The following is a 97,736-nucleotide window of genomic DNA, read 5'->3' on the forward strand; positions in this document are numbered from 1 at the left end:
GAAATGCACAAGGCTCCCGGCAGTCGACCGGGAGCCTTGGGACTATGCTGCGCATCCGCCGACGGCGGATTGGCCGTGTTTATCAGAGCTTGTAACGGATCTGGTCGGTCCAGAAGCGTTCCAGGCGCAGCAGGGCATTGTTCATCCGCTCGAAGTCGTCGGCCGCGATTCCGCCGATCTGCTCGACGGTGCGGACGTGCTTGTCATAGACGCCCTTCACGAGATTGTGCACTTCCGCGCCCTTCTCGGTCAGGCTGATGCGCACCGAACGGCGGTCAATCCGCGAGCGGGCGTGGTGGAGATAGCCGAGCTCGACCAGCTTCTTGACGTTGTAGGAAACGTTCGAGCCGAGATAGTAGCCGCGCGTCCGCAGTTCGCTGGCGCTGAGCTCGGCATCGCCGATGTTGTAGAGCAGCAGGGCCTGGACACTGTTGACGTCGTCGCGGCCGCGCCGCTCGAACTCGTCCTTGATGACGTCTAGCAGACGGCGATGCAGCCGCTCCACGAGAGTGAGGGACTCGAGGTAGAGAGGCTTCACCTTCAGGTCGGCCTCTTCAGACCTTTCGACAACCGAAGTCTTGACGCTCGCTTGCATTGTATATCCCGCCTGTTGGATATCGGTCAGGATTGTTCTCCCGATCCGCTTCTGAGAAACACCATAGGCGGCACGGATGAAAACGAGTTTAAATATCAGGATGAATCGGAGATTTACCCCTTTGGGTGAATCCAAAATGAAGCCAGAAACGCTTAAGCTAAAGCGTTTGTTACCATGACTCGCCGCAATCGAACGGCTTGGCTGGTCAGGAGCTTTCGTTCTCGGCTGCCCATGTCGCCAGGAAATAGGCCAGGATCGCCCCGATGCAACTGCCGACGAACCAGGGCGTCATCGGCAGCAGGCCCGGAAAGAAGAAGCCGAGCAGCAGGTGGCTGATCGCAGCCAGGAGCCAGAGCACGCCGCCCCAGGTCGAGGTCAGCCAGAGCCCGACGGCGGCGACGAGGTCGATCACCGCGAAATAGACCACGATCGCCTGGAAGCTCAGGAGGCGTGCCTCGAAGGGCGGCTGGCTCAGCCCGCCGATCCCGAAGATCACAGCCCACGCGAGCAGGCCCTTGGCTAGCCAGAGCACCGACAGGATGCGCAGCAGCCAGACCAGCGTGGTACGCCAGCGCGTCGAGGCCGGCTCGCCGCTTGCCCCGTCATCGACCCGCGCCCCGCGCAGGACGTCGCCCTCGCCGATCAGACCCAAGCTCAGGCCTCCAGCGCCAGTTCGCCAGCGCCGAGCGGCGCGAAATAGGCAGCGATCGCGGCCGGATCGAGCGCATCGATCGAGGCCGGGCGCCATTGCGGCGCCTGGTCCTTGTCGACGACGACGGCGCGCACGCCCTCGTAGAAGTCATGGCCCTCGATGACCCGCGAGACGATGCGGAACTCGGTGCGCATGGCCTCGGCAAAATCCATTCTTGCGCCGCGCTTCATCTGCTCGAAGGCGATCGCGACGCTCGTCGGCGATTTCGTGGCGAGCGTCCGGCGGACCTTGTCCGCGAAGCCGCTGCCGGCCGAAGCGGCCGCATCGAGGCGCGCGAGCAGTTCGGGCAGGCTGCCGGCGCCGAAGCATTCCGCGATCGTCGCGCGTGCCGCGGAAAGCTTGGGCGCGCCGGGATCATGGCTGAAGCCGGCCAGAATCTCGTCCAACGCCTCGCGCCGCGTCAGCGCATCGGCGAGCTCCGGCATCCGGGCGCTCGGCACGGCATGGGTAGCGAGGCCGATCGAGAGCGCATCGGCGGTGCCGACGCGGTCCCCCGTGAGGGCAAGATAGGTCCCGGCTGCATCGGGCAGGCGCGGCAGCGCATAGGTCGCGCCGACATCCGGGAAGAAGCCGATCGAGACTTCCGGCATGGCGAAGAGGAAGCGGTCACCAGCGATTCGGTAACCGCCATGCAGCGAGATGCCGACGCCGCCGCCCATGACGATGCCGTCGATCAGCGCGACATAGGGCTTGGGGTAATTCCTGATGCGGGCGTTGAGGACGTATTCCTCGCGCCAGAAGGCGAGCATCTCGTCATGGCGGCCGGCCTTGCCGAGATCGTGCAGGGCGCGGATGTCGCCGCCGGCGCAGAAGGCTTTCTCGCTGGTGCTCATCACGACGACGCGCTCGACGCGGGGATCATGCTCCCAGGCGTCCAGCGCGCGGGCGAGTTCGCGCACCATGCCGAGGCTCAGAGCGTTCAGCGCCTTCGGACGGTCGAGCAGCACGACGCCCGCCGCCCCGCGCAGCTCGCAAATGATCTCGGCGTCTTGCGACATGCAGTCTTTCGTCCCGATCGATCCGATGCGGCCGGTTCTGGGCTGCGGCGGCAGCGCTTGTCAACGCGCGGCCCCGCACGGCGCGGGTCGGCATTGCGACCATGCGCCCTATATTGGAACCGTTCCGATGTGGTAAGAGAGCCGGCAATAAGATGCAGCGGGCGCAGCGCATGGGCGCCTCCCGCAGGCATGGCGTATTTCGCTTGGGGCTAGAAATCCTATGGAATCTCGGGTCGTGCGGCCATTCCCCACCCCGCTGGCGCGCCAGGGCGATGCGCCTGCCACGTCGCTGGGGCTGACCCGGCGCATGCGCCGCAACCGCAAGGCGGACTGGTCGCGCCGCCTGGTGCGCGAGACGCACCTCTCCACTGACGACCTGATCTGGCCGCTCTTCCTGATGGATTCGAGCGAGGCGCGCACGCCCGTCGCCTGGATGCCCGGCGTCGACAGGCTCAACATCGACGAGGCGGTGCGCCAGAGCGTCCACGCCGCCTCGCTCGGCATTCCGGCGATCGCGCCCTTCCCCTTCGTCGAGAAGTCGCTGCGCGACGCGACCGGCTCCGAGGCGCTGAACGCGCGCAACCTGATGTGCCGCGCAGTGCGGGCGATCAAGGCCGAGGTGCCGCAGATCGGCATCATCTGCGACGCAGCGCTCGACCCCTACACCTCCCACGGCCATGACGGCGTGCTCGACGGCGAGCGCGTCCTGAACGACGCCAGCGTCGCGATCCTGGTGCAGCAGGCGCTCTCGCTCGCCGATGCCGGCGCCGACGTGATCGCTCCCTCCGACATGATGGACGGGCGCATCGGCGCGATCCGCGTGGCGCTCGACGCCTCGGGCCATGAGGACGTACAGATCATGGCCTATGCGGCCAAATACGCCTCGGCCTTCTACGGACCGTTCCGCGACGCGATCGGGACCAATGCCACGCTCGTCGGCGACAAGCGCACTTACCAGATGGACCCGGCCAATACGGACGAGGCCATCGCCGAGGTCGCGCTCGATCTCGACGAGGGCGCCGACATGGTGATGATCAAGCCCGGCCTACCCTATCTCGACGTGGTGGCGCGGGTGAAGGACCATTTCCGCGTCCCGACCTTCGCCTATCAGGTGTCGGGCGAGTACGCGATGATCATGGCGGCGGCCGGCAATGGCTGGCTCGACGGCGACAAGGCGATGATGGAAAGCCTGATCGCCTTCAAGCGCGCCGGGGCCGACGGCGTATTGACCTATTTCGCGCCTAAGGTGGCGGAGAAACTGAAGGCCGGCGCGTAAGTAAGCCAAGAGTGTCATCCCGCACGCGCTGCGGCACGTGAGTGCTGCGGCGCAGATGCGGGATCGGTTTCAGGATAAGGCGCGTTCTGGTCACGCCATCCCGTGTCTGCGGCGCACCGCTTCGCGCTGCACCGCGCACGGGATGACACTGCGGCACCAGGAACATCTACGGTATCGACATGACGACGGATGAAAGCCAGGGCTTCCTGGCCATGCTGAAGACCCACTTGCGGACAGCGATGCGCGACCGAAAGACCGCCGAGGTGACGACTCTGCGCGGGCTGATCTCCGCGGTCGACAATGCGCAGGCCGTTCCCGTCGGCGACAAGCACGACACATATGTCTTCCATGCCTTTGGCGACAGTGCCGTCGAGGTTCCGCGCCGGGCGCTGAGCCGTGACGATCTGCGTGTGCTCGTCGAAGCAGAAATCCGGAATCGCAACGAGGCGGCGGAGGACTATCGGCGCCTGGGCCGGGACGACAAGGCTCAGGAGCTAACGGACGAAGCCCAGATTCTGAGCCGCCATCTCGACGCACAGAGTTCGAGCTAACCGATCCGCATGGAGCTGCGGCGCATCGCTTCGCGCTGTACCGCGCACGGGATGACACCGTGGACCGGGCCACGCTACCGTCGCGCGGCATGCGCCCTCTCCTCCTGTCGATTCTGCTAGGCCTCGTGCTCGCCTCCTGCGGCGAGCGCTTCGATACGGACCAGCAACGCCTTTGCCGGCAGGCGATTCCGGCCGTCAACGCGCCGGGCAGCACGATCGCGATCGAACGCATCGGCGAGGGCCCGCGCCCTGCCATGCTGCGCATCGTCTATGTCGCCGGCAGCGAGGGCGGTCCGGCCCGGCGGCGCACGATCGACTGCCTCTTCGCCGGTGAAGGCCAGGGCATGCAGCGCGGCGCGCTGATCGGCATCGCCAATGACGGCCAGCCGATGAGCGATGCCAGCTTCTACCTGCTGCGGCGCTTCTATCTCGAGGATCGGGCCGAGCCGCCGCCCGATCCCGGCGCGCTGAGCACCGGCTCGGTGCCGCAGCTGCCGCACGGGCTGGCCTATGGGCTGCAGCAGGGCCTGAGCGCCCTGCCCTCGGCGGCGATCTACGCCCTGCTCGCCTGCGCCTATGCCCTGATATACGGGCTCACCGGCCGCATCATCCTGAGCTTCGGGGAGTTCGCCGCGCTGGGCGCGCTCTCCGCCGTCATCGGCGCGGCGCTCCTCGTCTCCTTCTCCGCCTCGACGCCGGCGACTGGTCTGGTTTGCGCTTTTGCCGTCGCGATCCTGGTCTGCGCGCTGCACGGTTTCGCGATGGGCCGCTTCGTGCTGCGCCCGCTCGCGCGTGCGCCGGGCCAGCAGGTGCTGATCGCGACGATCGGGCTCGCCATCGCACTGTCGGAGTACCTGCGGTTGTCGCAGGGGCCGGAACTGCGCTGGCTGCCGCCCGTCCTCAACGAGCCCTGGGCCGTGGCGCGTGCGGGGGACTTCATCGTGGCCGTCACGCCGCTGGCGCTCGCGGTCGCCGCGGCCGGCTTCGCCGCCACGACGGGCCTCCTGCTGCTGATCGGGCGCAGCGCCTATGGCAGGGCCTGGCGGGCCGTCGCGGACGATGCCCGCACCGCCGCGCTCTTCGGCATCGATGCCCGCGCCGTGCATGACAAGGCGCTGATCCTGGCCTGCGCCGCCAGCGGCATGGCGGGAGTGATCGTCACGGCCGTCTATGGCGGCATGGGCTTCGCCGGCGGCTTCGCGCTGGGGCTGAAGGCACTGGTCGGCGCGATCCTCGGCGGCATCGGCTCGCCGGCAGGCGCCGCGCTCGGCGGGCTTTGCATCGCGCTGTTCGAAGTGCTGTGGTCGTCGCTGATGCCGCTGGACCAGCGCGACATCGCCGTCTACGCCCTGCTTGCCCTGGTGCTGATCCTGCGGCCCGGCGGCTTCTTCGGCGACGGGACACTGGCACCGCGACATGTCTGACAGAGCACGAACGGAAAGCCTGGCCATGAGCGAGCCCTTCGCGATCACGCCCGAGGACATCGACGAGGCCGCGCGGCGGATCGACGGGCATGTGCTGCGCACGCCACTCGTTCCGGCGCCGCGCCTCTCCGAACTCACCGGCGCGACGGTCGTGGTGAAGCACGAGAACATGCAGGCGACCGCCTCCTTCAAGGAGCGGGGGGCGGTCAACAAGCTGCTGACGTTGGACGAGGACGAGCGCGAGCGTGGCGTCATCGCGATGTCGGCCGGCAACCACGCCCAGGCCGTCGCCTATCACGCTAGGCGCTTCGGTATCCCTGCGACCATCGTGATGCCGGAAACGACGCCGCTGGTGAAGGTCGAGAACACGCGCGCCCATGGCGCCCGCGTCGTCCTGCATGGCGAGACGCTCTACGAATCGGCGCAGAAGGCGCGAGAACTCGCGGATGCGGAGCAGCTCGTGCTGGTCCACCCCTATGACGATCCGGCGATCATGGCCGGCCAGGGCACGATCGCGCGCGAGATGCTGGAGGACGCGCCCGATCTCGACGTGCTGCTCGTGCCGCTGGGCGGCGGCGGGCTGATGGCCGGCAATGCGGTGGCGGCGAAGGCGCTGAAGCCGGGCATCGAGCTGATCGGCGTCGAGGCCGAACTCTACCCCTCCTTCTTCAACGCCATCAACGCCGACGATCTCCCCGTCGGCGGGCCGACCGTGGCCGAGGGCATCGCCGTCAAGACGGTCGGCGTGCAGACGCTGCCGATCGTCTCGAGCCTGGTCTCCGACATCGTGCTGGTCGGCGAGGACCTGATCGAGCGCGCCGTCAACGCCTATGCCTGCCTGCAGCACACACTGGCGGAGGGCGCTGGCGCCGCCGGCCTCGCCGCGATGCTGAAGGAGCCCGGGCGCTATGCCGGGCGCAAGGTCGGGCTGGTGCTCTGCGGCGGCAACATCGACACGCGCCTGCTCGCCGCGATCATGGTGCGCGAGCTCGAGCGGGAGGACCGTATCGTCGCCTTCCGCCTGACCTCGAGCGACCGGCCGGGGCTGCTCGGCAAGGTCGCGAGCCTGCTCGGCGAACAGGGCGCCAACATCCTCGAGGTCAGCCATGGCCGGCTCTTCCTCGACGTTCCGGCCAAGGGCGTGACGCTCGACGTCACGGTCGAGACCCGTGGCAGCGCCCATTCCGCCGCGATCGAGGCCGCGCTGCGCGAAAACGGCTTCGCCCCGCATCGCGTCTTGCCGCGTGGCCTTGCGGAACCGGGGCGCTGACCTGACATAAACGGACGGCGCATTCCGCGCCCGGAGACCAGACTGACAGATGACCGATACGCGCTCCAACCGGCCTCCCATCGTCGCAATGGGTGACCGCCCCATCCAGGACGTCAGCGGCGTGCTGGGCTCGCGGATCTTCGCCTGGATCGGCGACATCATCGTGCTCGCCATCCTCGGCACGCTGGTCTGGTTCGCGCTCGCCCTGCTCGGCATCATCACCTTCGGCGCGACCTGGCTGCTGATCCCGATCGCGACGGTCGCGACCGCGCTCGGCTATGCGGCGATCACGATAGGCGGGCCGCGCCAGGCGACCTGGGGCATGCGCATGGCCGGCCTCAGGGTCGAGACCGTGAATGGCGGCCGCCCCGACGGCCTGGCGGCGGCCGTGCATGCGCTGCTGTTCTACGTCGCCGCCGGCACGGTCGGCCTCTGGCTGCTCGACATCCTCTGCGGCATCGTCCGCAGCGACCGTCGCCTCGGCCACGACATCCTCACCGGGCTCGTGGTGGTGCGCGCCTGAAGGCGGCCGCCTCGGCCATTGCCTTCTTCCCTTGGCGATTTCCGGCTCGCCAAGGGCCGCGCGCCGCGCCGCGCCAGTTGCCTAGCAGATCGCTTTCTGGCTTTCTCTTCGCGAGCGATGCGAGACGGACGAAGGCCATGGCAGCCGAGCCGGATCAACCCGAGAGGATCGACTCGACATTCCGCAGCGGGTCGCTGACGGCGGTCGGCATCATTCTCGGCTTCTCGCTGACCTTCCTCAGTCGCTGGGCCGCCAATCCGAATGAATGGAGCCGCATCGACATCGTCCCGCTGGCCCTGCTGGGCACCGGCATCGGCATACAGCTCAAGGCGTTCTCCAACCTCATGAGCCGGCATTCGTTGCTCGCAAGCCATTACGACCGCACGCGACGGCTCTTCATGATCGGCCTCGTCGTGCTGACGCTCGGCATCGCGGCGGCGCTTGTGAACGATGTCCTCGGCCTCAGCCGGCAGAACATGTTCGGCTGAACTCCGTCGCGCCTATGCCTCTTTCGACCCGGCGCAAGCCGGCGCTCGGTGCTTGTTGCCAGAACGGCGAATGATACACTGTCCCGCCAAGCCCTGTCCGGAGCGAGCCTGACGTGACGCGCCCGTTGCGGGATGCCCCGCAATTCTATCTGACGTCCCCGACCGCGTGCCCCTACCTGCCCGGGCGCGAGGAACGCAAGGTCTTCACCCATCTCGTCGGCGCCAGAGCGCGCGACCTGAACGACGTACTCAGCCAGGGCGGCTTCCGGCGCTCGCAGAGCATCGCCTATCGGCCGGCCTGCGAGACCTGCCGGGCCTGCATCTCGGTCCGCGTCGTCGTCGACGATTTCCGGCCGTCGCGCGGCTTCAGGAAGGTGCTGTCGCACAACAGCGACCTGATCGGCGAGACGCTGCCGCCGCGGCCGCGATCCGAGCACTATTCGCTGTTCCGCTCCTATCTCGACGAACGCCACCCCGATGGCGGCATGGCGACGATGTCGGCGCTGGATTTCGCGATGATGATCGAGGACAGCCATGTCGAGACCTCGCTGATCGAGTACCGCCGGCGCGGGCCCGACAGCGCCTTCACCGGCCGCGGCCAGGGCGACCTCTTCGCCATGGCGCTGACCGACACGCTCAGTGACGGTCTTTCGATGGTCTATTCGGTGTTCGATCCGGCGCTGGAGGCGCGCTCGCTCGGCACCTTCATGGTGCTCGACCATATCGAGCGGGCGCGGAAGCTGCGCCTGCCTTACGTCTATCTCGGCTACTGGGTCGAGGGCTCGCCCAAGATGGCCTACAAGGAGCGCTTCCTGCCGCAGGAGCGCCTGCTCTCCCACGGCTGGGAGCGCGTCGGCTAGACCGCACACGGCGATCAATCGAGCCCGAATCCCCGCGCCGTCATTCGGGGCGCAACCCCGGATCCGGCCTCTGGCCGGCCCAAGGACGGGCTCCGTGGAGACCCGGAACCAATCGGAGGCCATTGAGCTCTATGATGGATTCCGGACCGGTGCGCCGGCGCGGCTTGTCCGGAATGAGGACGAGGGTGATGGCAGGCAATCGGGGAGACTTGAGAAGCGCTCGATCCATTTGCGGCCAGTTCCCCGGGATCAGGGCGGGCGCTTTCAAACGGACTCCAAGCGACTGTTAACGCTGCCGGACCGGCGACCTCCGGTCCGTAACCGGCAACAGGTTTTGTTCATACCAATCCGTGAGAATGATTGCATGGCGGCAATGCCGTCCACATTGATCACGGCTTCGCGCAAGCCCGGCCAATGACGAGAGAGGCTTGAGAGGGGCGTCATGCTGCACTCATTGTTCAAACTCGCCGCGGAAACGTCCTCGGACGCAAGGCGGCGGCTGCTCCATGCCGTCACGGATCTGTTCTTCTACGATCCGGAGCCCACCGGTATGTCGAAGCATCATTACGGCGAGATCGCGCTGCGTGCGCTCCCACATCTCGATGCCGAGGCGCGCCAGGGTTATGCCGACGAGGTCGCGGCCGAGCCGAACCTGCCGCGCAGCGTCGCCAACGCGCTGGCCGGCGACGCCGAGAGCACGGTCGCGCGCCTGGTGTTGCGGCTGTCGCCCGTCCTCACCGATCGCGACCTCGCCGCGATCGCGCTGAACCAGTCGCAGGACCATCTCTCCGCCATCGCCGAACGCGTCCGGATTTCGGAGAGCGTCACCGACATCCTGGTCGAGCGCGGCGACAACGGCGTGCTCAAGACCGTCGGCGGCAACGAGGGCGCCGAGTTCTCCGAGGAGGGCTTCGACCTCCTGCTGCAGCGCGGCCGCAAGGACACCGCGATTCCGCGGACCGTCGCCATCCGTTCCGATCTCAGCGAGGGCCGCGCCGAGCGCGTCATGCGCATGCTGGCCGAACTCGGTGCGGATGACGACCTCGAATTGCGGCCGGCCAACGAGGCGGCCTCCATCGCGCGGCTGGCCCGCAAGCAGCGGCTCGAGGTGAACCGCCTTGCAAAGGACATCAAGGAGAAGACCCGGGCGATCGACGACGTCCTGATCATGCTCGCCGAAGAGGATCGCGCCTACCATCTCGCCCAGATCATCGCGAAGGCCTCGAATATCGGCACCGAGCAGGCGCTGCGGGCGCTGCTGCGGCGCGATGTCAGCGGCATCGCCCTGGCCTGCCGCGCGCTGGACGTCGGCTTCCCGGCCTTCGCCGCGATCCTCGGCCTGCGCGCACGGCGCCTGATGTTCGCCGACAAGGATATCGAGGAGAATCTGCGCCACTATGCGCAGATCGACATGACGGCGGCCGAGCGCGGCATGCGCTTCATCCGCATGAAGGCCAAGGTCGCCTGAAGCGGGCGGCTGCGCCCAGACACCACAACGCCATGCGCCTGACGATCGGTTTCGGAGAGCATCCGCACCATCAAGGCCCGGGCAAGCCCCATCCCCTACCGCTGTGCCCAACCGCCTGGAACGCCTGATGTTCAGCTCTTTGACCCGGATGCCTGCGGATATGTCGTCGGATTCGCGCCGGCAGCTTCTCAACGCCGTCACCGACCTGTTCCTGCTCGACGAAGCGCCGAGCGATGCGTCGCAGGCGCATTACGGCGATATCGCGCTGCGTTCCCTGCCCAATCTCGAGGCAGCCGACCGCAAGGACTATGCCGACCGGGTCGCGACCACGCCGGCGCTGCCGCGCGAAGTCGCCGTCAGCCTGGCCTCGGACGCCGACTCCGATGTCGCACGGCTCGTTCTTAAGCTCTCGCCGGTGCTCACCGACACCGATCTCGCAGCCATCGCGGTCAGCCAGTCGCAACGCCATCTCGCGGCCATCGCGGAGCGCGCGCGGCTGTCCGAGATCGTCACGGATATTCTGGTCGAGCGCGGCGATCGCGAGGTCCTGCACACTGTCAGCGCCAATGACGGCGCCACCCTGTCCGAAAAGGGCTTCGACCGGCTGATCGAGCGGGGCGGAAACGACAGTGGCATCGGCCTCGCGCTCTCGGCACGCGCCGATCTGACACCGGCCCGGGCGGAGCGCGTGATGCGCATCGTCGAGCAGCTCAGCGACGAGGGCGGGCTCTGGTCCAAGGCCGGCAGCGAGGCCGTGACGCTGGCCCGGCAGGCGCGCCATCAGCGGCTGGAGGTCAAGCTGCTCCTGGCGGAGCTCGCCGCCGGGACACGGGAGCTGGACGAGATCGTCACGATGCTTGCCGAAGAGGACCGCGCCTTCCATCTGGCGCAGGTCATCGCGCAGGCGGCCGATCTCGGCACGGACCAGGCGCTGCGGGTGCTGATGCAGCGCGACGCCAGCGGCATCGCCGTGGCCTGCCGGGCGCTCGGCATCGGCAGCGCTGCCTTCGAGGCCGTGCTGACGCTGCGCGCCAGGCGCATGCTCTTCGCCAAGGAGGCCACCAAGGACGATCTGCGCAACTACGCGGCGCTCGACCCGGCCATGGCAGAGCGCACGATGCGCTTCCTTAAGGTCAAGTCCAGGCTCGCCTGAGGACCCGACCCGCCACAAATCCGCGACATTCGCTCGCCCTGATGCTAGGCTGGCGGCGACGGCGGCACGTGCTTGATCGGCACGCGCCCGCGATGAGGATGGCTATCGACGTGAGATTCCCGCTTCTTTCCGGTGCTCTCTGCGCGGCTACTCTGTATGCCGGCGACGCGCGCGCCCAGGCCTTCCTGCCCTTCACCGGCTTCGGGACACTGCCTTCCTTCGCCTGGGCCGAGCCGACGCTTTCGCCCGGCGGGGTCAAGTGGGAAGGCTCCTATGCCCGGATCTCCACGGGCTTCCAGGTATCCAGCTCCAGGAACATGCGTACCAGCGCCGGCCCGACCTTCGGGCTGGAGGCCGGGACGATGCGCCAGGAGGGCAACTTCGTCTATGGCGTCGTCGGCGCGCTCGAATATGCGCCCGGCATGGGCGGCTACGGCACGCCGGGCTTCGGTCAGATGGCCTATACGCGCGACTTCGCCGGCGCCTTCCAGATCAAGGCCGGCGTGCTCGTGACGCCGGACGTGCTGGTCTATGGCAAGGTCGGCATGGTCGCGGCCAACGAAACCTGGCGCTTCGGTGCCTCGCCCTGGTCGCGCCCGTTCTCGCGCAGCGACATCCGTGTCCGCCCAGAAGCGCGGGCGGGCGTCGAATGGGCGGTGACCAACAATCTGACGCTCGGGATGGAAGTCGGCTTCGCCGGCGAGCCGATCCGCTGAGAGCCTGATTCAAGCGGCTGCGGAACTGATTCCGCAACCGCGTATAAACTTCTGATAAACCAAGATATTTCCTGGAAGAGCTCCGCGCCCTACCCGCCGAACCTGTTGTTCTTCGGGAAGCCCTTGGGCGGCAGGCGGCCGGCTTCGCCGCGATGGCCGAGCCACTCCATCAGTTCGCCCTGGGCGACCGTCCAGGTGCGGCCGGAGGTATCGAGCCAGGTCAGGCCGTCGGCGAGCTTGAAGGTCTTGGCGTCGGAGACGCTGCCGTCCTTGTAGCGCTGCAGGCGCACGCCCTTGCCGCGGCCCATCTCGGCCACTTCCGAGATCGGGAAGCAATTGAGCTTGCGGTTCTGGCCGATGATCGCGACGTGGTCGCCCTCGGCCGGCGCCGCCAGCAAGGCCTCGACCGGGGCCGTCACGTTCAGCACCTGGCGGCCCTTGCGGGTGTTGGCGACAACATCGTCGCTCGGTGCGACGAAGCCGCGCCCGTCGCTCGTCACCATCAGCAGCTTGCTGCCGGGCTTGTAGGCGAAGGCCGAGACGATCTCGGAGGTCTCCTCCAGCTCGATCATCAGCCGGATCGGATCGCCGAAGCCGCGGCCGCCCGGGAGCTTCGAAGCCTCCAGCGTGAAGACCTTGCCGTTCGAGGCCAGCACCAGGACCTTGGCGGTGGTCTCGGTGAAGAACGCCGTCTTCAGCGAGTCGTCGCCCTTGAAGGTCAGCGAGGACTGGTCCTGGACATGGCCCTTGAGCGCCCTGATCCAGCCCTTCTTCGAAATGACCACCGTGACCGGCTCGCGCTCGACCATCGCCTGCGTCAGGTCGATATCGGTGGTGTCGGGCATGTCGGCGAAGCCGGTGCGACGCTTGCCGATCGCGGTATCGGGGCCGAAGAGCTTCTTCACCTCGCGGATGTCGTGCTGGATCAGCTTCCACTGCACCGGTTCGGACGCCAGCAGTTCCTCGATCTGGCCCTTTTCCGTGGTCAGCTCGTCGAGCTCGGTCTTGAGCTGCATCTCCTCGAGCTTGCGCAGCGCGCGCAGGCGGGTGTCGAGGATGGCGTTGGCCTGGATCTCGCTCAGCTCGAAGACGCGCATCAGCTCGATCTTCGGCTCGTCCTCCTCGCGGATGATCTTGATGACGCGATCGAGGTAGAGATAGACGATCAGCAGGCCGCGCAGGATCTCGAGCCGCTTCTCGATCTGGCCGAGCCGGAAGCGCGAGCGGCGCAGAAGCACCTCGCGGCGATGATCGAGCCAGGCGCGAAGCGCCTCGTTCAGGCCGAGCACGCGCGGCACGAGGCCGCCGGTCAGCACGTTCATGTTCATCGAGATGCGCGATTCCAGCTCGGTCAGCCGGAACAGCGACTCCATCATCAGCGCCGGGTCGACGTTGCGGGCGCGCGGCTCGATGACGATGCGGATGTCCTCGGCCGACTCGTCGCGGATGTCGGCGACCAGCGGCAACTTCTTCTCGTTGAGGAGTTCGGCGATCTTCTCGATCAGCCGCCCCTTCTGGACCATGTAGGGGATTTCGGTGACGACGACCTGCCAGGTGCCGCGCCCGAGATCCTCCGCGGCCCAGCGCGCGCGGGTGCGGAAGGCGCCGCGGCCGGTGCGGTAGGTCTCGGCCATCGAGGCCCGGCTCTCGACGATAATGCCGCCGGTCGGGAAATCCGGGCCCTGGACGAAGGTCATCAGCTGCTCGGAGGGCGTCTCCGGGTGCTGGATCAGGTAGAGCGCCGCGTCGCAGAGTTCGGCCGCGTTGTGCGGGGGGATCGAGGTCGCCATGCCGACCGCGATGCCCTGCGAGCCGTTGGCGAGCAGGTTCGGGAAGGCGGCCGGGAGCACGATCGGCTCCTCGTCCTCGCCATTATAGGTCTCGCGGAAATCGACCGCGTCCTCGTCGATGCCGTCGAGCAAGAGGCGCGCGACCTCGGTCATGCGCGCTTCGGTGTAGCGGTAGGCGGCCGCGTTATCGCCGTCGATATTGCCGAAATTGCCCTGCCCGTCGACGAGCGGATAGCGTTGGGCGAAATCCTGCGCGAGCCGCACCAGCGCGTCGTAGACCGACTGGTCGCCATGCGGGTGGAACTTGCCGATGACGTCGCCGACGATGCGGGCGCATTTCTTGTGAACCTGGCCCGGATCGAGCCTGAGCAGCCGCATCGCATGGAGGATGCGGCGGTGGACGGGCTTCAGCCCGTCGCGCGCATCCGGCAGGGCGCGATGCATGATGGTGGACAGCGCATAGGCGAGGTAGCGCTCCTCGAGCGCCGACTTCAGGTCGATGCGCTCGGATTCGTCCTCCGGCGGCGGATCGACCGGCTTTCCCATGGCTCGCTCACCTCTGCTGCGATTGCTGCCGCGCCTCTATCGCACGCCGCGAATCGCCGGGCTAGACCAACGCCCGTAATGTACCGATCTATCCCCTTGTTTGGGCATCGGATTCGCCTGAAAACTGCATACCACTTTCCGGCTCCGTGCACCGGAAGATGGCGGGCGAGGTTCAGGCGCGCGATCGCCCGGCGCGCGGTCGGGAGGGAGAGCGGCATGACGGGCCATGACCACAGCACCGATCACGGCGTCTGCGCCCTGACCGGAAAGCCCCTGCCCCGGCGCGAGCTGGTGCACCTCGATGCTCTGCGCCCGGCGCTGGCGGACGCGATCCGGCAGGACCATCCCGAGCTTCCGCCGCACGCCCTCGTCGCGCTCGACCAGATCGCCCAGTACCGCCTGCGCTATGTCAACGCGCTGCTCCAGAGCGAGCGCGGCGAGCTCGGCGCGCTCGACCGCGAGGTGGCGGAGAGCCTCGCCCGCTCGGAGCTGATCACCAGCAACACCGACGACGAGATGGACCGGGAGCGAACCTTCGGACAGCGGCTCGCCGACCATGTTGCGACCTTCGGCGGCAGCTGGGCCTTCCTGATCTCCTTCGGCCTGATCATCGTCGTCTGGATGACGATCAACCAGATCGGCGCTACCGGCTTCGACCCCTACCCCTTCATCCTGCTGAACCTCGCCCTCTCCTGCCTCGCCGCCGTCCAGGCGCCGGTGATCATGATGAGCCAGCAGCGGCAGGAGGCGAAGGACCGAGCCCGCTCCCGCAACGACTATCAGGTGAACCTCAAGGCGGAGCTCGAGATCCGGCACCTGCACGAGAAGATGGACCACCTCGTCAACCGGCAATGGCAGCGGCTGGCCGAAATCCAGGAGGTTCAGATCGAGCTGTTGCAGGAGCTGCGCAGCGCTCAGGCCTCTTCCGACGGCGTCGCGCGGGCCGCCAACTCGACCAGCCGGGCCCGCTCCGAGGGTTCGGACAGTCCGCGCGGCTCGAAGACGTGACGGCGCAGGAAATGGCCGGTCAGCGCGAAGCCGGCGAGGAGATCGGCCGCGGTCGGCCGGCGCGCGCCCTGCCCCTCGCTCAGGAAGGGCGGCAGCGCCAATAGCCGGTCGCGCCAGGGCTCGGCCGCCTTACGGCCCACCGCCTTGCCGGATTTCGGCGAGACATGGGTCAGTTCGTCGGGCGAGCCGGTGACCGCGCAGCGGGTGAGATCGAGCCCGAAGCCGAGCTCGCCCAGCATCGCGACCTCGAAGCGTATCACCAGTGCCGGCGCCAGCGCAGGCTCGTCGATATGCTCGATCAGCACGGCAAACGCCTCATGCAGGCCGGGATGCGGGTCGCGCTCCGGCAGCAGCCGCAGCAGGGCCGAAACGGTTGCCAAGCCGTAGAGCGCGAAGGGCGAGGCGATCAGCCGCGCGGCATGGGAGGCGAGCAGTTCGATGCGAAACGCGCCCAGATGCTCTTCCAACCGGGCGTTCCAGTGCACGGCGACCAGATTCCCCGGCTGCAGCACCGGCTGGCTCCGCAACGAGCGACCACCGCGAACGAGACCGAGGTGGCGCCCATGCGCGCGCGTCATCACCTCCAGCACCACGGCGCTCTCGCCCTGAGGCCGGGCGCCGATAACAAAACCCTCGTCGCGCCATTCCATCGCTCGGGCTTATCGCGTCGCAGGGCGCGGTTCCAGCGCCACGCCGCTTCGGGCTAAGGTAACCGCATGCCTGTGCCTGCCTTCGTCAGAATCACCATCGCCGCCGCGTCGCTCACGCTGGCCGCATGCTCGGAGGCCGGCACCCAGAACATCCAGTCCGACCTGACGATCTTCGTCGGCGGCGACATGCTGGCGAAGGGCGGCGTGGTCTTCATCCACCCGCTTCCGGTTTCCGAGGAACGCTGGCGGGAGATCAGGGAGGCTGAGAACCGGACTTTGCAGCCGCCTGAAGGACTGGCGCCGATCGCTGATGACGGCAAGCGGCTGACCACCACGATCACCGGCCAGGCCGTCCACGTCCAGTTTCTCTATCCCCGGGGCGAGCGCCGCTACATGTTCCGGTTCCGCCCGGTGCCCGAGGCGGGCGACGCCGCGGCGGTCGGCACCCGTCTCCTCACCGTCGGCGGCATCGATTCCGCTACTGGCCTGGGACCGGCGATGGCGTTCGGGTTCGTCGGCCTGCACGACGTCGGCGACCAGACGATCCAGGTGGCGCGGGGCGACACCGACCACTTCATCGCGCGAGCCCTCGTCGGCGCGGTCGGGGGATATGGCCAGCCGCTGGAGAAGCCAAGCTGCGAGATGGGCAGCGCCGTGGCGGTCTGCGGCTATGACGAAGCGCAATGGGCGCGCATCGCGCAGCGCTGGGAGGAAGAGCACCGCAAGGGCGAGTGGGAGCGACGACGCTTCAAGGCGCTCGATGCCTGCTATCGCGGCGCCGAGCGACAGGGCCGCACCGGCGGACATTGCCATCTGCAGGGCTCCGACGGCGAGGAACCGATCGTCTACGAGTATCGCGACAAGGCCGGCTGAGCGGCCTACCCCACCACCCGCTCCACCCGGCTTATCACCCGCTTCTCGCGCAATTCGCTGATGATCGCGCTGAGATGCTTCAGGTCCCAGACCGTCAGGTCGATGGTCATGTTGGTGAAGTCGGGATTGGGGCGGTGCATCGCGACCGCGTCGATGTTGCCGTCATGCTCGGCGATCGTCGTGGTGATCTGGGCCAGCGAGCCGGGCTCGTTGATCGAGTGGAGCGAAATGCGCGCCGGGAAGCGCTGCGGCGTCCTGACATCGAGGTCCCAGCGCACGTCGAGCCAGCGCTCCGGCTCGTTGTCGAAGGCGGCGAGCGCGGAGGACTGGATCGGATAGATCGTCACGCCCTCGCCCGGCGTCAGGATGCCGACGATACGGTCCCCCGGCACCGCGCCGCCATTGGGGGCAAAGCGCACCGGCAGGTCGCCGCCGAGGCCGCGGATCGGGATCGCGTCGGTACCCGGATCCTCGCCCGGCAGCTTGAACTTGAGGTTCTCGCCCTGGCGCAGCTCGAACCAGCCCTTGCCTTCGCCAGCCGGGGCGGGACCGGATCTCTGCTCCTGCGCAGCGCGCTTCTCGGGTTCGAGATCGGGATAGACCGCCTTGACGACGTCGCCCGAATACATCTCGCCGCGGCCGACCGCAGCCAGCACGTCGTCGACGGTGGTACGGGCCAGCCGCTTCAGCGCCGCCTTCAGCTTCTCGTCCGAGAAGGGGCGCTCGGCGCGGCTGAAGGCGCGCTCGAGGATCTGGCGACCAAGCCCGGAATATTGGCGGCGGACGGCGGCGCGCGTCGCACGCCGGATCGCGGCGCGGGCCTTGCCGGTGACGACGAGCGATTCCCAGGCGGCCGGCGGCGTCTGCCCCTCGGCGCGGGTGATCTCGACCTCGTCGCCATTGGTGAGTTCGGTCAGCAGCGGCGCGATTCGGCCGTTGATCTTGGCGCCGACGGCGCTGTTGCCGACATTGGTGTGGATCGCATAGGCGAAGTCGATCGGCGTCGCGCCGCGCGGCAGGGCGATGAGCCGGCCCTTCGGCGTGAAGCAGAAGACCTGATCGTGGAAGAGTTCGAGCTTGGTGTGCTCGAGGAATTCCTCCGGGCTGTCGCCTTCGGCCAGCAGGTCGACGGTGCGGCGCAGCCACTGATAGGCCCGGCTTTCATCAGCGTATTGCGCAAGCTCGGTGGTGCGGCCGTCCTTGTAATGGGCGTGGGCGGCGATGCCGAATTCGGCAATGCGGTCCATGGTGTCGGTGCGGATCTGCAGCTCGACGCGGCTGTGGCCCGGCCCGACCACGGTCGTATGGATCGAGCGGTAGTCGTTCTGCTTCGGCGTCGAGATGTAGTCCTTGTAGCGGCCGGGAACCATCGGCCAGGTCATGTGGACGATGCCGAGCACGCGGTAGCAATCCTCCGGCGTGTCGAGGATGACGCGGAAGCCGAAGATGTCGGAGAGCTGCTCGAACGAGATGGATTTGCGCTCCATCTTCTTCCAGATCGAATAAGGCCGCTTGCGGCGACCGAAGACCTCGGCATGGATGCCGCTCGCGGCGAGCTTGTCCTTCAAATCCTTTTCGATCGCGCCAATGACGGAGCCTTCGCGCTCGGTGACCTCTTCCAGCCGTTTGGTGACGGTGGCGTGCGCCTCAGGCTTGATGTGGCGGAAGGCGAGTTCTTCCAGTTCCTCGCGCAGTTCCTGCATGCCCATGCGGCCGGCGAGCGGCGCATAGATCTCCGCCGTCTCCTCGGCGATGCGCAGGCGCTTCTCGGGCGCCATGAAATGCAGCGTGCGCATGTTGTGCAGGCGGTCGGCCAGCTTCACCAGCAGCACGCGGACATCGTCGACGATGGCGAGCAGGAGCTTGCGGAAGTTTTCGCCCTGCGCCGCCTTCTTGGAGACGAGGTCGAGCTTCTTGATCTTGGTGAGACCGTCGACCAGGCGCCGGATATCCGGCCCGAACAGGTTCTCGATCTCCTCGAGCGTCGCCTCGGTGTCCTCGACGGTATCGTGCAGGACGGCTGCCACGATCGTGGCGTCGTCGAGCTTGAGGTCGGTCAGGAGGGCCGCGACTTCGAGCGGATGGGCGAAGAACAGGTCGCCGGAGGCGCGCTTCTGCGTGCCATGGGCGCGCATGGCATAGACATAGGCCCGGTTGAGCAGGTCCTCGTCGGTATTCGGATTATAGCTGCGAACCCGGTCGACGAGTTCGTATTGCCGCATCATACCCATGCGGGCCCCTGTCACGCCTTAGATCACGTCGCATTCGGACGGCTTTCGTCCGAATGCGGAAAACATGATCGATTCTAAGAGTTTAAAGCATTGCTTCTGCGAAAAACCGGTTCCCACTTTTTCGCGCAATGCTCTTGGTTAAATCGAAAGCCCGCCGCATCGCCCTGCGAAAGGCCGAAAACCGCCCTTTCGCGCAACGCTCCATCCCGAGCGCTTTCAATATTGGCGCGGCACGAAGCGGCAGCAAGGCGAATTTACGCGGAGCGGGCATGAAAAAGCCCGGCTGTGCCGGGCTTTAACAGAACTGGTGAAGAGAGCGTGGAGGCTCAGTCCTCGTCGTCGGCGCTCTCGGTCGGCGGCACGAGGCCGTCGAGGCCGCGCAGCAGATCCTCTTCGCTCATGCGGTCGAACTGGACCTCCGAATCGGGGGTCGAAGCGCTCTGGCCGGGGGCAGCGAGCAGCGGCACGGTCTCGGCCTCCGGCTCGTCGACCTCGACATGCTTCTGCAGCGAGTGGATCAGGTCTTCCTTGAGATCCTCGGGCTTGAGCTTCTCGTCGGCGATCTCGCGCAGCGCGACGACGGGGTTCTTGTCGTTGTCGCGGGCGACGAGGATGGACGAGCCCGACTGGATCATCCGCGCGCGATGGCTGGCAAGCAGAACCAGCTCAAAGCGGTTGTCGACCTTGTCGATGCAGTCCTCAACGGTGACGCGAGCCATGGGGCGGCTCCTTCTGATCTCGGCGATGCAGGGAAGATGTTGAATGCGGGCCATACAGCGAATGCGGGCGTGATGCAAGAATTAGCGTGCAGCTTCGGAGGCGCTGCGAATGGAGTCGATGACCCCGAATCGTCATCGCGGCCGTAGCGAAGTGGAGAGCCGGAATCCATTCCGGAACGGTCGGGCATGGATCCCGGGCCTCCCTTCGGTCGCCCGGGATGACCCGCGTCAGGAAACCACCCGCCTTTACCTTGGCTTCAAAAGCTCTTCGTCGTCGCCTATCACGTCACCCGCGCATGCGGCGGACCATGTCTTCGAGGCCGGGCTCGCGGCGCCCTTCGACGCCGACCGCGACGTCCATCGCCGGCAGCTCGTGCGGGGCGAGCTCGGCGAAGCGCATGCGCATCGTCGTCGCGACGCCCTGGCCGAACGCGATCGCCTCGCGATTGCCGACCGAGGACAGGAATTTCAGCGTGCTGGCCGAGGCGTCGGAGATCGCCGCCCGGATGATCTGCTGGTCGACGTCGTTGGCGAGCCGCATGGCGAAGATCGTCGAGCATTGCGACAGGATCGTCGGGTCGAGCTCGCCCGGGCGCTGCGTCACCACGCCGAGATAGGCGCCGTATTTGCGGCCCTCCTTGGCGATGCGGGCGATGGCCTGGCGGGTCGGCAGGAAGCCGAGCGTCCGGTCGGCCGGCACGTAGCGATGCGCCTCCTCGCAGAGCAGCAGGATCTCGTAGGTGCCCTGACTCGACATGGCGAGATCGAAGGCGAGCCGCGCCAATACGGAAGCGACCGCATCGACCACCTCCGACGGCAGCCCGCCGAGCTGGAAGACCGTGATCGGCCGGCCGTGATGCGGGATGCGGAAGATCTGCGCCAGCACCGGCGTCATCGTCTCCATCATGTTGGCGCGGGCGAACATGAACTGGTAGCGCGGATCGTCGTGCAGCGTCTCGATGCGCACCTTGAGCGAACGCAGCGCGGCGCGGGGCCAGCGCAGCTCGTGCAGGCCGACCAGCTCGTCGATGATGGCGAGCACGTCCTTGATCCGGTAGGGCGTCGGCATGTCGGTGGCGCCGCCGCTTTCCGCCCGGCGGCCGATGCTCATGTCGAGCGGGCGCTTCAGCAGGCTGGAGCCGAGTTCGCGCATCGGGTTCTGCTGACCGCCGGCGCGGTAACGCTCGCGAGCGGCCGCGACGACCTCGCGCAGGATGTCGCCCTCCTCCTCGAAGGCCGCCCGCCCACGGAAGACGACCTCGGCGAACTCCTCCAGCCGGAACATCCAGAACGGCAGGTCGAGCCCTTCCGAATCGATCGACAAGGCGCGGTCGGGAAAGGCCGAGGCATATTCGTTATGCGGATCGAGGATCAGCACACGCAGCCGCGGGCGGGCGACGATGGCCCGGCGCAGCAGCAGCGAGACCGCGCTCGACTTGCCGACGCCGGTGGTGCCGAGCAGGGCGAAATGGCGCGCCAGCATGTCGTCGATGCAGATCGTCGCCGGAATGGCGGCATCCTGCGACAGGGTGCCGATGGCGACGCCCTTGCGGTCGCCGAGGTCATGCACGAGGGCGAGATCACCCGCCCGGATGCGGTGTGCGATGGTGCCGATCGGCGGATAGGTCGAGATGCCGCTCTGGAAATGGCTGCGCCCGCCCTCGCCCTCGGTCACCTCGCCGAGCAGCTCGACATCGATATGGATGACGTTGTCGGCTGCCTCGTTCCAGATCCGATCGGCGGCGTTGATCTCGTAGACCAGCCCGACGATGCGGGTGCGGCCGAGATTGATCGAGATCATCCGGCCGACGGTCCAGGAGTCGGGGCCGAGCCGGCCGGCGCCGGCGACCGCGCTCGCGATCGTCGCGCGCGACCCGTCGCAGGCGATGACCCGCCCCAGCGAGCGTTCCGGATCCTGGCTGCGGTCGCGCCGCTCGGGCACCGCCTCGCCCGCCGCCGTCCCTGCGTTCACAGCAAGCTGCACCACTGCGCCCCGCTTCTCGTTTCTGGCTTCGCGGCAAGAAGACTAGGGCGGAGCCGGTTACGATTGCCTTATGCGCGCGGCCATCACGAATCGTGACCTCGCCCATGACAATCCGTGCCTTGAGCCGATGCGGGATTTTCGTCTATCCACGGGATGGGTTCGGGGAGAATTGATCCATGGCTGGCCGGCTGCGACTGGGTGTGAACATCGACCATGTCGCGACGGTGCGGAACGCCCGCGGCGGCTCCCTGCCCTGCCCGGTGCGGGCCGCCCATCTCGCCATCGCGGCCGGTGCCGACGGCATCACGGCACATCTGCGCGAAGACCGCCGCCATATCCGCGACGGCGACGTGGAGCGCCTCGCGACCGAACTGACGAAGCCGCTGAATTTCGAGATGGCCTCGACCGAGGAGATGCTGATGCTGGCCGAGCGGCTGAAGCCGCATGCGGCCTGCCTCGTGCCCGAGAAGCGCGAGGAGCGCACCACCGAGGGCGGACTCGACGTGGTCGGCCAGGAAGCGGCGCTGGCGCCGGTGATCGCGCGGCTCGCAACGGCTGGCTGCCGGGTCTCGTTGTTCATCGAGGCCGACGCCGCGCCGATCCGGATGGCGGCGAAGCTTGGCGCGCCGGTAGTGGAACTGCACACCGGCACGTGGTGCGAGGCCTTCCTCGCCGGGGAGCATGACAAGGCGCAGGCCGAGTTCAGGCGTCTCGCCGAGGGCGCAGCGCTTGGCGTCTCGCTGGGGCTCGAGGTCCATGCCGGCCACGGGCTCGACTACGACACCGCCCGATTGCTCGCGGCCGTACCGGAATTCGTCGAGTTCAATATCGGCCATTTCCTGGTCGGCGAGGCGATCTTCATCGGCCTCGACGCGACCATCGCGCGAATGCGGCAGGCGATGGACGAGGGCCGCGCGGGCGCTTAGATCAGAGGCATGATCCTCGGCATCGGCTCCGACCTCTGCGACATCGACCGCATCGCGAACTCGCTGGAGCGGTTCGGCGAGCGCTTCACCCACCGCGTCTTCACCGAAGGCGAACGCATCAAATCCGACCGACGCGCGACGCGGGCGGCTTCCTATGCGCGGCGTTTCGCGGCGAAGGAGGCCTGCTCCAAGGCGCTCGGCACGGGGCTTCGCGCCGGCGTGTTCTGGCGCGACATGGAGGTGGTCAACCTGCCGAGCGGCCGCCCGACCATGCGGCTGACGGGCGGCGCGGCCGAGCGGCTGAAGGAAATGACGCCGCCGGGCTTCGAGGCCGTGGTGCATGTCTCGATGACCGACGACCCGCCGATGGCGCAGGCCTTCGTCGTGATCGAGGCGCGGGCGGTCTCCTGATCGGTGGAGACCTTGTGCCCGGCAGGTTGGCCGGAAATTCCCTCAGCCCTCATCCTGAGGAGCAGCGGAGGCTGCGTCTCGAAGGATGGGTCCAGGAGGCTCCGGAGACGGCTGGAGCATCCTTCGAGACAGCCCCCTTCGGGCTTCCTCAGGATGAGGGCTCAAGACGAGTTGAAAGCTGCATAAAGGGGCATATGGCATGGCGCATTCCCTCCCACCTCAGGAAGCCGCGATCCGCGCCGGCTTTTTGAGCCAGGCCTCGTCCTGCCGCCTGCTCGGCTCGCCCTTCACGGCGCTGTTCTGCGAGACGATGTCTGAACGCCTCGACCGTGGTTCCGCCTTCGGCCGGCGCGTGCTGGACTGGTCCGGCGATCAGCGCGCCGATGCGCTGCCCCTGCGCTGCGCCGGAGCCTTCAACGCGCTGGCGCGGTCCGGGCGCGTCCCGGCGCTGACGGCCGTCTATCCGCCCGTCGAGCCCTCGGCTGACGCACTCTGGAGCGGCGTGCTGGCCGCGCTCGCCGCCGATGACGCCTTCCTGACCGCCTATCTCGACAGCGCGCCGCAGACCAACGAGGTCAAGCGTTGCTCGGCGCTGCTCGGCGGCGCGCTAATGGTCGCGCGCGAAACCGGACTGGCGCTCGACCTTCTCGAGATCGGAGCCAGCGCCGGACTCAATCTCGGCTTCGACGGCTACGCCTATGAGCTCGGGGGCAGCGTCTGGGGCGCTCCGAACGCCCCGGTCACAATTCGCAGCGCGTGGCGCGGCCCGCTGCCGCCGCTCGATGCGCCGCTATCGATCGCGGCGCGCCGGGCCTGCGACCTCAACCCGCTCGACCCCGGCAACCCCGAGCATCGCGGGCGCGTGATGTCCTATATCTGGCCGGACCAAAGCGACCGCATCGCCACGACGGAAGCGGCCTTCGACGCATCAGCCGCGAAACCCTGGCGGGTGGAGCAGGCCGATGCCGCGGACTGGGTCGAGGCCCGGCTCAGCCAGCAGCAGCCGAAGGGCAGCGCGCGGCTGCTGATGCACACGATCATGTGGCAATACCTGCCGCAGCCGGTCCAGCGTCGCATCAGCGAGGCCATGGCACAGGCCGGCGCGGCGGCCACGCGCGAGGCACCGCTCGCCTGGCTCCGAATGGAGGCGGACGGCCAGTCCGGCAGCGCCGCCCTCACCCTGACGCTCTGGCCGGATGGCGGCGAGCGCGAAGTCGCGCGCGCCGATTTTCACGGCCGCTGGGTCGAATGGCGCTGACGCCCAGACGTCTCACTCGGCCGGTGCGGTCCCGACGATGGAGCCGCGCGGCTCCTCGCTGAGCCAGCGATAGACGATGCCGCCGAGCGCGCCGCCGATCACGGGCGCGATCCAGAACAGCCAGAGCTGGTTCAGTGCCCAGCCGCCGACGAAGAGCGCCGGCCCCGTGCTGCGCGCCGGATTGACCGAGGTGTTGGTCACCGGAATGCTGACGAGGTGGATCAGGCAGAGACCCAGCCCGATCGCCAGCGGAGCGAAGCCGGCCGGCGCCTTGCCGTGGGTCGCGCCCATGATGATGAAGAGGAACATCATCGTCATCACGACTTCGGTAAGGAAGCCGGCGAAGAGGCTGTACTTGCCGGGCGAGTGATCGCCATAGCCGTTCGAGGCGAAGCCCTTGGCAAGGTCGAAGCCGGGCGCGCCACTGGCGATGAGATAGAGCACGCCGGCCGCTACGACCGCACCGATGACCTGCGCCACGATGTAGGGCAGGATCTGCGAGGACGGAAAACGTCCACCCGCCGCCAGGCCGACGGTCACGGCCGGGTTGAGATGGCAGCCCGAGATATGGCCGATGGCATAGGCCATCGTCACGACCGTGAGACCGAAGGCGAGCGAGACGCCGAGCAGGCCGATTCCGACATCCGGGAAACCGGCTGCAATGACCGCGCTGCCGCAGCCCGCGAAGGTCAGCCAGAAGGTGCCGACCGCCTCCGCTACGTATTTCTTGCCATTCATGATCGTCCCCCTGGTTACCAAGGGTCAATCGTGCGCCTCGACCGGGGCGTGGTCAATTGCCGCAACTTGCCGGTGATCCGGCCGCTACGCGTCCGGGGGCGCAGGGGCGCTCGCACCACGTTGTATGCCCGGCAACATTCCGCTAGACCGCGCGCTGGACCATTGTCCCAGGAGCGCCCGCGTGGCCAACGACGTCGAGACCAACAACAAGGCCAGCAAGGACGAGGGGGGGATCGTCGAGACGATCAAGGTCGTCGTCCAGGCGCTGCTGATCGCGCTGGTGATCCGCACCCTGCTGTTCCAGCCCTTCAATATCCCCTCGGGCTCGCTGATCCCGACGCTGCTGATCGGCGACTACCTCTTCGTCTCGAAGTACACCTACGGCTATTCGAAGCACTCGATCCCGTTCAGCCCGCCGCTGTTCTCCGGCCGCGTCTGGGCGGCCGAGCCGAAGCGCGGCGATATCGCCGTGTTCAAGCTGCCGACCGACAACTCGACCGACTACATCAAGCGCGTCATTGGCCTGCCGGGCGAGCGCATCCAGATGATCGACGGCGTCCTGCACATCAACAACCAGCCGGTGAAGCGCGAGCGCATCGCCGATTTCGTCACCACCGACAGCTGGGGCCGCAGCGCCCCCGCCATCCGCTACCGCGAGACGCTGCCCAACGGCACCTCGCACGAGATCATCGAGCGCGAGGGCGACACCGGCAGCTTCGACAACACCCCGGTCTTCACCGTGCCGGCCGGCCATTTCTTCATGATGGGCGACAACCGCGACAACTCGCTGGATTCGCGCGACCGCAGCGTCGGCTTCGTGCCGTTCGAGAATTTCGTCGGCCGGGCCGAGATCATCTTCTTCTCGATCGAGGACGGCGCCTCGGCCTGGAAGATCTGGGAATGGCCCTGGACGGTTCGCTGGAACCGTCTTTTCAGCGCGATCAAGTGAGCAAGATCTGCAAGTGAGCAAGATCCGCAAGTGAGCAAGGCTGGCGACAACGGGCGCAAGGCGCCGGAGACCTCCCGCCTGCAAGCGACGCTGGGGCATGTCTTCACCGACCAGAGCCTGCTCGCGACCGCCCTCACCCATATGAGCGCCGAGGGGTCGCGGCTGCAGAGCTACCAGCGGCTGGAATTCCTCGGCGACCGCGTGCTGGGCCTGAGCGTCGCCGACATGCTGTTCGAGCGCTATCCCCAGGCCGAGGAAGGCGACCTCTCGCGGCGCCTGGCCGATCTCGTGCGCAAGGAGACCTGCGCGGAGGTGGCGATCGCCTGGAATCTCGGCTCCTTCATGCGGCTCGGCGAAGGCGAGATCCTCGGCGGCGCGCGCAAGAACAAGGCGATCCTGGCCGATGCCTGCGAGGCGATCATCGGTGCAGTGTTCATCGACGGCGGCTATCCGGCCGCCCGCGCCCTGATCGAGCGCGCCTTCGGCGAGCGCATGCTGAAGCCGGTCCGGCCGCTGCGCGACGCCAAGACAGCCCTGCAGGAATGGGCCCAGGGCCAGGGCTACCAGACACCGACCTATAGCGAGCGCGGCCGCTCGGGACCGGACCATGCGCCGGTCTTCCGGGTCGCCGCACGCATCAACGGCCTCGCCGACGCCGAGGCGCAGGGCACCTCGAAGCGGCTGGCCGAACAGGCCGCGGCCGAAGCCTTCCTGCGGCGCGAAGGCCTGTGGAGCGAAACGATGGAGGGCGACCATGGCTGAGGCCGAGAAGGGCGCGGATGCGCTCGCGCCCACGCGCTGCGGCTTCGTCGCGCTGATCGGCGCGCCCAATGCCGGCAAGTCGACGCTGCTCAACCAGCTCGTCGGCGCCAAGGTGTCGATCGTCTCGCGCAAGGTCCAGACCACGCGCACCCAGGTGCGCGGCATCGCGCTGTCGGGCGCGGCGCAGGTGATCTTCGTCGACACGCCCGGCATCTTCGCGCCGAAGCGCCGGCTCGACCGCGCCATGGTGACGAGCGCCTGGGGCGGCGCCACAGATGCCGACCTGATCGGCGTGCTGATCGATGTCGAGCGCTTCGACAACGAGGAGAACGCCCGCCTGCTCGAGAAGCTCTCCGAGCTGAAGCAGCCGAAGTTCCTGATCCTCAACAAGATCGACACGGTCGCGAAGGAGAAGCTGCTCGATATCACCACCAAGGTGAACGCGCAGGGGAATTTCGAGCAGACCTTCATGATCGCGGCGCTGACCGGCTACGGCGTCAAGGACATCATGACCTGGCTGGAAACCCGCCTGCCACTGGGTCCCTGGCTCTACCCGGAAGACCAGATCTCGGACGCGCCGCTGCGCTTCCTGGCAGCCGAAATCACGCGCGAAAAAATCTTCGAGCGGCTCCATGACGAGCTGCCCTATCGCTCGACCGTCGAGACCGAGAGCTGGCAGCAGCGGCCGGACGGTTCGGTCCGGATCGAGCAGACGATCTATGTGGAGCGCGAAGGCCAGCGCAAGATCGTGCTCGGCGAAGGCGGGCAGACGATCAAGGCGATCGGGCAGAAGGCCCGTGTCGAGATCGCGGACGCCGCCGAGGCGAAGGTGCACCTCTTCCTTTTCGTGAAGGTGCGCGAGAACTGGAGCGACGATCCGGAGCGCTATCGCGAGATGGGGCTGGAGTTCCCCAAGGGCTGAAGCGCGCGACCGGGAGGTTCGAGACGATGCGGACCGAGAAAGACAAGATGCTGGCCGGCGAGCTCTATCGCGCCGACAGCCCGGAGCTCATCGCCGATAATCGCCGCATCGGCATCTGGATGGAACGCTACAACGCGACGACCGCTGCGCCGGAGCAGCGGCTGCCGCTGATGCGCGAGATCTTCCGCCAGGTCGGTCGGGACGTGAACATCCGCCCGCCCTTCCATTGCGACTACGGCTACAACATCAGCCTCGGCGACGGCGTCTTCCTGAATTTCAACTGCGTCATCCTCGATGTGGTGCAGGTGACGATCGGCGACTTCACGCAGATCGGCCCGGGTGTCCAGATCCTGACCGCCGACCATCCGCGCGACCCGGCCGAGCGGGCGCAGATGCTGGAGTTCGGGCGGCCCGTCACGATCGGCCGCAATGTCTGGATCGGCGGCGGAGCGATGATCCTGCCGGGCGTCACCATCGGGGACGATGCGATCATCGGTGCCGGCAGCGTGGTCACGCGCGATGTCCCGGCCGGAAGGACCGCCGTCGGAAACCCGGCCCGCCTGCGCGGCTGACCGCCGGACGGCTCGCGCCTGTTGAGCAATCCGCCTTGCCGTCCCCAAGGCCTTGCCAGAGCCGCCGATTGGCAGCAAACACGCCCGCGGTTCCGTGACAATTGCGAGGCGCGCCCATGACAGACAACGAGGTCCTTTCCGAATTCCGCGATGCTGGCGCGCTGCTCGAAGGGCATTTCATCCTGTCCTCGGGCCGGCGCAGCGCCGTCTTCCTGCAGAAGATGTTCGTCTTCCAGGACCCGGTGCGGACGGAGCGGCTGTGCAAGGCCCTCGCCGCCAAGATCGAAGCCCGCTTCGGCAAGATCGACTATGTCGTCTCGCCGGCGGTCGGCGGCATCGTGCCGGGCTACGAGACGGCCCGCCATCTCGGCGCCAAGGCGGTCTTCGTCGAGCGCGAGGGCGGCAGCTTCAAGCTGCGCCGCGGCTTCACGCTGCCCGCCGGCGCGCGCTGCGTCATCGTCGAGGACATCATCACGACGGGGCTTTCGCTGCGCGAATGCCGTGATTCCGTGAAGGCTGAGCCCGGCACCATCCTCGGCGCGGCCTGCCTGATCGATCGTTCCGCCGGCCGGGCCGAACTCGGCATGGAGCTCGTCAGCCTGATGCAGTACGACGTGCCGGATTATGCGGCCGACGACCTGCCACCCGAGCTCGCAGCCATTCCCGCGATCAAGCCGGGAAGCCGCGGCCTGAGCGCCTGACGGCCGAGACGGCCCCGCGTCATTCCGGAGCTTCGCGTCGGCGACGAGCCCGGAATGACGGCACCGTAGAGCGAGCGGGCCTCCGCTCGCGAAGAATTGTGAGCGCAAAGCCGGATCCGGCCATGCTTCGCCCGCGTTATCTGATCATTCTATCGATTCAAGGCGTTTTATTTTCGGAGTATTTGCCATGGCGGCCGACCCGCGCATCGCGCTTTTCATTGACGGCGCCAATCTTTATGCGACCTCCAAGCAGCTCGGCTTCGACATGGACTACCGCCGGCTGCTGCGCGAGTTCCAGGGGCACGGCAACCTGATCCGGGCCTTCTATTTCACCACTTTGGTCGAGAGCGAGGAATACTCCTCGATCCGCCCGCTGGTCGACTGGCTCGACTACAACGGCTACCGCGTCATCACCAAGGCCGCGAAGGAATTCACCGACGCGACCGGACGCCGGCGGGTGAAGGGCAACATGGACATCGAGCTCGCGATCGAGATGCTCGAGCTCGCCCCCCATCTCGACCAGATCTACCTGTTCTCCGGCGATGGCGATTTCCGGCCGCTGGTCGAGGCCGTGCAACGCAAGGGCGTCAAGGTCTGCGTCGTCTCGACGATCTCGACCAACCCGCCGATGGTCTCCGACGAACTGCGCCGCCAATGCGACGAGTTCGTCGATCTCGCCCAGCTGATGCAGAAGATCGGGCGCGACCCCGCCGAGCGGCAGGCCCGCGGCCCGGGAGCTCCGGGGACGCCGGGCAATCCCGCACTGGAACGGCGCTACGGCATCCGCCAGGGCGACGAGACGGTCGAAGGCTGAGGCAGCCGATCAGGCCGGGACATAGGTCAGCCTGACGACGCCCTCGCCGACAGGATCGCTCGCGACATGGCGGAGCGGCGGCCGCGGGCCGGCGAAGAAGGGCGTTCCGCGCCCGAGAACGACGGGGTGGAAGTACAGCCGGTACTCGTCGATCAGGCCGAGCTCGGCCAGAGATTGCGCCAGCCGCGGCCCTGCGATGGCGATTTCCCCCTCGAGTTCTGCCCTCAATCCACGCACCACGCCCTCGACATCATCCGCGACGAGCGTGGCGTTGTGGCCGACCGCGTCCAGCGAGCGCGAGACGACCCATTTCGGCTGGCGGCGCCATGCCAGCGCGAACTCGCGCCGCTCGGCATCCCAGGCGGGATCGTCCTCGTCCCAGTAGCGCATGAGCTCATAGATGTGCCGGCCGTAGATGCTGCCGGCGAGGCCGCGCACATGCTCGATCCAGTGTCGAAAGAGCGCGGGGCCCGGCGCAAACTCCATATGATCGACATAACCGTCGAGCGACAGATTCATTCCGAAGACGAGCTTTGCCAAACCGCCGAGCCTCCATCCCTGCCACTCGCCTCAGATTAGACTCTGCAATGGCTGCACGGAAGCGAGGGCAGGCAGGGTCGCCAATGACGTTCCTTCCGCACCGAAAGCCCCGTCCGGCCTGAGGCCGCGGGGTTTTCCGGCCTTGAGCGTATCCGAGGGGATGCGCGGGGCGAGATGGCGTCGCAGTCGACGGCTGCGTGCCGATGTCGATGTCGATGTCTGTGTCGAAGCAGCGTCAAAGGCCGCCGCCCCGCCCCGCACGCAGGTCTTTGATGCCGCCAGATCGCCTTCTGGTTATCCGCGCCCCGGGTCGCGCAGCCTGACTCACCTGCGCGATGGCGATCTGCGCCTCCGCCATCCTCGCGCCCGCAACGGCCGAGGACGACGAAACCCGCAAACCCCGCCCGGCCGCACGATGCCTCGCGACAGCCCCCTTGGTCGGGCGGAGCGAGGGGAGAATAGGCAGGGGTTAGGAGGGCGGGGATAAGTTTTCGACGGAACCGCGACGCCTCTTCCCTTCTCCCGGATGGGAGAAGGTGGCGCGGAGCGCCGGATGAGGGCCTGCCGTTGCGATAGAGGGCTCAACGGCTCCGTCGCGCTTCGATCGCCGGCGGCGGTCCCTCACCCCTGCCCCTCTCCCATCCGGGAGAGGGGTTTCCCGCGCCTTTTGCCCAAAACGCTGCGCGCTCCCACCTTTTCCCGCGGGAGCAGTAGGGAAAAGCTGTCGCGCCTCAGGCTCCGCCCGACTTCATGATGCGGGCCTTGTCGCGGTTCCAGTCGCGGTTCTTCTCAGTCTCGCGCTTGTCGTGGAGCTTCTTGCCGCGTCCGAGGCCGAGCTCGACCTTGGCCCGGCCCTTCTCGTTGAAGTAGACCTTCAGCGGGATCACCGTGTAGCCGTCGCGCTGGATCGCCCCCATCAGCTTGTTGATCTGGCGGCGATGCAGCAGCAGCTTCCGCGGACGCTTGACGTTGTGATTGAAGCGATTGGCCTCGAGATATTCCGGGATATGCGCGTTGAACAGGAAGAGTTCGTCGCCCATCGGGCCGGCATAGCTCTCCCCGATCGTCGCCTTGCCGCCGCGCAGAGACTTGATCTCGGTGCCCTGCAGCGCGATGCCGGCCTCGAGCGTCTCGGTGATCTCGTAATTGTAGCGCGCCTTGCGGTTGTCGGCGGCGAGCTTGTAGCGGTCGGGATCGGGCTTTTTCATGGTTTCCGGCTGCGCCGGGGCGCAATGGTCAGTGAGGCGCGACCTGAGGTCCCGATTCCGGATCGGTTCTCAAGCCGCTGATTGAATTTCGCTTTTCGGCGAATCCCGGCGCCCTTTCGGCCGCCGGGTCCCGCCTGCGCCTTTACTATCTAGGCATTCAGCAGGCCGGCGAAAACCATCGCCTCGCGAATGACCTTGCCGGTGGCGGGGGTGACCGGCAGCAGCGGCAGGCGCACCTCCTCCTCGATGCGGCCAAGCAGGCCGAGGCCATGCTTGGCGCCGGCGAGGCCGGGCTCCTTGAACACCGCGTCGTGCAGGGGCACGAGCCGGTCCTGGACCTTCAGCGCACCCGCATAGTCACCCTTCTGCACCGCCGTCATCAGCTCCGCGCAAAGCTGCGGAGCGACATTAGCGACGACCGAGATGCAGCCATGGCCGCCCGCCGCCATATAGGCCAGCGCGGTCATGTCCTCGCCCGAAAGCTGGATAAAATCCGGCCCCATGGCGTGGCGCTGCTGCGAGACGCGGGCGAGATTGGCGGTCGCGTCCTTGACCCCGGCGATGTTCTTCAGCTCGTAGAGCCGCGCCATGGTCTCGACCGACATGTCGACGACCGAACGCGGTGGGATGTTGTAGATGATGATGGGCAAGCCGACCGCATCGTTCACCGCCTTGAAGTGCTGGTACATGCCCTCCTGGGTCGGCTTGTTGTAATAGGGCGTCACCACCAGCAGGGCGTCGGCACCTGCCTTCTCGGCATGGATCGCGAGATCGATCGCCTCATTGGTGCTGTTCGAGCCGGCGCCGGCGATGACCGGCACCCTGCCCTTCGCCTGCGCGACGACGATCTCGACCACGCGCTTGTGCTCGTCATGGGAGAGCGTCGGGCTCTCGCCGGTGGTGCCGACCGGAACCAGGCCCTTCGAGCCGCTCTCGATCTGCCAGTCGACCAGGGCGCGCAGCGCGTCCTCGTCGATTTTGCCAGCTTTGAACGGCGTCACCAGAGCGGGGAGCGAACCGGAGAAGGCTGGATGCTTGGTCATGAGAGTGCGGTCCTGACGCGAAAAGGCCATTTTCGGGGTGTCACACATAAACCGTCCCCATCCGCAGGCAAAGCCGGCAGCCGATTTAAATGCATCGGCTCGTAGTTAAGCCTTCTTAAACCGGCCTTGGCGAGCATCGCAGGCTGACATCAGACCGTGGAGACCAACGCCATGGCCATGCCCGCAGCCTGCCTCCGGCTGATCCGTCTCGCCGTGCCGCTGCTGCTCGCCGCCCTGCCCGCGCGCTCGGCCGAGGAAGTCCTGGGCCCCGTGCAGCAGGCCAGCGTCGCAACGCCGACCGTCGCGCCCAGTGCGGCCAAGACCACCCCTGAAACGCCCGCCCCTGAGACGCCCACGCCCGAGGCGCCGGCCCCCGAGGGGCCTGCTCCCGCGACGCTTGCTCCCGAGACGCTTGCTCCCGAGACGCCTGCCTCTGCAACCACGGCGCCAGAGATCACCGCGTCGATAACCTCCCCTCCTCCCGCTCCTCCCGCCCCCATCAATCCGCTGGAAGATGCCGTCCGGCTCGAGCGCATCAAGGCGGCGATCGGCGCCTATCGGCGCGGCGCGCTCGCGGAGGGGGACGCGATCGCGGCGGAAAGCGACGATCCTGCCGCCAAGGCGCTGCTGGAATGGGCCGCGCTGCGCACCGGGGCCGGCCCGATCCCGTTCGCGCGGTTAGAGGCCTTCCTGCGCAACCATCCCGACTATCCGGCGACGGGAATCGTCCGGCGCCGCGCCGAGGCGCGACTGATCGCCGAGAAGAAGGCACCGGCCGCGGTCCGCGCCTTTTTCCAGAGCGAGGCCCCGGTCACCCCGGCCGGGCGGATTGCGCTCGCGCTCGCTCTCAAGGCGGGCGGTAAGGCGCAGGAGGCCGCAACCCTGATCCGCCAGAGCTGGCGGCAGGACAATTTCAGCCCGGCGCTCGAGAAGCTCGCCCTCGACGCTTTCGGCGATGCCCTGACGCGTACCGACCATCGCCTGCGTACCGAGCGCCTGATCTTCGCCGAAAGCGCGACAGCGGCGCTGCGTAACGCCGCCCGCGTCTCGGCCGATTACGTCGTGCTCGCCAAGGCCCGGCTCGCCAGCGCCAAGTCGCGCCAGCCAATCGCGGCCAAGCTGATCACCGCCGTGCCGGTCTCGCTGCGTAGCGACCACTCCTATTCCTTCCTGCTGGCGCAGCAGGCCAGGCGCGCCGGCAATCCGGAGGAAGCCGCCAAGACGCTGGCCGACGTGCCGCGCGACCCCGGATTGCTCGGCGACGGCGACGAATGGTGGACCGAGCGGCGGGTGATCGTCCGCCAGCTCCTCGACGACGGCGATGCCGCCACCGCCTATCAGGTCGCCGCCGGCCATGGCGCCGAGGACGCGGCGGCGCGCATCGACGCCGAATGGCATGCCGGCTTCATCGCGCTGCGCTTCCGCGACCAGCCCGGCCTCGCACTGGAGCATTTCCGCGAGGCCGCCAGCATCGCCGAGACGCCGATCTCGGTCACGCGCGGCGCCTATTGGGAGGGCCGCGCCTGGGAGGCCATCGGCCGGGCCGACAAGGCCAGGGCAGCCTTCGAGCGGGCGGCCGAGCACCCGATCGCCTATTACGGCCAGCTGGCGCGGGCGCGGCTCGGCCTGCCGGACCTGCCGCTGCGGCGGGCGGAACCGGCCTCGCTGATGCATCTGCCGGGCTATCAGGGCGTGCACGCGCTCTACCGGATCGGCGAGCGCGAGCTCGGGGCGCAGCTGCTGCTCGACCTCAGCCAGCGCCTGGAGAGCACCGAGGCGCTTGAGGCGCTCGCCGCCATCGGCCAGCGCGAGGACGATACGCGCACCCTTCTGGCGCTCGGCAAGATGTCCCTGCAGCGCGGTTTCCCGCTCGACATGGCGGCCTTCCCGACCAGCGGCGTGCCGGACTTCCCCGTGCTGGGAGACCCGATGGAGCGCGCCATCGTCCACGCCATCGCCCGGCAGGAGAGCGCCTTCAACCCGACCGCTGTCTCGCATGCCGGGGCGCGCGGGCTGATGCAGATGATGCCTGCGACCGCCCGCGAGACGGCGCGGCGCGCCAACCTGCCCTTCGACTGGCCGCGGCTGGGGCAGGATGCGCTCTATTCCGCCCAGATGGGCGCAGCCCATCTCAACGACCTGCTGAAGGACTGGCGCGGCTCCTACATCCTGACCTTCGCCGCCTACAATGCCGGCTCCGGCAACGTGAAGAAGTGGATCGACGCCTATGGTGATCCGCGCAAGCCCGAGGTCGACGCGGTCGACTGGATCGAGCGCATCCCCTTCTACGAGACGCGCAACTATGTGCAGCGGGTGATGGAGAACCTGCAGGTCTACCGTCACCGGCTGAACCAACGCACCGCCTATCTGATCGACCACGACTTGAAGCGCGGCGGCCGGCAGGATTAGATCGTTCCGAACTCGCCCGCCTCGCGGAGCCTTCGTCCTCGGCGAGCCGGCCGGAGGCTCGCTCAGCCCTCATCCTGAGGAGCCATTCCGCTGGAATGGCGTCTCGAAAGATGCTCCAGGACGCTCAGGTGACATCTGGAGCATCCTTCGAGACGCCGCCTTCGGCGGCTCCCCAGGATGAGGGCTCGAATTTCATGCCGGTCTCTCGAGGGCTATGGATTTGACGACGCATTCGGACACCGGCTTCAGCCCGCTCTTCATCAGCGCCCGCGACGGGTTGAAGCTGCATGCGCGCGATTACGGCCCCCTCGCCGCCACGGCGCTGCCGGTGGTCTGCTTGCCGGGCTTCGCCCGCACGGCGGCCGATTTCCATGAACTCGCGCTCGCGCTCGCCAAAGACGAGGCGAAGCCCCGGCGCGTGCTCGCCGTCGATTATCGCGGGCGCGGCCTCTCCGAATACGACCGCGACTGGAAGAACTACGACATCCGGATCGAGCTCGACGACCTGATGCAGCTGCTGGTCGCCGCCGGCATCGAGGGCGCGGTCTTCGTCGGCACCTCGCGCGGCGGGCTTTTGACCATGGCGATGGGCGCGGCGCGGCCGGGCGTCATCAAGGGCGTGGTGATGAACGATATCGGCCCGGTGATCGATGCCCGCGGGCTTCTGCGGATCAGAGGCTATGTCGGCAAGCTGCCGATGCCGCGCAGCTTCACGGAAGGCGCCGAGATCCTGAAGCGCCTCTCCGACCAGCAGTTCCCGCAATTCGGCGACGCCGAATGGGAGATGATGGCGCGCCGCACCTGGACCGACCGCGACGGCCGCATGCGCTCAGACTACGACCCGAACCTGATGAAGGTACTGGAGGAGCTCGACCTGGAAGTGCCGCTGCCGGTGCTGTGGAGCTATTTCGACGGGCTGAACGGCGTGCCGGTGCTGGCGATCCGCGGCGCCAATTCCGACCTGATGGCCGAGAAGACGCTGGTCGAAATGGGCCAGCGGCACCCGGATTGCGAAACCTTCGTCGCGCCCGGACAGGGCCATGCGCCCCTGCTCGGGACGAAGGACATGGTGCGCCGGATCGGCCGACTCGTCGCGCGGGCCGAGCGGCGCGCCGCCTGAGCCGCCTCAGGCGGCAGGCTTGTCGATGGCGGCCTCGGCCGGCTTCGGCACTTCTGCGTCGCCGCTGCCGGCCGCCAGCTGCTTCGACTGCCCGACCCAATCCTCGCGCTCGATCCGGCCCGGGAAGGCCAGATAGCTGCCGACCCATTCGACGTTGCGGGGCGTCCAGGCCGCGATCTGCTCGAAATGCCAGATGCCGAGCGCGTGCAGCTTGGCCTCGTTCTGCTCTGCGACGCCCTTGATCAGCTTGAGATCGTCGGGCTTCCCGGCGCGTGCGGCGGCGAGGCCGGCGGGACGCTCCCCGGGGATCGTGACCTCACCCTCCACCGGCGGCAGCGCCGCGGCGGGAACAGCGGCCGGGACCGCCTCGGCAGGAGCTGCGGCGACAGCGGCTTCACCGGCGCTCCGCGTGCCGCGCAGCAGGGCGGCCGCCACGCAGCCTGCGACATAGACAGCCGAAAACAGCAGCGCCGTTTCGATCCAGGTCGCCGGTGCGCCGTTGACGATCTGCAGCCACGTCAGGCCGGCGCCCAGCGCCCAGAGCGCCGCGAGCCAGCCGGCGCCCCCTCCGAACAGGCGCAGCTTGCCGCCGTCATGGCCGATCCAGCCCATGACGAGGCCGAGCACGAAGGCGGCGGCGAGGAACCAGACGAACTGGCTTGCGAGATAAAGCATGTCCGTCCCCCCTTACTTCGCGACCGTGAACTGAACGCGCCGATTCGTCGCCTTGGCCTCGGTGGAGCCGTGCGGCACCAGCGGCCGCTCGACGCCGAAACCGCGCGTCGCGAGCTGCGCCGGGGCGATGCCGCGCCGGATGAGCTCGTCGCGAACCCGAAGGGCGCGGCGCGCCGACAGGTCTAGATTGTCGAAGCCGGCACGTTCGCCGTCGCTGTTGGCGTGGCCCTCGATGGTGATGGCCGAGCCCGGGCACTGCTTCAGGATCGCCGCGGCTTGCGCGATCACGCGCTCTGTCGGCGGGTCGAGCGCCATGACCGAGGTTCCCTGCGCGAAGAGCACCGAATTGCTCTTCGTCAACGCATCGAGATCGTTCTGACAGGTCGACGGCGGCTCGAGCATGCAGCCGGTCTGGCGGAGCGCGATCGCGGTATCCGTGCGAACTCCCGCCGGGAGGCCGGTGGCAGCGCTGGTCTCGACCTCGCTCTTTATGAGGTCGCGGCAGGTGAGCCCGCGCAGGGTTACGAGATCATCCGCGAGATTTGCCGTGCCCATGTCGAGCCGCAGCAGATTCGTCACCGCGACTTTTGCAGCGGCGTCGAAGCCTTCGGGCGCGCCGGGCACGATCTGCGTCGTATCGGCGAGCCTGCCCTTGAGCGGCGAGGCCTCTACCAAGGCGTGCAGCGCCTCGCGCACCTGCAGATCCGGCAGATAGCCGGACAGGCTCAGCCCGGTCCGGTCGGCGGACAGCGACAGGACATAGGGACGCACCGCAATCGACGCGGCGCCGCCCTGGCCGATGCTCAGCCCGGCCGGCAGGGGCTGGCGGCGCAGCGCGGCATCCAGTTCCTGCCAGGCCGCGACGTTGGCGACGTCACCCGACAAGCCGAGCACGGCCCCCGCAAGCGAGACCGAACCCTGCTTCAGCTTGTCGAGCAGCTCGAGCGCAAAGCCGGTCGCCGCTGCGTAATCGGGCTCCGCCCGCAGATTCGGCTCCAGAGCAAGCTGGTCAGAGACTGTGCCGGAAAACAGGCTGCGCGCCTGCGCGACGAGTGCGTCGCGGGCAGCCTGGTCCCGAACCATGCCTTTCAGCGCCACCGCGCCTTCGGCCCGCGTCGCGCTCCAGGCCAGCGCCACAAGCGCAGCCGGTTGCTGCGCCTGCGCGGGAGGCGCAGGAGGCGCAGGAGGAGCGCTCGGCTGAGCGACGGCGCCGGGAGCCGGCGGCTTGGCCGGAAGGTCGGAGGGCAGGAAAATCGGAGCCGGTATCTCCGGCAGCGGCGGCATCAGGCTCTCGATCGGCGGCTGCGGCGGGCAGGCGATGGTGGCCTGCGCGACCGAATCCGGCCCGTCGCCCTGGGCGATCTGCAGGCGCAGCGCCTGGCAGGCGGTAAAGGTCTCCGGCCCGTCGCCCGAGAGAGCATAGACATCGCCCGACAGTTCCGCCTTGCCCCGGCGCAGCCGGGCGAGATCCCCGACCGCCCGGGTGACCTTGGCGAGGAACGCCGCGGGCTCGCCTGCCGCCGGCTTCATCTGGTCGTCGATGCCGATGGGGCCCGGAAAGGCGCGGCGCAGCAGCGTCAGGATCTGCTGGTGCACCGCATCGGACGGATAGAAGCCTGTCAGGCGCAGCGAATCCGCGGCCAGCTTTTCGGCGCCCCAGCGATAGGGAGAGACGACGGGCGGCTCGAGCGCGCAGGCGACGGGTTGGAAGCCGTCGCGGGCGAGCGAGGCCGTCGCGGTCTGCAACGCGAGGAAATGCTCCGGGCTCCCGGCCCTGCCCTCGATGCAGAAACGCATATCGTCGAGCGCGATCTTGCCGGACGAAAGCTTCGGCAACTCGGCCAGCACCGCCCGCGTCATGGCGTCGAACCCCGCGGGCGCGCCGAAAGCCAGTCTCTGGCTGTCCTCGATCTTAACACCGGGCAGCGCGGCAGTGGCCGCGGCTACATTGGCCCGCCCCGTCGCATCGTCGGGCACGAAGCCGCCAAGCGTGACGACATTGCCTTCGCGGCTGGCCGACCAGCTATAGGGCTTCTGCGCGACGACCTGGGAGAGGCCGCCGAGCGCCCGGCGGACGCCGAATTCGGCGCGCAGCCGCGCCACCGCCCGCGTAGCGCCGTCGGCCGACAGCGCCTCGCCGCTGATGGCGACGTCGCGGCCCTCGACCTGGGCGACGATCGGGCGTGCGCCGGGCGCCTCGCCGGCGACCGCTGCCGCCGCCTCGACCGCTCTCCGGCCGACATCCAGCTCGATCGCCGGGCCAAGAAACAGGTTTCCGGCACCCCAGAGCAGGGCCAGCGGCACCAGTCCCCAAAGCCAACGTCCCGGCTGCGTCATCCCATTCCCCCGAAGCCCTGTCCGGCTCGCTCCCATACGGAAGAAAGCCGCCTCGCCCGGAACCAGAAGCTACACGGTTTCAGGCTCTTGAAGAACGCCGCTCATCTCCGGGCTCATCTCGCGTCCCACCGTTAGCCGTGGAATCGCGATCCGTGCCCCAAATATGACGGCCTGCTTTAGAAGGCGTGTCGCGACGCGGCTGTCAACCGTCCCGAAAACCAGCGGGCCAGCTGCGGTTCGCGGCAGATCGGCGCGCTTCGAAGCGGCGCCTCCCCGCTGCACGCGATCCTCGGCAAGTTGACGATGCAAGGCGGTTCGCGGGGTCGAGACCACGGCTGCGGCCTGCGATCCGCCGCTGGTCCCAAACAAGAAAAGCCCCGGGTTTCCCCGGGGCTTCCGACTAGGATCGCTTGAGACGATCAGAAGTCGCGCTGGATGCGCAGACGGCCGGTGAAGGCGTCGTCCGACTTGCGGGTGCGGACGGTGGGCGCACCAAGAGCAACGTCCTTCAGATCCGCCACGCGAGCGCCGAACTCGACGCGCTGGTAGAGAACCTCGACGCCGATGTCCAGGCCGGAAACCGGCGACCAGACGACGTTCGCGCCGACGGTGAGCTCCTTCGGGTCGAGCGAGCCGAGAACGCCCAGGATGTTCGTCCGGGGGGTGTCGAGCTCGGAGTACGAACCGTACACGTCGGTGCGGATCGTGGGGGTCCAGAAGTGACGGAGGCCCGCAACGATGCTGAAGCCCGAAATCGACTTCGCATTGCCGAGGTTGTCGAACGCGTAGTTCGCGAGGAGCGTGGAGCCCCCGACGCGGCCGACGCCGACGCTGTTGCCCCAACCGAGATACTCGATCGCGCCATCGGCGTAAGCAGCCTGCAACCAGATATGGTCGCCAGCGGCGAGCATCGGCAGGTTGATCTTCGCGCCAGCCTGGATGGCCCAGCCGGTCTCTTCACGCTTCACGCCCGTGCCGGGATTGAAGGTGCTGCGGTTGCCGAAGGCACCCGACAGCTGAGCAGAGCCCCAACCCTGATCGACGCGCAGCGAAGCGACGAGATCCGGATAGGTGCTGCCGGCGTTGGTGCCGATGAGGGTCTGCGCCTGGGCCGTGGTCTTCGGATCTTCGATCGAGATCGTCGCGCTGAAGCCGCTGCCGAAGGTCGCGGTGTAGGCCAACAGGTGCGGCGAACGATCCGAGGTGCGGACCGTGTGGAAGCCGAGGTCGTTGGCGTAGAAGTCGAAGAACGACTGCGCGCGACCAGCGGTGATCGGGCCGAACTGGACGAAGGCCTTGTCGAGGTTGACCGTCGGGTCGCCCAGAGCGGCGCCCGGGGTGATCGCGACGCGACGACCGTTGTTGTGCGCGCCGACCGTGTTGGTCACGTCGTAGCGGATGAAGGTGCGCAGCGTGCCATAGGCAGTCGCGGTGCGGGCATCGAGGTTCAGACGACCGCGAACGCGGGTGCCGTAACCGTCCTGACCACGCGACCAACGCTCGCCGATCTCGTACTCAGCGCGCAGACGGCCGCCGATGCGGAGGCAGGTGTCGGTGCCGGGGATGTAGAAGAAGCCGGCGCCATAGGCCGAGCAAACGCGAACGTATTCGACCGGAGCGGCCTTCCGCGAGGGAAGGTCGGCGGCCTGAGCCCCGGCGACCGCGGCGATGCCGGCGGCGGAACCGAGGAGGAGGCTCTTAACGAGCTTCATTGGTAACCTCCAAAAGAGTTTCGAGACCCTCGGGCTTCGGCCTGTCCTTGTTGGTGATCGGCCCCAGGAGACCCTACCACCGAACCTGCCTATTCCCGGCCTTTCGCCCGCGTCCCCGAACCATTCAGAGGCGAAGGCGAAAAACAGCGACCGGGAACGTCCCGACGCAGGACAACCATACGAGCGCCGCAGTGCCGATCAACCTCGATCACGCCACCGCGAGGTTCCGAAGGGCGCTTTGGACCCCGGTGTTGCAGGCAGGTCACGCTTTGACCGCCGAAATTTACGAGCGGTTAACCGCACCCCGCCGGCCGGGCCTGTTTCGAGGCTTTCCAAAACCGGATTCTTCACAGGCAGGGCCTGTGAGCCCGCCTGTGGAAAGCGAATCTGATTCTCTCCGGGGGCGGCCCGCTCAGTATTCCCACTCGGCACCGATGCCGACCGAGGCGCTGCCGTCCGCGCCGGTGTCCGCCTGCAGCTTGAGCCGGCGCGTCACGTCGATTCCGACTGAAACGCCGCTATCCTCGGGTTTTGCGCCCGCCTTGAAGCCGACGGAGACGTTGTCGCCGATATAGCGCGACACCCCGACGGTGGGCCCGCCCGCGCCCATCTGGATGTCGAGATTGTCGACCCCGAGGGATTTGCGCAGGCGCTCGAACGAATCGTCGCCGCCGCCGCCGGCGAACTGCGCCGCGGCTTGAGCCAGTTGCAGCGCCTGGAAGGGCGACAGCGAACCGGAGGCCCGCGCGAACAGCAGGCGCGAGAGCACCTCGTCCTGCGGCAGCTCCGGCGTCGAGGCGAAGACGAATCGCGGCGCGTCGGCCGGCCCGCTGACGATGACGCGGGCGGTGACGTCGGAGGCGCGGGTTTCGGCGACGAAGTCGAGCTCCGGCATGGTGCCGCCGGTGAAGGTCAGGCGGCCGCGGCTGAAGTCGAGGCGCTGGCTCAGCACGCTGAGACGGCCGCGCCGCAACTCGAAGCCGCCGTCGAGGGCGGGCGCCGCCAGCGTGCCGCCGACGCGAATCTCGCCGCCGAGCTCGGCATCGATGCCGCGGCCACGGATGAAGACGCGGCTCGGCGCGGAGACGGTGAGCGCGAGCGCGGCGTCGAAGGCGGGAGCGGGCCGGCCGCCCCGCGTCGCCTGCTGGCGCGCCGCTCGCTTCTGCTCGGCGAGGCGGGCGGCGGCGGTGCCTGTCGCCCTGACATGCTTGATGCCCTCGACCGGCCGCAGCGAGGCCGGCAACCGGTCCGGCACAGCTACGTCGAGCGAGAGCACGTCGATGCGCCCGCCGATCCGGGGACGCCGTGCCAGCGGGCCGCCGATCTCCATGTTGAGATTGGCGACCGCCGTGACGATGCCGCTGGAAACGAGCTGCGCGCGGTTGCCCTGGATGCGGATCTGCCCGGGGAAGCCGTCGGCAGGGTCGAGCTCCAGCCGGCCGCTCGCCGAAAGCGTCCCACCATTGGGCGTGCGGGCAGATGCGCGCTCGATCGTGAGGTTCTCGCCATTGGCGGCGATGCGCGCCTCGATGGCCGTCAGCCGCACGCCCTGCAATGCGTCGGTGAAGCTGCCATTGGCAAGCGTGGCCGAACCGCTGAGGCGCGGCGCCGCGGCGGTGCCGGTCGCACGCAGGTCGAGCGCGACCGTGCCGGTGAGCCTGCGCCCCTGCGGCGCCAGCATCGGATTGGCCAGCACGGCGTCGAGACGGCCCTGCGCGGCGAGTTCGAGCACGCCGGCGGCGTTCAGCGGAGCAGTGCCGCGAACGGTCAGGCTGGCGTTGCGGCCGGCATTCACAGTGGCGTCGACGCTGGTCTCGTCACCCTTCAGCTCGCCCTTGGCGGCGATCTCGACCGGCGGCAGGCCGGCCTGGCGGGTCTCAGGTGTCGCCAGCCGGGCGATGCGGAGGCTCCACGGGCCGGTCGGCGCGGCGGCCGTGCCGCCGATCGTCGCCTCGGCGTTCAGCGTGCCGGCGAGGTCGAGCTTCGGGGCGAGGATGCGGACGGCGGAGAGGGGTATGTCGCGGGCGGCGAGGTCAAGGTCGAGCGCCTCGCCCGCCTTGCCGTCCAGCGTCAGGCGGCCGTTCTCGATCGCCAGCGCCAGCCCGGCGATCTCGATGCCGCCGGCGGGAAAGCTGAAGGTCGCGGGATTGGCGAGCGCGATGCGGCGGCCGTCGCGGCGGGCATCGAAGGAGGCGAGTTCCAGCCTGAGCGGCTCGCCCGGCACAAGGCGCCCTGCCCCGCTTAGTGCGAAGCCGCGCGCGGCCGCGCTCAACGTGAAGGCGCTGGCATCCGGCGCGCCCTTCGAGTCGAAGCGCAGCGCGGTAAAGGTTTCGCCCGCCAGCACGGCACGGTCGATGGCGATCGCCGCATCGAGCAGCGGGCGGCCGTAGATGTCGGAAGCGGCTGCCGTCGCATCGAGCCTGTCGATGGCGACGGACGGCCCCGCGAGCTTGGCCCCCTTCGCCTTCAGCTCCAGATTCTGCCGGCCCTCGACCACGGCGAGCGCGATGTCGGCATCGAGCTGGCCGCCGATCTTGGTGAGCGCCAGGGCCGAGAGATCGTCCAGATTGCGCGCCGCGAGGGTGATGCGGCCGGCGGCGCGGCTCGCCGGATCGAGGGTCAGCGCGCCGTTGAGACGAACCGAGCCGATGGCGATGTCGAGCGCCGAGAGGTTCCAGCCATCGCCGGGCATACGCGCCAGCGCGACCGTGCCGGTGGCGGGCTTGGCGTCGATCTCGCCGTTCAGCGTCAGGCGGGTATCGAGCGCGCCCTGAAGGTCGCGGATCACCGCGTCGATGGCGAGACGCGGGATCGGACGGGCTAGCGCCGTGGCATTGGCGATGGCGATGCGCGCCGTCGCATCGAGCTTGTCGCGCGGGCCGGTGATCTGCGCGGTGACGTCGCCCTTGCCGGAGAGTCGCGGATCGGCTCGTCGCAGATCGGGCATGGCCAAAGCGAGGCGCAGATCCGAGGCCTGCACGCCGATGCCGCCATCGGCGGTGAAGGCGGCGTGCTCGCCGGCCAGGCGCAGCCCCGCCACGGTCAGGTCACCGGCGAGCGAGCGGACCTGGCCGGCCAGGGTGAGCCTGCCGGCGAGCAGGCGGTCGAGCGTCGCGTCGCCGGTCGAGAGCCGCTCGCCCCTGCCGCTCAGCGTCGCTCCGTAGTCATTCAGGCGCGGCGTGGCGTCGATGTCGGCGCCGAGCTCGGCTCGGCCGGCGAGCGAACGCCCTGCGAGCCCGCTCAGCCGGGCGAGATCGGGCAGCACCGCCTCGAGCCGGCCGAGCACGCGCGGGTTGCCGGCCTTGCCCTTGTAGTCGAGCTCGACGCCCGACATGGCGAGGCGCAGCGTCTCGAAATCGGCCGTGCCGTCATCCTGGGCGGTGCCGCGCAGCGTGAAGGTGACGCGCTCGCCGATGGCGCGGGCGAGCGCGCGGTCGGCCAAGACGATGCCCGCCGCCTCGCCATCCGCCGTCAGCGCGATGCGGGTTCCGGGCTCGCCGATCGTGCCGGTCGGCGTGGCGTTGAAGGTCGTGGCGAGCCGCGCGAAGCTGCCGGCGGGCAGTTTCGCGTCCTCGGCCTCCAGCTTGGCGACAACGGTCGGACCGGCCACCGGCCCCTTGATCGTGGCGTCAAAGGCGAGCTTGGCGATCTCGGTTCCCGAGGCGACGGTGCGGCCCTCGGCATTGGGGCGCGCGGCGGCCGTGACGCGCAGATCGAGCGTCTTGTCGGCATTGTAGCGGCCGAGCACGTCGAGCCGGGCGAGCGCCGAGACCAGGGCGAGGTTGCGGATGTCGATACCGCCGCCATCGGCGAAGCCGACCGAGCCGTCGAGCCGCGTCGAGCCGGCGAAGACCGGGGCGACGGGAGCGGGCATCAGCCCCTCGATGCGGGCGTCGAGACCGAGCACGAGTTGGCGCTCGGCGCCGGCGCGATCGAGCCGCGCCTCGCCCCTCGCTCCGATCGTCGGGCCCGCGGTGAAGTTGAGGCTCGAACCGAAGGAATCGAGCGGCCCGTCGCCGCCGAGGGAGAGCTGCACGGGCGGCTCGCCGGGAAGGCCGGCGACCTTCGCGATCAGCCCGCCCTGCGGTTCGTCGAGCTTGATCCCCAACCGCAATCGCGTGGTGTCGGGGACGAAGCTCACATTCACGTCGAACTCGCCGCCAGCATCGAGCCGCCGGGCCTGGAGCTTGAGGTCGAGGCCTTCATTGGGCGGTCCGAGCGTCGCCGAACCGGTCGCAGCCAGCCGCGCCGCGACGCCGAGGACCGACTCGCCGAGCACCAGTTCATTGAGCTGGAAGGCGCGGACGATCACCTTCAACGGCAGTTCCGGCAGGATCGGCGCATCGCTCGGCGGGGCGGCGCCGGCGGGCTGTGGCGCCTGCTTGCGCAGCAGTTCCAGCTTGCCGATCTCGAGCCGGTCGATGTCGAGGCGCCGCAGCAGCAGCGCGCTGCGCGTCCAGATCAGGCGGGCGCGGTCGAGCCGCAGCCAGGGGCCGTCGCGATCCGACAGCACGATGTCGCGGATCTCGACATCGGAGGAAAGCGCTCCGTTGACCTGCCCGATCGAGACCTGGCTGGTGTCGCTCGACAGTGCCTTCGAGATCAGGTCGGCGACGACGCCGCGATCGGTCTGGGCGTTCTGGGCGAAGCCGCCGAAATGGGCCGAGGCCAGGAAGCCGACCGTGAGCAGCAGCGCGAAAAGCGCGAGGCGGCGGGCGAAGATGGGGCGGCGTGCCACTCCCACGTCGTGATCCCGGACAGGCCGCGCCGGCGGCACCGATCCGGGAGCCATCGTAAGGCTCCGCGCCCTGGGATGGATTCCGGATCTCCGCTTGGCTGCGCCCGCAATCCATCCCAGGGCGCGTTGGGCCAGCTGCGTCACGATCCTGCGCATCAGAAAGCCTGCCCGATGCTGACATAGAGGGCGACCGGCTTGTCGCCCTTGCGGGGATTGAGCGGGGCGGCGATGTCGACCCTGATCGGGCCGATGCCGGTATAGTAGCGAAAGCCGAGGCCAGCGGCCATCTGCAGCTTCTGCTTGAAGTCCGGGATGCTACTCTCGAAGGCGGTGCCGGCATCGAAGAATGGCACGATGCCGATGGTGTCGGTGATCTTGATGCGCGCCTCGACCGAGGCCTCGAACAGGCTGCGTCCGCCGACCAGCTGGTTGTCCGGCCCGAGCGGCGAGAGCGTGCGATAGGCATAGCCGCGCACCGAGCCGCCGCCGCCGGCATAGAAGCGCCGCGTTGCCGGGATCTCGTCGAGGCTCGCGCCCGAGATCGAGCCGAGGCCGATGCGCCCGGCCAGCACGTAGCGGGCATCCTCGTCCAGCGCGTAATAGGCGGAAAAGGCCCCCTTGGCCTGGAAGATGCCGACTGTCGAGCCGAGGAAGGTCGGGTACGGCGTGACCGACCCCGTGACGCGGAAGCCGCGCGTCGGATCGAGCAGGCTGTCGGTCGAATCGTATTTCAGCGAGAGCGGGATGCCGATGAGGGTGTAGTCGACCTGTCCGAGCACGTCGCTGGTCTGACCGCGCTCGTATTCAATGCCCGCCTGGACCGAGAAGGTGTCGCTGAAGCGGCGCTGGATCGCCGTTGTGACGTTGGCGTAGCGGGCCGTGTAGCCGCCATAGCGGTTGGTGCCGACGCGCTGGCGCGTCGCCACGCCGTCGAGCAGCCAGTCATAGCGGCTGCCCCAGAGTGCCGGCTTCAGGAAGCTGAACGAGAAGCGCCCGCCTAGATCCGAGCGCTGGAAATCGTCGATCTTCGAGATCTTGGTGCCGTCGATGCGCGGGGCGAGGAAGATGTCGCCTTCGAGCCGCAGACGCTCGGCCCCGCCGAACAGGTTGCGATGCTCCCAATAGGTCTTCACCGCCGGGCCGTCGATGGTCGAGTAGCGGGCCGAGAAGCCGATCAGGCGCTTGGGGCGCTCGGTGACGTCGACGAAGATCGGCAGGTTGCCGTAGCCGTCCAGCTTGTCGTCTTCGCGGATGCGGACCGAACCGACGGCGGGGATCGTGGCGATGGAACGGCGCGTATCCGAGAGAGCCTTGGGCGAATAGGGATCGCCGGGCTCGAGATAGATGAAGGAGCGCACCACCGCCGGCGGAATCTCGTCGGTCTTGCCGATGGTGACGTCGCCGAAGCCGGCGAGCGGGCCGGGATCGACCACATACGTCACGTCCATGATGCGCGTGGCGTGGTCGACGACCGGATTCAGCGCCACCACCTTGGCCAGCGGGCGCGACTGGGCACGGAGATTATCGACCAGCGCCGCCCGCGCCGCCCTGAGTGCCGACGAGGTCGCGGGGTCGCCGGTCTTTAGCCGCGTGACCTTCTCCGGATCGGCGATGGCCCCCGCCTCGCCGCCGGTCTCGCGCACGGCGACGTCGCGAAGCTTGAAGACCGGGCCGGGCTGGACACGGACGGTAATCGGCACCGCATCGCGATTGCGATGCGCCTCCGCCGCACGGACCAGCGCGGCGCCGGGCTCCTGCCCGACCTTGAGAGAGACACCATCGACGGCGATCGCGATATCGGCATTGAAATAGCCCTGCGACCAGAGCGCATCGACCAGTGGATCGAGGTCGGCCGCCATGCGCCGCGCCAGCGTCTCGCCGTCGGGCGGGGCGTCCTGGCGCAGGCGGTAGAGCAGCGAGGCATCCTGAAGGGTGCGGGTCAGCGCCTTGGCGTTCTCGGCGTCGCCGAGATCGAAGTCGAGCCGATAGGGCAGCGCTGTGGCGCTCACGGCCGGCGGCTCGTCCTTCTTGGTGAACAGGCCGAAGACGTCCAGCGACGACAAATCAAAGGCCTGCGCCGGCACGGACTGGACGCCGAGGAACACGGCGAAAGCACAGCCGCTTCCGCCCGCAACAGCGCGGGCTACCCTCCGCCACGACCGCATCCGCCCTCCAGACAACGCCACAAGCACAAGGCGATTAAGGTCAAACTGTGTTCAGAGCATGATCGGCGGCAGTATCGAAAATCTTGGGCTGTTCGACAAGGCCGCCGGCCAAATCCTATCGCAGCGTCAGCGTTACTGCTCCAAGCGGGTTCAATTTGGCTACGATCTCGCCCTTGCCCGGCGAGAGCACCCCGCCGCAGAGGCTGCCCGTCGTGACGATCTGCCCGGCGCGCAGGCCGCCCATCAGCTCGTCCTTGCGGTTGGCCCAAGCGAGGAAGGGCGTCATCGGATCGCCATTTCCATGCACCGCCGGCTGGTCGTAGATCGTGACGCCGTTCAGCGAGATGAAGCAGGACAAGCCGGTGAGGTCGTCGAGGACCTTCATGTCGAGCTCCTGCCCGAGATAGTAGCCGCCATGGCCGAGCGCGTCGGCCAGCCAGAGTGCGAAAGGCGCGCCAAGCCAGTTGGCGAGGCGGCTCTCGACGATCTCGATGCCGAGATAGGCCTTGTCGCAATGGCCAAGCAGCTCGGCGCGCGAATAGGGTTGGCCGGGCCGCATGGGCACGTCCTTCGCGAGCCTGAGCGCGATCTCGATCTCGACGCGCAGCTCGGCGCCGATCGCGCCGTCATAGACATCGCCCGGCGCCAGCCAGGGGCCGGGCATCAGCCCGGCGACGGGCACCCCGCCCTCGGCGATCGCAACCTTCCAGCCGGCCTCGGCCTGGCCGAGGCGCTTCGCGATCTGCGCCTGCACGTCGAGGCCTTCCAGGAAGGAGGCGGGGACCGGCTGGGCCGTCATTTCGATGAGGGACTTGTCGCGGCGGGCGGCGACCAGCGAATCGCGCAAGGTCTCGTTCGTGGTCGGCATGCGTCTCGTCCCTGTCTCGTATCCGGCCGGATGGCCGCAGCATTCCTGCGTCAACAGCCTGCACGAGTGGCCGCCGCGACGCCACCCTGCTAAACGGACGGGCCGGATTGAACAAGGCGCGGCCGCGCGCGGCGAAAGCCTCTCCGCTTGTCCCGCGTGGCGGCGAGCGTCATGAAGGCGGCCGACAGGCAGCGCCCCTTCAGGAGACCGGGACCATGGCCCATTCCGCCAACGACCAGCGCATCGACTATGTCGAATTCGTCGTGGCCGATCTCGACCGGTCGAGCGCCTTCTATGCCGCCGCCTTCGGCTGGACGATGACGGATTACGGCCCGACCTACCGCGCCTTCACCGATGGGCGCCTGGAAGGCGGCTTCACCACCGAGGGCGAGAAGCGGCCGGGCGGGCCGCTGGTCATCCTCTATGCCGACGACCTCGTCGCGACGCAGGCGCGGATCGAGGCTGCCGGCGGGCGCATCGTCAGGCCGGTCTTCGACTTCCCCGGCGGCCGGCGCTTCCACTTCGCCGATCCGGACGGCTACGAGCTTGCGGTCTGGTCGAAGGGGTGAGGCACCCGCGGAAATCCCCGACAATCCCGCGGCACGCAGAGTCTTAGCCGTTATCGGTACTGGACTCCGCCGCGGAAAGTCGCAAAAGGCGGACGCAGCGGCATGGCGGGACGGCGATAGCCGCCCTCGCGGCCGATCGCGACCGGAGAACGACCCGCGGCAGCCGGGCGGACAAGAACACCGATCAGGACCCTGGAGGAGACGAAGATGAAGTCGAAACTCGCCATCGCCGCCATGCTGGCGGCCGGCCTCGCCCTGCCCGCTTCGGCGCAGGACAAGATCAAGCTCGTCGACGTGATCGAGCTTTCGGGCGCGGGCGCCACCGCCGGAACCAATTTCAAGAACGGCGCCGACCTCGCCGTCGCCGACATCAACGCCAAGGGCGGCATCCTCGGCAAGCAGGTCGAGATCGTCCATTACGACAGCCAGACCAATCCGGGTAACACCCGCGCCGCCGTGCAGCGCGGCATCGACGAGGGCGCCTACGCCATTCTCGGGCCAGTGTTTTCCGGGCCGATCGCCGCCTCGATGCAGATCTCGCAGCGCGCCGAGACCGCGCAGATCGTCGCCGGCGAGGCCGCCGGCTTCACCAAGCAGGGCAACCCCTACATCTTCCGCACCTCGCTCAGCCAGGCGGCGGCGATGCCGAAGATCGCGAAGTACCTGAAGGACACCGTCAAGGCCGGCTCGGTCGCGGTCGTCTGGGTCAACAACGATTTCGGCAAGGGCGGCCGCGACGCGATCCTGCCCGAGCTCGAGAAGGCCGGCATCAAGGTCGCGGTCGATGTCGCCACCGAACAGGGCCAGGCCGACTTCGCCGCCGACGCGATCAAGGTCAAGAATTCCAACGCCGACGCCGTCTTCGTCTATCTGAACGAGGAGGAGAGCGCCCGCTTCCTGCGCGCCGCCAAGCAGCAAGGCATCACCAAGCCCATGATCGGCGAGACCACTCTGCTCGGCGCCAAGGTGCTGGAGCTGGCGGGCGATGCCGCCAACGGCGTACGCGGCCATGTCGGCCTCTCGACCGATGCGCCAATTCCGGCCCTGCAGGAATTCGGCAAGCGCTATCGCGAGAAATACGGCTTCGCCTCGGACCATAACGGCATCAAAGGCTACATGGCCGTCCATATGGTGAAATGGGCGACCGAGAAGCAGAAGAAGATCGACCGCAAGGGCCTGGCCGACACGCTGCGCGGCGCCACCATCAAGGCGAGCGAGGAGCCCGGCATCCTGATGGACACGGTGATCGAGCAGAACGGCGACCTCGACCGCGAGAGCTTCCTCGCCGAGGTGATCGACGGCAAGCAGGTGATCAACACCACCCTGCCGCGCATCAAACCGTAAGGACGCGCGGAGCCGTCATTGCGAGCGCAGCGAAGCGATCCAGGGGCGGCAGCGCTCTACCTCCTCCTGGATTGCTTCGTCGCTGCGCTCCTCGCAATGACGGCAGCGCGCCGATCAACGCCAAGATGGTTGGGTCTGGCCCGGCCATTACGCGCCCACCGAGCACGATCGCCATGGCCGAATTCACCGCCTATCTCATCGCCGGCATCGCCACGGGGGCGATCTATGCGCTCGCCGCGATCGGCTTCACGCTGGTCTGGCAGACCTCGCAGACGATCAACTTCGCCCAGGGCGAGTTCGTCATGCTGCCGGCGGTGCTGGTGCTGCTGGCGGTGAAGCTGTTCGGCGCGCCGCTCTGGCTCGGCGCGCTGATCGGGATTTTCGCCTTCATCCTGATATTCGGGGCGGGCTTCAAGCTCGTCGTGGTCGATCCGATGATCAGGCATGGCGTGCTGCCGCTCGCCATCGCCACCATGGCGCTGTCGATCATCATGAAGGAAGGCGCCAAGGACGGCTTTTCGGCCGAGGCCCAGAACTTCCCCTCCTTCGTGCCGACATCGACGATCGAGGTCTTCGGCGCCGCGATCTCGCTGCAGCATCTGACGATCATCGCCTGCGCCTTCGCCGTGATCGGGGCGCTGCAATGGTTCGTCGGCGGAACCCGGCTCGGCCGCCAGATGCAGGCGACGGCACAGAACCCGACGGTCGCGCGCATCCTCGGCATACCCGTAGAGCGCATGGTCTTGCTGACCTTCGTGATCAATGCGGCGCTCGCCGTGGTCGCCTCGGTGCTGATCTCGCCGATCTATCTGGCGAAGTTCTCGAATGGCGAGGTGATCGGGCTGTTCGCCTTCATCGCGGCGATCGTCGGCGGCTTCAACCAGGTCCGCGGCGCGCTGGTCGGCGGGCTCGTCGTCGGCGTGATCGACTCGCTGGCGGCGGCCTACATCTCCAGCTCCTACCGGCTGGCCGTGCCGCTGGTGCTGCTGGTCGTGATCATCCTGCTCAAGCCGGAAGGGCTGATGGGCCGCAAGGAGGAGCGCCGGGTATGAGCGCACCTGCGACCACCAACGACCTGTCGCGGCCGCGCGGCCGCGCCCTCCCCGGCCTGATCGACGGAACCCTCGTCACGCTGCTGCTCGGCGCCGCAATCCTGTGGTTTGCCCCCGTCGGCATGGGGCGCTACGGCACCTATGTGCTCTCGCTCTGGCTGGTGATGAGCATCGCCGTGATGGGGCTCAACCTGACGCTGGGCTATGCCGGGCTGAAGTCGCTGGCGCAGGCCGCCTTCATGGGCCTCGGCGCCTATACGACCGCGCTGCTGACGACCAAGCTCGGCGTCTCCTGGTATGCCGCCTTCGCGCTGTCGGGCCTGCTGACTTTCGCGGTGGGGATCGTGCTCGGCTTCCCGGCGCTCAGGGTCAAGGCGCATTACCTCGCCTTCGTCACGCTCGCCTTCTCGACGCTGATCTGGCTGATCCTGCGAAACGAGCAGTGGCTCACCGGCGGCGTCTTCGGCATCTCCAACATCAACCGGCCGGACTTCTTCGGCATCAAGCTGTTCGGCGCGCTGGAATTCCATCGCTTCGTCGTGGCGGTGACGCTGATCCTCGCCGTCGCGCAATGGTGGCTGATCCGTAGTCCCTGGGGCCGGGCCTTCACGGCGCTGCGCGAGAACCCGATCCGCGCCGCGAGCCTGGGCATCGATACGCGTGCGTATACGCTGCTCGCCTTCGCCATCGGCTCGGCCTATGCGGGGTTTGCGGGGGCGCTCTATGCGCCGCTCGTCGAGTTCATCGACCCCTCGCCCTTCTCGCTGTCGCAGAGCTTCTTCCTGCTGCTGATGGTGGTCGCGGGCGGGGCCGGCTATCTGCTCGGCCCCTTCGTCGGCGCGCTGCTTGGCGTCGTGCTGCCGGAATGGCTGCGCTTCGCCGGTTCGCTCTACCTGATCATCTTCGCCAGCATCGTGCTGCTGCTGCTGATCGCCTGCCCGCAGGGGGTGAGCGGCCTGCTGGAGCGCGGCTGGACGAAGCTGACCGGCCGTCGCGGAGGCACGCGATGAGCCAGGTTCTCGAAGTCAGCAATCTCCACAAGGCCTTCGGCGGCATCAAGGCGGTCGACGGCGTCTCCTTCTCGGTGAAGGAAGGCGAGATCCTCGGGATCATCGGGCCGAATGGCTGCGGCAAGTCGACCCTGTTCAACTGCATCCTCGGCCAGTTGGAGCCGACCGAGGGCGCGGTGAAGCTCGACGGGCGCGACATCACCAATATGCGTCCCTCGGCGCTGAACCGGCTCGGAGTCAGCCGCACCTTCCAGCTGCTGCAGGTCTTCCCCGAGCTCTCGGTCCGCGAGAACCTGATCCTCGCCGGCCAGGAGCATCAGGGTTCGATGCTGTCGCGGCTGTTCGGCGCACGCGACGCCGGGCTGACGGACAAGGCCGAGCAGATGATCGGCTTCTTCAAGCTCGGCCATCTGGCGGATGCCAAGGCCGGCGGGCTCTCCTATGGCCAGCAGAAGCTGCTCGACGCGGCCATGGCCTTCATGGCGGGCCCGCGCCTCGTCCTGCTCGACGAGCCGGCCGGCGGCGTCAACCTGACCATGCTGGGCGACCTGAAGGAGCGCCTGCGCGCGATCAACGCCGAACAGGGCGCGACCTTCGTCGTGATCGAGCACAACATGGATTTCGTGATGAGCCTGTGTTCGCGGGTGATCGTGCTGGCCGAGGGCAAGGTTCTGGCGGAAGGCACGCCGGCCGAGGTCAGGGCCAACCCGGCCGTGATCGAGGCCTATCTGGGGCATTGAGGGGCATGCGATGACCACTCCCATCCTCGAACTCGACGGCGTGGTCGGCGGCTATGGCGCCATGACCATCCTGAACGGCACGACCTTCAAGGTGCCGCGCGGCGCCATCACCACGGTGATCGGCCCCAACGGCGCCGGCAAGTCGACCGTGTTCAAGGCGATCTTCGGCTTGCTCAAGGTGCGTGAGGGCCAGATCAGGCTCGAAGGCGCCGACATCACCAACCGGAGCCAGCGCAAGCTGCTGGAGGCCGGAATCTGCTACGTGCCGCAGGGCCGCAACATCTTCCCCGAGCTCTCGGTGCGCCACAATATCGAGCTGGGAGCCGTCGCGGCGGGCTCGCACATCACCGACATGCCGAAGCGCATCGAGGCGGCGCTCGACCGCTTCCCGGCCCTGCGCGCCAAGGCCAACGCCCAGGCCTCCACCCTGTCGGGCGGGCAGCAGAAGCAGCTCGAGATCGTGCGCGGGCTCTTGCTCGACCCCAAGCTCGTACTGATCGACGAGCCCTCGATCGGGCTCTCGCCGATGCTGGTGCAGGAGACCTTCGCGATCCTGATGGAGCTGCGCGCCAGGGGCGTGACCATCCTGATGATCGAGCAGAACGCTCGCTCGGCCCTGGAGATTTCCGACGAAGGGCTCGTGCTCGAACTGGGGCAGACCCGGATGCAGGGGCCGGCGGCCGAGATCCTGGCCGATCCGCGCGTCGCCCAGCTCTTCCTCGGCGGCGCGATGACGGAGGCGGCGTGACGGTTTGGCCCGCCCGTCATGCTCGGCCTCGTGCCAAGCATCGACGTCTTGAACACGACGCTCGACCAGCGAAGGCGTGGATGGTCGGGCCAAGCCCGGCCATGACGGACAGCCGGCGGCAGCAATCAGTGAGGACTACCCGATGACCGCTCCCCTCAAGATCGCCCTCGTCGGCGCCGGCCTGATCGGCCGCGTGCATCTGGAGCGGCTCGATGCCTCGCAGGATTGCGACTGCGCCGCGATCTGCGACCCGACGGATGCCGCAAAGGCGCTCGCCGCCGAGCGCGACCTGCCCTGGTTCGCCTCGATCGGCGAGATGCTGGCGGCAATGAAGCCGGACGGCGCGATCATCGCTACGCCAAACGCACTGCATGTGCCGGGAGCGATCCAATGCCTCGAAGCCGGCATCCCGGTGCTGATCGAGAAACCACTGGCCGAGAGCGTCGCGGCGGCGCAGCGCCTGGTCGAGGCGCAGGCGCGCACCGGGATCCCCGTGCTCGGCGGCCATCACCGCCGCCACAACCCGATCGTCAAGGCGGCGCGGAAGGTCGTGCAGGAGGGCCGGCTGGGGCGCCTCGTCGCCGTCAACTCGCTGTTCCTGATCCGCAAGCCGGACGACTATTTCGACGTCGCCTGGCGGCGCGAGGCCGGCGGGGGGCCGGTGCTGATCAACCTGATCCACGACATCGACAATCTCCGCTTCATCTGCGGCGAGATCGAGAGCGTGCAGGCGATGACCTCGAACGCGACACGCGGCTTCGCCGTCGAGGACACCGCCGCGCTGATCTTCCGCTTCGCCAATGGCGCGCTCGGCACGGCCACCGTCTCGGACACGACGCCGACACCCTGGAGCTGGGAGCTCTCCTCCGGCGAGAACAAGGCCTATCCGCAGCGCGACGGCCATTGCTACCTGATCGCCGGCAGCGAGGGCTCGCTCTCCCTGCCCGCGCTCGAACGCTGGCATTACGAGGGCCGGCAAGGCTGGTGGGAGCCGCTGCTGCGGGAGAGCCTCGCCATCGAACCGCTCGAACCGCTGGCCGAGCAGATCCGCCATTTCTGCGCCGTGATCCGCGGCACGGAGGCCCCGATCACCGATGCGGCGGACGCGGCGCGCACGCTCGCGGTGGTCGAGGCGGTGGGCGAAGCGGCACGGCTGGGCCGGCCGGTTGGCGTTACGACCGGCTGATCAGCTCGACCGCCCGCGGCGGATCTAGGGTGCGCGCTGGGGCGGCTTCTGCTCGGTCGCGCAGGCCTGCGCCGCCTTGTGCGCCTTGACGATACGCTCCTCGAAGGCCCTCAACAGGTCCTTGTCGAGCTTGCCGCCCATCTGCACGAGAATGTCGAAGGCGGCTTCGGGCGCCATCGGGGCCTTGTAGCTGCGCCGCTCGATCAGGGCGGCATAGATGTCGCAGATCGTGATGATCCGCACGATGTCGGGGATCTCGGCGCCGCTCAGCCCGTCGGGATAGCCCGTGCCGTCGAGATATTCGTGGTGGGAGCGGACGGCGGTGAGCACCACCGGCGCGAACCCGCCCTGGGCCAGAAGCATGGCGTGGCCGATCTCGGGATGGGTCCGCACCATCGCCTGTTCGGCCTCGTCGAGCGGGCCGGGCTTGTGCAGCACCTCCAGGGGAATCCGGGCCTTGCCGATATCGTGCAGCACCGCGGCGCGCGTCACCAGCTCGCGGTCCGCCGCCGAGAAGCCGAGCCTGTGCGCGAAGCTCGCGGCGAGGCCTGCGACCAGCATGCAGTGCTGGTAGGTGAGATCGTCGTAGTTCCAGACGATCTGGAGCAGATCACCGAGATTGCCCGCCCCGGCCACCTCGTCGATCGACCGGACCGAGGCATCGACCGCTCCCCGCGTGACGGGCTTCCCCGCCGATGCAGCGCCCAGCATGTCAGCGAGAGACGCGGCCGCGACCGTAAGCTGGCTGCGGGTGAAGGCGGCCGCATCGCTGGCGGCCTCGCCACCCTCGCCTTCCTGCAGCAGCCGGGTGATCGTCTTCGCGAGCAGCGACGGCGGGACGTCGGCCGGCAAGACCTCGGTCGCGCCGACGGCCTGGGCCTGGATGGCGGAGCGCAGGGTGGTGTCCCGCAGCAGGCAGAGAAAGGGCGTGCCGCGCGGCCGGTGGCGGGCGAGAGCCGCCCGAATGGTTTCGACCGCCTGCCCGTTCCCGATGTCGGCGTCGCTCACGACGATCCTGGGCCTTGTTGCGCTTCCGTCTCCGCTCCCCTGCCCGCCAAGCCGGACGACGGCGCAGGGACCCAACAGCGTCAGGCCCCGCGCAATGTCCCGGCTTTGGTCCGAGCGATCGGTGATAAGAAGCATTCCAACACGTGTCCGCGGCACGCCATCATCGCATGAAGGCGCCATGGGGCACAGCAATTATGAATGAAATACCTATCGCGGCGCAGCAAAGCGACCAAATGGAACTATTCGGCAGCGATCACGGAGCGATCTCGACTACGACGTTGACGCTGGTGCCGTAGTTGTTCTCGCCGCGCTCGACCGGCACATAGCTGTCGGCAGCGGCCGCCCGCATCACCTTACCGAGCGGCATCGGGCCAGAGCGCGTCGGCCGCTCCTCGATGGCGAGGATGCGCCCGAGCTTGACACCCGCAGCCTCGGCCAGCGTGCGCGCCCGCTCCAGCGCGTCGGCCACGGCACGCTTGCGCGCCTCGGCAAGGCCAGGCTTGAGATCGTCGTTGACGAAGGTGATGTCGCCGCCCTGGTTGACGCCGAGGCTCACCGTCTTGTCGAGGATGGCGCCGACGGTGGAGAGATCCCGGATGCGCACCGTCAGGGAATTGCTGGCCGCGTAGCCGCTGATCTTCGGCGCCTGGGGCTTCGCCTGCGGGCCGGGCTGGGTATAGCGCGGCTGAATGTTCAGGCCCGAGGTCTGCAGGTCGCGCTCGGCAATGCCGGCTTCCTTAAGTGCCGCCAGCACCTGCTTCATCGCAGCGCTGCCGACGCTCACCGCCTCGCGCGCCGTCTCGGCCTCGCGCAGCACCGAGAGATTGAGGATCGCCATGTCCGGGGCGAGGCTGACCTCACCCTCCCCGGTGACGCTGATGCGCGGCGTCGGCTCGGCCCGGCCCTGCTGCGCCATGGCGGGGACCGACAGCGCCGCAGCGGCGCAGATGAGCGCCGATCCGAGGAACATGGGGGTTAGGCTTTTCGACATCGAACGATCCTGTTGCTCTCGGCCTTTAGAGGCGAAGCGAGACAAGCAGGGCCATCATGTCGAAATTATTGCCGGGCGACGGCCTCTAGCCTCGCCCGGCCCTGCGGTGAAGCGCCGCGCCATCGCGTCATTCCTCGACCAGCCGCCTCGCGATGACCTGCGCCTGGATCTCGGCTGCCCCCTCGAAGATGTTCAGGATGCGGGCGTCGCAGAGCACGCGGCTGATGGCATATTCCAGCGCAAAGCCATTGCCGCCATGGATTTGCAGGGCGTTGTCGGCGGCGGCCCAGGCGACGCGGGCGCCGAGCAGCTTGGCCATGCCAGCCTCGAGATCGCAGCGGCGCCCGGCATCCTTTTCGCGCGCAGCGAAATAGGTGAGCTGGCGGGCGATCAGGATCTCGGCCGCCATCATCGCGAGCTTGTCGGCGACGCGCGGGAAGGCGATCAGCTTCTTGCCGAACTGGACGCGCTCCTTGGCGTAGCGCAGGCCGAGGTCGAAGGCCGATTGCGCGACGCCGACGGCGCGCGCCGCAGTCTGGATGCGGGCCGCCTCGAAGGTTTGCATCAGCTGCTTGAAGCCCTGCCCCTCGACGCCGCCGAGCAGGTTTTCGGCCTTGACCGCGAAGCTGTCGAAAGCGAGCTCGTATTCCTTCATGCCGCGATAGCCGAGCACCTCGATCTCGCCGCCGGTAAGGCCCTCGACCGGAAAGGGATCGGCATCGGTTCCGCGCGGCTTCTCGGCGATCAGCATCGAGAGCCCGCGATAGCCGGCGGCGTCCGGGTCGGTGCGAACCAGGAGCGTCATGATGTCGGCGCGGACGGGATGGGTGATCCAGGTCTTGTTGCCGGAAACCTTCCAGACAGCGGCATCCCCCTCGCCTTCCCTGACGGCGCGGGTGCGCAGGCTGGCGAGGTCCGAGCCGGTGTTGGGCTCGGTGAAGACCGCGGTGGGCAGGATCTCGCCCGAGGCGATCTTCGGCAGCCATTTCGCCTGCTGCTCCGGCGTGCCGCCGCAGAGGATCAGCTCGGCCGCGATCTCGGAGCGCGTGCCGAGCGAGCCGACGCCGATATAGCCGCGCGACAGCTCCTCCGAGACGACGCACATCGAGACCTTGGACAGGCCCATGCCGCCGAACTCCTCGGGGATGGTCAGGCCGAAGACGCCGAGTTCGGCCATCTTCTCGACCACCGCGATCGGGATGTAGTCGTTCTTCAGGTGCCACTCATGCGCGTGGGGAGCGACCTCGGCCGCGCAGAAGCGGCGCATCTCGGAGCGGATCGCTTCAAGGGTCTCGTCGAGACCGGGATCACCGACGCCGGCGGCGCCGTCATCCTGGCTGAACAGCGAAACCAGGCGGGCGCGGTTCTCCGGCGTGTTGCCATCCGCGATCAGCGCATCAGCGGCCGGCGTCCGCGCCGCGGCGATGGCCTTCGCCGGCAGGCCGAGCGCCGCCAGCCGGACGATTTCGCCCTGGCTCATCGGAATGCCGCCGAGAATCTGCGCGGCATATTCGCCTGCGCCGATCCTGATCGCGTAATCCTCGACCGCACCGTAACGGTCCTCCGCCGCGAGGCGCTCGCCATAGGCCTTGAGCTCGCGCAGCGCCATGACATAGGTCGCGAGCCAGGACAGGCCGTGGGCGGCGTGCTGCTCGGCCTCAAGCAGCGCAGCCGAAATCCTGCCGTCGGCCGTAACCTTGGCGCGGACCGCAGCGATCGCCTCCTGCAGCAGAGTCTCGAAGCCGGGCAGCGCCGCCGCGATCAGATCAATGGCATTGGCGGGGGCATGCGAGGCGGCGGCGTTGGCGCTCATGAAAATCTCTCCCTTGCTGCGACGCAGCATAGGCTGAAGGGCGGAGAGACGAAAACCCGGCTTTCGACGGAGTTCGCGCGCTACTTCCGGCTGGCCAGAGCGACGCCGGCGACGGTCAGCGCCATGCCGGCGATCTGGATCGGCGACAGGGTCTCGCCGAAGAGGAACCAGGCCTCGAGCGCCACCAGCGCCGGCACGAGATAGAGGAAGGTCGCGATGCGCGAGACCTCGCCCCGGCGCAGCATCAGCAGATAAAGCCCGATGCCGCCCAGCGAGAGCGCCAGCACCGACCAGGCCAGCACGAGTGCCATGGTCAGGTTCCACTCGATGCGCATCGGCTCGAGCATGAAGGCGAGCGGGACCGTGAACAGGAAGGCGGCGAGGTACTGGACGGTGGTGACGGTCCGCAGGTCGCCCGAGACGATGCGGGCCTTCTGGTAGAAGGAACCGGCGGTGACGGCGAACATGCCGACGACATTGATCGCTACCGGCAGCAGGATGCCCCAGAGCGCCACGGGGTCGACACCGACCAGCTTGGGTTCGAGCACCAGCCCGATGCCGAGGAAACCACAGAGGATGCCGGCCCAGCGGATCGGCGAGATGCGCTCGCCGACGAGGGCCGGCGCCAGCATGGCGGTGAGGATCGGCTGCAAGCCCGCGATCAGCCCGGAGATGCCGGCCGGCAGGCCGTGACGCACTGCCCACCAGACACCGCAGAGATAGATGCCGTGGAGCAGGATGCCGGCGACGATGCAGTCGAGCCAGGCGCGTGGCGTCGCCGGCCAGGGCGCCTTCACGGCAACGGAGAACGCGGCGAGCAGCAGGCCCGCGCTTGCGAAGCGGACGCTGAGGAATGTCAGCGGATCCGCGTACTGTGCCGAATAGCCCGCGACGATCCAGCCCGACGACCAGAGGAAGGTGAAGATCAGCGGGATGGCGCGCAGGAACAGGGGTGAGGACAGCATGGAAACGGCTTTCGGGGCCAGATTGCTTAGGCCCGAGGGAGCCGGATGTCGCCCCACGCCGACGCCGCGGCGTCATGCTTGCGCCGGGTCAAACGCTCGCAATTCAGTCGCGGTCGGGCGCTCCGGGCGGGAAGAAGCCGCGATAGGGCCTCGCCTCCTCGACCGCCCGCGCGAAGGACGGGCGCGCGAGCAGCCGCGCCCGGTAGGCGCGCGTATTCGGGAAGGCGGTGTCGATCTCGTGGACCCAGTCGGCGTAGAACAGGGCCGGCGCCGCCGCACAATCCGCCAGGCCGAATTCGTCACCGCAGGACCATTCGCGCGCGCCGAGCCGGCCGTCCAGCCACTCATAGGCCGAATCCAGCATGGCGCGGGCTTCGGCGACGCCATGTGGGTCGCGATTCTCCGGCTCGCGGATATGGTCGAAGACGATCTTCTGCATCGGCGTCATGACGTAGTTGTCGAAGAAGCGGTCCATCATCCTGACCGCGAGCGCCGCCCTCGCATCCGCCGGAAGCATCCGCGTCGAGCCGGGATGCGCCAGCGCCAGATGCTCGATGATGACGCTCGATTCCAGCACGGTCTCGGCCCCGTCGACCAGCACCGGGAAGCGCTTCAGCGGCCACAGCGCGGCAAGCTCCTCGCCGGCCTGCGGATCGTCGAAGTCGAGCAGGCGATAGCTGAAGGGCGTGTCGTTCTCGTAGAGAGCGACCAGCACCTTCTGGCAGTAGGAGGAGAAGGGGTGCGCATAGAGCTGGAGCGACATCGCGACCTCGGAACGGAGATTCACTTTACCGATCGTTTAAGTGTTATCTCTCGGCAACGCAAGCCGAGCGGTGCTGTCCGCGTCACGCATCCCCGTCGTGAGGCGCCGTCACTGCGAGGAGCGTGAGCGACGCAGCAATCCAGAGCGGCAGTGCTCTACGGCCCCCTGGATCCCTTCGTCGCTTCGTTCCTCGCAATGACGAAACTATCGCGCCAGCGCCTCCGCCACGTCCTCATAGGTCCGCAAGCCCGTGCGCGGGGCATAGACCAGCACGGCCATGTTGCCGGGCGCGTGCTCGTTCTTCCACATCTTGTGGTGGGCGAGCGGGATCTTGTCCCAGGGGAAGACCTCGGACATGCAGGGGTCGATGCGGCGGTCGAGCACGAACTGGTTGGCGGCGCTCGCCTGCTTGAGATGGGCGAAATGCGAGCCCTGGACGCGCTTCTGGCGCATCCAGACATAGCGGGCGTCGAAGGTGATGTTGAAGCCCGAGGTGCCGGCACAGAACACCACCATGCCGCCGCGCTTTGCGACGAGGCAGGAGACCGGGAAGGTGCTCTCGCCCGGATGCTCGAAGACGATGTCGACATCCTTCTTGCCGGTGACGTCCCAGATCGCCTTGCCGAACTTCCGGGCCTCCTTCACCCAGGCGTCGTATTCGGGCGAGTTGACCTTGGGCATCTGGCCCCAGCAGTCGAAGTCCTTGCGGTTGACCACGCCCTTGGCGCCCAGCCCCAGGACATAGTCGCGCTTGGTCTCGTCCGAGATCACGCCGATGGCGTTGGCGCCCGAGGCCGCGCAGAGCTGCACGCCGAAGACGCCGAGGCCGCCGGAGGCACCCCAGACGAGAACGTTGTCGCCAGGCTTGATGGTGTGCGGAGCATGACCGAACAGCATGCGGTAGGCCGTCGCCAGGGTCAGCGTGTAGCAGGCGGCCTCCTCCCAGGCGAGGTGCCGGGGCTTCTGCATCAGCTGGCGCGACTGGACCCGACAGAACTGCGCGAAGGAGCCGTCCGGCGTCTCATATCCCCAGATGCGCTGCGAGGGGGAGAACATCGGATCGCCGCCGTTGCACTCCTCGTCGTCGCCGTCATCCTGGTTGCAATGGACGATGACCTCGTCGCCGACCTTCCAGCGCTTCACCTTGGAGCCGACCGCCCAGACGATGCCGGCACAGTCGGAGCCTGCTATGTGGAGCGCGCCCTTGTGCACGTCGAAGGGCGAGATCGGCTGGCCGAGCCCGGCCCAGATACCGTTGTAGTTGACGCCGCCGGCCATCACGAGGAGCAGCACCTCTTCCTCGCCGATCGCCCAGGTCGGCACGACCTCGATCTGGAAGCTCTCCTGCGGCGGCCCGTGGCGCTCCCGGCGGATCGTCCAGGCATACATGCTGGCGGGGACATGGCCGAGCGGCGGCAATTCGCCGAGTTCGTAGAGATCCTTGAGCGGTGTCGCGGAGGCATGCGGCTTCGACATGTCGTCTCTCCCTGCTTGGTCCGCGGTTGGAGACAGGCGCGAGCGTCCCGGCGGACTTGCCCTCAGTGGCGGACTTGCCCTCGATCATGCATCTTATGCTGCGCTGCGCCATCCATCCATCGAACTATGCCGCAGCGCAAAATGCGCTCACATCCTCCAGCAGCCGAATGTGCCCGGCACCGGCGCGGCGCAGCACAAGCTTAACCGAAGCCTGCTAGACCTGCGCCGGACAATTCCGGGGACTTCCATGCGCGCTCTGCTTTTGATGCTCGGACTGCCGGATATGTCGACGCCGCAGCTGGTGATCTTCCTCGCCATCGTGGCGGTGGGCGTGCTGCTGTTCGGCTGGATTTCCGACATGCTGCTGCGCGACGGGGCCTTCGGTATCATCCTCAACGGCCTGATGATCCTGGCCGGCGCGATCGGCGGGGCCCTACTTTGGCGCAAGCTCGGCTATACGATCGGCCATAATCCCGCGCTCATCGCCTCCTTCGTCGCCCTGGGCGCGGGCCTGGCGACGCTCGTCGCGCTCAGTGCGCTGCGGCGCTGGCTCTGAGCGGCCGGCAAGCGGAGCACTTGCCGCAAGCGGCTCTCAGGCCGGGCGATGTGCCGCCAGCATGTAGTTCACATCCATGTCGCGAGCCGCGCTCCAGCGCCCGGTCAGCGGGTTGTAGACCACGCCCGTCTGCGCCCCGAGCGCGAAACCGTTGGCCGCGATCGCATCGCCCAGTTCGTCAGGCGTGACGAACCTCTCCCAGTCATGGGTGCCCCTCGGTAGCCAGCGCAGGACGTATTCGGCGCCGACGATGGCGAGCGCATAGGATTTCAGCGTGCGGTTAAGGGTGGCCATTACCAGCAGCCCGCCGGGCTTCACCGCGGCGCAGCAGGCGGCAACAAAGGCCTCGACATCCGCGACGTGCTCGACCACCTCCATCGCCAGCACGATGTCGAAGCGCCTGCCCCCGGCGACGACCGCCTCGATCGTCTCTTCGCGGTAGTCGATCGCCAGCCCGCCGGCCTCGGCATGGGTGCGGGCGACCGCGATGTTGGTCGGTGCGGGGTCGAGGCCGGTGACCTCGGCGCCGAGCCGGGAGAGTGGCTCGGACAGCACGCCGCCGCCGCAGCCGATATCGACCAGGCTGAGGCCTTCGAGGGATCGCATCGTCTTCGGATCGCGCCCGAAATGCGCGCAGGCCTCGTCGCGGACGAAGGCGAGCCGCACGGGATTGAACTTGTGCAGGACGGCCATGGGTCCCTTCGGGTCCCACCAGTCGCGCGCGATCGCATCGAAGCGGGCGACCTCGGCCGGGTCGATCGTCGAGCCTGTGCGCTGGGTCGCAGCCGCCATGAACCGGTCCTTCGTTTACGCGGCGCCGCATTGACACCGCGCCTGCCGCCCGTCATCTACACCCGCCCTTGCGCCAGCGCGAGGGCGACCTTTCGACCCGGCCATGCGGCCGGCGACACACTATCGAGAGCCCGAACACCGCCATGGCCCGTCTGGTGATGAAATTCGGCGGCACTTCCGTCGCCACTGTCGAGCGCATCAAGAACGCGGCGCGGCACGTCAAACGCGAGTTCGAGGCCGGCCACGAGGTCGCGATCGTGGTCTCGGCCATGTCGGGCAAGACCAACGAGCTCGTCGCCTGGTGCAAGGAGGCGTCGCCGTTCCACGACCCGGCGGAGTACGACGTCGTCGTCGCCTCGGGCGAGCAGGTCACCTCCGGCCTGATGGCGCTGGTGCTGCAGGAGATGGGGCTTCCCGCCCGCTCCTGGCAGGGCTGGCAGATCCCGCTCTACGGCTCGGACGCGCATGGCGCGGCCCGGATCGAGAGCGTCGACGGCGCCGGCATCCTCGCCGGCTTCGACCGCAATCGCGAGATCGCCGTCTGCTCCGGCTTCCAGGGCGTCAACCCGCGCACGCACCGCATCGTCACGCTCGGCCGCGGCGGCTCGGACACCAGCGCGGTCGCGCTCGCGGCCGGGCTGAAGGCCGATCGCTGCGACATCTACACCGATGTCGACGGCGTCTACACCACCGATCCGCGCATCGTGCCGAAGGCAAGGCGCATGGACAAGGTCTCCTTCGAGGAAATGCTCGAAATGGCCTCGCTCGGCTCAAAGGTGCTGCAGGTGCGCTCGGTCGAGATCGCCATGACGCAGCGCGTGCCGACCTATGTGCGCTCCTCCTTCGACGACCCCGAAAACCCCAATCCAGGCACCCTCATCTGCGACGAGGACGACATCGTGGAACAGCAGATCGTCACCGGCATCGCGTTCTCGCGCGACGAAGCCCAGATCACGCTCCGGCGCGTGGCCGACAAGCCCGGCGTCGCGGCGGCGATCTTCGGACCGCTCGCCGACGCCAATATCAATGTCGACATGATCATCCAGGTCGTCTCCGACGACCAGGCGACCACCGACATCACCTTCACCGTGCCGACGGCCGATTACGAGCGCGCCAGGACCCTGCTGGAGGGGCTGCAGGAAACGATCCATTACCAGGCGCTTCAGGGCGCGACGGACGTGGTCAAGATCTCGGCCATCGGCATCGGCATGCGCAGCCATGCCGGCGTCGCGGCGCGTGCCTTCCGGGCGCTCTCGGAGAAGGGCATCAACATCCGCGCGATCACGACCTCCGAGATCAAGTTCTCGGTGCTGATCGACGCTGCCTATACCGAGCTCGCGGTGCGCACCCTGCACTCGCTCTACGGGCTCGACGCCGCCTAGAGACCCCACACCCTCCTCGCATTCCGCGAGGAGGGTGTGTTTCTGCGGGCCGCCTGAGCCGAAAGGCCTATGGCGCGCGGCAGCATCGGCTGGCAGACGGGCGGATAGCTTCCTGCCAGACTGCCAATCATGCGCATCGCCGTCCTGACGGATCTCCATGCCAACCGCGAGGCGACGGAAGCCGTCCTCGCTGCCGTCGAGCGCCTCGCGCCCGACCGGATCGTCCTGCTCGGCGATCTCGTCGGCTATGGGCCCGACCCCGCCTTCGCCGTCGAGGCCGCAGAGCGGCTGGTCGCGGACGGCGCGATCTGCCTGCTCGGCAACCATGACGAAGCGGCGATCCATGGGCCGTCGGGCATGACGCCGCACGCCCATGACGCGATCCTGTGGACGCGCGAGCAGCTTTCGCCGGCGCATCTGGCCTTTCTCGCAAAGCTGCCGCTCTCGGCCGAGCTGCCCGGCATGCTCCTCGTCCACGCCAGCGCGCGCTCCCCGGCGCAATGGCCCTATGTCACCAGCGAGAAGGCGGCTGCCGAATGCCTGGCCGCCGCCGCCGCGCCGCTCGTGCTCTGCGGCCACACGCATGTGCCGGTGATCTATTACGCGCTGCCGGGACGCATGCCTGTCAGCTTCACGCCGCTGGAGCATGTCGCCGCGCCGCTCTCGGCGATCCGCCGTCATGTCGTGGTGGTCGGTGCTGTCGGCCAGCCACGCGACGGCAATCCGGCCGCCTGCTTCGCCCTGCTCGACACCGACCGGGCGGAAATCAGCATGATCCGCGTGCCCTACGACATGCAGGAAACCGCGCGAAAGATCCGGGAATACGGGCTGCCTGACTGGCTCGCCTTACGCCTGCAGATCGGCCGCTAGAACGAAGGGGAGCGCCCATGGAGAGGCCGCAGACCGGCAGCGTGATCGACGGCTTCACCCTGGTCGAGCGCCTGGCCTCGGGCGCGATGTCGACGCTCTGGCGCACGACCCATCCGGAGCATCCTGGCGAGTTGGTCATGAAGGTGCCGATCCTCGATCCCGGCGCCGATGTCTCGATGATCGTCGGCTTCGAGACAGAGGTGATGATCCACAAGCGCCTCTCCGGCCCGCATGTGCCGCGCTTCGTCGCCGCGGGCGACCTCGCGCGGGTTCCCTATATCGCGATGGGGTTCGTCGCCGGCACGAGCCTCGCCAAGACGATCATCGCGCAGGCACCGCTGCCTGTTGCGGAGGTCGTGCGGATCGGCATCGCCCTCGCCGTCGCGCTCATCGACCTTCACCGCCAGAAGGTCGTTCATCTCGACCTGAAGCCGCAGAACGTGATGATGACGCCGGCTGGCGCGGTCCTGATCGATTTCGGCCTGTCGCGGCACGCGGAACTGCCCGACCTGCTCGGCGAGGAAAGCTCCGCGCCGATCGGAACCGCCGCCTACATCGCGCCCGAACAGGTGCTGGGCGAGCGCAACGACCCGGCCAGCGACATCTTCGCGCTCGGCTGCATCCTCTACCAGATGGTGACCGGCGAGGAGCCGTTCGGGCGCCCGGCGACGCTGCCCGGAATGAAGCGGCGCCTCTACCATGCGCCGAGCCCGCCCCGCAGCGTGCGGCCCGACACGCCGGCCTGGCTGGAGGAGATCATCCTGCGCTGCCTCGAGGTCGACCGCAGCCGCCGCTATGCGGACGCCGCCAAGGTCGCCTTCGACCTGCGCCACCCCGACCAGGTCGTGGTGGCGCGGCATCGCCGAAGCGCGGCGCCGCCCAGCCTCGCCCACCGCCTGCTGACCCTGTTCCAGAAGCGCGACGAGGCCGAGATCCTCGGGCCGTCGGCCAACAGGCGGCGCCAGGCCGGCCCCTCGATCATCCTCGCGGCCGTCGACCTCTCGGGCGAGCACGACCGGCTGGCTGAGGCGATCCTGGCCGAGACGAAGCGGCTTCTCGACGCGCGCGAGGATTCCTGGCTGGCCTGCCTGACCGTGCTGCGCACAGAAATCCTCCGCGAGACCCGCAGCGTCGACGAGCAGGGGCGCTCGGTCTACATCAACCGGCTCGTGGCGCTGAAGGACTGGGCGCGGCCGCTGCATCTGCCCGAGGACCGGGTCAGCTATCACGTCATCGAGGCAGTCAGCGCCGCCGATGCGATCCTGAACTACACCGAGCACAATGACATCGACCATATCGTGCTGGGCGCCCGCTCCTCCTCCGCCGTGCGCCGCCATCTCGGGAGCATATCGAGCAAGGTCGTGGCGGAGGCGCGTTGCTCGGTCTCGGTGGTCAGGATCAAGGGAAGCGCCACAACATGAATCGTCATTCATGGCGTTGACCGCCACCGCGCCGCTGGGGATGATGCCGCCCATGTCAGCCGGCCCAGCCTCCTCCCTGGAATTCGACCCCGCCCGCATCGACGCCTTCCTGCGCGGCGCCCTGCCCGGCAGGGCTTTGGGCGCGATGACGCTGGAGCGGATCAGCGGCGGACAGTCGAACCCGACCTTCTTCCTGTCCTATCCTGAAGCCCAAACCCGGCTGGTGCTGCGCAAGAAGCCGCCGGGGCCGCTGCTGCCTTCGGCCCATGCGGTCGACCGCGAATATCGTATCCTGAAGGCGCTGGCCGGCTCCACCGTGCCGGTTCCGCCGGTCGTGCTGTTCCATGAGAGCGACGATGTCGTCGGTACGCCGTTCTACCTGATGGAGCGGCTGGAAGGCCGCGTCTTCCACGACACCGCCCTGCCCGGCGTCACGCCGCCCGAGCGCCGGCAGATGTATTTCGCCATGGCTGAGACGCTGGCCGCGCTGCACAGCTTCGACTGGCAGACGGCCGGGCTCGCCGATTTCGGCAAGCCCGGCAACTACTATGCCCGCCAGATTGCCCGCTGGGGCCGGCAATGGCGCGAGACCAGGACGCAGGATATCCCGGCGGTGGACCGCGCCTTCGAATGGCTCGCGGCGCATCTGGACGACAGCCCGGAAACCACCATCGTCCATGGCGATTTCCGCATCGGCAACCTGATGTATGCGCCCGACGCGCCGCGCATCGTCGCGGTGCTCGACTGGGAACTCTCGACGCTCGGCCACCCGCTCTCGGACGCCGCCTTCTCCTGCCTGCCCTGGCATTCGACGGCACAGATGTATGCGGGCATCGTCGGACTCGACCGCGAGGGCCTCGGCATCCCGACGCAGGCCGAATATCTCGAGCGCTATTGCACCGCCGCCGGGCGCGAGGGTCCGGGCCGCTTCCATCTCGCCTTCTCGCTGCTGCGTTTCGCCGTCATCCTCGACGGCATCGCGGCGCGGGCGAAGGCAGGCAATGCCGCGGCCGAGAACGCTGTCGCCGTCGGCGAGATGGCGGAAAGTTTCGCGCTGCGTGCGCAGGCGGTCATCGACGGCCGCGACTGAGGGAAAGCACCATGGATTTCGCCTATTCCGACAAGGTCGAAGAGCTGCGCTCGCGGCTGCAGGGTTTCATGGACGCCCATGTCCAGCCGGCCGATGCGCAATATCGGGAGGAGGTCGAGGCCGGACGCTATCCGATGGCGCTGATCGACGGGCTGAAGGCGAAGGCGAAGGCCGAGGGTCTCTGGAACCTGTTCCTGCCGGCGTTGAAAGCCGACGAGCCGGGCACGCGGCTTGCCAACCTCGAATATGCGCCCCTCGCGGAGATCATGGGCCGGTTCTACTGGTCGTCCGAGGTGTTCAACTGCAACGCCCCCGACACCGGGAACATGGAAATCCTGCACATGTTCGCGACGCCGGAGCAGCGCGAGCGCTGGCTGGTGCCGCTGTTGAACGGCGAGATTCGCTCCTGCGTCGGCATCACCGAGCCCGGCGTCGCCTCCTCCGACCCGACCAACCTGCAGACCACGATCACCCGCGACGGCGACGACTACGTCATCAACGGCCGCAAATGGTGGACGACCGGGGCGCTGCATCCCAACGTGAAGTTCTGCATCGTGATGGGGCTCTCGGACACCCGCCCCGACGCCGATCCGCACAAGCGCCATTCGATGGTCCTCGTGCCGATGGACGCACCGGGCGTGAGCATCCTGCGCAACCTGCCGCTGCTGAACCACCATTCGCCCGAGGGGCATACCGAGACCGATTTCGACAATGTTCGCGTGCCCGCCGGCAACATGCTCGGCGAGGAAGGGGCGGGCTTCGCTCTGGCGCAGGCGCGGCTCGGGCCGGGGCGCATCCATCACTGCATGCGCACGATCGGGCAGTGCGAGGTGGCGCTGGAGCTGATGGTGGAGCGGGCGCTGGAGCGCAAGGCCTTCGGCCGCAACCTCGCCGAGTTCGCCAATGTGCAGGACTGGATCGCGGAAGCGCGCATGGAAATCGACCAGGCGCGGCTGCTCTGCCTGCGCGCCGCCTGGATGATGGACCGCCACGGCAACAAGGCCGCCCGGGTCGAGGTCTCGTCGATCAAGGTGGTGGCGACGCGGCTGCAGACGAAGCTCGCCGATCGGGCGATCCAGGTCTTCGGCGCGGCCGGCCTGACCAACGACACGCCGCTGGCCTTCATCTATTCCTGGGGCCGGGCACTGCGCTTCATCGACGGCCCGGACGAGGTGCACCTGCGCACAGTGGCCCGTGCCGAGATCAAGAAGCGCCAGCAGAGCGGGCGCTCGACCTTCGCCGAGCAGGGCGTGGTGCGGCCCTACCAGAAGCAATAGCGCCAACGCGATCGTGAGCATGACCGGGCGCATGGCAGAAGCCCGCCCGCAGGGCTGGACTTGAGGCCGGCCACAGGGATGATCGCCGCCTCGCTTTTCACACGGATATTTCGATGAGCCAGCTCTTCAGCCCCTACAAGCTCGGCGACCTCGCGCTCGCCAACCGCATCATCATCGCGCCGATGTGCCAGTATTCGGCCGATGAGGGCCGCACCACCGATTGGCACACCATCCATCTCGGCAACCTCTCGCATTCCGGAGCAGCCCTGCTGATCATCGAGGCGACGGCGGTCGAGCCAGCGGGCCGGATCAGCCCGCGCGATGTCGGGCTCTGGTCGGACGAGACGGAAGCGGCGCTGGCGAAGACGCTGGCGGCCGTGCATGCGCATTCCGACATGCCGCTCGGCATCCAGCTCGCCCATGCGGGGCGGAAGGCCTCGGTGGCGCCACCCTGGCTCGGCGGCCACCAGCTCGGGCTGAACGAAGGCGGCTGGGAGACGCTCGCGCCATCCGCCGTGCCCTTCGACGGCCATCCGCGCAGCCCGAAGGCGCTGACGCAGGACGATCTCGCCCGGCTCTGCGAGAGCTTCGCGGCCGCGGCCAAGCGCTCGGTGCGGCTCGGCTTCGCCGCGATCGAACTGCACGCCGCCCATGGCTATCTGATGCACCAGTTCCTGTCGCCGCTCTCGAACCGCCGCGAGGACGACTATGGCGGCTCGCTGGAGAACCGGATGCGCTTCCCGCTTGCCGTATTCGATGCGGTGAAGGCCGCGGTGCCGGCGGGCTACCCTGTCGGCGTGCGCGTCTCGGCCACGGATTGGGTGCCGGGCGGCTGGGACATCGCGCAGACGCTCGCCTTCGCGCGCGAGCTCAAGGCGCGCGGCGTCGATTTCATGCATGTCTCAAGCGGCGGCAACTCGGCCGCCCAGCAGATCCCGCTCGGCCCGAACTACCAGGTGCCGCTGGCCCGCGCCGTCCGGCAGGAGACGGGCCTGCCGACCATCGCTGTCGGGCTGATCACCGAGGCGGACCAGGCGGAGGCGATCGTCGGCACCGGCGACGCCGATCTCGTCGGCATCGCGCGCGGCGTGCTCTACGACCCGCGCTGGCCCTGGCATGCGGCCGCCCATCTCGGCGCCAGCGTCAAGGTGCCGAACCAGTACCTGCGCTCGCAGCCGCGCCAGTACAAGAACCTGTTCGCCTGAGATATCGATCACTGGCTCAGCCCTCATCCTTCGAGACGCTGCTGCGCAGCTCCTCAGGATGAGGGCTCGGGTTACGTGGCGGCCGGGCTGGCACTTCGCCTACACCGACAAGAGACGGACCATCATGACCGCCTATTCCGACCTGTCCGCCCATTTCGCCCGCGCCTCCGCGCTCGGCAACGCCATCGGCATCCTGCAATGGGACAACGACGTGATGATGCCGAAGGGCGCGGCTTCGTCGCGGGCCGAGAGTATGGCGTTGCTGCGAGTGATGCATCACGGCCTGATCACCGATCCGCGCATCGGCGACTGGCTGGCGGAGGCCGACGGCGATGACTCGCTCGGCGAAGGGCCTTGGGAGCGCGCCAATCTGCGCGAAATCCGGCGGCTCTGGACGGTCGAGACCGCGCTGCCGGCGGACCTCGTCGAGGCTTCGAGCAAGGCTATCTCGGCCTGCGAGATGCGCTGGCGGCAGGCGCGTGCGGATGCCGATTTCGCCGGGCTCCTGCCCTATCTCGCCGAGGTGCTGACGATCCAGCGCGAGATCGGCCGGGCGAAGGGCGAGAAGCTCGGGCTTTCCCCCTATGACGCGCTGCTCAACGACTACGAGCCGGGCGGGCGGGCAGAGCGGATCGACGCGCTGTTCGACGACCTCGCCGCCTTCCTGCCGGGCTTCACGCAGGAGGTGCTGGCGGTGCAGGCTAAGCGGCCGCAGATCGCCGATCCGCAAGGCCCCTTCGCGATCGAGAAGCAGCGCGCGTTGGGCCTCAGGATGATGGCGGCGCTCGGCTATGATTTCGAGCGCGGGCGCCTCGACGTCTCGACGCATCCCTTCTGCGGCGGTGCCGACAACGATGTCCGCATCACCACCCGCTATGACGAGGGCGACTTCGCCAAGGCGCTGATGGGTGTGCTGCACGAGACCGGGCACGCGCTCTACGAGCAGGGCCGGCCGCAGGGCTTCCTGAACCAGCCGGTCGGCGCTGCCCGCGGCATGAGCCTGCATGAGAGCCAGTCGCTGCTGGTCGAGATGCAGTCCTGCCGCAGCGCCGAGTTCCTCGCCTTCGCCGCGCCGCTGATGCGCGAGACCTTCGGCGGCTCGGGCCCGGCCTGGGAGGCCGATGCGCTGTGGCGGCGCTATACGCGGGTCGAGCCCGGCTTCATCCGCGTCGATGCCGACGAGGTCACCTATCCGGCCCATGTCATCCTGCGCTACCGGCTGGAACAGGCGCTGATCGCCGACGCGATGCCGCTGGCGGAGCTGCCCAGCGCCTGGAACGAGGGCATGAAGTCCCTGCTCGGCGTCTCCGTCCCGGACGACAGGCTGGGCTGCCTGCAGGACATCCACTGGCCGAGCGGCGGCTGGGGCTATTTCCCGACCTATACGCTCGGCGCCATGACGGCGGCGCAGATCTTCGACGCCGCCTGCAAGGCCGAGCCCGACATCCTGCCGGCGATCGGCCGCGGCGATTTCAGCGCCCTGCTCGGCTGGCTGCGCGCCAACATTCACAGCCAGGGCTCGCTGCTGGAGACGGACGAATTGCTGACGCAGGCGACGGGGCGGCCGCTCGACGCCGGCGTGTTCAAGGCGCATCTGCGCCGGCGCTATGCCGGGGAGGCCTGAAGCTCCCGCCGCCGCTTCCCGATTCTTCCCAGAGGGTTGCTCCCGCTCGGTTGAAGCGATGCACGAATCCCGAAACGAAAACGGCCGCCCCTCCAAGGGCGGCCGTCTCCGTTTCAGATGACCAAGCGACTCAGCGCTCGATCGTCTTGTTCCAGCGGCTGTTCCATTCGGGGCGCTTGGCGTTGATCGCGTCCCAGTCGAGCATCACGGCGGTCTTCATATAGGTGTTGAACTGGTCGAGCCTCGCCTGGGTCTCGGGCGTCTGGGCCTTGGCGGTCGGGTTCGAGGGCAGGCCGTTGCCGAACGTCATCGCCTTCTGCTGGGCGTCTGCCGAGAGTAGGTAGGCGGCGAGCTTCTGCGACAGTTCCGGCTCGGAGTTGTTGGCGATCACGCATTCCGCCACCGACAGCACGACCGAGCCTTCCTTGGGCTGAGCGTACTCGACCGGGATGCCCTTCGACTTGAGCGTCGCGACCTGTGTCGGCGTCAGCGGGAAGATCGCAGCCTCGCCGGTCTGGACCATCTCCGAGATCTTGGCCGAGTTCGGAATGAACTCGATGACGTTCTTGCCGATGGTGTCGCGGAACTTGGTGAAGCCCGGCTCGACATTGGCCTCATCGCCACCCTGGATGCGGTTGAACATCAGGAAGGCGTGCAGGCCGAAGGACGAGGCCGCGGCCGACTGGAAGACGACAAGGTTCTTGAACTTGGGATCGGCCAGATCCATCCAGGAGGTCGGCGCCGCCCAGCCCTTCTCGTCGAACATCTTCTTGTTATAGGCGAGCCCGGTCATGCCCATATCGATACCGGCCGCCATTCCGTCCTTCAGACGGGAGTTGGGGGGAAGCTGGGCCAGTTCCGGGCCGTCTTTCAGCTTATCGCAGAGGCCGGCACCAATGGCGCGGAACATAACGCCGTCATCGAGGAACATGACGTGCATCTGCGGCCTGTCCTTGGCCGCCGTCGCCTTGGCGAGGATGTCCGAGGAGGTGCCGGGTACGACGACGATCTTGACGTCGTTGGCCTTCTCGAAATCCGGGAAGACGCCCTGCGTATAGGTGCGCTCGAAGTTGCCGCCGTTCATGCCGACATAGAGCGTCTTGGTCTGGGCAATTGCGGCGCTGCCGGCGACGAGCGCGAGCGTGGCGGCGGCGGCGCCGAGAGCGATGCGACGGTTGATCATGAGAGGTTTCCCCTGTGTTGCGGCTCTGAAGGGCGGGCCGCACCCGAGCCGTCGGCTGTGCGGTCGCTGGTTGAGGAAGGTTTCGCGAAGCGCGCGATCGATAAGGCCTCGATCGGCGTCGGGGTGGCCCCGTCGCGGACGAGCTCGGCCAGGACCTCGCCGACGCCTGGCGCGATCTGGAAGCCGGCCCCGGTGAAGCCGAAGGCGTGGAACAGGCCGGGCGTCGTGCCGCTCGGGCCGATCACCGGGTTGCCGTCCGGCATCGCGGCTTCGGTTCCGGTCCAGAAGCGGATGGCCTGGGCATGGCGCATGGCCGGGAAGAGCCCGGCCGCCCTGTTCATGATGGCGAGCGCACCATCGCCGGTCGGCCGCGAGAAATCGGCGTCGGGCAGCGGCAAGCCGCGCTCGCCGCCGACCACGCAATTGCCGCGCTCGACCTGCCGGGCATAGATGCCGCGGCCCTCCATGCCGGTGTTGACGGTCATGATCGGGGCGAGCGGTTCGGTCACCACCATGGACGGGTAGATGCGGCTGACCGGAACCGGCTCGCCGAAGCTCTCCGCGAAGGGGCCGGCCCAGGCGCCGGCGCTGTTGACCAACGCCGCGGCGCGGATGGCGGTGCCCTCGCCGGCCTCGATCGCAAAGCCTGTGCCGTTGCGCGTGGCGCCGGTCACGGCCGTGTTTTCCAGCACATGCGCACCGGCCCGGCGCGCCGCGCTGGCGAAGCCGGCCGAGACGAGGCGCGGATTGGCATGGCCGTCCCCAGCGCAGAGCGAGGCGCCGGTGATGTCGCCCTCGATCCAGGGAAAGCGCTCGCGCAGGTCGTTGTGGCCGATCAGCTCGAGGCCGAGGTCCAGATCGGCGACATCAGCTGCATAGGCTTCGAGGGCCGCCATCTCGGCCTCGCCGCGGGCGAGCTTGAGATGGCCCGAGCGGATGAATTCGCCGTCGATGCCGATCAGCGCGGCAAGGCGCGGCCAGACCGCATGGGCCCGCTGCGACAGCGGCAACTGCTTTCGCGGGCGGCCCTGCCGACGCACGCCGCCATAGTTCACGCCGCTCGCCTGCGCCCCGCAAAAACCCTTGTCGAGCAGGGCTACGCTCAAGCCCATCCCGCGCAGCGCCAGCGCCGCCGACGAACCGACGAGGCCGCCGCCGATGATCGCCACATCGACATCGAGGCGCTGGCTCATGCGGCGGTCTCCCGGTCGCGCACTGCCGGCTGCAGCACCAGCGGGACGGGCTTGAGCGGCGCCTGGGAACGCAACCTGCCGACGCTTCCGATGCCTTGCCCGGTTTCTGCAGCCAGCAGCTCGGCCGCGGCGCCGCCGCAGATCCGGCCCTGACAGCGCCCCATGCCGACGCGGCTCACCGCCTTCAGCCGGTTGAGTTCGACGATGCCGTAACGCCCCATGGCCTCGCGGGCCTCGCCCGCGCTGATTTCCTCGCAGCGGCAGAGCAGCGTGTCGTCGGCGATGCCGCCCGCCCAATGCGCCGGGAAGGGGAAGGCCGCCTCCAGCACGTCGCGGAACCGGTCGATCCGGGCGAGCTCGCGCTCCAGCCGGGCGGCACGCTCCGGCGAGACCGGCAGGCCGCGATCCTCGCAAAGCGCCAGCGCGGCGCGTTCGCCGGCCCGCTCCGCGGCATCGGCCCCGGCGATGCCCGCGCCGTCGCCGGCGAGATAGACGCCGGCCACGCTGGAGCGGCCCGCTGCGTCGCGCTGCGGCAGCCAGGCGCGGTCGCGCTCGTCGAAGCGGAAGGTGCAGCCGGCGAGGTCGGACGCCTGCGTCTCCGAGCGCAAGGTGAGGCCGTAGCCGACGCCGTCGCAGGCGATGCGGTGCTCGCGGCCGCCGGAGCGCCAGGCGACGCCGGAAACCTCGCGCGTGCCCTCGATCCTGACGCCCCCGACGCCTGAATGCAGCGCGACGCCGCGCAGCTTCAGCTCGGCGACGAAGCGCATGCCGCGCAGCACGATGGCCGGGAACAGCGGCAGGCCGCGCAGCATGGCGAACTTGGCCGAGAAGGGTGCGGCATCGAGTACGGCCGCGACCTCGACGCCCGCCTTCATGTACTGCCAGGCGACGAGATAGAGCAGCGGCCCGGTGCCGGCGAAGACGACGCGGGAGCCGATGGCGCAGCCCTGCGCCTTGAGCGCGACCTGCGAGCCGCCGAGCGTGAAGACACCTGGAAGCGTCCAGCCCGGGACCGGCAGGATGCGGTCCGTCGCGCCCGTGGCCAGGATCAGCCCGTCATAGGCGACGCGGCGGTTCTCGCCTGCGACCGCGATGTCGGCATCACCGTCGCGCAGGTTCCAGAGCAGAGCCTGCGGCCAGTAGTCGATATGGCCAGCCAAGGCGTGGAAGGCGCCGTGCAGCGCTTGCGCCTTGCCGGCCTCGGAGCCGTAGAGCGACTTGGCACTGCGGCCGTCGGGCACCGGGCGCTGGCGGTAGATCTGGCCGCCGCAGGCCGGCGCCTCGTCGACCACCAGCGGCCGCAGGCCCACTGCTACGAGCGCCTGCGCCGCGCGGATTCCGGCCGGCCCGGCGCCGACGATGAGTGGCTGTGCGCGGCCGGTCACGAGGCGATCCCCGAACCGGTGACGACGCTCATTCCCGCGGCAAGCGGCGTGGTGCAGGCGCGCAGGCGCTCGCCGCCGGCGAGCGTCACCCAGCAATCCTGGCAGGCACCCATCTGGCAGAATCCGGCGCGTGGCTGGCCGGAGAACTCGCTGAGGCGGACGGCCCCGGCATGGCTGAGGATCGCGGTCAGGAGCGTGTCGCCCGCTCGGCCTTCGCAGGCCCTGCCATCGAGGGTGAACGCGATGGCAGCGTGATCCTTGCGGACGATGCGATGGAGCAGCGGCATGGCTTTCAGCCCTACTTCTGTCCGACGAGGATCTTGTCGAGGCCGAAGGCGCGGTCGAGGATCAGCATCGCGGCAGCCGTCAGGGCGATCATCAGCGCGGAGACCGCGGCCATCATCGGATCGATCGATTCCGTCGCGTACATGTACATCCGCACGGGCAGCGTGACGGTCGCGGGCGAGGTCACGAAGATCGACATCGTCAGCTCGTCGAACGAGGTGATGAAGGCGAGCAGCCAGCCGCCGGTGATGCCCGGCAGGATCATCGGCGCGGTGATGCGGCGGAACACGGTCAGGTGCGAGGCGCCCAGCGTCATCGCGGCCTGCTCGGCGCTGCGGTCGAGCCCTGTGAAGGACGCCATCACCAGCCGCAGCACATAGGGCGTGACGATGATGACATGGGTCGCGACCAGCCAGGCGAAGGAACCGGTGCCGCCGATCAGCGCGAACAGGCGCAGGAAGGCCACGCCGAGCACCAGATGCGGAATGATCAGGGGCGACAGGAACAGCGCATTCAGCGCGCCGCGACCGGGAAAGTCATAGCGGTCGATGGCGAGCGCCGCGGGCACCGCGATGACGATCGCGATCGTCGCCGACAGCGTCGCCAGCCACAGGCTGTTGACGAAGGAGGCGACGAAGTCGGGATGCTGGAAGATCGCGTGGAACCAGCGCAGCGAGAAGCTGGTGGTCGGGATCCTCAGCGTGTTCTCGGGCGTGAAGGCGACGAGGCAGATCACCACAAGCGGCGCCAGCACGAAGGCGACGACGAGGCCGTGGAAGATGAGCGCGATGGGGCCGTTCTTGTGCATGGCGCTCACCCCAGGGTCCGGCGGGCGCGGGCCTCGACCATGCGGTTATAGGCCAGCATGATGGCGAGGTTGGCGACGAGCACGATGATGGCGATGGCAGCGCCGAGCGGCCAGTTCAGCTCGTGCATGTATTCGTCATAGACGAGCGTCGCCGCCATCTTGAGGCGGCGGCCGCCGAGCAGGCCCGGAATGGCGAAGGCGCTGGCCGAGAGCCCGAAGACCAGCAGGCTGCCGGAGAGCATGCCGAGCGAGACCTGCGGCATCACCACGCGGCGCAGTGCCGTGAAGCGCGAGGCGCCCAGCGTCCAGGCCGCGGCCTCCACCATCGGGTCGAGCTTCTGCAGCGCGGTCCAGACCGGGATGACCATGAAGGGCAGCATGACGTGGACAAGCGCGATCACGATCGCCGTCTCGGTGTAGAGCAGCCTGACCGACCCGAAGCCGAGCGCCTGCAGCGTCTGGTTCACCAGCCCGGTCGAGCCCAGCAGCATGCTCCAGCCGAAGGCGCGCACCACCACGGAGACGAGCAGCGGGCCGATGATCACCAGCAGGAAGACCGACCGCCAGGGATCGCGCATCCGCGACAGGATATAGGCCTCTGGCAGACCGATCAGCGCGCAGATCAGCGTGGTCAGCGCTGCGATGCGGAGCGTGCGCCAGAAGATGCCGAGATAATAGCTGTCCGAGAAGACCGCCGTGTAGTGCGCCAGCGTGAACTCGTTCTTGATGCCGGTGCTGTGGTCGTAGGCGTGGAACGACAGGATGACCGTCAGGACGAGCGGCAGGACCACCAGGCCGAGGAACATCAGCGCGCCGGGGCCGACGAGCAGCCAGGGCGCGGGATTGGCGCGGCGGGCGGGCGATGCTGCCGGACCGGCGCCGGCGAGGCTCGGGCTCGCGGCGCTCACGCGGCGGCTCCCGCGAGCTTCGCGACCTTGAGGCTGGCGGGCGTCCAGGAGAGCGCGACCTGCGCCCCCTCGGCCGGGGGTTCGTCACCCTGGTTGGGAACCGAGACCGAGACGATGCCGGCCGAGGTCTCGACATTGAACAGCCAGTAGCTGCCGAGGAAGAAGCGCGCCTGGATGCGCCCGTCGAGGAAGCCCTCCCCGGCGGCCCCGAGCAGGATCTTCTCGGGGCGCAGCGACAGCGCCACCGCAGTGTCCTGCGCGAGTTCGGCCGGTTCACTCGGTAGCGCAAGCCCCGCAACCTCGGCCCTGCCGTTGCGCCAGATGCCCTCGATCCGGTTCATCTTGCCGACGAAGGACGAGATGAAGGCCGTCGCCGGCCGCTCGTAGAGCCGGTAGGGCGCGTCGATCTGCGTCATCGCGCCCTGCTCCATCACCACGACGCGGTCGCTGATCGAAAGCGCCTCGGCCTGATCATGCGTGACCATGATCGTCGTCGTGCCGACGCTGCGCTGGATGCGGCGGAGCTCGAACTGCATCTCCTCGCGCAGCTTGGCGTCAAGGTTCGACAGAGGCTCGTCGAGAAGCAGCACCGGCGGCTCGATCACCAGGGCACGGGCGATGGCGACACGCTGGCGTTGGCCGCCCGAGAGCTGGCGCGGATAGCGATCGGCGAAGGCGCCGAGATGGACGAGCTCCAGCATCGCGGCGACGCGGCGGTCGCGCTCGGCCTTGCCGATCTTGCGCATCTCCAGCCCGAAGGCGGCGTTCTCCGCCACCGTCATATGCGGGAACAGGGCGTAGCTCTGAAAGACGATGCCGAGGCCGCGCTTGTTCGGCGGTTCATGGGTGATGTCGCGCCCGTCCAGGGTGATGCGCCCGCCCGTCGGCTCGACGAGGCCCGCGATCATCTGCAGCGTCGTGGTCTTGCCGCAGCCGGAAGGACCGAGCAGCGAGACGAACTCGCCCTGGGCGACGCTGAGGTCGACATCGCGCACGGCGGCGAGATTGCCATAGATCTTGCTCAGCGACTGCAGCGTCAGAAAGCCCATCAGCACCTCGAACAGGGGCCATCCGGGCATGAGCGAGCCGGAGGCCGGGAATGTTTAAGCGCCATCAAGAGACTCGGGGGCCATAAATCCGTCAACAATCGATTTCATATCGACGAATTTATATCGCCTTAATTCATATATATGGAATTTTTATTCGATTCAGACGGGCGCTAATTTCATGAAATCATTCGAATCAACCGAACCGGCATCCAGCCTGCAGCGCGCGCTACGTCTCTTGCGCGTGGTCGCGACCGGCGATGCGGCGGGCATGCGGCTGAAGGATATCGCCGCCGCCGCCGGCTGCGGCCAGCCGAGCGCGCATCGCATCCTGCGCGACCTGATGGCAGAGGGCTTCGTCGAGCAGGTCGCGGGTGGAAAGCGCTACCGGCCGGCGCTCGATTTCTTCGTTATGGCGGCCCGCGCCGGCCAGGCCGGAGGCTTGCGCGAACTGGCGCGGCCGGCGCTGCTGCGGCTCTCGGCGACACTCAGCGACACCGTCTTCCTGCTGGTGCGAAACGGCTATGACGCGGTCTGTCTCGACCGGGTCGAGGGCCCCTTCCCGATCCGCTCCTTCACCGGCGACATCGGCGGCAAGGTGCCGCTCGGCATCGGCCAGGGCAGCCTCGCCATCCTGGCGCATCTGCCCGAAGCCGAGCGCGACGCGGTGATCCGCTTCAACATGCCCCGCCTGCTCGACCGCGGCTTCTTCGACGAGGCGGCTCTGCGCTGCGCGATCGCCGTCGCGCGCGAGCAGGGCTGGGTCAACCTCAACACAGGGCTGATTCCCGGCATGGCCGGCGCGGCGGTGCCGGTCTGCGATGCGGACGGGCGCGCGGTGGCGGCGCTGAGCATCGGCACGCTGGCGGAACGGCTGCGCGAGGACCGGCTGCCCAACGTCATCGCGATCCTGCGCACGGAGGCGCAGGCACTGGGCGCCATGCTCAACCCCTTCGACGTCGCTCTGCGCTATCCCTCGCGCAGCCTCAGCGCGGTGACCGGCTAAGCAGCTTTCCCATCGGCGCCCGTCGCCTTATCGTCAAAACACAACCTTAGAGCGCATCGCCATGCCAATGCCCCTCATCAGAATTGCGCTCGCCATGCTGCTCGGGCTGCCGCTGCTGGCCGGCCCCGCCGATGCAGCCGACCCGCCCGCGCTCGCACCGCTGGGCGGAATCCTGAGTTCGGGCCAGGGCTTCACCTTTGCGAGCAAGCAAAACAAGACGCGTCGCTCGTTGAGCGGCATCGCCTGCCCCTCCCTCCCCAAGGCGCCCGGCTTCTGCCTCGCCGTGTTCGACGAGGGTGGCGAGGCCCGTTATCTGACGCTCGGCAAGGAGGGCTTGCGCCCCGACGCCGAGCGCGTGGGGGTGCTGCCCGGCACGGTCGAGCTCGACGGCGAGGGCGCAGCGACCGATGGCCGCTTCTACTATGTCGTGGGATCGCACAGCGCGAAGCGCGGCGATTGCGCGAGCAATCCCGGCAGCCGCCACCTGATCCGCTTCCCCATCGACCCCGCCACCGGCCGCGGCAAGCTGGCCGAGCTCGTCGACACGGGCGCGCTCTGGACTCTGATGGCGGGCATCCCCGGCCTCAAAAAGCATGTCGGCGAGGCGATGTGTCTCGGCAGCGAGCCGCCCGAGGACGCGCCTCATCTCCCCGGCCGGCGCGGCGTCAATATCGAGGGGCTGGCGGTGAAGGACGGCAGGCTGTTCGTCGGCTTTCGCGGACCGGCGAAGGACGGACAGGCCAGGATCCTGTCCGTCGATGCGGATGCACTGTTCGCGGGGGGCGACCCGCGTGCCAGGCTGTTCAGCGTCGCGGTCGGCGCCGGCCGGGCGGTGCGCGACCTCGTCGCCGCCAGCGACGGCATCCTGGTTCTGGCCGGGCCCGACGACGACAAGAGCAACGAGAAGCGCGGCTTCACCGTGCTGCGCTGGAACGCCAAGGACGGCAGCGACAACGTCAGGCCGCTGGCGAGCCTCGATCTCCGCGGCGTCAAGCTGCGCGGCTGCGACGAGGAGATCAAGCCGGAGGCGATCACGCTGCTGGCGGACAGGCCGGGCGAGCCTTACGACGCCGTGATTCTGTCGGACGGGCTCTGCGACGGTGGGCCGCTGCGCTTCGCGATCCCACGCTGACCGCCACGAGCCGGGCCGCCATGCCGCGATGCGCTTGCGCCGGCGGGTGAAGCATGGTCTCGAAGGGCGAGTTTTCGATCCCGAGGCAGACCATCATGACCGACACCGCCCCCAAGCCCGGCCCGCGCATCGCGATCACCTATTGCTCGATGTGCCAGTGGATGCTGCGTGCCACCTGGCTCGGCCAGGAGCTGCTCTCGACCTTCGGGCAGGACATCGGCGAGATCGCGCTGATCCCGCGCACCGGCGGCATCTTCCAAATCCATTACGACGGCGAGCTGATCTGGGACCGCAAGGAGGATGGCGGCTTCCCGGACTCCAAGGTGCTGAAGCAGCGCGTGCGCGACCGGCTCGACCCCGAGCGCAGCCTCGGCCATGTCGACGGGCATGTCGCGAAGGAAAGTGCCTGAACCGGAACGTCATGCTCGGGCTTGACCCGAGCATCTCCTGCAAGAGTTTCTCGGGTCTGCGCTTCGCCCGAGAATGGCGCGCTATGCCGCCCCGACCTTCCGTGTCGCCGCGATCCAGGCCTTCAGCCGCGCTTCCGGATCGGCATTCAGGGTGATGTCGGTCACCGCCGCGACGATGTCGGCGCCGGCCGCGAAGACGCCCGGCGCGCGCTCCAGCGAGATGCCCCCGATACCGACCAGCGGAATCGTGCCGAGGCGGCGCTTCCACGCCGTGACACGCTCCAGCCCCTGCGGGCCCCATTTCATCGCCTTGAGAATGGTCGGATAGACCGGGCCGAGCGCGACATAGTCGGGCTTCGTCTCAAGCGCGCGCTCCAGCTCCGCCTCGTCATGGCTGCTGACGCCGAGCCTGAGGCCCGCATTGCGGATGGCGCCGAGATCGGCGTCGTCGAGATCCTCCTGGCCGAGATGGACGAAGTCGCAGCCCTCGGAGATGGCGAGCCGCCAGTAGTCGTTGACGACGAGCACGCAGCCGGCTTCCGCACAGAGCGCCCTGGAACGGGCGATTTCGCGCGCGGTCTCGCTCTCGCTCTTCTCCTTGACGCGGAGCTGCACCAGCTTGACGCCGAGCGGCAGCATGCGCACGAGCCAGTCGGCGCTGTCGAAGATCGGGTAGAACGGATCGAGCTTCATCGGGTCCTCGTCCTTCACGACAGGAACGCCTTGCCCATGACGGGCGTGGAGGGAGCGGCCATGTCGCGTGCTTCGATCGGCTGCGCCTGCCAGGCCTCGCAGCCGGCTTCGATCGCCTTGGCGAAGGCTTGCGCCATCAGCGCCGGATTGCCGGCCTTGGCGACCGCCGTGTTGAGCAGGATCGCGTCATAGCCCAGCTCCATCGCCTGCGCCGCATGGGAGGGCAGGCCGATGCCGGCATCGACGACCAGCGGGATATCGGGGAAATGCTGGCGCATCGTGCGCAGGCCGTAGACGTTGTTCAGCCCCCTGCCCGAGCCGATCGGCGCGCCCCAGGGCATCAGCACCTCGCAGCCGGCATCGAGCAGGCGCCCGCCGACGACGATGTCCTCGGTGGTGTAGGGGAAGACCTGGAAGCCGTCATCCGAGAGGATGCGTGCCGCCTCGATCAGCCCGACGACGTCGGGCTGGAGCGTGTCGTCCTCGCCGATGACCTCGAGCTTGATCCAGTCGGTGCCGAAGACTTCGCGCGCCATGTGGGCGGTGGTGACGGCTTCCTTGACCGTATGGCAGCCGGCGGTGTTGGGCAGGACGCGTACGCCGAGCTCGCGGATCAGGGCCCAGAAGGCCTGGCCGGCCCCGCCCTCGCCCGCTTTGTCCTGGCCCGCCTCGCGGCGCAGCGAGGCGGTGACGACCTCGACGCCGGAGCGCTTGACCGCATCGGCCAGAATGGCGGGCGAAGGGTAGCGCGCCGTGCCGAGGAAGAGCCGGTTCTTCGGCTCGAAACCATAGAATGCCCTCATCTCAACCTCCCTGCATCGGAGCGAGAATCTCGACGCGGTCGCCCTCGGCCAATTGGCAGGCCTCCCGCCGGCGCGCGGCGACGAAATCGCCATTGACGGCGGTCGCCACGATCTTGCCGTCATAGCCGAGTTCGGCCAGCGCGTCGGCCAGGGTCGCGGCGGCGACCTCCTGCGGTTCGCCGTTAAGCAGCAGCGTCATGCAACATCTCCGGAATGCAGGCCGGCACGAGCACGGCATCCGCCGCCATCCGCGCCATGGCGGGACTGAGCAGGAAACCGTGGCGATAGAGCCCGTTGACAAGGATGACCCGGCCCCGGCGCGTCAGCCGCGGCAGATTGTCGGGAAAGGCAGGGCGGGCATCGACGCCGATCTCCACGACCTCGGCCTCGCCGAAGGCCGGATGCAGCGCATAGGCGGCGCCCAGGAGTTCCAGCATCGAGCGGGCCGAGATGCGGCTGCGGTCGCCGCTCTCGATCATTGTCGCGCCGACCATGAAGAGGCCGTCCGCCCGCGGCACGACATAGAGGGGAATGCGCGGATGCAGCAGCCGCACGGGTCGAGAAAGCGCGATGTCGTGGCTCCGCAGCAGCAACATCTCGCCCTTGACGCCGCGCAGATCGGGAAGCGCATCGCGGGCGGCGAGGCCGCGGCAGTCGAGCACGGCGTCGCCGGCGAGATCGTCGGCCGCGGCCTCGCTGCCGAAATGGATGCGCCCGCCCAAGGCCAGGACCTTCTCCGCCAACCGGCTGAGCGCGGCCCTTGGATCGAGATGCGCCTCGTCCTCGAAGAAGAGGCCCTTGGCGAAGCGCCCGGCAAGGTCAGGCTCGAGCGCGGCGATGCCCTCGCCGTCAAGCTCGGAGAATCGGGTGGTGCGGCTGCCGAAGCTGCGGAGCTCGCTGCGGTCGCGGCTCGGCGCCAGCACGAGCGTGCCCTTGCGGACGACACCGGCGACATGGCGTTCCCACCAGCCGGCTGCCTCCTGGCCGAGGCGGATGACGGGCTCCTCGGCGCTCTCGCCCTCGCACCAGGGCGCCAGCATGCCGCCCGCATGCCAGGAGCAGGCCCGCTCGCCCGCAAAGGCGCCGCGCTCATGGATCTCGACCGTAGCGCCGCGACCGAGCAGCTCGACCGCGCAAGCCAAGCCGACAACGCCCGCGCCGACGATGCCGACATGGAGCGGCCTGTTGCGAGACGGATCGATGGACGAATGCGCCATGCCATTCCCATTCGTCGGGGAAGGCGACGGCCATGGCATGACGGCTAGCGACGAAACCAGGACCGTTCCCTTCGCCGGCATTATCCGGATCAGGTTCGATGGGTTGGTGCATCAGCACCTCTCAGCCTCGCGGCACCCCAACGGATCGGGTTAAATCTAGGCGCGGGAGCGAGAGGGCGCAAGCCGCGCCGTTCTCAGGCCGGCCCCAGCCGGCCCCAAGCTTGCACAATCACAAAGATCGTCGGCGGCCTAACCGGGGGCCGACCCCGCATAGTCTCGCCAGGCCGGCAGGTCGTATTGCGGCAGGCTTTCGGCCTGCATGACGGCGCGGGCAATGGCGTGGGCCATGACCTGGGCCGCGACGGTCCCGATCACCGTCACATCGGCCGCGTGATGCGTCGACTTGCCCGTCGACAGCGCGAAGATGGTATCGCCGTCATACATGGTGTGCACGGGGTTGATCGCGCGTGCGAAGCCGTCATGGGCGAGCTGCGCGATCTTGCGCAACTGCGCCTTGTTGAAGGGCGCATTGGTGGCGATCACGCCAATCGTGGTGTTCGCTCCGGCCGGCGACGTCAGGCCATGCCCGCCCATCAACGCGGCGACGGTATCGCGGAAGCCTGATCCCCCTTCCGCCCGCGCTCCGGCCAGGATGCTGCTGCTGCGCGGATCATAGACGTCGCCGACGGCATTGACCGCGACGACGGCGCCGACGACGATATCGGTGCCCGGCAATGTCCAACTCGCCGTTCCGAGCCCGCCCTTCATCGCGAAGGCGGGGCCGAAGAACTTGCCCACCGAGGCTCCGGCTCCGGCCCCGACATTGCCCTCGGACGAGGGCTCGCGCGTCGCCTTCAGGCAGGCCTGGTATCCGGCCTCGGCGTCCGGCCTGATCGAGAAATCGCCAACGCCGAGGTCCATCAGGACCGCGGCAGGCACGATCGGCACGACGCCCGCCCCGATCGGAAATCCAGTCCCGCGCTCTTCCAGATAGCGCACCACGCCCGTCGCCGCCGCCAGGCCATAGGCGCTGCCGCCAGAGAGCAGCACGGCATGGACCTGCTCGATGTAGTTGCTCGGGTCGAGGAGATCGGTCTCGCGCGTGCCGGGCGCGGCGCCGCGCACATCGACGCCGGCGACCGCCCCCTTCCCGCAGAGGATGACCGAGCAGCCGGTCGGGCGCGACGACAGCGTGTGATGGCCGAGGCTGATGCCTGGAACATCGACGATGCAGCCGCCCAGCAGCTCGCTTCCGGTCCCGACGCTCATGCCCTCATCCCCCGTGGCCACCGCAAGCATAGATCGTCACGCGGCAATCCATCTCCTCGTTTCGGATCGGATCACCAGCGCCCGCTGATACCGAGTGAAAAGCGGTGAGAGGTCGCCCTGTCACGCAGATCGCCATCATAGGACGCCGCCAGCTCGAAGCCCGGCGCAATCCGGCGTCGTCCCAGGCATAAGTCTCGCTCTCGGACGTCTAACCGGGTGCGCTGCCCATGCCCTGCGGAACGGTGGCGATGATCCCCACTCCGGGCGCGGCAAGGCACCAGGCGGCGGCTAGCCCGCATTTATTGCTGAACGAGGCCAGCTTGTTGTGGATGTCCACCGCGACGACGGCGAGCGTGTAGGGCTGGAGATCCGAGAAATCGACCTGGCGGAGGTCGACCATGCTGTGGCCGTCTATGACACCATACATCCCGCTATCCGCGTTTGACGGGCGCATGGCAGGGAAGAAGGAGCCACCCATCGGGTGCTCGGCGATGATCGGCTGGTCGTCGCGCGCGTTCCCGGCCGCGAAGACCATGACCATGTCGGCGGCCGCGGCGCGGCGGCCAGCCACGACATCTCGCTGCAACTCGGCGTTGTCATAGTTGAACTGCGTGAGGAGCACGTAGTCGGGGTTGGGGCTGCCGTCATCGAGGAAGCGCTCCGGATGTCCCGGCCCGAAGCTGCCGTTCATGACCCTGGCGCCGTTGGCCGCCGCATATTCGATCGCCGCAGCGGAGTCGCCGCCCGCGTCCACGATGGCGCGCAGGGCCATGATCTGCGCGTTGAAGGCCACGCCATGCATGCCCACCATATCGCGATTTGCGGCGATGGTGCCCGCGACATGGGTACCGTGGCTATCGCTGTCCGAAACGTCCGTGGGAGGCAGCCCGTCGAGGCCGAAGTTTCGCGACAGAGGCGAGACCCGCCCGGCGAATTCCGGAAGCCGCGTGTCGAGGCCGCTGTCGACGACGGCGACCAGGACGCCCTTTCCGGTAAAGCCGAGCGCATAGGCCTCGGCGGCGTTGATCTGCGCGAGACCGTGGTTGAGGAGATACTCGGAGGTCACGAAGCTGCTCGCCGTCGCGCTCGCCTGGACGGACGAAGGCAGGGACCTCACGGCGCTTCCGCCGAACGGCGCTTTCAGCCAATCCGGGAGCTCATAGGCGCCTGCAGCAGCGGGAAGGCCGATCGCGGCAATACCTGTCGCAACGCCTGCGAGAAGCTGGCGTCGCAGGGTTCTTTTCAGGGTCGTCACAGGCTTTCCTCGTTAGGCGTATCGCGAGCCCGCAAACTAGCGGCGCCCGGTGTCTCGAAGCTGATCGATCGGTTGAATTTCAGGCGTCGCGGCTGCACTGCCGTGTCGAATCGCGCAAGCCCAGAAAAGCTTACGGGCCGCAGTGTTTCCGCGACAGAAACCAGCCGGAACGCTTTGGCGTGATTTGGAACGAGTTGAAACGGAAACCGTCGCCAAACGATCACGGGCGCAGAATATCAGACAGATTTGCGCGCCGTCTTTTCGAGACGCCCTGAAGCGACCACGTTTCCAATACCGGGCGCCAGAGCAACCGAGCGTCGAATTCAGGCAAACTTACCCAAGAGCCTCGCTCGAAACGCGAACCTCATTCTGAAAGGCTCCAAACAGGCTCCGAGGGAATTTCGGATCGGTCTCTCTGGCAAGCTAGGATACAAGGGGAACGCTCAGCCGCACAGTCGTGCCGCTTCCTTCCGTGCTTTCGATCGTGACCCGCCCGTTATGGGCTGCGACGATGCGCTGAACCAGGGATAGGCCGAGCCCGGAACCGTCGATGCTGTCGGCATTCGATCCGCGAACGGCTCGTTCCAGGACGCGATGAATTTCGGCGGCAGGAATTCCGATGCCGTAATCGGTCACGGCAAACTCCGCTTCCCCGTTCGCTGCGCCGCAGGACAGGATGATGCGTGGCCGATCTCCGGAGCTGGAGAACTTAACGGCGTTTTCCAGCAGGTTGATGATCGCAATCCCGAACATCGGCATATCCGCCATCAGATGGGCCCTCTCCGCCTTGGGCTCCATTTCGGTGATGATGTCGGCGGGAAACAGGTCCCGCGCGCGCAGGGCAGCGGATGAAACGATGTCGCTCAGGAGCGCGCGCCCCAGTTGCGGCGCGAAAGCAGGCCCCTGAAGGCGGCTGCGGCTGAGATTGAGCTCGAGGGTTTCGACCAGCCGGATGATGCCGCGCCGAACCCGGTCGAGCCTCTGCCGGTTGTCGAGATCGCTCTGCGGCAGGCTGAGGCCAATGCTGTCGACATTGGACCGGATCGCGGCCAGCGGCGTGCGATACTGGTGCGATATCACCTCCAGGAACTGCACCTGCTCGGCCTGCGATTCCAGCTCGGCCTTGAGCGCGTCCTCGGCGACGCGCTTCGCATCGGCCAACTCCACCGTCCGCTCGCGCACCATGGCATTGGCGCGCTGCTCGGCGGCCTGCGCGGCAACGAGAGCCTGTTCGCGCATCGAGCTGTTCATCGCCTCCGCAGCGCGCAGGCGGACGGCAAGCGACGCCGTCAGCAGCAGGGTCTGGATGAGACAGCTGACCGTGTAGCTATGGGCCAGCCAGTTGGGCAGCAGCCAATAGCCGGCCCGCTGCGTCACTGTCGCCACCAACCCGACCCAGACGATGAAATAGGCGATGGCGCGCAGCACGGTGCCGGCATCGTCCCGGCGCATTTCCCACAGGCCGAAGAGCATCGCCAGCGTGGCGAGGACGAGGATGAGGATGCTGCCATAGGGCGCGAAAGCGAGATTGGCGTCGAACAGGACGAAGACGATGCCGACGACACCGAGCACCGAAGCGCCAACGAAGATGCGATGCAGCCAGGGGCTTCGCCTCGGCATTTCCAGGATGCTGCTGGCAGCCAGCGGCGCGGCGACGAGGCCGAGCCAGACCGCCCCTCCGGTGAAAAGATCGTTGCCGTTGCCGCCATCCGGGAAGAACAGGAGCCGCGAGAGGCCCAGATTACCGATGTAGACCATCATGGCCGCGAAGGTCGCAAAGGCCAGGAGCGGATAGGACGCCTTGCGGTCGAAATGATAGAAAACCAGCTGGATCAACATCATCACCGCCATTCCGCCGAACCACAGGGCGGAGGCGAAGCTGATGAGGGTCACCCGATAGGTATGGCGAGCCGCAGAGTAGAGGGACGCCGAGATGTTCAGCGAGGAATTGACGCTTGCAATGCGCACATAGACCACGGCCTCCCGATCTGCGCGCAAATTGAGAGGCACCACATTGTCCAGCCCGGACACCTCGTCCGGCGGGAACGGGCGGTGGTCGCCCATGGCGTAATGCGTGAAATCCGCAAGCTCGGGCTCTTCGACGGCGTCCGCCACATAGACATCGATGAAGTCCACGAAATTCGGACTCAGCGACAGCAGCGCCTGCCCGTTACCCGCATTCGGTATTCGAATGAGCAGCCAGGCCGCATCGTGAACATAGCCCAGGTTGACTCCGCTGCCCCGCAGCGGCCTGAAGCGCTCGCCGGTGGCCAGAACGTCCTTCAGTGCCAGATTGCGAGAGGGGTCGATCAGCACCGAGACGCGGCCGTCCAGCGGCACTTCGTCCGCCAGGCCGTTTGCGGCCAGCCCGCGCTCGTGCTGGCCGCTGTCGCGAGCCAGGCCCGGCGGCACGGAACCGACCAGCAGGACGAGCGAAGCGACCAGACCGATGGCAATCAGCCGCCACCAGCGGTTCAGAAATTCAGCCAAGTCGTTCCCTCGGGCTTCATAGACCGGTCATAGCGGTATAAACGTCATATCGCTTCGAGCGCTGCGTCGTGCTTACCCGAGTCGCAACAAAAGCCGCTATGCCACGAGAGATCGATTTGCTTTCCGAGGGCTTGGACCGCCCAATCCGCGTTCTCCTTGTCGAGGATGACAACGACTTGCGTGCCGGGCTGGCGGATTACCTGCGACTGAGCGGCTTAATAGTCGCGGAGGCCTCGTCGGGAATCGCGTTCTACAAGGCGCTTCGGACCGATCGCTTCGATGTGGCGATCCTCGATGTCAATCTGCCCGACACGAGCGGCTTCGAGCTCGCCCGGGACGCGGCCGAAGAAGGCAATATGGGCGTCGTTCTACTCACCGCCCGCGCAGGGCGAGACGATCGCGTCAGGGGCTACAGCGTCGGTGCCGACCTCTACCTGACGAAGCCGGTCGACGGGGAGGAACTCCTCCTTGCCGTCCGCAATCTCACCAGGCGCGCCCGCACGCTGGGCCCAGCGCCCTCCCCGGCCAATCCCCAGACGCCATCCCTGCCCTCCGATTCCGCCTGGAAGCTGGATGCGATGCGACAGGCGCTCCTGCCGCCACACGGCACGCGGCTGGCTCTTTCCGGACGGGAGATGCTGCTCGTCGAGGCCTTGGCGCGCGCTGAAGGAACGACGGTATCGCGACAGAAACTCGCTTCCGAGCTGGGCTATGCCGACGCGAGCAGCGAGAGCCGCAGCCTCGACGCCGTGGTCCGGCGGCTGCGGCAGAAAGCCCAGGATGCCGGCGTCGAGCTTCCGCTCAAGGCCGTGCACGCCATCGGATTCCGGTTCGCCGCGCAGCTGAAACTGCTCTGACGACAACTCTGGACCGGAAGGCGCCGCCTGGTGCGTGCCTGCCTATCGCTGCCGCAGTTCGCTGGCGCGCTGGAGATGGCTTCGCATGAGATCCGAGGCCCGCACCGCGTCACCCTTCTCGACCGCGTCCAGCATTTCCAGATGCTCGCGGCAATTCACCTCGACGCGCTCGAAACCGAAGACCCAGTCGTAGTTCGAGAGCCGCCGGGACTGATTCAGGCGCCGGACCGCGGACAGGATGAAGCGATTGCCGGAGGCTGCCGCGATGCCCTCGTGAAAGGCCGCGTTCATCTCGAAGAAGCCGATCGCCGAGCCTTGCCGCCAAGGGCGCGAGAGGGTGTCGCGATGGTCCCGGCGCATGGTTTCGATCCAGTGCCCGGCGAGCGCGAAGCCGGGCTCGAGGAAGCTCATCGGTTCGATCAGAAGGCGAAAGCGATAGCGCTCGTCATGCGCGCCCGGATCGCGCGGCGGCGCGACGAACCGCCAGCCATAGCCGGGCTTGCGCTCGACCATCTCGAATTCCGCGAGCCGGCGCAGAAGCTGCTGGGCCTGCGGCCGCGACAATGCGTATCGCCGCATCACCTCCTGCTCGGAGAACTCGTCGGCCAGCACACCGGTTTCGCGGTCATGCGCAAGGCGCACCATGGCGGCCTCGACCGCGTCGTCCTCGCCCGCGGAATCCGGTGCCCGACGGCTCGGCTCGATCAGCTCGATGCCGCGATTGGGGTGCCGCCGCACGGCACCGAGTGCCGCAAGACGATCGAAGGCGCCCCTGACCGGCGTGCGCGAGACGTTCAGCCGCCGCGCCGTGTCACTCTCGTTGAGCCAGGCGCCCGCAGCCAACGCGTCCTCGCGGATCAGGGCCATGATCCGGTCGGCAAGATCCTGCTGAAGCTTCGTCGTCATGAAGGTGCTTGATTGTTTTTCGTCACGATGAAATACATTAGAAATTGTCCCGAGCCAATCTGCGGATCTGCGCGACCATGATCGAACCCGTTCCCTTCGTCGACGTCTCCGGCAGCGCCTATGAGCGCGGCCGCCAGCATGGCGCCGCGGTGCCGTCGCGCGTCAAGCGCTCGATCGAGCTCTATGGCGGCCAGCTCGGCGAGCTCGGCTATGATGCCGCGGCGAAGTCGGCGCTGATCGGCGAATTCGCCAAGGAGATCGAGGCCTTCGGCGCGCACTACATCGAGGAGATGCGCGGCATCGCCGATGGCGCGGGCGTCGCGCTCGAAGACATCGTGATGATCAATGCCCGCACCGAGGTGATCGCCAAGGCGCGGCTCGTCAAGAACAAGCCGATCGAGCTCGAAGAGGCGGAGCTCGACGACGGCTGCACCGGCGCGGTGATCCTGCCGGAGCGCAGCGCCACCGGCGCGGTGATCCACGGCCAGAACTGGGACTGGAAGGCCGAATGCGCCGAGACGGCGATCGTACTGCGGGTGCGCCGCGAGGACGGGCCGGACATCCTGACCTTCGTCGAGGCGGGCGGGCTCGCCCGTAGCGGCATGAACGCCGCCGGCATCTGCATCACCGCCAACTATCTCGAATCCGACCGCGACTTCACCCAGATCGGCGTGCCGCTGGCGCTGATCCGCCGCAAGGTGCTGGAGCAGGAGCATTTCGCCTACGCGATCAAGGCGGTCGCCGCCACGCCGAAATCCTGCTCCAACAACATGATGATCTCGACGGTGCAGGGCTTCGCGATCGATTTCGAATGCGCGCCCGACGAAGCCTTCCCGATCTACCCGGCGGAAGGGCTGATCGTCCACGCCAACCATTGGGTCGGCCAGGCGGCGCTCTCGAAGGTGAGCGAGGGCGGCGCGGCCCGCGTTCCGGATTCCTTCTACCGCGACTGGCGGGTCAAGAAGCTGCTCGACGAAGCCGGCGGCAAGCTCGCCGTCGAGGACCTCAAGAACGCCTTCTTCGACGATTTCCTGACGCCGCATTCGGTCTGCCGCCCGCCCCGGCCGAACGACACCGGCAACCTTTCCGCCACCGTCGCGATGGTGATCATGCAGCCCGAGCTCGGCGTGATGGAAGTCTGCCCGCTCCCGGCCCTGAACCGGAACTTCACCCGATACAGCCTGAGCGAGGAGCCGCGCAGCCTGGCGCAAGCCGCCGAATAGCGCGCTGGACCTCGACAGCACCGGTCACGAAAAAGAGGGGAAGATGCCGATGTTGCGACAGACGATGAAGAAGGGCCTGCTTTCGCTGGCCGCGCTTTCGCTGGGAGCAGGCGCGAGCTGGGCGCAGGCGCCCTCGACGCTGCGGGTCCAGCTGCGGGCGGACATCCGGTCGATCGATCCGGGCGTCAACCGCGACCACAATACCGACGGGGTGGCGCTCCATATCGTCGAGGGGCTCGTCGCCTATGGCGAGGACGCGCAGCCCAAGCCGCTGCTGGCCGAAAAGGTCGAGCGCTCGGCCGACGGGAAGAGCTACACCTTCCGGCTGCGCAAGGGCGTCAAGTTCCACAACGGTGCCGAGATGACGTCCGCCGACGTCGTCTGGAGCTGGAACCGCTACATGGCGCCGAAGACCGACTGGCGCTGCCTTTCGGAATTCGACGGCCGCGGCATCGTCAAGGTGGAGAGCGTCACGGCACCCGATCCGCACACCGTCGTCTTCGCCCTCGACAAGCCGAGCGCGCTGTTCCTCTCCTCGCTCGCGCGCACCGACTGCGCGATGGCCGGCGTGATGCACAAGGATTCGCTCAAGGCCGATGGCAGCTTCGACAAGCCGATCGGAACGGGGCCGTTCAAGTTCGTCGAATGGCGACGCGGCGAGGTGGTTCGTCTGGAGAAGTTCGCTGATTATGCGGCGCTTTCCGGCAAGGTCGACGGCATGGCGGGCAGCAAGCGCCCGCTGGTCGACGAGCTGCACTTCATGGTCATCCCCGACATGGCGACGGCAAAGGCCGCGCTGCTCAGCGGCGACGTCGATGTCGTGCCGGATGTCGACAATGCCGACGTCGCCGAGCTCAAGAAGACCGAAAAGGTGAAGCTGTCCGTCAGCTCGCATATGGGGCTGGTCGGCCTGATCATGCAGACGCGTGATCCCGTTCTGTCGAACGTCAAGCTGCGCCTCGCCATCGCGTCCGCGATCGACAAGGCCGAGCTGGTCTCCGCCGTGACGGACGGGATCGGCAAGCCCAACGGCTCCATCATACCGACGCTCTCCTCCTATCACGGCAAGGTCCAGGACGAGGATGTCCGCTTCGATCTCGCTGCCGCCAAGAAGCTGATCGCCGAGGCCGGCTACAAGGGCGAGAAGATCGTGATGCTCGCCAACAAGCGCTACCCGCAGAGCTTCAACGCGGCCGTGGTGGCGCAGCAGATGCTGCAGGCTGCCGGGCTGAACGTCGACATCGAAGTGCTGGAATGGGCGACACAGCTCGACCGCTACAGCAAGGGTAACTACCAGATCCAGGCCTTCCCCTATTCGGGCCGGATGGACCCCGCCCTCTCCTACGAGTCGATGACCGGCCCGAAGGACAAGCAGCCGCGCAAGCTCTGGGACAATCCGGAGGTGCAGGCGCTGCTGGAGAAGTCGATGGTGGTCGCGGAAACCGCCGAGCGCCAGGCGATTTTCGACGAGCTGCATCGCCGCTTCCTCGCCGAGATGCCGATGATCATGCTCTATAACGGCATCGCCGGCGGCGCGACGGGCGACAAGGTCGACGGCTACACCTCCTCGCTGACCTCCCTGCCCCAGCTCTGGGAAGTCTCGGTCAAGCGCTGAGCGACGGCAGCTGACCGGTCTCGTCCACCATGTCCTTGTCGATGTGGTGGCGGATCAGCTCGGCAAGACGCGGCGCATCCCTGCGCCGCAAGGCCTCGATCATCGCATGGTGGTCGCGGTCGCTGGCGAGCAGGGCCTGGTGGGAGGCCCAGACGGTGACCTGCGAGCCGCGCGAGCGGTCCCGCAGCGCCCAGATCGTCTCCTCCAGCACCGGATTGCCGCAGTGGGCGTAGATCAGGTGGTGGAAGGCGCCGTTGATCTCGCTCTGCTCGATTCGGGTACCGGAGACGACCGCCTCGCCGAATTCGCGGGCCAGCACCGCCAGCCGCTCGATGGCCTCTTCCGTGATATGGGCCACGACGCCCGTCATGGCGCCGGTCTCCAGGATGATCCGGGTGTCGCGGATGGCGAAATAGGTCGCCAGGTCGATCTCGGCGACGCGGTAACCGCGATTGGGCACATGCTCGATCGTCTTGCGCACCGCGAGCTCTTCCAGCGCGGCGCGAACGTCGAAGCGCGTCGCCTGGAACTTCTCCTCGAGATCGATCTGCCGCAGCCATTCGCCGGGTCGGTACATGCGCAGGCGGATCGCCTGGGCGATCTCGTTGGCCAAAGCGCGCCGACTGACGACGCGCCGGGATTTGCGGCTCTGTTCCATGCGGCCTCTTAGCCTGTCCCGCGCCGATCGTCACAAGACTGTTGCAGGGCCCGACACGATGTGCGACTTAATTGGCGCCAATTATTGCACAGATCAAGAGGTACCGCATGTCCTCCCCCCAGGCTCAGCCCGCAGAGGCCCAGCAGGACAGCGCCGCCATTGCCCGCGCGCTCTATGATCTCGGCCCGACGCCGGTGATGTCCTGCAAGGCCGATCCGCGCTTCAGCTACTGCCTTTACGTGCCCAAGACCCTCGGCAAGGGCGGGCCGGCGCCGGATCTCGTCGTCGCCATGCACGGCACCGGCCGCGGCTTCACCGAGTATCGCAACGCCTTCGCCGAGTTCGCGCGCTGGAACAATTGCATCATCCTGGCGCCGCTCTTCCCGATCGGCGTGCTCGGCGACGACAATCGCGACGGCTTCAAATACATGCGCGAGGGCACGATCCGTTACGACGAGATCCTGCTCGCCATGGTCTCCGAGGTCGGCGCCCGCTACGCGCTGAGCTTCGAGCAGTTCGGGTTGTTCGGCTATTCCGGCGGCGGGCATTTCGCCCATCGCTTCCTGCTGCTGCAGCCCGAGAGGCTCTGGGCCGCCGCGATCGGCGCGCCGGGCTCGGTGACGCTGCTCGACCCCAGCCGCGACTGGTGGGTCGGCACCCGCAACATGAAGGAGCTCTTCGGCAAGGAGCCCGACATCGAGGCGATGCGCCGCGTGCCCGTGCAGATGATCGTCGGCGCCGCCGATCTCGAGACCTGGGAGATCACCCACAAGCCGGGCGGGCGCAACTGGATGCCGGACGCCAACCATGCCGGCCGCACGAGGCCCGAGCGCCTGGATACGCTGCGCAAATCCTTCGAGGAAGCCGGCGTCTCGGTGCGCTTCGATCTCGTCCCGAACATGGCCCATGACGGGGTGCGCGCCGTGCCGCGCGTCGAGGACTTCTTCGCCGAGGTGCTCGCCAAGCGCCGCGGCAAGGCCGCCCAGGCGGCCTGAAGCTTCAATTCAACGACAATAACCAAGGGGAATTGCCATGAACCGTCTTCTCGCCGGCGTCTGTTTGCTCCCGCTCCTGGCCGTTCCGGCCCTGGCCCAGTCGCTGACCGTCGCCGTGCAGGCCGACGTCCGCAGCATCAATCCGGGCGTCAACCGCGACGACGGCACGGATGATTTCGCCCTGCAGATGGTCGAGGGCCTCGTCGGCTATGACGAGGGCGGCACGCCGCAGCCCCTGCTCGCCGAGAAGGTCGACGTCTCGGCCGACGGCAAGACCTACACCTTCGCGCTCCGCCAGGGCGTCAAGTTCCATAACGGCGCGGAGCTCACCTCCGCCGACGTGCTCTGGAATTGGCAGCGCTACATGGACCCGAAGACGGATTGGCGCTGCACCTCCGAGTTCGATGGCCGCTCCGGCCTCAAGGTCGAGGAGGTGACGGCGCCGGATGCGCGCACCGTGGTCATGAAGATCGACAAGCCGAACGCGCTCTTCCTCGACACCATGGCCCGCACCGACTGCGCCATGACCGCGATCATCCACAAGGATTCGGTCAAGGAAGACGGCAGCTTCGACAAGCCGGTCGGCACCGGGCCATACAAGTTCGGCGAGTGGAAGCGCGGCGAGTTCTTCACCATGACCGCCTTCGAGGGCTACGCCTCGCCGAAGACGGACGGCAAGGTCGACGGCTATGTCGGCTCGAAGCGGCCGCAGCTGAAGGAGGTGAAGTTCCTCGTCGTCAAGGATCCGGCGACGATCACCGCGGGCCTGACCTCGGGCGCCATCGACCTGAGCGAGATCCTGCCCAGCGACGTGCAGGAGATGCGCAAGCAGCCGAAGCTCGACGTCGTCACCGCGCCGACGGCCGTCCGCCATGTCCTGCTGATCCAGACCCGCGACGCGGTGATGGGCAATCTCAAGCTGCGCCAGGCGATCGCCGCCGCGCTCGACATGGACGAGGTGGTCGCCGCCGCTTCCGACGGTCTCGGCCAGACCAACACCTCGCCGATCTATTCGCGCTCGGCCTATTTCGGCGCGGTCGAGAAGGTGGGGCACAAATACGACCCGGCGCGCGCCAAGAAGCTGCTGGCCGAGGCCGGCTACAAGGGCGAGAAGATCTCGATCCTCGCCAACAAGCGCCCGCGCGTGCCGAGCTTCCCGGCCGCCGTCGTGGTGCAGGCCATGCTGCAGGCCGCCGGAGTCAATGCCGAGATCGAGGTGATCGACTGGGCGACCCAGCTCGACCGCTACAATCGCGGCAACTACCAGATGCAGTCCTTCTCCTTCTCGGCCCGCTTCGACCCCGCGATCGCCTTCGAGCAGTTCGCCGGCGACAAGACCAAGCAGCCGCGCAAGGTCTGGGACAACCCCGAGGCGCTGACCAAGATCGACCGCCTCATGACGATCTCGGACCGTGCCGAGCGCCAGAAGCTCGTCGACGAGCTGCACAAGCAGGTTATCGACGAAGTGCCGCTGATCTTCATGTTCAACGGCGTCGACGCCATCGCGCACAGCAAGCGGGTCAAGGGTTTCCAACCCTGGCAGTCCAAGCTGCGCATGTGGGAAGTAACCGCCAACTGACGGCGGCTGGCCGCTGCAGCATGTCCGCCATTTAGTAGAAGCGCGGACATGCTGCAGCTCCCTCTTCTGACGCATTTTCTTCACGCGAACCGGTACCCACTTCGCTCGAAAATGCTCTAGCGAGACCGATCATGCTGCGTTTCACGCTGACGCGGATAGGGATGGCGATACCGACGCTGCTGATTGTCGCGGTGTCTGTGTTCGTCCTGATCCGCCTGATACCGGGCGACCCGGC

86 protein-coding genes, 2 pseudogenes and 1 riboswitch are annotated in these 97,736 nt (G+C 67.9%); of the genes and pseudogenes, 47 read left to right on the forward strand and 41 right to left on the reverse strand.

The window, feature by feature from the left end; all coding sequences use genetic code 11:
• Positions 1-82 precede the first annotated feature (82 nt).
• From ASE63_RS03860 to ASE63_RS03870, 3 genes are all read right to left on the reverse strand, one after another.
• Positions 83-595: a winged helix DNA-binding protein gene (locus tag ASE63_RS03860; RefSeq protein WP_056796858.1), complete on the reverse strand. Its 513-nt coding sequence runs from the start codon at positions 593-595 to the stop codon at positions 83-85.
• A 205-nt stretch (positions 596-800) separates the two neighbouring features.
• The gene (locus tag ASE63_RS03865; protein ID WP_056796861.1) at positions 801-1,247 is read right to left on the reverse strand and encodes a DUF6163 family protein; all 447 of its coding nucleotides are present in this window, start codon (positions 1,245-1,247) and stop codon (positions 801-803) included.
• Between the two features lie 2 nt (positions 1,248-1,249).
• The gene (locus ASE63_RS03870) at positions 1,250-2,305 is read right to left on the reverse strand and encodes an enoyl-CoA hydratase/isomerase family protein (protein ID WP_056796864.1); all 1,056 of its coding nucleotides are present in this window, start codon (positions 2,303-2,305) and stop codon (positions 1,250-1,252) included.
• A 235-nt stretch (positions 2,306-2,540) separates the two neighbouring features.
• On the opposite strand from ASE63_RS03870, the gene hemB reads away from it, so the two are divergent.
• The 10 genes from hemB (at position 2,541) to ASE63_RS03920 (ending at position 12,034) form a co-directional block, all read left to right on the forward strand.
• Entirely contained in the window at positions 2,541-3,581 is a 1,041-nt protein-coding gene (gene hemB, locus ASE63_RS03875) for a porphobilinogen synthase (protein ID WP_244491270.1), read from the forward strand.
• Between the two features lie 179 nt (positions 3,582-3,760).
• On the forward strand, positions 3,761-4,132 hold the full coding sequence (locus ASE63_RS03880; RefSeq protein WP_056796869.1) for a GatB/YqeY domain-containing protein: 372 nt from the start codon (positions 3,761-3,763) through the stop codon (positions 4,130-4,132).
• Between the two features lie 89 nt (positions 4,133-4,221).
• Positions 4,222-5,556, forward strand: coding sequence for a branched-chain amino acid ABC transporter permease (locus ASE63_RS03885; protein ID WP_056796871.1), 1,335 nt, complete (start codon positions 4,222-4,224; stop codon positions 5,554-5,556).
• 25 nt (positions 5,557-5,581) lie between these two features.
• Positions 5,582-6,826, forward strand: a complete 1,245-nt coding sequence (locus tag ASE63_RS03890; RefSeq protein WP_056796874.1) for a threonine ammonia-lyase — start codon at positions 5,582-5,584, stop codon at positions 6,824-6,826.
• A gap of 49 nt (positions 6,827-6,875) precedes the next feature.
• Positions 6,876-7,349, forward strand: a complete 474-nt coding sequence (locus ASE63_RS03895; protein WP_056796877.1) for an RDD family protein — start codon at positions 6,876-6,878, stop codon at positions 7,347-7,349.
• 137 nt (positions 7,350-7,486) lie between these two features.
• Positions 7,487-7,837, forward strand: coding sequence for a hypothetical protein (locus ASE63_RS03900; protein ID WP_056796880.1), 351 nt, complete (start codon positions 7,487-7,489; stop codon positions 7,835-7,837).
• Positions 7,838-7,950: 113 nt separating this feature from the next.
• Positions 7,951-8,697: an arginyltransferase gene (locus tag ASE63_RS03905; protein WP_056796884.1), complete on the forward strand. Its 747-nt coding sequence runs from the start codon at positions 7,951-7,953 to the stop codon at positions 8,695-8,697.
• Between the two features lie 442 nt (positions 8,698-9,139).
• Positions 9,140-10,165 (forward strand): DUF2336 domain-containing protein, encoded by a 1,026-nt coding sequence (locus tag ASE63_RS03910; protein WP_056796888.1) that lies wholly within the window; start codon positions 9,140-9,142, stop codon positions 10,163-10,165.
• 160 nt (positions 10,166-10,325) lie between these two features.
• Positions 10,326-11,318 (forward strand): DUF2336 domain-containing protein, encoded by a 993-nt coding sequence (locus tag ASE63_RS03915; RefSeq protein ID WP_056796892.1) that lies wholly within the window; start codon positions 10,326-10,328, stop codon positions 11,316-11,318.
• A 110-nt stretch (positions 11,319-11,428) separates the two neighbouring features.
• Positions 11,429-12,034: a hypothetical protein gene (locus ASE63_RS03920; protein ID WP_162261714.1), complete on the forward strand. Its 606-nt coding sequence runs from the start codon at positions 11,429-11,431 to the stop codon at positions 12,032-12,034.
• A gap of 89 nt (positions 12,035-12,123) precedes the next feature.
• Here ASE63_RS03920 and parC read toward each other — a convergent pair whose 3' ends face one another.
• The gene (gene parC / locus ASE63_RS03925; RefSeq protein ID WP_056796897.1) at positions 12,124-14,370 is read right to left on the reverse strand and encodes a DNA topoisomerase IV subunit A; all 2,247 of its coding nucleotides are present in this window, start codon (positions 14,368-14,370) and stop codon (positions 12,124-12,126) included.
• 216 nt (positions 14,371-14,586) lie between these two features.
• Here parC and ASE63_RS03930 point away from each other — a divergent pair, with 216 nt between their 5' ends.
• Complete coding sequence (locus tag ASE63_RS03930) at positions 14,587-15,378, forward strand: DUF1003 domain-containing protein (protein WP_082609643.1); 792 nt, start codon at positions 14,587-14,589, stop codon at positions 15,376-15,378.
• On the opposite strand, the gene recO is transcribed toward ASE63_RS03930, so the two are convergent.
• Complete coding sequence (recO, locus tag ASE63_RS03935; protein WP_056796900.1) at positions 15,285-16,028, reverse strand: DNA repair protein RecO; 744 nt, start codon at positions 16,026-16,028, stop codon at positions 15,285-15,287. The two genes, ASE63_RS03930 and recO, sit on opposite strands and share 94 nt — an antisense overlap.
• 66 nt (positions 16,029-16,094) lie before the next feature.
• On the opposite strand from recO, the gene ASE63_RS03940 reads away from it, so the two are divergent.
• Positions 16,095-16,901 (forward strand): hypothetical protein, encoded by an 807-nt coding sequence (locus ASE63_RS03940; protein ID WP_056796903.1) that lies wholly within the window; start codon positions 16,095-16,097, stop codon positions 16,899-16,901.
• Positions 16,902-16,906: 5 nt separating this feature from the next.
• Here the strand turns inward: ASE63_RS03940 and ASE63_RS03945 are convergent, their stop codons facing one another.
• The 3 genes from ASE63_RS03945 to ASE63_RS03955 form a co-directional block, all read right to left on the reverse strand.
• Positions 16,907-19,126 carry a bifunctional (p)ppGpp synthetase/guanosine-3',5'-bis(diphosphate) 3'-pyrophosphohydrolase gene (locus ASE63_RS03945; protein WP_056796906.1) on the reverse strand — a complete coding sequence of 740 codons (2,220 nt, stop codon included), beginning with the start codon at positions 19,124-19,126 and terminating at the stop codon, positions 16,907-16,909.
• A 332-nt stretch (positions 19,127-19,458) separates the two neighbouring features.
• The gene (gene rpoZ, locus ASE63_RS03950) at positions 19,459-19,851 is read right to left on the reverse strand and encodes a DNA-directed RNA polymerase subunit omega (RefSeq protein WP_056796908.1); all 393 of its coding nucleotides are present in this window, start codon (positions 19,849-19,851) and stop codon (positions 19,459-19,461) included.
• Positions 19,852-20,137: 286 nt separating this feature from the next.
• On the reverse strand, positions 20,138-21,838 hold the full coding sequence (locus ASE63_RS03955) for an ATP-binding protein (RefSeq protein ID WP_056796910.1): 1,701 nt from the start codon (positions 21,836-21,838) through the stop codon (positions 20,138-20,140).
• A gap of 173 nt (positions 21,839-22,011) precedes the next feature.
• Here ASE63_RS03955 and ASE63_RS03960 point away from each other — a divergent pair, with 173 nt between their 5' ends.
• The 3 genes from ASE63_RS03960 to ASE63_RS03970 all read left to right on the forward strand — a co-directional run bounded on the left by ASE63_RS03960 (position 22,012) and on the right by ASE63_RS03970 (position 24,430).
• Positions 22,012-22,761 carry a pyridoxine 5'-phosphate synthase gene (locus tag ASE63_RS03960; RefSeq protein WP_056796913.1) on the forward strand — a complete coding sequence of 250 codons (750 nt, stop codon included), beginning with the start codon at positions 22,012-22,014 and terminating at the stop codon, positions 22,759-22,761.
• Between the two features lie 9 nt (positions 22,762-22,770).
• The gene (acpS, locus tag ASE63_RS03965; RefSeq protein ID WP_056796916.1) at positions 22,771-23,172 is read left to right on the forward strand and encodes a holo-ACP synthase; all 402 of its coding nucleotides are present in this window, start codon (positions 22,771-22,773) and stop codon (positions 23,170-23,172) included.
• A 199-nt stretch (positions 23,173-23,371) separates the two neighbouring features.
• Positions 23,372-24,430 (forward strand): DUF2332 family protein, encoded by a 1,059-nt coding sequence (locus ASE63_RS03970; RefSeq protein WP_056796918.1) that lies wholly within the window; start codon positions 23,372-23,374, stop codon positions 24,428-24,430.
• A gap of 12 nt (positions 24,431-24,442) precedes the next feature.
• On the opposite strand, the gene aqpZ is transcribed toward ASE63_RS03970, so the two are convergent.
• Positions 24,443-25,168, reverse strand: a complete 726-nt coding sequence (gene aqpZ / locus ASE63_RS03975; RefSeq protein WP_056796922.1) for an aquaporin Z — start codon at positions 25,166-25,168, stop codon at positions 24,443-24,445.
• A 181-nt stretch (positions 25,169-25,349) separates the two neighbouring features.
• Between aqpZ and lepB the strand changes: the two genes are divergently transcribed.
• The 6 genes from lepB to ASE63_RS04005 all read left to right on the forward strand — a co-directional run bounded on the left by lepB (position 25,350) and on the right by ASE63_RS04005 (position 29,888).
• Positions 25,350-26,117, forward strand: a complete 768-nt coding sequence (gene lepB / locus ASE63_RS03980; protein WP_056796925.1) for a signal peptidase I — start codon at positions 25,350-25,352, stop codon at positions 26,115-26,117.
• A gap of 30 nt (positions 26,118-26,147) precedes the next feature.
• Positions 26,148-26,879, forward strand: coding sequence for a ribonuclease III (gene rnc / locus ASE63_RS03985; protein WP_056796926.1), 732 nt, complete (start codon positions 26,148-26,150; stop codon positions 26,877-26,879).
• A complete protein-coding gene (gene era / locus ASE63_RS03990; protein WP_056796928.1) occupies positions 26,872-27,801 on the forward strand; it encodes a GTPase Era in 930 nt (309 codons plus the stop codon). The genes rnc and era overlap by 8 nt, the downstream gene beginning before the upstream one ends.
• Positions 27,802-27,827: 26 nt before the next feature.
• On the forward strand, positions 27,828-28,373 hold the full coding sequence (locus ASE63_RS03995) for a sugar O-acetyltransferase (RefSeq protein WP_056796931.1): 546 nt from the start codon (positions 27,828-27,830) through the stop codon (positions 28,371-28,373).
• A gap of 116 nt (positions 28,374-28,489) precedes the next feature.
• Positions 28,490-29,074 carry an orotate phosphoribosyltransferase gene (gene pyrE, locus ASE63_RS04000; protein WP_056796935.1) on the forward strand — a complete coding sequence of 195 codons (585 nt, stop codon included), beginning with the start codon at positions 28,490-28,492 and terminating at the stop codon, positions 29,072-29,074.
• Between the two features lie 187 nt (positions 29,075-29,261).
• Entirely contained in the window at positions 29,262-29,888 is a 627-nt protein-coding gene (locus ASE63_RS04005) for an NYN domain-containing protein (protein WP_056796938.1), read from the forward strand.
• A gap of 9 nt (positions 29,889-29,897) precedes the next feature.
• Here ASE63_RS04005 and ASE63_RS04010 read toward each other — a convergent pair whose 3' ends face one another.
• The 3 genes from ASE63_RS04010 to dapA form a co-directional block, all read right to left on the reverse strand.
• Positions 29,898-30,428 carry a dihydrofolate reductase family protein gene (locus ASE63_RS04010; RefSeq protein ID WP_056796941.1) on the reverse strand — a complete coding sequence of 177 codons (531 nt, stop codon included), beginning with the start codon at positions 30,426-30,428 and terminating at the stop codon, positions 29,898-29,900.
• A gap of 731 nt (positions 30,429-31,159) precedes the next feature.
• The gene (gene smpB, locus ASE63_RS04015; protein ID WP_056796944.1) at positions 31,160-31,636 is read right to left on the reverse strand and encodes an SsrA-binding protein SmpB; all 477 of its coding nucleotides are present in this window, start codon (positions 31,634-31,636) and stop codon (positions 31,160-31,162) included.
• 149 nt (positions 31,637-31,785) lie between these two features.
• On the reverse strand, positions 31,786-32,679 hold the full coding sequence (dapA, locus tag ASE63_RS04020) for a 4-hydroxy-tetrahydrodipicolinate synthase (RefSeq protein ID WP_056797108.1): 894 nt from the start codon (positions 32,677-32,679) through the stop codon (positions 31,786-31,788).
• 171 nt (positions 32,680-32,850) lie between these two features.
• Between dapA and ASE63_RS28705 the strand changes: the two genes are divergently transcribed.
• The gene (locus ASE63_RS28705; protein WP_056796948.1) at positions 32,851-35,088 is read left to right on the forward strand and encodes a transglycosylase SLT domain-containing protein; all 2,238 of its coding nucleotides are present in this window, start codon (positions 32,851-32,853) and stop codon (positions 35,086-35,088) included.
• Positions 35,089-35,308: 220 nt separating this feature from the next.
• Positions 35,309-36,208 carry an alpha/beta hydrolase gene (locus tag ASE63_RS04030; RefSeq protein ID WP_156410178.1) on the forward strand — a complete coding sequence of 300 codons (900 nt, stop codon included), beginning with the start codon at positions 35,309-35,311 and terminating at the stop codon, positions 36,206-36,208.
• Between the two features lie 6 nt (positions 36,209-36,214).
• Here ASE63_RS04030 and ASE63_RS04035 read toward each other — a convergent pair whose 3' ends face one another.
• From ASE63_RS04035 to ASE63_RS04060, 6 genes are all read right to left on the reverse strand, one after another.
• A complete protein-coding gene (locus ASE63_RS04035; RefSeq protein WP_056796954.1) occupies positions 36,215-36,883 on the reverse strand; it encodes a hypothetical protein in 669 nt (222 codons plus the stop codon).
• 12 nt (positions 36,884-36,895) lie between these two features.
• Entirely contained in the window at positions 36,896-39,220 is a 2,325-nt protein-coding gene (locus ASE63_RS04040) for an OmpA family protein (RefSeq protein WP_156410179.1), read from the reverse strand.
• A gap of 419 nt (positions 39,221-39,639) precedes the next feature.
• Positions 39,640-40,932 carry a porin gene (locus tag ASE63_RS04045; protein WP_056796961.1) on the reverse strand — a complete coding sequence of 431 codons (1,293 nt, stop codon included), beginning with the start codon at positions 40,930-40,932 and terminating at the stop codon, positions 39,640-39,642.
• Between the two features lie 412 nt (positions 40,933-41,344).
• A complete protein-coding gene (locus ASE63_RS04050; RefSeq protein ID WP_056796963.1) occupies positions 41,345-45,670 on the reverse strand; it encodes a translocation/assembly module TamB domain-containing protein in 4,326 nt (1,441 codons plus the stop codon).
• Between the two features lie 155 nt (positions 45,671-45,825).
• Positions 45,826-47,775, reverse strand: a complete 1,950-nt coding sequence (locus tag ASE63_RS04055; protein WP_244491271.1) for an autotransporter assembly complex family protein — start codon at positions 47,773-47,775, stop codon at positions 45,826-45,828.
• Positions 47,776-47,950: 175 nt separating this feature from the next.
• Positions 47,951-48,703: a hypothetical protein gene (locus ASE63_RS04060; protein WP_056796969.1), complete on the reverse strand. Its 753-nt coding sequence runs from the start codon at positions 48,701-48,703 to the stop codon at positions 47,951-47,953.
• Between the two features lie 215 nt (positions 48,704-48,918).
• Here ASE63_RS04060 and ASE63_RS04065 point away from each other — a divergent pair, with 215 nt between their 5' ends.
• The 7 genes from ASE63_RS04065 to ASE63_RS04095 all read left to right on the forward strand — a co-directional run bounded on the left by ASE63_RS04065 (position 48,919) and on the right by ASE63_RS04095 (position 55,352).
• Entirely contained in the window at positions 48,919-49,272 is a 354-nt protein-coding gene (locus ASE63_RS04065) for a VOC family protein (RefSeq protein ID WP_056796971.1), read from the forward strand.
• 207 nt (positions 49,273-49,479) lie between these two features.
• A complete protein-coding gene (locus tag ASE63_RS04070) occupies positions 49,480-50,616 on the forward strand; it encodes an ABC transporter substrate-binding protein (protein WP_056796974.1) in 1,137 nt (378 codons plus the stop codon).
• Positions 50,617-50,789: 173 nt separating this feature from the next.
• Positions 50,790-51,668, forward strand: a complete 879-nt coding sequence (locus ASE63_RS04075) for a branched-chain amino acid ABC transporter permease (protein WP_056796977.1) — start codon at positions 50,790-50,792, stop codon at positions 51,666-51,668.
• Positions 51,665-52,678, forward strand: a complete 1,014-nt coding sequence (locus ASE63_RS04080) for a branched-chain amino acid ABC transporter permease (RefSeq protein WP_082609645.1) — start codon at positions 51,665-51,667, stop codon at positions 52,676-52,678. Before ASE63_RS04075 ends, ASE63_RS04080 begins: the two co-directional genes overlap by 4 nt.
• Positions 52,675-53,418 (forward strand): ABC transporter ATP-binding protein, encoded by a 744-nt coding sequence (locus ASE63_RS04085; protein WP_056796980.1) that lies wholly within the window; start codon positions 52,675-52,677, stop codon positions 53,416-53,418. Before ASE63_RS04080 ends, ASE63_RS04085 begins: the two co-directional genes overlap by 4 nt.
• Positions 53,419-53,428: 10 nt before the next feature.
• On the forward strand, positions 53,429-54,166 hold the full coding sequence (locus tag ASE63_RS04090; RefSeq protein WP_056796983.1) for an ABC transporter ATP-binding protein: 738 nt from the start codon (positions 53,429-53,431) through the stop codon (positions 54,164-54,166).
• Positions 54,167-54,308: 142 nt separating this feature from the next.
• Positions 54,309-55,352, forward strand: coding sequence for a Gfo/Idh/MocA family oxidoreductase (locus ASE63_RS04095; RefSeq protein ID WP_056796985.1), 1,044 nt, complete (start codon positions 54,309-54,311; stop codon positions 55,350-55,352).
• 24 nt (positions 55,353-55,376) lie between these two features.
• Here the strand turns inward: ASE63_RS04095 and ASE63_RS04100 are convergent, their stop codons facing one another.
• From ASE63_RS04100 to ccrA, 6 genes are all read right to left on the reverse strand, one after another.
• Positions 55,377-56,360 (reverse strand): HD domain-containing phosphohydrolase, encoded by a 984-nt coding sequence (locus ASE63_RS04100; RefSeq protein ID WP_056796987.1) that lies wholly within the window; start codon positions 56,358-56,360, stop codon positions 55,377-55,379.
• Positions 56,361-56,613: 253 nt separating this feature from the next.
• Entirely contained in the window at positions 56,614-57,351 is a 738-nt protein-coding gene (locus ASE63_RS04105; protein WP_056796990.1) for an SIMPL domain-containing protein, read from the reverse strand.
• A 127-nt stretch (positions 57,352-57,478) separates the two neighbouring features.
• On the reverse strand, positions 57,479-59,164 hold the full coding sequence (locus ASE63_RS04110) for an acyl-CoA dehydrogenase family protein (protein ID WP_056797114.1): 1,686 nt from the start codon (positions 59,162-59,164) through the stop codon (positions 57,479-57,481).
• 80 nt (positions 59,165-59,244) lie between these two features.
• Entirely contained in the window at positions 59,245-60,129 is an 885-nt protein-coding gene (locus ASE63_RS04115) for a DMT family transporter (protein ID WP_056796994.1), read from the reverse strand.
• A gap of 103 nt (positions 60,130-60,232) precedes the next feature.
• Complete coding sequence (locus ASE63_RS04120) at positions 60,233-60,892, reverse strand: glutathione S-transferase family protein (protein WP_056797117.1); 660 nt, start codon at positions 60,890-60,892, stop codon at positions 60,233-60,235.
• A 204-nt stretch (positions 60,893-61,096) separates the two neighbouring features.
• The gene (gene ccrA, locus ASE63_RS04125) at positions 61,097-62,368 is read right to left on the reverse strand and encodes a crotonyl-CoA carboxylase/reductase (protein ID WP_056796997.1); all 1,272 of its coding nucleotides are present in this window, start codon (positions 62,366-62,368) and stop codon (positions 61,097-61,099) included.
• A 283-nt stretch (positions 62,369-62,651) separates the two neighbouring features.
• On the opposite strand from ccrA, the gene ASE63_RS04130 reads away from it, so the two are divergent.
• Positions 62,652-62,924 carry a hypothetical protein gene (locus ASE63_RS04130; RefSeq protein ID WP_156410180.1) on the forward strand — a complete coding sequence of 91 codons (273 nt, stop codon included), beginning with the start codon at positions 62,652-62,654 and terminating at the stop codon, positions 62,922-62,924.
• Positions 62,925-62,960: 36 nt separating this feature from the next.
• Here ASE63_RS04130 and ubiG read toward each other — a convergent pair whose 3' ends face one another.
• A complete protein-coding gene (gene ubiG / locus ASE63_RS04135) occupies positions 62,961-63,716 on the reverse strand; it encodes a bifunctional 2-polyprenyl-6-hydroxyphenol methylase/3-demethylubiquinol 3-O-methyltransferase UbiG (protein WP_056797004.1) in 756 nt (251 codons plus the stop codon).
• A 143-nt stretch (positions 63,717-63,859) separates the two neighbouring features.
• On the opposite strand from ubiG, the gene ASE63_RS04140 reads away from it, so the two are divergent.
• The 7 genes from ASE63_RS04140 to ASE63_RS04170 all read left to right on the forward strand — a co-directional run bounded on the left by ASE63_RS04140 (position 63,860) and on the right by ASE63_RS04170 (position 72,585).
• Entirely contained in the window at positions 63,860-65,098 is a 1,239-nt protein-coding gene (locus ASE63_RS04140) for an aspartate kinase (protein ID WP_056797006.1), read from the forward strand.
• Between the two features lie 129 nt (positions 65,099-65,227).
• Positions 65,228-65,968 (forward strand): metallophosphoesterase family protein, encoded by a 741-nt coding sequence (locus tag ASE63_RS04145; protein WP_056797009.1) that lies wholly within the window; start codon positions 65,228-65,230, stop codon positions 65,966-65,968.
• Between the two features lie 17 nt (positions 65,969-65,985).
• Complete coding sequence (locus ASE63_RS04150; RefSeq protein WP_056797012.1) at positions 65,986-67,389, forward strand: bifunctional serine/threonine-protein kinase/universal stress protein; 1,404 nt, start codon at positions 65,986-65,988, stop codon at positions 67,387-67,389.
• A 52-nt stretch (positions 67,390-67,441) separates the two neighbouring features.
• Entirely contained in the window at positions 67,442-68,479 is a 1,038-nt protein-coding gene (locus tag ASE63_RS04155; protein WP_056797120.1) for a phosphotransferase family protein, read from the forward strand.
• Between the two features lie 11 nt (positions 68,480-68,490).
• On the forward strand, positions 68,491-69,756 hold the full coding sequence (locus ASE63_RS04160; RefSeq protein ID WP_056797015.1) for an acyl-CoA dehydrogenase family protein: 1,266 nt from the start codon (positions 68,491-68,493) through the stop codon (positions 69,754-69,756).
• Positions 69,757-69,863: 107 nt separating this feature from the next.
• Positions 69,864-70,961, forward strand: coding sequence for an NADH:flavin oxidoreductase/NADH oxidase (locus tag ASE63_RS04165; RefSeq protein WP_056797020.1), 1,098 nt, complete (start codon positions 69,864-69,866; stop codon positions 70,959-70,961).
• 124 nt (positions 70,962-71,085) lie between these two features.
• Positions 71,086-72,585 (forward strand): carboxypeptidase M32, encoded by a 1,500-nt coding sequence (locus tag ASE63_RS04170; RefSeq protein ID WP_056797024.1) that lies wholly within the window; start codon positions 71,086-71,088, stop codon positions 72,583-72,585.
• 130 nt (positions 72,586-72,715) lie between these two features.
• Here ASE63_RS04170 and ASE63_RS04175 read toward each other — a convergent pair whose 3' ends face one another.
• The 7 genes from ASE63_RS04175 to ASE63_RS04205 all read right to left on the reverse strand — a co-directional run bounded on the left by ASE63_RS04175 (position 72,716) and on the right by ASE63_RS04205 (position 79,396).
• Complete coding sequence (locus ASE63_RS04175) at positions 72,716-73,768, reverse strand: ABC transporter substrate-binding protein (RefSeq protein ID WP_056797027.1); 1,053 nt, start codon at positions 73,766-73,768, stop codon at positions 72,716-72,718.
• A complete protein-coding gene (locus ASE63_RS04180) occupies positions 73,765-74,961 on the reverse strand; it encodes an FAD-dependent oxidoreductase (protein ID WP_056797031.1) in 1,197 nt (398 codons plus the stop codon). Before ASE63_RS04180 ends, ASE63_RS04175 begins: the two co-directional genes overlap by 4 nt.
• Positions 74,958-76,346 carry an NAD(P)/FAD-dependent oxidoreductase gene (locus ASE63_RS04185; RefSeq protein WP_056797032.1) on the reverse strand — a complete coding sequence of 463 codons (1,389 nt, stop codon included), beginning with the start codon at positions 76,344-76,346 and terminating at the stop codon, positions 74,958-74,960. Before ASE63_RS04185 ends, ASE63_RS04180 begins: the two co-directional genes overlap by 4 nt.
• Entirely contained in the window at positions 76,343-76,633 is a 291-nt protein-coding gene (locus tag ASE63_RS04190; protein WP_056797035.1) for a (2Fe-2S)-binding protein, read from the reverse strand. Before ASE63_RS04190 ends, ASE63_RS04185 begins: the two co-directional genes overlap by 4 nt.
• An 11-nt stretch (positions 76,634-76,644) precedes the next feature.
• Entirely contained in the window at positions 76,645-77,439 is a 795-nt protein-coding gene (locus ASE63_RS04195; protein WP_056797123.1) for an ABC transporter permease, read from the reverse strand.
• A 5-nt stretch (positions 77,440-77,444) separates the two neighbouring features.
• Entirely contained in the window at positions 77,445-78,245 is an 801-nt protein-coding gene (locus ASE63_RS04200; protein WP_156410184.1) for an ABC transporter permease, read from the reverse strand.
• 98 nt (positions 78,246-78,343) lie between these two features.
• Positions 78,344-79,396, reverse strand: a complete 1,053-nt coding sequence (locus tag ASE63_RS04205) for an ABC transporter ATP-binding protein (RefSeq protein WP_056797127.1) — start codon at positions 79,394-79,396, stop codon at positions 78,344-78,346.
• Between the two features lie 178 nt (positions 79,397-79,574).
• Here ASE63_RS04205 and ASE63_RS04210 point away from each other — a divergent pair, with 178 nt between their 5' ends.
• The 3 genes from ASE63_RS04210 (at position 79,575) to ASE63_RS04220 (ending at position 81,941) form a co-directional block, all read left to right on the forward strand.
• Positions 79,575-80,399 (forward strand): IclR family transcriptional regulator, encoded by an 825-nt coding sequence (locus ASE63_RS04210; protein WP_056797041.1) that lies wholly within the window; start codon positions 79,575-79,577, stop codon positions 80,397-80,399.
• A gap of 61 nt (positions 80,400-80,460) precedes the next feature.
• Positions 80,461-81,531, forward strand: a complete 1,071-nt coding sequence (locus ASE63_RS04215) for a DUF3616 domain-containing protein (RefSeq protein ID WP_082609648.1) — start codon at positions 80,461-80,463, stop codon at positions 81,529-81,531.
• A 95-nt stretch (positions 81,532-81,626) separates the two neighbouring features.
• Entirely contained in the window at positions 81,627-81,941 is a 315-nt protein-coding gene (locus ASE63_RS04220) for a SelT/SelW/SelH family protein (RefSeq protein WP_056797130.1), read from the forward strand.
• A gap of 81 nt (positions 81,942-82,022) precedes the next feature.
• On the opposite strand, the gene ASE63_RS04225 is transcribed toward ASE63_RS04220, so the two are convergent.
• The 7 genes and pseudogenes from ASE63_RS04225 to ASE63_RS04255 form a co-directional block, all read right to left on the reverse strand.
• Entirely contained in the window at positions 82,023-82,634 is a 612-nt protein-coding gene (locus tag ASE63_RS04225; RefSeq protein WP_056797134.1) for a thiamine phosphate synthase, read from the reverse strand.
• A gap of 14 nt (positions 82,635-82,648) precedes the next feature.
• Positions 82,649-83,437 carry a thiazole synthase gene (locus ASE63_RS04230; protein WP_056797046.1) on the reverse strand — a complete coding sequence of 263 codons (789 nt, stop codon included), beginning with the start codon at positions 83,435-83,437 and terminating at the stop codon, positions 82,649-82,651.
• A 1-nt stretch (position 83,438) separates the two neighbouring features.
• Positions 83,439-83,636, reverse strand: a complete 198-nt coding sequence (thiS, locus tag ASE63_RS04235) for a sulfur carrier protein ThiS (RefSeq protein WP_056797050.1) — start codon at positions 83,634-83,636, stop codon at positions 83,439-83,441.
• The gene (gene thiO, locus ASE63_RS04240; RefSeq protein WP_056797051.1) at positions 83,620-84,654 is read right to left on the reverse strand and encodes a glycine oxidase ThiO; all 1,035 of its coding nucleotides are present in this window, start codon (positions 84,652-84,654) and stop codon (positions 83,620-83,622) included. The genes thiS and thiO overlap by 17 nt, the downstream gene beginning before the upstream one ends.
• 49 nt (positions 84,655-84,703) lie before the next feature.
• Positions 84,704-84,804, reverse strand: a riboswitch (TPP riboswitch).
• A 99-nt stretch (positions 84,805-84,903) separates the two neighbouring features.
• Positions 84,904-85,902: pseudogene (locus tag ASE63_RS04245) on the reverse strand (P1 family peptidase); the annotation flags it as partial.
• 229 nt (positions 85,903-86,131) lie between these two features.
• Positions 86,132-87,040: a S8 family peptidase gene (locus ASE63_RS04250; RefSeq protein ID WP_162261715.1), complete on the reverse strand. Its 909-nt coding sequence runs from the start codon at positions 87,038-87,040 to the stop codon at positions 86,132-86,134.
• Positions 87,041-87,601: 561 nt separating this feature from the next.
• A complete protein-coding gene (locus ASE63_RS04255) occupies positions 87,602-89,668 on the reverse strand; it encodes an ATP-binding protein (protein WP_056797059.1) in 2,067 nt (688 codons plus the stop codon).
• Positions 89,669-89,766: 98 nt separating this feature from the next.
• Between ASE63_RS04255 and ASE63_RS04260 the strand changes: the two genes are divergently transcribed.
• Positions 89,767-90,525, forward strand: coding sequence for a response regulator transcription factor (locus ASE63_RS04260; protein ID WP_082609649.1), 759 nt, complete (start codon positions 89,767-89,769; stop codon positions 90,523-90,525).
• A 42-nt stretch (positions 90,526-90,567) separates the two neighbouring features.
• On the opposite strand, the gene ASE63_RS04265 is transcribed toward ASE63_RS04260, so the two are convergent.
• Complete coding sequence (locus ASE63_RS04265) at positions 90,568-91,431, reverse strand: GntR family transcriptional regulator (RefSeq protein ID WP_056797065.1); 864 nt, start codon at positions 91,429-91,431, stop codon at positions 90,568-90,570.
• A gap of 77 nt (positions 91,432-91,508) precedes the next feature.
• On the opposite strand from ASE63_RS04265, the gene ASE63_RS04270 reads away from it, so the two are divergent.
• The gene (locus ASE63_RS04270; protein WP_056797068.1) at positions 91,509-92,654 is read left to right on the forward strand and encodes a C45 family peptidase; all 1,146 of its coding nucleotides are present in this window, start codon (positions 91,509-91,511) and stop codon (positions 92,652-92,654) included.
• Between the two features lie 43 nt (positions 92,655-92,697).
• Complete coding sequence (locus ASE63_RS04275; RefSeq protein WP_244491272.1) at positions 92,698-94,269, forward strand: ABC transporter substrate-binding protein; 1,572 nt, start codon at positions 92,698-92,700, stop codon at positions 94,267-94,269.
• On the opposite strand, the gene ASE63_RS04280 is transcribed toward ASE63_RS04275, so the two are convergent.
• Entirely contained in the window at positions 94,259-94,927 is a 669-nt protein-coding gene (locus ASE63_RS04280) for a GntR family transcriptional regulator (protein WP_082609650.1), read from the reverse strand. The genes ASE63_RS04275 and ASE63_RS04280 overlap by 11 nt on opposite strands.
• A 107-nt stretch (positions 94,928-95,034) precedes the next feature.
• On the opposite strand from ASE63_RS04280, the gene ASE63_RS04285 reads away from it, so the two are divergent.
• The 3 genes and pseudogenes from ASE63_RS04285 to ASE63_RS28215 form a co-directional block, all read left to right on the forward strand.
• Positions 95,035-95,922: a hypothetical protein gene (locus tag ASE63_RS04285; RefSeq protein WP_056797077.1), complete on the forward strand. Its 888-nt coding sequence runs from the start codon at positions 95,035-95,037 to the stop codon at positions 95,920-95,922.
• A 37-nt stretch (positions 95,923-95,959) separates the two neighbouring features.
• Positions 95,960-97,501, forward strand: coding sequence for an ABC transporter substrate-binding protein (locus ASE63_RS04290; RefSeq protein WP_056797081.1), 1,542 nt, complete (start codon positions 95,960-95,962; stop codon positions 97,499-97,501).
• 131 nt (positions 97,502-97,632) lie between these two features.
• Positions 97,633-97,736: pseudogene (locus ASE63_RS28215) on the forward strand (ABC transporter permease); the annotation flags it as partial.

This window comes from Allobosea sp. Root381, assembly GCF_001429395.1.
In the GTDB taxonomy this organism is placed as follows: domain Bacteria; phylum Pseudomonadota; class Alphaproteobacteria; order Rhizobiales; family Beijerinckiaceae; genus Allobosea.

What these genes read in the sequence shown, in the direction of transcription:
- ASE63_RS03860 (WP_056796858.1), bottom strand. Translation starts at nt 595, where the DNA reads ATGCAAGCGAGCGTCAAGACTTCGGTTGTCGAAAGGTCTGAAGAGGCC.
- ASE63_RS03870 (WP_056796864.1), bottom strand. Translation starts at nt 2,305, where the DNA reads ATGTCGCAAGACGCCGAGATCATTTGCGAGCTGCGCGGGGCGGCGGGC.
- ASE63_RS03880 (WP_056796869.1), top strand. Translation starts at nt 3,761, where the DNA reads ATGACGACGGATGAAAGCCAGGGCTTCCTGGCCATGCTGAAGACCCAC.
- ASE63_RS03885 (WP_056796871.1), top strand. Translation starts at nt 4,222, where the DNA reads ATGCGCCCTCTCCTCCTGTCGATTCTGCTAGGCCTCGTGCTCGCCTCC.
- ASE63_RS03890 (WP_056796874.1), top strand. Translation starts at nt 5,582, where the DNA reads ATGAGCGAGCCCTTCGCGATCACGCCCGAGGACATCGACGAGGCCGCG.
- ASE63_RS03895 (WP_056796877.1), top strand. Translation starts at nt 6,876, where the DNA reads ATGACCGATACGCGCTCCAACCGGCCTCCCATCGTCGCAATGGGTGAC.
- ASE63_RS03900 (WP_056796880.1), top strand. Translation starts at nt 7,487, where the DNA reads ATGGCAGCCGAGCCGGATCAACCCGAGAGGATCGACTCGACATTCCGC.
- ASE63_RS03910 (WP_056796888.1), top strand. Translation starts at nt 9,140, where the DNA reads ATGCTGCACTCATTGTTCAAACTCGCCGCGGAAACGTCCTCGGACGCA.
- ASE63_RS03915 (WP_056796892.1), top strand. Translation starts at nt 10,326, where the DNA reads ATGTCGTCGGATTCGCGCCGGCAGCTTCTCAACGCCGTCACCGACCTG.
- parC (WP_056796897.1), bottom strand. Translation starts at nt 14,370, where the DNA reads ATGGGAAAGCCGGTCGATCCGCCGCCGGAGGACGAATCCGAGCGCATC.
- ASE63_RS03930 (WP_082609643.1), top strand. Translation starts at nt 14,587, where the DNA reads ATGACGGGCCATGACCACAGCACCGATCACGGCGTCTGCGCCCTGACC.
- recO (WP_056796900.1), bottom strand. Translation starts at nt 16,028, where the DNA reads ATGGAATGGCGCGACGAGGGTTTTGTTATCGGCGCCCGGCCTCAGGGC.
- ASE63_RS03940 (WP_056796903.1), top strand. Translation starts at nt 16,095, where the DNA reads ATGCCTGTGCCTGCCTTCGTCAGAATCACCATCGCCGCCGCGTCGCTC.
- ASE63_RS03945 (WP_056796906.1), bottom strand. Translation starts at nt 19,126, where the DNA reads ATGATGCGGCAATACGAACTCGTCGACCGGGTTCGCAGCTATAATCCG.
- rpoZ (WP_056796908.1), bottom strand. Translation starts at nt 19,851, where the DNA reads ATGGCTCGCGTCACCGTTGAGGACTGCATCGACAAGGTCGACAACCGC.
- ASE63_RS03960 (WP_056796913.1), top strand. Translation starts at nt 22,012, where the DNA reads ATGGCTGGCCGGCTGCGACTGGGTGTGAACATCGACCATGTCGCGACG.
- acpS (WP_056796916.1), top strand. Translation starts at nt 22,771, where the DNA reads ATGATCCTCGGCATCGGCTCCGACCTCTGCGACATCGACCGCATCGCG.
- ASE63_RS03970 (WP_056796918.1), top strand. Translation starts at nt 23,372, where the DNA reads ATGGCGCATTCCCTCCCACCTCAGGAAGCCGCGATCCGCGCCGGCTTT.
- aqpZ (WP_056796922.1), bottom strand. Translation starts at nt 25,168, where the DNA reads ATGAATGGCAAGAAATACGTAGCGGAGGCGGTCGGCACCTTCTGGCTG.
- era (WP_056796928.1), top strand. Translation starts at nt 26,872, where the DNA reads ATGGCTGAGGCCGAGAAGGGCGCGGATGCGCTCGCGCCCACGCGCTGC.
- ASE63_RS03995 (WP_056796931.1), top strand. Translation starts at nt 27,828, where the DNA reads ATGCGGACCGAGAAAGACAAGATGCTGGCCGGCGAGCTCTATCGCGCC.
- pyrE (WP_056796935.1), top strand. Translation starts at nt 28,490, where the DNA reads ATGACAGACAACGAGGTCCTTTCCGAATTCCGCGATGCTGGCGCGCTG.
- ASE63_RS04005 (WP_056796938.1), top strand. Translation starts at nt 29,262, where the DNA reads ATGGCGGCCGACCCGCGCATCGCGCTTTTCATTGACGGCGCCAATCTT.
- smpB (WP_056796944.1), bottom strand. Translation starts at nt 31,636, where the DNA reads ATGAAAAAGCCCGATCCCGACCGCTACAAGCTCGCCGCCGACAACCGC.
- dapA (WP_056797108.1), bottom strand. Translation starts at nt 32,679, where the DNA reads ATGACCAAGCATCCAGCCTTCTCCGGTTCGCTCCCCGCTCTGGTGACG.
- ASE63_RS28705 (WP_056796948.1), top strand. Translation starts at nt 32,851, where the DNA reads ATGGCCATGCCCGCAGCCTGCCTCCGGCTGATCCGTCTCGCCGTGCCG.
- ASE63_RS04035 (WP_056796954.1), bottom strand. Translation starts at nt 36,883, where the DNA reads ATGCTTTATCTCGCAAGCCAGTTCGTCTGGTTCCTCGCCGCCGCCTTC.
- ASE63_RS04040 (WP_156410179.1), bottom strand. Translation starts at nt 39,220, where the DNA reads ATGACGCAGCCGGGACGTTGGCTTTGGGGACTGGTGCCGCTGGCCCTG.
- ASE63_RS04045 (WP_056796961.1), bottom strand. Translation starts at nt 40,932, where the DNA reads ATGAAGCTCGTTAAGAGCCTCCTCCTCGGTTCCGCCGCCGGCATCGCC.
- ASE63_RS04060 (WP_056796969.1), bottom strand. Translation starts at nt 48,703, where the DNA reads ATGCCGACCACGAACGAGACCTTGCGCGATTCGCTGGTCGCCGCCCGC.
- ASE63_RS04065 (WP_056796971.1), top strand. Translation starts at nt 48,919, where the DNA reads ATGGCCCATTCCGCCAACGACCAGCGCATCGACTATGTCGAATTCGTC.
- ASE63_RS04070 (WP_056796974.1), top strand. Translation starts at nt 49,480, where the DNA reads ATGAAGTCGAAACTCGCCATCGCCGCCATGCTGGCGGCCGGCCTCGCC.
- ASE63_RS04075 (WP_056796977.1), top strand. Translation starts at nt 50,790, where the DNA reads ATGGCCGAATTCACCGCCTATCTCATCGCCGGCATCGCCACGGGGGCG.
- ASE63_RS04080 (WP_082609645.1), top strand. Translation starts at nt 51,665, where the DNA reads ATGAGCGCACCTGCGACCACCAACGACCTGTCGCGGCCGCGCGGCCGC.
- ASE63_RS04085 (WP_056796980.1), top strand. Translation starts at nt 52,675, where the DNA reads ATGAGCCAGGTTCTCGAAGTCAGCAATCTCCACAAGGCCTTCGGCGGC.
- ASE63_RS04090 (WP_056796983.1), top strand. Translation starts at nt 53,429, where the DNA reads ATGACCACTCCCATCCTCGAACTCGACGGCGTGGTCGGCGGCTATGGC.
- ASE63_RS04095 (WP_056796985.1), top strand. Translation starts at nt 54,309, where the DNA reads ATGACCGCTCCCCTCAAGATCGCCCTCGTCGGCGCCGGCCTGATCGGC.
- ASE63_RS04105 (WP_056796990.1), bottom strand. Translation starts at nt 57,351, where the DNA reads ATGTCGAAAAGCCTAACCCCCATGTTCCTCGGATCGGCGCTCATCTGC.
- ASE63_RS04110 (WP_056797114.1), bottom strand. Translation starts at nt 59,164, where the DNA reads ATGAGCGCCAACGCCGCCGCCTCGCATGCCCCCGCCAATGCCATTGAT.
- ASE63_RS04115 (WP_056796994.1), bottom strand. Translation starts at nt 60,129, where the DNA reads ATGCTGTCCTCACCCCTGTTCCTGCGCGCCATCCCGCTGATCTTCACC.
- ASE63_RS04120 (WP_056797117.1), bottom strand. Translation starts at nt 60,892, where the DNA reads ATGTCGCTCCAGCTCTATGCGCACCCCTTCTCCTCCTACTGCCAGAAG.
- ccrA (WP_056796997.1), bottom strand. Translation starts at nt 62,368, where the DNA reads ATGTCGAAGCCGCATGCCTCCGCGACACCGCTCAAGGATCTCTACGAA.
- ASE63_RS04130 (WP_156410180.1), top strand. Translation starts at nt 62,652, where the DNA reads ATGTCGACGCCGCAGCTGGTGATCTTCCTCGCCATCGTGGCGGTGGGC.
- ubiG (WP_056797004.1), bottom strand. Translation starts at nt 63,716, where the DNA reads ATGGCGGCTGCGACCCAGCGCACAGGCTCGACGATCGACCCGGCCGAG.
- ASE63_RS04140 (WP_056797006.1), top strand. Translation starts at nt 63,860, where the DNA reads ATGGCCCGTCTGGTGATGAAATTCGGCGGCACTTCCGTCGCCACTGTC.
- ASE63_RS04145 (WP_056797009.1), top strand. Translation starts at nt 65,228, where the DNA reads ATGCGCATCGCCGTCCTGACGGATCTCCATGCCAACCGCGAGGCGACG.
- ASE63_RS04150 (WP_056797012.1), top strand. Translation starts at nt 65,986, where the DNA reads ATGGAGAGGCCGCAGACCGGCAGCGTGATCGACGGCTTCACCCTGGTC.
- ASE63_RS04155 (WP_056797120.1), top strand. Translation starts at nt 67,442, where the DNA reads ATGTCAGCCGGCCCAGCCTCCTCCCTGGAATTCGACCCCGCCCGCATC.
- ASE63_RS04160 (WP_056797015.1), top strand. Translation starts at nt 68,491, where the DNA reads ATGGATTTCGCCTATTCCGACAAGGTCGAAGAGCTGCGCTCGCGGCTG.
- ASE63_RS04170 (WP_056797024.1), top strand. Translation starts at nt 71,086, where the DNA reads ATGACCGCCTATTCCGACCTGTCCGCCCATTTCGCCCGCGCCTCCGCG.
- ASE63_RS04175 (WP_056797027.1), bottom strand. Translation starts at nt 73,768, where the DNA reads ATGATCAACCGTCGCATCGCTCTCGGCGCCGCCGCCGCCACGCTCGCG.
- ASE63_RS04180 (WP_056797031.1), bottom strand. Translation starts at nt 74,961, where the DNA reads ATGAGCCAGCGCCTCGATGTCGATGTGGCGATCATCGGCGGCGGCCTC.
- ASE63_RS04190 (WP_056797035.1), bottom strand. Translation starts at nt 76,633, where the DNA reads ATGCCGCTGCTCCATCGCATCGTCCGCAAGGATCACGCTGCCATCGCG.
- ASE63_RS04195 (WP_056797123.1), bottom strand. Translation starts at nt 77,439, where the DNA reads ATGCACAAGAACGGCCCCATCGCGCTCATCTTCCACGGCCTCGTCGTC.
- ASE63_RS04200 (WP_156410184.1), bottom strand. Translation starts at nt 78,245, where the DNA reads ATGTTCCTCGGCCTGGTGGTCCTGCCGCTCGTCCTGACGGTCATCCTG.
- ASE63_RS04205 (WP_056797127.1), bottom strand. Translation starts at nt 79,396, where the DNA reads ATGGGCTTTCTGACGCTGCAGTCGCTGAGCAAGATCTATGGCAATCTC.
- ASE63_RS04210 (WP_056797041.1), top strand. Translation starts at nt 79,575, where the DNA reads ATGAAATCATTCGAATCAACCGAACCGGCATCCAGCCTGCAGCGCGCG.
- ASE63_RS04215 (WP_082609648.1), top strand. Translation starts at nt 80,461, where the DNA reads ATGCCAATGCCCCTCATCAGAATTGCGCTCGCCATGCTGCTCGGGCTG.
- ASE63_RS04220 (WP_056797130.1), top strand. Translation starts at nt 81,627, where the DNA reads ATGACCGACACCGCCCCCAAGCCCGGCCCGCGCATCGCGATCACCTAT.
- ASE63_RS04225 (WP_056797134.1), bottom strand. Translation starts at nt 82,634, where the DNA reads ATGAAGCTCGATCCGTTCTACCCGATCTTCGACAGCGCCGACTGGCTC.
- ASE63_RS04230 (WP_056797046.1), bottom strand. Translation starts at nt 83,437, where the DNA reads ATGAGGGCATTCTATGGTTTCGAGCCGAAGAACCGGCTCTTCCTCGGC.
- thiS (WP_056797050.1), bottom strand. Translation starts at nt 83,636, where the DNA reads ATGACGCTGCTGCTTAACGGCGAACCGCAGGAGGTCGCCGCCGCGACC.
- thiO (WP_056797051.1), bottom strand. Translation starts at nt 84,654, where the DNA reads ATGGCGCATTCGTCCATCGATCCGTCTCGCAACAGGCCGCTCCATGTC.
- ASE63_RS04260 (WP_082609649.1), top strand. Translation starts at nt 89,767, where the DNA reads ATGCCACGAGAGATCGATTTGCTTTCCGAGGGCTTGGACCGCCCAATC.
- ASE63_RS04265 (WP_056797065.1), bottom strand. Translation starts at nt 91,431, where the DNA reads ATGACGACGAAGCTTCAGCAGGATCTTGCCGACCGGATCATGGCCCTG.
- ASE63_RS04270 (WP_056797068.1), top strand. Translation starts at nt 91,509, where the DNA reads ATGATCGAACCCGTTCCCTTCGTCGACGTCTCCGGCAGCGCCTATGAG.
- ASE63_RS04275 (WP_244491272.1), top strand. Translation starts at nt 92,698, where the DNA reads ATGCCGATGTTGCGACAGACGATGAAGAAGGGCCTGCTTTCGCTGGCC.
- ASE63_RS04280 (WP_082609650.1), bottom strand. Translation starts at nt 94,927, where the DNA reads ATGGAACAGAGCCGCAAATCCCGGCGCGTCGTCAGTCGGCGCGCTTTG.
- ASE63_RS04285 (WP_056797077.1), top strand. Translation starts at nt 95,035, where the DNA reads ATGTCCTCCCCCCAGGCTCAGCCCGCAGAGGCCCAGCAGGACAGCGCC.
- ASE63_RS04290 (WP_056797081.1), top strand. Translation starts at nt 95,960, where the DNA reads ATGAACCGTCTTCTCGCCGGCGTCTGTTTGCTCCCGCTCCTGGCCGTT.